The sequence below is a fragment of the Pontibacter sp. LHS1 genome (genome assembly GCF_058932855.1).
In genome coordinates, this window is the sequence record NZ_JBZYWF010000014.1 from 1 (window position 1) to 90,367 (window position 90,367).

Genomic DNA, 90,367 nt, shown 5'->3' on the forward strand with positions numbered 1-90,367 from the left:
ACTAAGGTTAAACAAAGCAAGGGCATCAAATACCTGCTTGCTATAAGATGCTTCATAGAAGTAAAAAGTATAGTTGCTATAAATAATAATCTGTTTCAGAGACTCGGATAAAATAATGCGATCGTGGAGTTGAATATCTAAGTACCCTCCCCGTCTACATGGGCTCTATCGATTCACTTGGGTTTAAGATATAAATGTTAATTCTCCACTTCCTTATAAGTCAGCAAATGTTCTGTCGCTTTGCTGAAGAGGCCAGATTGGGTGCCAATATATACTTTGTTTTTCACTTTAGCGATAGAAGTGATGGTGTGGCCTACAAGCCCGGTATTGTCAAGTTCTCTTAACTGTAGCTTATCTATACCTACCTCCACCTCAAATATCTGGCTATGGCGAAAGGCCAGTATTACATCATCGCTAATTGCAATATAGTTGAACCACTCCGCTGCATTTCCTGTGTGTGCATCCAAAGACCAGGATTGTTCGGACACAGCCCGAAACAAGGCGTGTGTCTGTTGTCTTCCGTGCCTAGCCAAGGTGTAGAGCTCGCCTTTGTGCTCAAATGTCGCATAAGCTACCTGGTCCGGCATCTGGAAATCAATTTCACCTTCTTCCGAAATCTTATAGAATCCCCAGTCGGTGGCAACATAAAAGTTATTATGGTGTGAACGCATATACCGAACAAAGCCACCTTCTTGCGCGGGTGTAAGTACCTTAACCTCTTCCAACACAATCTTACTAAAACTCTGATTGGCTTTGTCGACCCCTAGCTTGATCAGAAAATACCGCAGCCCAGATCTTCCGGTTTTCTCATTCGCATACCTGTATGGCACCAGAGCAACATTGTTCTCTGAGATAGCCATGCTTTCCAGTGCTTTAGACATCACTAGTTCAAACTCAAGAAAATTAGGATCAATTTCCTTTGCATACATTCTAAGGTTTGCTCCGCTAGTCACCGGATCGCTCACTGATCTGAAATATATACTGCCATCTTCTGCTCCTGTAAATATATTGGAGTTCATAGGGTAATTGTAGTGTGACAGGTCTCTGAAAGGGTGCACATAGTTACTTACCTTTGATCCTTTCCTGGCATGGGATATCTTAGAGAATAAGTACATTCCTAAAACCTGCAGCCTGTCTTCCGCCTCAGCAGCATGCAGATTTACAATAAACCGCTGATTGTACAAGAACTTATTGTGCGCTTCCCAGGCAACAACGGGGTCTACCTCAATTTCCTCCAGCTCTTTTTTACAGGAAGAAAACAGAAATGATAAGCAGAGTAAAGGGAAGAGGTACTTGTGGGTAATAAGCTGTTTCATCGGTAGTAGAGGGTATACTTTGTGACAATAATTGCTGAAGGTCAGAGGAAGTATAGGTAGGCTCACAGGTTATACCTGGCAAGCCTACACTATTCTTTATCAACCAACCTATACTAAAGATAGAAATAACTATATAAAGAGGAAAGAATATTACACGAACGAACTTTTGCTGTAGATGAATGGTGTTGCGTGTTAGCAAAGTAATGCGTTGTTTTAGGGATGCTTAAAAGCGTAAAATACCGCCACTTTTTATACCATGTTCTGGGCTGGGCTATCTTCATTTTTTATGAAGTATCGCTTGTCACACTCATCAATCCTAACATTACTGCCTTGTGGGAGTGGATGATCTGGTATACTCTCAATATTGGCCTCTTTTATTTTTTTGCACACGTTGTATTGCACAATACGCTTAAGTATAATAAGCTACTGCTACTGCTGGCTTTAGTCCCTGCCATTATAGGTGCCTATCTCCTCATGCAATTTGGCATAGAAAAGCTGGTCAATCCATTTCGAGATACTCCCCGGGAATTTAACCCTGACAAAATATGGTATCTTCGTGCTACCTGGCGTTGTTTTTATTTCCTGAGTTTCAGCACAGCTTACTGGTTTTTACGCCAGACCATCAAGAACCAAAAGCGCATTAACCAGATGGAATTGGAGCGCTTGCAGGCTGAGCGTGAAAAAGCCGAACTCGAGAAAGGGTTGGTACGCTCTCAGAACGCGCTGCTACAGGCCCAGATCAGTCCGCACCTGCTCTTCAACACGCTTAACTTTATCTACAACTCAGTACAGGATGTTTCACCAAAGGCTTCGGAAGGCGTGCTGCTGTTGTCAGAAGTAATGCATTATGCCTTGCAGCGGGTACACGAAGACGGGAAAACCGACCTGCAGCATGAAGTGGAGCACATCGAAAAGTACATTGCCCTCAACCAGCTTCGCTTTAGCTATCCGCTGCACCTGCAGATGAAGTGCAGCGGCAGACTCCAGGGCAAGATTCCGCCGCTGCTCCTGCTCACCTTTGTAGAGAATACATTTAAGCATGGTGACCTCACCGACCCGACACAGGCTGCCTGCATCTCAGTTGCGCATCACCAGGATCTGCTTCACTTCAGTACCAGTAATAAAAAGCGCAAGCACCACGGCGGACGTGGGTACGGCATCGGTATACAGAATGCCAAAACCCGCCTCAGCGAATTTTACGATGAACAGGACTATACCCTGACCATAGACGAAGACGAGCAACGACACGCCGTGCACCTTAAAATAAAGTTGAAATGATTACATGCTATGTAGTAGACGATGAGCGACATGCGCTCGAGGTACTGTCGAGGTATATCCAAAACACCCCCGGCCTGCAACTGATCGGGGCCGAAGAAAACCCGCTGCAAGCCCTCGATGCTATTGCTTCAGGGCAGCTAACAGCTGACATTACATTTCTGGATGTAGACATGCCCCAGCTCTCAGGTGTTGATCTGGCCGGACTTATCAACAGCCGCACCACGGTTGTGTTCACCACCGCCTACCCGGACTATGCCTACCAGGCTTTCGAGAAGAATGCAGTTGATTTTCTGCTCAAGCCCATCTCCTACGAGCGCTTCCTGAAGGGCGTGACCAAAGTAAAAGAGAGTCTACAGCCAAAGCAGGCTATACCTGCTGCAGAGCAGAATGACGGCTACTTTTTCATCAAAACTGACGTGAAAGGAAAGTTTGTGCGGGTGAACTTCGAGGAGATAAGCTATGTAGAAGCGATGCAGAACTACGTGCGCATCCAAACGGCCACCGAAAAGCTGACCACCTACCTGAGCATGAAAGAAGTGGAAGAGCACCTGCCCGCTGCAGACTTTGCACGGGTACACAAATCCTTCATTGTACATCTGCCCAAAGTAAAGACTGTAGAAGGAAACCAGATTGTGCTCAGTAATGGAAGCGTAGTGCCGATGGGATCGAGCTACCGGACTACTTTGCTGGACATGATCAACGCCAAGCTGCTCAAAAGTAAGCGGGTAAATTAGAACAGCACCGACACCTGCGTGCGACCCGTATGCACCGCGCCCACACTGTTGGCTTTACGACCATCGTAGTTGAGGGAGATATTAAGGCCGTTGCTCAGGCGCTGCTGCACGTTAAAAGACCAGGTCAGGTTGTTGCCGGGACGCAGGGCGTTTAGAATCTCGTACCCCACGTAGGAATTCATATCGCCATCAAATTCAATATTCACCCAACGGACGAGGCCGGATATCGTGCGCTTGCTCACCTGGCTTAGCTTTGTTTCTAATCCCAATTCATGAAAAGTCGCCTGCTGCTCGGCATCAGCTGGTGAGAGCTTATCTTCACGCAGGGCAAGCTGATACGTACCAGTAAAACGCAGTTTCGCATTGGGCTGGTAAGCCAGCTCCGGCGTCAGCTCCTGCGACACGATGCTGAAGTTCTTAGAGCTCAGGAAATTGGAGCGGTTGTCGCGCACATTCTGGGCCAAGCTGATCTTGGAGCTCAGCACTTCGTTCAGATTAAGGCGGCCGATTAGCTGGTGGTTACCCACGCTGCGGGTCTCGGTACCGTTTGCCAGTAGCGATTTCTGTTGATTTTGCTGCACGGTGTACTCCAGTCCATACTTTGGATTGCTCCGGTTAAAGTAAAGCGTATTGCGAAGCGACTTTATCAAGGATATCAGGAACTCATCCTCGAAATCTTCACTGAACGGGTTGAAGCGGTTCATCACCTCATCATCCGTCGTTTTTTTATCGATACTCACAAAACTCAGAGCCGAAAACTTAGCCAGAAAGCCTTTGAAGCCTTCGGCACTCCGCCAGCTGCGGGGCACATTGCTGTTCAGACGGTATGTAAAGCGGTTGGTATAGGCATTGATGTACTCGTCTGTCGGCAAAAACACCTTGATGAAACGGCGTTGGTCCACTGTCTGGGCTTCAAGATAATCGTTCAGGTCGTTGGGGTTGCCGCCTTCGCGGAGGTAGTGCGTACCCTGCCCCGGCATGGTTTCCCGGAATACGAAGATGCGCTTCAGTTCACGGCCAGTACCCACTGAGTAGCTCATCTCGGACCGGAAGCTACCATCCAGAAAAGAAGTGTTCCAGTCTATACGCGACTGCACGGTTTCCTCATCCTGCCCCTGCTCAAGTTTTAGGTTTCTGTAAGTGGCCTGCAGGGCGATGTCGCTGTCGCGGCCATACCTGCGCTGGAGCATGGCGTTGTAGGTTTGGCCTACTTCCGGCGCTCCCATTTCGCCCTGGGCTGTCGGGCGGAGGTCGGTACGGTAGCTATAGTCTACCCGGAAGCGGGTTTTGGCGGTATCAGGGCTCTCCACAAAAAGCACATGCTCGTCAAAATACATAGCTGAGCCCGTTACGGAATCACTTCCGATCGCCGTGAGTTTATTTTTATCAAAGCGGTACATATAGCCGGGCTCAATTTTACCAAGCCTATACCTGGCCCCCACATCGCCCCGGTACCACTCCGACTCCCGTGTAATCTGGTCGCTGTGCAGCATAAAGAAACTGTTGCGTAATTCCAGCTTGCCTAACTCACGGTTCACATCCAGTTGGTGTTGCGTACCATCTACCTGCTGGTGCCGGTAGCGGCGGCTGATGCGGTAGTTTACCAGGTTCTGCGGATCCTGCACCGCCCCTACTGAGAAGTTAAAGATATGGTCTTCGGCTTTCTGATTCGGATTGTCCAGACTCCAGTCGCGGTCGAATTCAATAGGACGATAACGGTCGATGGGTTCAAAGTTCACATCCGTATACTCATAGTTGAGCGTACTGTTGAGGCGGTACTTGCCCAGGAAAGAAAGCTGCCGGTCCTGAATGGCATATCCTACCCGCATGGCTGCCCCATTATCATCCATGGCATCGAGGCGGGAGAAACGGTTCAGGTCATTTTGCGAAGCGGCACCTTCCAGGAAGAAATTCACGCCTTTCTCCAGCTCATAGTTACCACCCAGCGTGATCAGCTGTTTCTTACGGGGAGTGGGCAGAATACGCACGGGGGCATAGTTACCCTGCGGCACGCCATTTACCGGTGCTACCCAGCGGTATACCCGGCCGTTCACGGCATTGCTTGCCGCCACATAGTTACCCCGATTCGCCCCTACTTCCGAAAACCGCACATTGTATATGGCTGAGTCCGGATGGCTCGAGAAGATATATACCTGCTGCGGTACACCATCTGCCATGGTGTCGCGCTGGGCGTAGAGTACCTGTGCCGGATCGAAAGGCACCTGTGTCGCGCCCGATGTAACGGCCATATTCAGACTATCGCCTATACCTGCAAGCAGACGTTTCTCGTCATCCCGAAGGTCAAGGTGCAGCAGATTGTTTGGGTTATCGGATTCGTTGTAGTAGTTGGCGTATACCTGCACTTTGCCCAGTTGCTGGTAGTGGCTGGCGTGGTAGATGCTGCGGCTGTAGTTGAGGTCGGAGTACTCGAAGTCTACCCGAATGCGGGAGTTTTTGGTGATGACGTGGCGTGTCGTAAAGGTGATCTCAGCCTGGTTGTAGTCGATCACGTAATCAAAATCGAAACCACGGGTCAGCAGGCGGCCGTCCAGGAACACCCGCTCCGAATTGGCCAGCACAATGATAAAACGCTCGTTATTAGGACCGCGCAATCGGTAAGGTCCCTGCACACCTTCCAGCGCCTCCACGGCCTGAGAGGCAAACTTACCTTTCGACACCGAAGCAGCTACCGTAGTGGTACCCAGCTTTTCCGGAGACTTGCCGATGGTAGTCTCGAATGCGCCGCCCTGCACGTTTTTGTAAAACTGCATGAAGTAGGACGGCTTGCTGCGCAACACCACATCCCCAGCCGACAGCTGCCACTGCTTGTGCTTGAGTGTAATGTATACCCGGTCAAACTCGTTCAGCTGCTGCGTATTCCCCTCCGGTTGGAAAGGTATATTCTGATCGGTAATAGCTGCTGTAATGCTAATGTCGTCGGTTAACTTACCGTCCAACTGCAGGTTCAGCGCCGAATTGACAAATACGTTCTGCGTGTTACCAAAAGAGATCCCCCGTGAGATACTACCCGTTTTGTTCAGGCCGGGAGTCTTGAAGATTTCTTCCCGCTGTGCAAAGTCCTCCTTATAAAACTCTCGGGGAGAGACGCTCCGGTCCAGCTTCATAATATCGCGGCGGTAAGCGGGCTTAGCCAGACTCAGTGGCAAAGTTCTGTAACAGACCAACACCGAGTCAGGTATAGGCACCATTGTTCCAAGCGTATCCATGATCTGGTAAGTAGGAGCCGGAAACTCGGTCAGTTTAAATTCGTGGGTGTAGTAGTTATAGTCAAATTTGAACTGGTCTTTGCGGGGACCTACGAAGGTGATGGTGCTGACGTCAATCGTCAGGGTATCGAGTTGTTGGGGATAATCGGTGAGGTACAGCCACTTGCAGTGCCGGTTGCTCACAGGAGCCTGGGCCAGCGCAGGCAGGCTCAGCAGCAACAGCAGGATGCCGGTGATCAGGCTTCGAATCATGCGGTGGCCAGCGGTAAAGAAATGTAAAACGTCGTCCCCTCTCCCTCTTCTGTCACAAACCAAATGCGACCACCTGCGTTTTCAATTCCTTTTTTGGCTACGGCCAAGCCTATACCTGAGCCAGTGTACTTAGTACTAAAGTTAGGTATAAATACTTTGTGCTGAATCTCGGCAGGTATACCGCTGCCGTTGTCAGCTATTGACACCAGCGCCGTGTTATTCCCATCCACCTTCAGGTCTATTTTGATCACAGGCTTCCGGTCGGCAGGCACCGCTTGTATGGCGTTCAGCAACAAGTTGTTGAAAGTCCGCACCATCAGCGCCTCATCGGCCATCACCATCACCGGTTCTTCAGGCATACGCAGCCTCGTTTTCACAGATGCCGGATTCGTGTGCAGGTCGGCGGCTTTGTGCAGGGCAGCCCCCAGGTCCATCAGCTCGGCTTTTGGCTCGGGCATGGAAGTGAAGTTGGAAAACGAAGTGGCGATATCGCTGAGAATGTTGATCTGCGTGATCAGGGTATGCGAGATCTTATTAATCATCTGCTCCGTATTCGGGTTCTTTTCTGCAATGGCCTTCTGGAGGTACTGCAGCGAAAGCTTCATCGGAGTGAGCGGATTTTTTATCTCGTGCGCCACCTGCCGCGCCATTTCCCGCCAGGCCGCTTCTTTCTCGCGCATCGCCAGTTCTACCTTGTTCTGCTCCAGTGTCAGCAGCATGCGGTTATACTCATTCACCAGCATCCCGATCTCATCGGCCCCTTCATAAGCCAGCATTTCATTTTTGCCAGTCAGGGAAGTATGTTTCAGCTTCTCAGCCAACATACGAAGCGGCACCGTCAAGGCTCTGGAGGCAAAGAAGGTCAGGATGATAAACACGATGAACATCACAGTGAAGATATTCATTGTGGTTGTGATCAGCTCGATCAGCTTCAGGTCCAGCTGTCGCTCTGAGTCAAAGAAAGGTAAACCTATAAAGCCAATCAACTTCTCCGGATCATTGTCAGGACGAAGCGGCAGGTATAGCGCATTGAAACTCAGGTTACCGGCTTGCTCATCGAGGAGTACACGCAAAGCCTGTCGCTCCGATATAGCCGCAAAAGCATGTGGATTGACCAGTTTGGACAGCAGCCCTGACTCAAAAATAAGGGGCTGACTGGTTACCAGCAGGCGTCCGTTACGATCATAAAGACTCACATCAGCTTCTGATAGTGCTGCAATGGAAGCAACACGTCGCAGCAAGCGATTGCGGTCGGGCAGCACTTCGAGCGTAGTCGGTCTGCTTAGATGGTCCTGTATAGCCTCGCCTTTTTTCTCGTAAGACGAAAGCAGGTCTTTCTTGTAAGAGCCTGTTACCAGGCTAGCCGTTACAATACTCACCAACATGAGGGGCAGCAGTATACCAAAGTTCAGGAAAAGCTGGATCTTGGTACTGAAGTTGGGCTGAAAATCACGCAGTCGCTCCCGGTTCAGCAGGATGTAAAGCACAGCCACCACAATGAGGCAGCCGGTAAAGTACAGGAACAGGAAGGAAAAATTAGAGAGTACTTCTCGGGCTCCATACTTACTCGTCGTAATGATCACGGTCGGGCCGTAGTCGGTTTTAACACCCAAGTGGTGAAAACCTGCCTCCGTTGCTCCCTGCTTATACAGCTCACTTCGTTCCAACTCGCTCCTGTCGAAATTGGTGGCATAGTCAAATTCGCCTTCGCTGTATGTCAGCCTGCCCTTTTCATAAATTCCGTAACTCAGGATATCGGCTCTGAAAGGCTGCTGGTGCTGTTGCCCTGCCAGTAACTCAGGCACCAGGCTATTGGGGAGCAGCTCTTTGAGACTCAATTGCAGCACGATCGTCCCGTACTGCTGTGTACCCAGAGGTACTTCAATTAACTTCAGGTAAAAGCGGGTATGCGGTCGGGCAGGATCATTAACCAGGTATAGATTATCGTACTCGGTTCTGTTCTGAGGTACAGCATATTTTTGCCTTAGCTCATCTAATGTAGCAGCTGTGGTATCGGCACTTTCCAGTGTTCGCCCCTGACTGTCAAACAAAAGAATGTTCGCTTCATACTTATCAAAATAGTCCGGAAGAAACTGTCGGGATATCTTGCGCTTAATGAAGAAGGCATCGACATACGGCCCCTTCATCTTGGATTGTATGAGGGCATCTTCCGATACCCGCACCGCCACGTCTTCTTCCAGCAGATACTCGGCCAGTACATCATTGCCCTGCATCAGGTCAAAAGCGAACTTCTGCTTGTAGGCTAACAGCTCGCTTTGGAAATGCGTGTAAAGAGAAGCTGCTCCAGTTAAGCTGCTTACAGCAATGATGAGAAAGAAAAACAGGTAGGTGCGGTATGGTAAACTGATCGCCTGCCGATGCTGTGCCGCCAGCAGAATGACAATCCAGAAAACGAGGCCTATCAGGAGCACGGGCAGCCAGCGCATATCCAATACCAGAGCCAGCATGGTAAGCACAACCGTTACTCCCAGTAAAATCTTATAGGGCCACCAGCCATTTGACTTGCGCAACAGCACATTGGCTACAGAAGCCAACATATAGCTAAACAGGCTCAGCGCCACAGTGTGCAAGAACATCAGACTGTACATCACCAATTTATACCGCTCCAACGCGATGGATTGGTTAATGTCGAGTGCTAGCGGAGAGTTATGGTATATGCCATAGTAAAAGCGGAATAATATGGCTAGCAACACAAAAAATCCCACCATGGCAGCTCCAAGTACCACCTTACTCTTGTCAGCAGAATACGCTTTAACGGTATTTAATACTTCATTTTTGTGAAACAAGTAATAAGCAGCCCAGGCAACTGTAACAAGCAGCAGTACATTAAGCGCCAGATCGCCTACTGAAGGGGACCAAAATGACGCAGCATACAGGCGCGGATCAAAGAGCTCAGTTTCGACAATCAGAAAAGGGAGGTTGAGCAATAAGAGTGCAAACCTAAATCCAACCAGCAGGGTCAGTAAAAGCACAATACCTTGGGTGTAGCGCTGACGCTTCAGGAAGATCTTGCTTAATGAAATGCTAAACCAAACAAAAAGAACAGCCCCTAAGGTGAGCAAAATAAGTTGAAGGTCATCAAACCCAGAATCGATGCGATCAGACCCATGATCGAGTGCAAACAGGAATTCACCTTCACTGGTCTTTACCTGTGGCAACTGCCCTGGGTTATCAAGCACTAGTCGAACGTCAGCTTTCCCGAAAATACTTTTCTGCAAGCCCGACGACAGGTAGTCATTTGTTATGCCATAATCTATCTGAAGTGGAATGTAAGTAAAGATGTCGTAATCATGGACCCGATGGGGCATGACCACAAAGGTGCCGTAACTATTACGAATGGTTGATGTTTGACGAGCTGTCGGGGGCAGGTCCAGGTCTGGTATAACTGTATGGTCAGACCAGAACAGCAAACGCCCATTTTTGTAAACAAAAGTTGGGTAGTGTGTTTTAGACAGGAGCTTTGAAAAGCTTGTACGGCCTGTCTGTAGTTGTTCGCCGAGTTGAACAGACTCCTGGTGAGCATCCAGTAACAGTGCCTGAACCCGCTGCGTTATACGCTGCTGCGTCTGCTCTCTATCAGCCTGAAGCCAGGAAGCCGGTACCTTATAATGCAAAAAAGCTGTCGCCATAAAGCACAGCACAGCAAGGGCAAATAAGAGTATTGGCGCAATATTACGGTTCAAAGCAGCATGGATTACCCACGAATTTAAGCATTTCGTGTTATAAGAGCATGACCTTTAGGCAGCTAAAATGTAACTAACAGCCTCAAGGCATGTTTAATTCCGGAAGAAGTGTGTAATCCGGACCAAAACCGGATCAAATTTCACACCAAAAAATTTGATGACAAAATAAAACCACATGCAAGACTTGCTGCCTGCATGTGGTTAATGATATAAACTGAAAATAGTCGCTACTGCTCAGGAAAATTAACAAAGTATGCTACTTTGATACTCAGTGCTTAAGCGTTTCTAGCAGCTTTCTTTTTCTGACTGCTTTTATACCACAGAAATCCTACAGTACCTACCAGTACATAGGGTATCAGCATCAAGTATAGAATACCGGTATTCAATCCTGCTCCTACCTGGGAATCTGATTCTGTACTGCCGGTACCAACATTTGACTCAACTGTGGCACGACACATGGCACATTGGCTATAGGCCTCTGTAGATACCAGACTTAGCGTAAGCATCATCAGGCCGAGAATAAATATTTTAGATAATTGGCGCTTCATGATCATAAAACAAGCGTTAAATGTTCCTGGTTCTAACTATAGTACGGAGAAATCAAAATATAAACGAGCACACCCGTTATGGCTACATAAAGCCAGATCGGGAACGTCCATTTTGATATACGACGATGACGCACGAACTGCTCTGAAAGAGCAAAATACATCGAAAGAAGTACCAACGGCACAATCACCACGGCAAGTACAATATGTGTAAGAAGAATAAAGTAGTAAAATACCTTAAGAAAGCCATCACCTCCATATATCGTGCGCTCCCCCAGAAAATGGTAAGTTACGTACGACACCAGAAATACAGCCGAGAGGCCAAAGGCAGTTGCCATGGCATTACGGTGCACTCTGATATTCCCTTTACGAATGTTGTAGTAACCAATAACCAGAGCAAAGGCTGTTAAAGAATTCAGTATCGCATGCAGCGTTGGCAGAAAAGACACATCCACACTGCTTGAGCCTTCTTTCGGCATAAAGAAAAGCATAGCCACAACGACAGGTATAGCAATCGATAGAATGGCAATCAGTATTAAGAACTTCTTGTCATTACCAGCCGCTGGACTATTTTGATTTGCTGTATTCATCTAAAAGAACTTTAATTTCCAGTATCAGGCGATCCACGTCTTCCTTATCAGTGCCATCATATATCCCCCGCACATACCTGTCTTTATCCACTAGCATAAATTTTTCGCTGTGGATAAAGTCTTGCTGGCCTTCTACTTTCATAACCGGCAAATAGAAACCTTTCTGAGCTAAGCTATAAATTTTGTCACGGTCACCTGTCAAGAAATACCACTTCGCAGGGTCAGCTCCATATCGTTCGCCATATTCGCTTAGTACCTCAGGAGTGTCATATTCAGGGTTAACAGTAAAGGATACCAGTTTTACCTGTTCCTCATCCTGAAAAGCTTCTTGCACACGCACCATTTGCGAAGACATTGCTTTGCAAATATCGGGGCAAGTCGCGAAGAAGAAGTCAGCTACATAGATATGGCCGTCAAGGTCTTCCTGAGAGATTGTATGGCCTTGCTGTGAAGTGAGTTGGAAAGCAGGCACTTGGTTGAAGAGTGTATCCCCTTTGGTATCACGCTGTACCTCACCTGTAGCGGTTACCTGAGGAAAATATTTACGGAGCGTGTAGTGGTGCTCACCAAAGCTTCCGATAAATATAAAAATAAGAAGAGGCACTAATAATAGGATACCTAATATTAGTGCCTTTGAGTTACTCATAATATGTGTACTTAGTTGAAGTAATTTCTTATTGAATCGAAGTAATAGCTACCTTCTGAAATCAAAGCCACCATTAACCAGATAACAAGTGCCATAGGTATAAGGATAGACCAGATCAAGGCTTTTGACTCATGCTTTAAGTGCATGAACTCCGCTACAATGTAGAACGCCTTAAAGATGGTCAGAATTATAAAGATCGCATTACGAAGCGTACCTGCGTCCATTGTAAAGGCGAAAAGGAACTCTACTGCAGTTAGGGCTACCAGGATAAAGAATGTTTTCCAGATAACTTTTGTCTGCGCTTTAGGTATCTCACCTGTCTGGTGAAGATCGTTGGAGTGATCCGAATGAGCTGCCATAGTATACTTTATGTTTTAGAGAGGCAGTCCCGCTCCAGGCGGGAACTGCAGCTGTGATAGTTTATGATTAATAAATTAAATCAGGTAGAAGAAGGTAAATACGAATACCCATACCAAGTCTACAAAGTGCCAGTAAAGACCAACTTTCTCAACCATTTCATAGTGACCACGTTTGTGGTATACCCCATTCACTGTGTTGATGAACACCATGATTAGCAGGACAACACCAGAGAATACGTGCGTACCGTGGAAACCAGTGATGAAGAAGAACAGGTCGGCAAACAAAGGCGGACCATATTGGTTCATGGTGAGGTTAGCACCAAAGATGCGTGTACCGTCAGCCAATAGCATACCCTCGTCTGTACCAGATATAAAGTGAGCCCATTCCCAAGCCTGGCAACCAAGGAAAATGCTACCGAACAGAATCGTCCACATCAACCATTTCTGTACATCATTCTTATCCATTCTATGTCCAGCTTCTACTGCCAATACCATGGTAACCGAACTCAGAATGAGGATCATGGTCATCAGGGCCACAAATGCCAATGGAAGATCTACTCCATGGAATCCAGGGAAGGCGTTAAAAACTTTCTCCGGTATTGGCCACCATTCAGTTGAGAATGTAAAGTCATCCGGACTTCCAGTGTAAGGAAGATGACTGTGACGAGACAGGCCATAAACAATCAGGAGTGCACCAAAAGTAAAGGCGTCAGAAAGTAGGAAAAACCACATCATGAGTTTTCCATAGCTCGCTTTTAGTGGTTCATTACCACCATCCCATGTACCTGTTTTAGGTGCTTCCAGCGTAGTTGATGTAGACATAGTTTAGTATTGAAAAAAACGTGTTTAGTGATTTAATCTCAAAAATAGATACAAGTACAGCCAAAGGCCACCCAGGAAGTGCCAATAAATGGTGCATAACTGTATACGCAGCATGCTCTTCGAGTGAACTTTATAACGTAGACTTGATATAATTACCACCGCCACATAAATGAGACCAGTGATCAGGTGAAAACCATGTACACCTGTTAATACATACATAAATGAACCGGAAGGGTTACTAGACTCCCCTCCAAAGAATACATTGTTATTAACCAACTCAGCCCATCCATTCCACTGTCCGATCAGAAAAGCGATTCCCAATCCGAAAGTCAAGTACAGCATCAGGCGCAGCTTTGCTATATTATCCTGAGCTGCAGCATTATGGGCAAGCTGCATTGTAACACTGCTCAAAGCAATAATTACCGTGTTAATCAACATGATGTTTGGCAGGTCAAATTCCAGCCAGTTGCCTTCTGCACGACGCACTAAATAAGCGCTCGTAAAGGCTGCAAACATCATAATTATACTAATAATAAGCAACCACAGCGTAAATTTTAATGGATGTACTCCTCCTGTGTTGTTCTCCTCTCCCAATGATTTGGCAACCATATCCATATCCTATAATTTATCTAAAACGAAAGCTATCTGCACAATAGGCAAATACAAAAAGGACCCAAACATAATGTTCATCGCCGCCTTGTTGGTACAAGTGCGCATTAGATGAAACGTCTGGGCCAGAAACAATACCCCACATATAACAGCGATCAGCGCTGAGGTGGTACCGGTCATGCCAAACTGCAGAGGCAGCAAACTTAGTGGAATCAGCACCAGGGTATAGATCATGATCTGAAAAGCAGTTTTCAGGTTCTTTCCCCCTTCCATTGGGAGCATTTTAAAACCTGCTTTCTTATAATCTTCATCCAGCACCCAGGCAATTGCCCAAAAATGTGGAAACTGCCAAATAAACTGTATCCCGAAAAGAATCCAGGCCTCTACACTCACTACGCCTGTTGCGGCTACCCAACCGATCAGCGGCGGTAAAGCACCAGGTATAGCACCAACAAAAACGTTGATAGGGCTGATACGCTTCAATGGCGTATAGATAAAACCGTAAAGAACGAGTGACAACAACGCAATAGCTGCTGTCAATGTGTTAAAAAAGCTCGCTAAAATAAATAAACCACCAACTCCTATCAGCGCGCCAAAAATAGCTGCTTCAGTTACACTCAGTGTATTAGTTGGAAGCGGCCTGTTTGCTGTGCGCTTCATTAACTTGTCCAGGTCCTTCTCGAGAATCTGGTTCACAATATTGGCAGCGCCTGTGACCATCAACCCACCCAGCATGACCAATGCTATCTGAATCCAACTTCCCCCCGGATGTCCTAGGATATAGCCTATAGCACTTGAGAAAGCTACTGTAAAACTTAATCTAAACTTCAGGAGCTTAAAATATGCTGATGCCTTTTGTGCCATATTGGCTAGAGACAGTACCGATTCTGATCTATTTGTAATCATTAGCTAAGAACCACTACCGGTTTTTCAACCGCCTTTTTTGAGGCGTAGTAATAAAAAATTAATATCAAAAACTGAACACCGAATAGTAAGGTAGCTATCGTCAAGTGTAACGGCTGCAGGAATGCAGGTATGGCAAAATAAGCCATGATTACCCCAAACACTATTTCAGCAACCAATAACACTATCATCCAGTTCGTCATCATATTCAACTGGCGATCTTTGAGCTTATAGATTAAATAAGCCATATAAAGATGAAGTACCAGTAACAGGATAGAAAAAGACCGGTGGATATAAAAACTCGAACCCAGTTGGTCTACCCAAAGATCTCTGTTGCTACCATTCATTTCGAAAGCAACTATATCCACTTCTTCACGAACCTGCGTTCCAATTAGTATCTGAACAAAAGTAGCAGCAGCTACCAATCCGATAACGAAGAACAAGTGCTTCGAGGCATCAAATCGTGGAACGATAAAAGCAGACTGCGACCGAATCACCGCATACTGCAGTAAGGCTACAAGCACCAGCGCCAGTGCCATATGGATTGTAATGGTTACAGGTAGCAAGTTTGTAGACACGACTATAGAGCCCAACCACCCCTGTATACCAACTAGTACAAAACTCAAGAATGAGATGAAGAAAACAGGTTTGTCAGTTTTCAGATAAGGTATAGCATACAGCACTGTCAGGAAGATCAATACCCCAATCACAGCCCCTACCAAGCGATTGATATATTCGATCCATGTCTTCGTAACATTGAAATCTGTTTCAATGTGTTGAAGCGGATGATCTCTCAGTTCGCCTGCTGCTTTGTCAAAACCTATGTTATCCAGAAACCCAGCTAGTCTCTTGTTTTTCTCTACACGCTGTTCTTTGTAGACTTCCAGATAATCGTCTGGTAATTGGCTAACATCAGTTGGAGGAACCCAACTGCCAAAACACTTGGGCCAGTCCGGACATCCCATTCCTGAGCCCGTGCTCCGCACGATTCCTCCAACTAATATTAGAAAGTACACAGCTAATACTGTAAGTACTCCAATATTTCTAAACCTTTTGTATGGAAAAGATTTATCTGTCATTTAAGCTATTCTAAATCCCTCTCGTACGGCAGGTTTGAAGACTGCGTCTGAGAGAAAGGTACGTTCTGCGGGATGTAATCCTCAGCAGCACCTGGTTTACTATAATCGTAAGGCCATCTGTATACTGTTGGAATCTCCCCTGGCCAGTTACCGTGTCCTGGATTAACAGGAGTTGTCCACTCCAGTGTGTTTGAGTGCCATGGGTTAGCAGTAGCACGACGACCTTTGAAAATGCTGTAGATAAAGTTGAACAAGAAGATCAACTGTGCAGCGAAGCCCATGATAGCCGCTATACTGATAAAGCTGTTCAGGTCAGTAAAGGTGTTGAATGCATCGAAACCTGTCCAAGAGTAATATCTTCTTGGGAAGCCAGCTATACCGATGTAGTGCATTGGCATGAACACCAGGTAAGCAGACAAGAATGTCAACCAGAAGTGAACAAAACCTAGTTTTTCGTCCATCATACGACCGAACATCTTAGGGAACCAGTGGTATATACCGCAGAACATGCCAAAGAACGCTGCAGCACCCATCACTAGGTGGAAGTGAGCAATTACAAAGTATGTGTCGTGCAGCTGTATATCCAGTGCAGAGTTACCCAGAATAATACCTGTCAAACCACCCGAGATGAAGAGCGAAACGAAGGCGATCGCAAACATCATGGCTGTTGTGAAACGGATATTACCTCTCCACAGGGTAGCAATCCAGTTAAATACTTTCACCGCAGAAGGTACCGCAATAATTAGCGTCAGGAACATGAAAACTGACCCCAGGAATGGGTTCATACCTGTTACAAACATGTGGTGCGCCCATACTACGAATGATAGTAATGAGATACCCAGCATGGAACCGATCATGGCTCTGTAACCGAAGATTGGTTTACGAGAGTTAGTAGCGATTACTTCAGAAACAATACCAAATGTTGGAAGGATAACGATATATACCTCTGGGTGACCAAGGAACCAGAACAAGTGCTGGAACAGAATGGCGCTACCACCAGTATGTGCAAGAGCCTCTCCAGCGATATAGATATCAGAAAGGTAGAAGCTTGTACCGAAGCTACGGTCGAATATCAATAGTAGTGCAGCAGAGAACAGAACCGGGAATGAAAGCAGACCCAGGATAGCAGTCAGGAAGAAGGCCCAGATTGTGAGTGGCAACTTCGTCATCGACATGCCTTTGGTTCTCAGGTTAATCACAGTTGTGATGTAGTTTACACCACCTAACAACTGAGATACAATGAACAAAGCCATACTTACCAACCAAAGCGTCATACCCATAGCTGAGCCTGAAATTGCCTGTGGAAGTGCACTCAATGGTGGGTAAACTGTCCAACCACCCGCAGCAGGACCTGTCTCAATAAACAGAGAGATAAACATGATTACACTTGCCAGGAAGAAAATCCAGAAAGAAAGCATGTTCATGAAACCAGATGCCATGTCACGGGCACCAATCTGCAACGGGATCAGGAAGTTACTGAATGTACCGCTCAGACCAGCTGTAAGCACGAAGAACACCATAATGGTACCATGCATAGTTACCAGCGCCAGATAGAACTCCGGGTCTAGCTTTCCATTTACGATCCAGTTACCCAGAATAGGCTCCAGGAAAGTAAATGTTGCTTCAGGCCAGCCAAGCTGCAAACGGAAAATAATAGACAGGAAGCCACCTACAAAGCCCCAGAAGATACCTGCAAAAAGAAACTGCTTCGCAATAACTTTGTGGTCCTGGCTGAAGATGTACTTCTCAAAGAAGTTTTGGTCGTGATGATGATCATGCTCGTCGTGGGCATGATGCACATCCTTATTAAGAGAGATATCTGTACTCGACATTGTTGATTAAGTTTAATGCTACAACTCTGTTTTTACTTCTTCTGCACTCTTCTCAAGCACCACCTGATCTTTTGAATCGTGGGTGAACTTTGTTAGAAGCTGTGGATTTTGCTCGATAAATGGTGTCTGTGAAGCTAACCACTCCTCGTACTCCTCAGGTTCATCAACCACCAAAATAAAGCGCATCGCAAAGTGGCCACGGCCGCAGATTTCAGTACAGGCCAATTCGTAGTTGAATTCAGGGTTCCCTGTTTCAGTACGCATTTCAGCTGTTGTTTTACTAGGCACAAACCAGAACTTGGTTGGCATACCTGGCACTGCATCCATTTTAACACGGAAATGCGGAAGGAATACACTGTGAATTACATCTCTTGAGCGAATCTTCAACAGCACTGGTTTGCCCTTAGGTACGTGAATCTCACGTGGCATAAAGTCATCCATTGCATTAGGATCGCTGAAGTTTACACCCATTTCATTTGTAGCATCGATGAAGTTTACACTAGCCTCACCCAATTTACCATCTGCACCTGGGTAGCGAACAAGCCAGCTGAACTGCTTACCCATCACCTCTACCACAACAGCGTCGGCGGGGGCAGCACTTGTGATATTTGCCCATGTTTTCCAACCGGCGAATACCAACAGAGCCATCACAACAGCAGGAATCATTGTCCAAACGATCTCTAACTTGTTGTTGTGTGGGTAGTAATAAGCACGCTTATCATCTTTATGCTGGTATTTATAAGAATACCAGAAAAGTAGAATTTGCGTGATCACAAACACGATACCGATTACGATCATGGTAGTCCAGAAAAGGCTATCAGTCCAGGCGCCATGCACAGAGGCAAGCGGCTGGTTCATGTTCTCCCATGAATCGGCAAAAGACCAGGCGAATGCCGCACCTCCTCCAATCAGGAAGAGGAGCAGCAACAGGCTGTTTACTTTGTTACTTGTTTTGGTGGTTCCGACAGCACGCTGTGTCGATCCTCTAAAGATGGAGGCTAGCGTCCCGATCCTGAATAAAAGGAACAGGATAACTAATAACAGGACTATGGATAAACCTATGGCGAACGTAATCATTATATAACGCTTTTAGTATGATCTCTAAACATGATGGTGAACACTCTCTTCCAGGAATGGGTGATTTACTGGCACCAGCGAAGCTTTAGCCAAACCTTTTGTGAAGGTAAGTAAGAATACCCCAAGGAAAATAAGAGTTGTCCCGATCTCAATAAATCCAATAGTTGCATCAGCACGCATTGTACCTGGCATCATCATCAGATAGAAGTCTAACCAGTGACCAACCAGAATTGCAATCGTAACGATTTTGAGCATGATCATCTGACGCTTCGCATCTCTTGTCATCAAAACAAGGAACGGGAATGCAAAGTTTACAATAAGATTAGTAAAGAAAATCCACTTGAAGTGTCCGCCGTTACCACCTAATCGCTCAATGAAGTAGATTGATTCTTCTGGAATGTTTGCATACCAGATCAGCATGAACTGAGAGAACCAGATGTATGTCCAGAAGATAGAGAATGCAAATACAAACTTACCTAAATCGTGCAGGTGGTTTGCATTTACCATTTTCAGGTAACCATTCTGCTTCAGGATTATCACTGTCAATGTGATCGCTGCCAAACCAGATACCCACCAGCTTGCAAACACATACCAGCCAAACATAGTAGAGAACCAGTGTGTGTCAATCGAAAGTACCCAGTCCCATGCTGATGTAGAAGAAGTAACACCGAATACTACCAGGAACATCGCAGAAATACGAATGCTCTTGTGATAGTAGGAAGTACCACCATTCAAATCTTCATTCAGAGAGTTTCTTCTCAACCAGTTGAAGAAGAGTATCCAAAGAACGAAGTAAGCAATCATTCTGATCAGGAAGAACCAGAAGTTCAAATAAGGGGCTTTACCAGCGATTATTGGGTCATAACGCTCGTCGTTCACATCATAAAGATAGTCATGCGTCCAGTGGAAAATATCATGACCACCGAGCAGGAACACGATCAGCATTACTGCACCACCAATTGGTAGATAGTAGCCCAATGCTTCAGGAATACGCTTTATCAGTACAGACCATCCGGCATAAGCCACATACTGTACGGCAACGAAAAATACACCTACAAGTGCTATACCTGTGAAGTATACATTATTTAACCAAAGGTTTACATAGAGCCTTTTTAGCCAAGAGGCTGCTTCATGGCTAGCTGCTGCAGCCTCACCATGCCCTTCAGCATGATGCGCATCGCCTCCGCCCATGGCAGCGATGATGATTCCAGCTATAAGTAGTACAACACCTATAGCTATCATTAAGAAAAACTTGTTATTCGTTTTTCTGGAAATGATGAGTCTTTCTTCTGTCATTATCCTTTTGATATTATGCCTTAGACTTAGTTATTAGGTGTAGTACCTGATTCTTCTGTAGTTTCTGCTTCATCAGCTGCAGGTGCTGGTGCTTCACCACCCTGTAACTGCTGCACATACATTACAATTTTCCAACGTTCAGTCGGGTTAACCTGTGAACCATGCGGCATCATACGTCCACGTCCATTTGTGATCACATGGTAAATATGGCCAGCTGGAAGTTCTGCAACACGTCCTGCTGAGTAAGATGGCACACCTTTGAATTTCTGTCCAACCAAACCTTGTCCATCACCCTGGTCACCATGGCATGAAGCACAGAAGCGAGTATATAAAACCTGGCCTTCTGCTAAGTGCTGGTCATTGTACTCCAGAGGGTTTTTCAGCTCAACACCTGCTACTTCAGCCTCGTCTTTCGACAGGTACATGTTGTAGCCCATTTTGCCGCGGGCAACTGTACCATGAGCAGGCTCGCGCATGTTCATACCGCCCGGGTTGTAAAGGTTTTCTTTTACCTGCGAGTAAGGGTCCAGCGGTATAGAGTGATACATGTCTGGAGCAAACTCAAGACCTGGATCTTTTTCATTGCTACAGGCTACCAGCATTGCGCCTGAGAATAGTATGGCAGAGGCTTTAATACCTAAATTTAATAGACCTTTCATTATTTGATTACCTCCTTCTCGTTAACTTCAATTGCGCCGTTAGAACGAAGTAGATCGTTCAGTGCATTCATATCAGTCACACCTTCTGTAACCTCGATCGCCATCACAAACTTGTCGTCTGTAGAGCGCTTGTCAAAAACGTTCACCTTGAATGAAGGCTTCAGTTTTGTTACAATGAAGAAAGTGATCACCATACCAAATGCAGCACACAGTACAGTAAGCTCAAATGTAACAGGGATAAAAGATGGCAACGCGATATGTGGCTTACCACCGATGATCATTGGCCAGTCAAAACCCAGCATCCAGATCTGCATCCAGAGTGCAAAGGAAGTTCCGAACAAACCGCAGAAAAACGCTACGATCGGAAGTCTTGAACGCTTGATACCTAATACATCATCGATACCGTGGATCGGGTACGGCGAAAAAACTTCGTAAATTTTAGTACCGGCAGCCCGGACGTTCTCGATGGCCTGCAGCAGGACATCCTCATCATCGTAGATACCTAGAACGAATTTTTTAGTCATTGCTATGGATGTGTATTAGTGTGCGAATCCTTATCAGTACCGTGCATTGTGCCATGTGGATGATGCTTAACTTCTGAAGAAGACTTCAGAATAGCTTTCACTTCCGCCATGTTCACTACAGGGAAAAACTTGGCAAACAACAGGAACAGTGTGAAGAACAAACCGATTGTTCCTACATAGATACCAACGTCAATAATGGTTGGTGAGAACATCGCCCAGGAAGAAGGCAGGAAATCTCTGTGCAGTGATGTCACGATAATTACAAATCGCTCGAACCACATACCAATGTTAACGAAGATAGAGATGATGAAAGTAGCTGTCAGGCTTCTTCTGATGCTTCTAAACCAGAAAAGCTGTGGCGTGATTACGTTACAAGTCATCATGGACCAGTATGCCCACCAGTAAGGACCTGTAGCACGGTTAATGAAAGCGTACTGCTCGTATTCCACACCTGAATACCATGCAATGAAGAACTCTGTGATGTAAGCCACGCCTACGATAGAACCTGTCAGGATAATTACCTTGTTCATCGACTCCACGTGCTCCAGTGTGATGTAATCTTCCAGTTTGAACACTTTACGCGTGATGATCATCAGCGTCAGTACCATCGCGAAACCAGAGAAGATCGCACCTGCCACGAAGTATGGAGGGAAAATGGTCGTGTGCCAGCCTGGAATAACAGAGGTTGCAAAGTCCATGGATACGATCGTGTGTACAGAAAGTACCAGTGGTGTTGCAAGACCCGCCAGGATAAGCGATACTGTCTCGTAGCGTGACCAGGCTTTAGCGGAACCAGTCCAGCCAAAAGAAAGGAATGCATATGCTCTACGGGCGATTGGGCCAGTTGCTCTGTCTCGGATGGTAGCAAAGTCTGGAATCAGACCGATGTACCAGAATACCAGCGATACAGAGAAGTAAGTAGAGATCGCAAATACGTCCCAAAGGAGCGGTGAGTTAAAGTTAACCCAAAGTGAACCAAACGTGTTTGGTAGAGGAAGTACCCAGTAAGCCAACCATGGACGGCCCATGTGCAGAACCGGGAACATCGCGGCGCAGATTACAGCGAAGATTGTCATCGCTTCCGCTGCGCGGTTAATGGAAGTTCTCCACTTCTGACGGAACAGGAGAAGGATGGCTGAGATCAATGTACCGGCGTGACCAATACCTACCCACCATACGAAGTTGGTAATATCCCATGCCCAACCTACTGTTTTGTTCAGGCCCCACTCACCAATACCGAACCAAAGCGTACGATAAGTTGAGTAGATGAAAATAGCAAGGCCTACAAGAGCTACAGCAAGGGCTGCGGCCCAACGTGCGTTGGGCTTGGCCTCCACCTGTCTGCAGACATCTTCGGTGATATCGTGGTATGTTTTACCCCCCGTTACCAGAGGCTCTCTTATCGGAGATACGTGCTGCATAGCGCTATCTAATTTATAAATTAAGCTAAGTTTCTAATTTTTGTCAGGTAAGTCACGTTCGGCTGTACGTTCAGTTCTTCCAGTACGTGGAAGGCACGCTCGCCTTTTTCACGGGCTAGTAGCTTAGACACACGGCTTTCTGGATCCAGCATGTCACCGAAGATGATGGCATCTGTAGGGCAAGACTGGGCACAGGCCGTCACGATCTCACCGTCCACCGGTCTTCTGTTCTCTCGCTTGGCTTCCAATTTACCTAGCTGAACACGCTGTACGCAGAACGAGCATTTCTCCATCACACCACGGGAACGAACCGTTACGTCCGGGTTCAACACCATTTTTCCAAGGTCGTTGTTCATATTGAAGTCGAACTTGTCGTTGTTAGCGTAAGCAAACCAGTTGAAACGACGAACTTTGTAAGGGCAGTTGTTTGCGCAGTAACGCGTACCTACGCAGCGGTTGTAAGCCATCTGGTTGATACCTTCTGAGCTGTGCATTGTAGCAGCTACCGGACATACAGTCTCACATGGAGCGTGGTTACAGTGCTGGCAAAGCATCGGCTGGAAGATCACACTTGGATTCTCCGCTGGATCCTCCATTGTCTTGTAATCCTTCTCTTCGTGCTCCACAGCGCTGTAGTAGCGGTCGATACGCAACCAGTGCATTTCACGACGGTTCAATACCTCCTGCTTACCTACTACCGGGATATTGTTTTCTGCCTGGCAACTTACTGTACAGGCACCACATCCAATACAGGAGTTAAGGTCGATCACCATACCCCAATGGTGGTTCTTGTACTCGTAATCCTCCCAGAGAGAAATAGCCGCTGGCTTAGCAGGACCTTCGTGCGTAGCAATGCGCACATACTCTGTCACTTCCTTCGGATTTTCCTGGTACTTAGCCAGTGTGTTTTCCTGTACTACCAGACGGTCCATGATTGTATGGTGCGTCTGCATCTGGGCGATCTCTATAGTAGAGCCTGTTTTCTCCAGCTGTACAGCACCTGCAAATAGAATAGTGTTATCAGCTACCGTAGCGATAGGGAAGGCATTGGCACCACGTCCTTTGGCTGTTGGCATGGAGTCAAGCTCACGGCCATAGCCCATGGCTATACCTATTGTACCTTGTGCCTGTCCTGGCTGGATAAGCGCAGGAAGCTCAAGCGTTTTCCCGTTCGCATAGGTTACCTTCAATACGTTTCCTTGTACTACACCCATCTCCTCTGCCATGCGGCGAGGCATCATAATGTAGTTATCCCAGGTAGCCTTCGTGATCGGGTCACCCATTTCCTGCAACCATGGGTTATTTGCTTCAGAGCCAGTACCAATCTGGATCTTCTCGTAAACAACAGCCTCAATTCTACCACCAGCAATTGCTTTTGGAGCTCTGCCAGCTGCATCAGCTGCCGTCATAGTGCTTGCATTACCTGTGTTAAGAGCCAGCATACTTGTGCCGTTCTCCATCACGCCGTCATGCACAGCCTTCTCCCACTGCTCGTCTGATCCAGCAGCACCTTTTCTCCAGTTGTTGCGGATGTAATCGTAATAAGATGTATTGTTTCCGCTCCATGCCAGCAAGCTGTCCTGCACCTGACGTGTCATGAAGATCGGGCTGATTACTGGCTGTGCCAGGCTCAGGAAGCCCCTCTTTGGCTCGTAGTCGTTCCAGGACTCCAGGTAATGGTTGTCTGGTGCTACGTAGTCTACAAGCGCAGCAGTCTCTTCCACCCTTTCAGCGAAGGAAACTTTCAGTCCAACTTTAGCCAGACCAGTTTTTACTTGCTCAGCAAGTGGGTGATCATATACTGGGTTTGCATTGTAGAAGAATACTGCTCCTACACTGCCATTGTTCATTTCTTCGATCAGACGCAGCATCTGCGCATCGTTACCCTGCTTCACAAAATATGGAGAAGCTGTATCGATGGTAGTACCTTCTGCACCAATCGCTCTGTTGATAGCTGTTACCAACGTCTGAACAGCCGGATCATTTGATCCTGATACTACCAGAGCACGTCCATTATTTGCACGCAGGTCTCTGATCGCATTTTCAAGTGCTTTCTTATCAACGTTAGCCGGTGCATGCACACCTTGGCCAGACAAACCATTATAGATCGCAGTTACGATTGCCAATTCTTCAGAAGGCTTGATCGGAACACGAATGTCAGCATTGGCACCAGTCAACGACATGATTGTCTCGAACTGGTAGTGACGGGACATATTTGGCTTGTCAGCAGATACTTTTCTGTTCTGGATGTACTGCTTAGCGAAAGGAACCGGCGCGACCCAGGTACCTAAAAAGTCAGCGCTGATGCTTACAATGATATTAGCTCGGCTGAAGTCGTATCCTGGAACAGTACCACCGTTTGCACCTATCAGGGCAGAAGCGGAGTTGGCATCGTACACTACATGCTCAAAATTACCCAGTCTTGAACCAAACTCATTGATAAGCTGCTTAGTTGATGGGCTGATTACTGTAGAGGAAACGAAAGCCACTTTGCCATTCACATTTGAAAGGGCAGCGCGAACTTCGCTGTCTACCTGCTCCCATTTAGCTTCTTTACCTTTGATAAGCGGGGTACGCAGTCTGTTGTTGTCGTACAGGCTAAGTACAGACCCCTGAGCTTTAGGGCTTGTACCTATTGGGGTAAGTGTTGAGCTTGGGTTTGGCTCTACTTTAATTGGACGGCCTTCACGTGTCTTAACCAGCACGCTATTGTAGTCACCGTTGTTGTAATAAGTAGTAGCATACCAGTTTGCAACACCTGGCTCAACATCAACCGGCTTGTTCAGGTATGGGATTGCCTTTCTTACAGGAGCTTCACATGAAGCCAATGTAGCGGCAGCCAGACCAAAACCTAGCAGTTTTAAGAAGTCCCTGCGTGGAGCAGTCATACCAGTTGACTCGCTCTCGCCTTTGGCTTCGTTTATCGGCAGGAATTCTGGAAACTCGTTATGAGCGTTTTTCGCGAATTCAGGAGTATTTTCAAGCTCCTCTATTCCTTTCCAGTATTTTATTCTGTCTTGCATATTATATCTAGAAAACTCGAATCCTTAATTTTTATTAATTAGTAGTGGCACTTAGAACACTCGTTACCACCATTTGATGACACCGTGAAAGCAGACTTCGTGCTTGCTTCATGAAGCTTCACAAGGTTGTCATAATATGCATTCCCTTCTGTGTTAAGGGGAGTTTCGCGGTGACAGTCAATACACCAGCCCATTGTCAGCGGTGAGTACTGATACACCACTTCCATCTCCTGAATAGGACCGTGGCAGGTCTGACATTCTACGCCACCTACTTGGGTGTGCTGTGAGTGATTGAAGTAAGCCAGGTCAGGCAGGTTATGAATACGTACCCATTCGATTGGCTTATTACGCTCAATAGCTCTGTATATCTTCTGTATTTCAGGTGATTCTGTTTTGATCTGGCTGTGGCAGTTCATACAGATATTAGCAGAAGGGATACTGGCACTCTTGCTTTCATAAACAGTAGTGTGGCAGTAATTACAGTCGATCTGGTGCTCACCTGCGTGCAGCTTGTGCGAGAAGGCGATCGGCTGTGTCGGAGCATAACCCTGCTGTATACCGATACCCATTGCTTTTTCAAGAGCCAAATCCAGCAGAACAATCACAAAGATCAGCACTACCAGCGTACGTACGGCTTTAGACTTATATATCTTGGAGAAGTCAAAACGCTGGTTTACAATTTCAGCATCGTACTCATCAAGTTGCTTGTTCTTGTTCAGGTAGTTCTTTAATACTGATGTGATCAAAAGAAGCGTCACAACCAGCACGATCAATACAATGATCAGCACTACCAATACAATATCCAGATAACCACCGATTGCACCAACTGCATCAGTACCAACGTTTTCACCTGGAGCAGTCTCTGCACCACCTGCAGGACCAGTGGTCTCAGCTACGGCAGTTTCAGAAGCCTTAATGTACGTCAGCATCGACACAATTTCTTCATCAGAGAAATTGAAGGAAGGCATCGCCTGCTTGTTAAACTGGTTGTAAATCGCGATTGCGTCTTTATCACCAGAGGCGATCAATGCCTGCGAGTTCTTGATCCAACTGATCAACCAAGGCTGCGTTCTGCGCTCATTGATACCTTTCAAACCAGGACCAACTACTACATCGCTTCCCACAGAGTGACAAACAACGCAGTTGTTCTTATACAGGGACTCGCCTGCACTTACAATACCTGCATCATCTACAGGCAGACTTGCGCCTTGTGCATAACCTGTAGTCGACACTCCAAAAGAGGCCGCCAAGGCAAACAAGAAGGCAATCAAGAATTTGGTTTTTGCTCTTTGTATACAGCTAATCATAGCCAGGACGCTTGTGTTTAGTATAATGGTGAATTTACTTTACGGGCACAAATCTACTACCTGAAACCCATTAATCAAATATTATATGCTTATTTTTACCCCTATACACAATAACCCATTCAGTACAATCATTCATAGGGCATTTTCTGCATTATTTTATCAGAATCACCTTTTTTATTTAAAATTATTCTAAATAACACAAGTTTTCCTCTCTTCATTTTGTACCAAATTATCCTATTCTCTCTTGCTTAATCCGCATTCTCTTCGGCACCCACCTTTGAACTCATAAACCACTGATTTTGTTGTCGTTACCTTTCATTTAATTTTCTCCTGATTTTTACTCATCAACCCTCCCTGTTTTCCCGGATTTAGGTACACCTTATATATATAGGATAAGCAGAATTACTAAGTCCTATGGGCATCTGATGTTATTACAATGCTCCTGATTTAACTGACCGCATTACCTTGATGGCAAAAAGAGCTCTTGATCATAACATTTATTTGGTGCAAGTTTTTGTATTACAGAATCATTGCTGTATATTTGCACCCTAAAACAAAAAAATTCTCATAACCAAATGGAATTAAAAAATTACGAAACGGTCTTCATCTTGACGCCTCTGTTGAACGAGACGCAGATGCAGGAAACGGTCGAGAAGTTCAGACAGGTGCTTAAGGAAAATAGCGCCGAAATTATCCACGAAGAGAACTGGGGTCTACGTAAGCTTGCTTACCCAATCCAGAAGAAATCTACTGGTTTCTATCACCTCATCGAGTTTAAGGCCCCATCTACTGTAATTGATGTGCTTGAACTGGCTTATCGCCGCGACGAAAAAGTTGTTCGCTTTTTGACTACAGCTCTTGACAAGCACGCAATTGCTTACAACGAGCGCAGAAGAAAAGGTGAGTTTAAATCACAGGCTAAAAAAGAGGAGGTTAAAGCATAATGAGCCTAGTTAACGAAAGAGTACACAAACAAGAAAACCGTCAGAAATACTGCCGCTTCAAGAAGAGCGGTATCAAGTACATTGACTACAAAGACGGTAACTTCCTGCTTAAGTTCGTGAACGAGCAGGGCAAGATTCTTCCAAGAAGACTGACAGGCACTAGCCTGAAATTCCAGCGTAAAGTGTCTCAGGCTGTTGCCCGTGCACGCCACCTGGCTATTTTACCTTATGTAACTGATTCTTTAAAATAAGGAGGGACGAACATGGAAGTAATACTTAAAGATGACGTTAAGCACCTTGGTTACAAAAACGATATCGTTACTGTAAAGCCAGGATATGGCCGCAACTACCTGATCCCGCAGGGTCTGGCAGTTCTGGCTGACAAAACGAACAGAAAAGTTCTTGAAGAAAACATGCGTCAGGCTGCTCACAAAGTTGAGAAGATCAAGAATGACGCACAGGAGCTTGCTAACAATATCGGAGACATCACGCTGGAAATCCCTACTAAAGTAGGTGAGACTGGCAAAATCTTCGGTTCGGTTACTACTAACCAGATCGCTGAGGCTCTTAAGGCTAAAGGTCACGATGTAGACCGTAAGCGCATTTCTTTCGATCAGGACGTGAAAACTGCCGGTGAGTACACCGCTACACTGAACCTGCACAAAGAAGTGAAGCACCAGATCCGCTTCAATGTTGTAGCTGAGTAGTCTTAGCAAACACTATACTTAAAGCGCCCTGCCCTCAAAGCAGGGCGCTTTTTTTATTACACGTTTCCGGTTAATTTGCGCTATACCTATACCTATACCTATACCTATACCTATACCTATACCTATACCTATACCTATACCTATACCTATACCTATACCTATACCTATACCTATGTTCCGGACTGAAGTACATGTACCCGCTAGCGGACTTGACCTTTCTCTACAGGATGGGATGGTCACCATCGGCTCCTGCTTTGCAGAGGTGATAGGTAAGCGGCTGCGTGAAAACAAGGCGCAGGTGCTGGTCAATCCGTTTGGGACCATCTTCAATCCGCTTTCGGTTGGCAAGCTAATCCGTGCCGCTGTGAGACAGCAGCAGGACTTTGCTCAGAACCTGGTGCAGCACAATGGAATCTGGTACGCTTACGATCTGCACTCCTCCCTCTCCTCCCCCAGCCGCGACGAGCTGCTAGCTACCATCACAGACCTCCAGGCAACTACCCGCACAGCGCTGCATCAGGCTAAGCTCCTGATAATCACGCTGGGAACAACCGTAGGCTATCGACTGCTGAGTTCAGGTGAGGTGGTGGCAAACTGTCATAAAATCCCTGCACACAACTTTAATCGTGAGCTTCTTCCGCTCGACACCCTGCAGCAGGACATGAAAAGCACACTTGAACAGCTGCAACAGTTCAACCCTAACCTGCAGGTACTTCTGACGGTGAGCCCGGTGCGACATATCAAGGAAACAATTGAAATTAACAGTGTGAGCAAATCTATTTTGCGCGTACTTTGCCACCTACTGACAGCAAATCAGGAGAAGGTGCGGTATTTCCCTGCCTACGAGATCATGCTTGATGACCTGCGCGACTACCGCTTCTACGGGCGCGACATGGTACATCCTACCGAGGTAGCGGAAGACTATATCTGGGACAAGTTCGTGCAGGCCTATTTGGGTCAGGAGTTCAAAGAATTTCTGCAGGAGTGGGAGAAGATAAGACGTGCACTGTCCCACCGGCCTTTTCATCCTGCTTCCGAAGCACATCAGAAGTTCCTTAAAAACACGATTACCCAGCTCCTGTACCTTAGCCACAGGTATAGCATTGATACCACCCCAGAAGAGCAAAGCCTCACACAGCAGCTCATAACAAACTAATGTCCGGCAGGTGATCTAAACCCCACTCCTACTTTTCCACTTCTATAATCCGGAAGCCCTAAGCATACTTTTGCAATCCATGCCCGTAGGTATAGAGTGCTAACAGCCTGCAAAAGAAATGACAATGGCCAAAGAAAGAAATCCGAACAGACTGATTAACGAGAGTAGCCCTTACCTACTACAGCATGCCTATAACCCGGTGGATTGGTATCCATGGGGCGAAGAAGCGCTTCAAAAAGCAAAGCAGGAAGACAAACCTATACTCGTGAGTATCGGCTATGCCGCCTGCCACTGGTGCCATGTGATGGAACATCAGTCCTTCGAAGACGAAAAGATTGCGGAGGTGATGAATAAGCACTTCGTGTGTATCAAAGTGGACCGTGAAGAGCGACCGGATGTGGACGCAGTGCATATGGATGCTCTGCAGGCGATGGGCCTTCGTGGTGGATGGCCACTCAATGTGTTTCTCAACCCGGACGCAAAGCCTTTTTATGGCGGCACCTATTTCACACCGCAGCAGTGGGTAAACTTATTGCTTAATATCGCAGATGCCTACAAGAAAAACCGTCAGGAGCTTGACCATTCGGCAGAGCAATTTGTGCAGCACCTCAATATGAGTGAATTAGCCCGGTTTGGTCTGCAGCAAAGTAAGTCAAAAGTAAGTGAGGAGGAGTTTGAGGAAATGTACCGCAACCTGGCCAGGCAGTTCGACAAAAAGCACGGTGGCCTGGGCAAAGCGCCGAAGTTTCCAATGCCGGCCAATTACCTGTTCCTGCTCCGCTATTACTATCACACCCAAAACGAGGCAGCACTGAAGCACCTGAACCTCACATTGCATGAAATGGCCTATGGTGGCATTTATGATCAGATCGGCGGTGGGTTTGCCCGCTACTCGGTTGATGAAAAATGGCTGGTGCCACACTTCGAGAAGATGCTTTATGACAACGGACAGCTGATCAGTCTTTACTCAGAAGCTTATCAGCTTACCAAGGAGCCGCTCTACAAAGATGTGGTGTACGAAACGATTGCCTTTGCAGAACGTGAACTGATGAGCGAGGAGGGCGGCTTTTATTCATCGCTTGATGCAGACAGTGAGGGTGTGGAAGGCAAATTCTATGTGTTTACGCGCAAAGAGCTGCAGGACCTGTTCAAAGAAGAGGAGCCGATCCTGTCGAAATACTACCACGTGACCACGACCGGTAATTTTGAGCATGGACAGAATATCCTGCACCGCCGCATCAGCGATGAGCACTTTGCCAAAGAAAACGAACTGGAGCTGGAGGTGCTGGAGGAGATGGTCAAGACCTGGAAAGAGAAGCTGATGGAAGTGAGATCCTATCGCATTCGTCCGGGGCTGGACGACAAGATCCTCTGCTCCTGGAACGCCATCATGCTCAAAGGCCTGGCTGATGCTTACTATACCTTCGGCAACAAGCACTTTCTGCACCTGGCTGTCCGTAATGCTGATTTTATACTGCAGCACCTGAAACAGGGCGAGAAACTGTACCGCAACTATAAGAGAGGCACGGCTTCTATTGCCGCTTTCCTGGAAGATTATGCTTTGCTGATCCGGGCACTGATCCGGGTATACGAAATCACCTTTGACGAAAAATACCTGCAGGAGGCCAGGCTGCTAACGGACTATACCTTAGCTAACTTCTTTGACGAGCAGGAGCAGCTGTTTTTCTTCACAGACCAGAGCGCCGAAAAACTGGTGGCCCGCAAAAAAGAATTGCTCGACAATGTGGTTCCGTCATCGAATTCCGTGATGGCCACCAACCTATACCTGCTCGGGCTGTATTTTGACGAGGAGCGCTACCAGCAACTCTCCGACACCATGCTGTCGCAGGTAAAAGAGCTGGTTGTAAAAGAGCCGAACCACATGGGCAATTGGGCCAGCCTGTACTTCCACAAACTGCAACCTACCGCTGAAGTTGCCATCGTGGGGCACCTGGCACCGGAGATGCGCTCTGAACTCAGTTCCTTTTACATCCCGAACATGCTGTTGGCCGGTACCGAAAGCCAGAGTGAGCTCCCCCTGCTGAAGGATCGCAGCGCTATCAATGGAAAAACGACAGTGTATGTCTGCTATAAAAAGACCTGCCAGTTGCCGGTGCATACGGCGGCTGAGGCGCTGGAGCAGTTGCAGAAGGGTAATGGCGAGCCTCCTAAGTTTCCATCGCTGTAGGTATAGCGGAACTTTGCTGCAAGACTGGGAATGTGCCGCTATGGCTCCTCACGCGGTCATGCGACAGGTATAGCTATACCTTCCTGAAAGCCTTCGGGATTTACATGCTTTTTTGCGACATTTGCAGGTACAACCTATACCTGCGCCCTTGTCTGAGTTACTCAATTTCAATTACCCGCCGGAGCCGGCCGTGGACCGCGTCACCCTCTTTGCCGACGTGATTCTGCCACTGCCGCTGCCGAAGCTCTATACCTACCGCATCCCCTTCGAGATGAACGACGAGGTGCTGGTGGGTGCCCGGGTAATTGTGCAGTTCGGCGCCAAGCGTGTACTCAGCTGCATCGTAGCTGACATCCACGAAAACGCCCCCGCCGACTATCAGGCCAAGTATATTCTGGATGTGCTGGACGATAAACCCATCGTGACGGCCCCGCAGCTCAAGCTTTTCCGTTGGATCGCGGACTATTACATGTGTACCATCGGTGAGGTAATCAATGCAGCCTTACCCTCGGCACTGAAACTCAGCAGCGAGTCGCGCATACAGCTGCATCCGCACTTTAACCCTGAAGAAGACGACATACCTTTGGCATCGCAGGAGGTCAAGATCATCTATGCCTTGCAGCAAAACCCGGCGCTTACCTTTACAGAAGTAGGCAACCTGCTGCAGGTGAAGAGCTACCATAAGTACATCAAATCACTGATCCAGAAAGAGGCGATCATCATATTTGAGCAGGTAAGTGACCGTTTCTCGCCCAAAGTGGTGAAGAAAATCCGCCTGACAGAGCATTTTGTGCAGGAAGAGGGTATGCTGGAGGAATTGTTCAACCAGCTGGCAACCAAGCCCAAGCAGCTTGACATCCTGCTCAACTACCTGCAGAAGGTGCCGGTGCACCAGAACATCCACCTCAATGCGGCAGGTATAGAGAAAAGTGCGTTGGCAAACAACCCACACCTTTCCAAGTCCTCTATCGATTCGCTGATCAAAAAAGGCGTGCTGGAGCAGTTTGATCAGATTATTTCCCGCTTCCCTGTGGATAATACCGTGCCGCTGCAGCCCATGAAGCTTTCGGAGCACCAGGAGCAGGCAAAGGACGAGATTCTGGGCCTTTTCAAAGAGAAAGACACGGTGCTCCTGCATGGTGTGACGGGTAGTGGCAAAACGGAGGTATACATCGACCTGATTAAGCATGCCCTGGAGGCGGGCGGGCAGGTGCTGTACCTCCTCCCCGAAATTGCGCTGACCGCCCAGATCGTAACGCGCCTGATGAAGGTGTTTGGCGATAAGCTAGGCATTTACCACTCCAAATTCTCTGACAATGAACGGGCAGAGGTGTGGCAGGGTGTGCTGTCTGGTCGTTTCCAGATGGTGGTGGGCGTCCGCTCGGCGGTGTTCCTGCCTTTCCATAACCTGTCGCTGATCATTGTCGATGAGGAGCACGAGCCTAGCTACAAGCAATACGACCCGGCTCCCCGCTATAACGCCCGCGAAACGGCTTTGATGATGGCCCACCTGCAGGGGGCTAAAACCCTGCTCGGCTCCGCCACACCTTCCATTGAGACTTACTACAACTGCAAAACAGGCCGCTGGGGACTGGTTAACATGCACAAACGCTTCGGTGAGGCCAAGCTACCTACCATTGAGCTGATTAACGTACGGGAAGAGCAGCATCGCAAGAACATGCACAACCACTTCTCAGGCAAACTGGTTACCGCCATCGAAGAGCGGCTGGCGCGACACGAGCAGGTGATTCTGTTCCAGAACCGCCGAGGCTATGCTCCTTTTATCAGCTGCGACGAGTGCTCCTGGATTCCAAAGTGTCGGAACTGTGCTGTGAGCCTCTCCTACCACAAGTATAACAACGAGCTTCGCTGCCACTACTGCGGCTATCACGAGCGCATGCCGCACGACTGTCCGGCCTGTGGCGCTACCACGCTCAAAAGCATGGGTTTTGGTACCGAGAAGGTGGAAGATGACCTGAAGCTGATGCTGCCCAACGCAGAGGTACAGCGCATGGACCTGGACACGACCAAGAAAAAGAACAGCTACCAGCAGATCATCGCCGACTTTGAGAGTGGCAAAACGAATGTGCTGATCGGTACTCAGATGGTGACGAAGGGTCTGGACTTTGAGAATGTGAGCCTGGTAGGTATACTCAACGCCGACAGCATCATCCACTTCCCTGATTTCAGGGCACATGAGCGGGCTTATCAGCTGTTTGTGCAGGTGAGCGGCCGTGCCGGTCGTAAGGGCAAGCCGGGCACAGTACTCATTCAAACCCGCGACCCGCTCCAGCCGATCTTCCGCAAGGTGCACAGCAACGACTATACCTCCCTGTACGAACACGAAATAGAGGAGCGCATGCGCTTTGGCTACCCTCCTTTCACCCGCATGATCCGCATCACAGTGAAGCACGCCGACGAGAAAGTCTCCGAAAATGCTGCCATTGTGCTAGCGAAGGATTTGACGGATCAGATGGGAACGCAGCTGGTGCTGGGTCCTGAAGTACCGTACATCTTCAAAATCCGGAATCTTTTCCTGAACGAGATACACGTAAAGCTGCCGCGGGAGAATGTAAACCTCAGAGCTGCCAAACAGGCGATTGCCAAGGTAATCCAGCAACTGTATCTTCTGCCTGATTTTAAGGGGGTAAGGGTGGTTGCGGATGTGGATCCGGCTTAGTGCACTTCTAATCTGATATTGGTGACGGCTATACCTACGGAGTAGCAGTCACCAAATCTACTCTGGGGCAGGTGTATTCAACAGAAAGTACGGTTACAACTTCTTAGAACCACTAAATCCTGATCTAACGAACGGTTCAAAAAAATATTTTACTTTTTTGAAAGCGCTTGTAACCCTGCCAAAATCAGGGGCGTATAATGAGTACCTTTGGCTAAAAGTTGAAAGCCTGAAAGTTGGGAATGTCTACCAAGATATTTTTTAACTTTCAGGTTTTTCTCTTTTTAACCCCCTCCTATTCCTGCGGCTTGTTCTTGTTCAGCAGTACTACATACATAATTCCGAAGCCCAGAAAAGCGATCAGGAAAAAGATATCCATCCATTCGTACTCTCCCTTCATGATCTGCCAGCCTTTCACACCGGCAAACACAAAGCAGGCAATGGCAAGCAGTATTCTAAATATTCGTTGATTAGGCATAAGCTTCTATTTGAGTGCAAATAACAAGGTATAAAATCAGAGGGAGATATAGAAAACAACCCAGGCTGTAATAATGACCGTGCCTACCAGATTAAGGACTAGGCCAGTTCGAACCATAGTGCTGATGGGCACTTGTTTACTTCCGTAAACAATGGCATTGGGCGGTGTGGCAACAGGAAGCATAAAGGCCATGCTACAGGCCACGACTACACCCAATACAGGGTAAAGCTCCGGCAACTGCAGCTGGTTCAGTATACCGATGATGATCGGTACAAAGGTGATGGCGATCGCCGTATTAGAGCTCACTTCGGTCAGCATGAGCACACCACCCACCAGCACAAACACCAGTATGATCAGCTGCTCCGGATCAATGAAAGAGGTTATACCTGCTCCGATCACATCGGCGAGTCCTGAGGTAACCACCAGTTGCCCTAGTGCCATACCTCCCCCGAACAGCAGGATCGTGTCCCAGTCTATCTTCACCAGGTCACCCGCTGTCAGCGTACCTTCTCCCCCATTCTCCTGCCCCGGCGGGATCAGGAACAGCAGCAGCGCAGCCAGTACCGCCACCGTGCTCTCCGCAAAATAGGTGCTCATGAAGGTATAGGCTGCTTCCATTCCCAACAGGTTAAACACGCCCGGACTCAACCACAGCACCACCGCGAGCATAAACACACCCATCGTGATCTGTTCGCCTTTCGAAATGGGAGGTTGGGTATGTGTGTGTTCTTCCACGTAAGCTCTTATACCTTCCGCACTGAACCTGAACTTCTTGAGGAACCAACGTACATAAAGCAGCATAAAGGCATACATACTCAGTGATATGGGCAGTGCCATCATCATCCACTGCAGAAAGTCAACGCTGATGCCTTCTTTGGCCAGGTAGTTCACCCCGATCAGGTTAGGAGGCGAACCGATGATCGTGCTTACACCCCCGATCGACGCACTATAAGCTATACCTAACAGGAAAAAAGGTGCAGGACTTCTGCGTGATTCCGGTTCCTGAATGAGCTGCAGCACCCCGATGGTAAGTGGTAGCAGCATGGCCACCGTCACAGAGTTACTCACCCACATCGACAGCACATACGACACCAGCGAGAAACCCAGAAACATGCTGAACAAGCTTTTCTGAAAAACCTTTCGGGATAAAATAAAGAGTGCAATCCGTTTATCGAGGCCATGGCGGGTCATGGAGCGGGCCAGCAGGAAGCTACCGATAAAAAGCAGAATGATGGGGTGACCGAGGTTCTGGAAAGCAGTGCTGATGTCGGCTATACCTGTCAGTATCGCCATCACCACGCCCAGGAAAGCGGTCATCGAGAGCGGAATCACCTCTGTCATCCAGAAAACCAGGCAGAAAACCATAATGGTCGCTACCTTCCGGGCCTGAGGCTCCAGTCCGCCTGTCAGCCACCACATGATAACAGCCAGCAGAGGCGCCAGCAGCAAACCTATGTTTCTTCTGCTTAAAGTCATGGATATAAATATAGCGATAAACCAGCAGAAACTGCAGGTCTACGCTATGGGTTCGGGGAAAAATAACGAATGCTATACCTGCCGTACTCTTTGTGAGTTCAGCCTAGACCAGGTAACGCTGCTTGATAATATTGAGGTGATGGATCTCGTGCCCCAAAATAGCAAAGCCCAGTGCTCTGACTGACACGCTCCGGCCACTGGCTATTCCTGTGTTGTTCAGTACTTCGTCATCAAAACCTTTGTACATCTCGATGGTGGCCTGGCGGGCGGCAGCATACTCCGCCAAAATGGATGTAATCTGTCTTGCATCCGCCTTACTGTGTTCTGCATAGGCATTCTCGTCGAAGCCTGGCAGCTCCGTTTTATCATTTCGGGCGAAGCAAAGGGCACGGTAGGCGAAGATGCGTTCGGTATCGGCCATGTGCACCAGCATCTCTTTGATTGACCACTTGCCGGGCTGGTAGCGGTGGTTCAGCTGCTGCTCTTTGAGTGAAAGCATGAAGTTGACGATGTACTCTTCGCTGGCAGCCAGGGCAGACAGCAGGTCATCGGTCTTGGCGTTACCAATGTAGCTATTGAAGAATTCGTCGTACTCAGCTGGATTAGGCGCACTGATCATTCTATCCATAGTTTTGGGATTTGGTAGTAGGATTATAGGTATACCGTGAAGGTACAAATTATACGTGTATACAAGTTAGAGTTAGAAATAAAAAGCGAAGGCCTGGCTTTAATTAGCCGGGCCTTCGCTTTTTAACTGTTTTCGCATCTCTTCTCTCCTACTGGGAAAAGCAGTTTGGCTCATATATTATTGCCCCACCAGGAACACGGCATTGCCGAAGAGCAGTTTGCCGTTATGCCAGAAACCGCGGAACAGCGGGTTGTCAGCCAGGTATACCACCTGCCCTCTGCCCATCGGCTGGGTGCCCAGGATCAGGGCATCTTTCAGGCGTTCTTTTGCTTTGGCTCCTACAAAACCAGTAGCATAGTTATCCTTTTTGAGCACACCCACGTTCCAGCCTTCTTTCATGAAGCTGAAGGTGTCGGAAGTACGTACCAGGGCATAGTAGGTATCGCCGTAGCCGAAAGCCAGCGGATGGGTTTTGTCGAGGTTCACGCGGAACACACTGCCCTGCACATCCTCTGAGATAGCGTCACGCTCCCGGTCACCGTAAGCACGCAGCAGACGGTAAGGATCTTCTTTCGTTTCTTTGGCTTTCTCTTTCTCAGCCGCTTCGCCACCACTCTTCTTCTGGAGGTTAAAGTCCTTCTTACCGGCCAGGAAGCCAGCGGCACTCTCCAAGGCAATCAGTTTGCCGCCGCCACGCACCCAGTTCTTCACCTGCTCCAACGTTTGCTCATTCAGCACACGGCCGTAAGAGCCTGCAGGCAGAATCAGGACATCGAACTCGTGCAGCGGCACGTTACCGAAATAACTGGTGCCAAGCACCGTCACCGGATAGCCGATCTGCTGCTCGAAGTAATGCCAGATCTCGCCAAAAGCATAAGGCGACACACCCTCACCTGACATGATAGCTACTTTCGGCGTTTTGAGGAAGCGCACACTGCCTGAACCGAAGTCGGCACCGCTGCTCACAAAACCCGTCGTGGAGGCTTGTAGAGCTATGCCATGTTTCTCGGCAGTTGCCCGCACCACAGCATCCAGTTTGTCGCCCATCCCTTCATTTCCGGTGCGGGTGATGATCAGGGTGCCCGCATCGTACTGACGGTTATCCATCTCAAAGGGTTTCTCTGACATGCGCACCTTGACTTTCTGTGCCATCAGCTCAGTCAGGAACTTCACATCCTGCAGACTGTTCCAGCGAGCCAGATAGGCAAATGGTCGCTCTACCGAGATAGCATTGGCTGCTTTGGCTGGCTTTTGATTACCTGGCTCCAGACGGCTCTTCAAAGCATAAGCCTGCAACCCAAATGCGTAAGGCATGGCCCAGGAAGTGATATCATAAGTCAGTGAATCCTCCAGATTTGAGTTCGGCTCGAACAGCACCTTCACCAGCGTAGACTTTGGCTGGTACATGCTCACCACCAGGTCGTTTTGATTCACCCGAACGCTTTCCTCTTTACCGGTGGCGTAGTTAAAGCCCTTAGACGAGCTACTCTTGCCTGCTAAGCCATACTGAATCTGCTGCTGATCAAGATAATCCGTCAACGCCTTAAGGTTGCCAGCGCTGCGGTCATCAGCCCTGAACACGAAGGTCTTATAGTCACCTGCTGGCTTCTTCAGGTTGTTGTCGTAGTACTTGCGGAACTCCTGCGTGAGCTGGTCTGCTTTTTCGGCTGTAGCCTGCAGCGTGGCCAGACTGGCGATGTGGTGGTGCGCGATACGGTCAGTTAATGTGAGCGTGTCGCCGTCCTGCTTCTTATAAGCCAAACCAGCACGACCAGAACCGCCTTGTTCGTAAGTCATACCAATAGCACCGTTGAAGGTAGGCCAGGTATCGCCGTAGCTTGGGTAGAACAGGTCAAAGTTTTCACGGGTAAAGTATAGCCAGTTGTTTTTGTCGAAGTACTGGCGGTTGTAGTCGCCGATGGTGTACTGGAAATCACGCTGCCATGGCGTGATGCTCTCGTGCAAGGGCTTGGCGGCAGGTGAAAAATAGTAAGGCTGCTCCGGTCCCATTTCGTGGAAGTCGGCGTGTACCTGCGGCAGCCACTGGTTATACTGCGCCATACGCTGCTTCGACTCGATCTGTGTCTGCCAGGCCCAGTCGCGGTTCAGGTCAAAATAGTAGTGGTTGGGTCTGCCGCCTGGCCAGGGCTCATAGTGCTCCCAGGCATACGGCGAAGCATTGCCTCCCTGATTCTGCACTTGCTTGTACCACTGCACGTAGCGTTCGCGTCCATCCGGATTCACACAAGGATCAAGAATCACCACGGTGTTCTCCAGCCACTTCTTCGTCTGCTGGTTGTTTGGGTCTACCAGGTCGTAGAGCACCTGCAGCACCGCCTCGCTGCTCACCGACTCGTTGCCATGGATGTTGTAACTCATCCAAAGTATAGCCGGCTGCTTGCCCTGTACCTGTCCGTTGGCTATACCTGCCTGGCGCAGGTTGTTCTCACGAATTTGCTCGAGGCGCGGCAGGTTCTCGTCGCTGGCTACGTAAGCCAGCAGCAAAGGCCTTCCTTCGTAGGTTTTGCCATACTCCTGCACCCGAATACGGTTCGGGGCCTGCTGTGCCAGGTACTTTACATAGTCTGTGATGCGGGCATGCGTTGTAAATTCTTCACCCAAGGTATAGCCCAGAAACTGCGCTGGTGTTTGCAAGGCTTGTTGCTGCGCCATAGCCGATTGCAGACTCAGCAACACGAGGGCAAAAGCGAACAATCGCTTCATTGTGTTTTGCATGATCAATTGCTTAAAAGGAGGTATGTTGATGGTACAGGAAATAAAGTCACAATCTGCGCAAAAAAGCTGAATTTGACAATTTTATACCTGCAAAGACTGTCTATACAATGATTGGGAGAAGAGCAGACTGGTCAGGGTGGAATTTTAACAGGCGGGCTTCGGTTTATTTTTTATACCTGACACCCTACTCCTTATGTGCGTACCTATAGCTATGTATCTGTTTTGGCGAAAAACCGGCAAAGGCTTCCAGGCATTTATGGCGGGACTGGCCCTGATGACCGTACTCTACGTACTGGCCGGACTAACGCTTGGCAGTATACCTGTCAACAGCAGCTATGCGCAAACTACGGAAGGTGTAGAGATCTTCGTCACCGACAACGGTGTGCACACGGATCTGGTGCTGCCTGTTAAAACCGATATCATAGACTGGCGCGACAAGCTGTACGTGCAGGATTTCTCCGGCGCCGACAGCTCCTTCACACACGTGGGCTTCGGCTGGGGCGACCGGCAGTTTTACATGGAAACACCCGAGTGGAAGGACCTCACCCTCACCACCGCCATCACCTCCCTCTTCTGGCCTACCCGCACCGCCATGCACGTGGAGTACATCGCCAAACCGCTCCGGCAAAACAAATACCAGCAACCTGTGATCATAAGTCAGGAGCAGTACAAGGCCTTGGTGCAGTATATCCTGGACAGTTTTCAGCAACAACCCGATGGCGAGTTTCTGCTGATCGAAGGCGGGGGCTATCATTCCCGCGACAATTTTTACGAAGCAAACGGCAAATTCCACCTCTTCAAGACCTGCAACAGCTGGGTAAACGGCGGACTCAAAGCCATGGGCCATCGGGCCGCTCTTTGGGCTCCTTTTTCATTTGTGGTGATGCGACAGGTGCGGGAGTAGTTTCTACTTACGCTCTTCTAATCTTAGACCTTCAGTCGATTTGGCGGCATCAGCAGAGCCATCTTCTACTCCCTGTATAAAGGCTGTTTTGTGACTTTCCCAGTTTACCGCAATATCAACAGCATAGATAGTTGCTATACCTAGCAAAAAGCATTTGATGTCTCTTTTCGTAATGTCAGGCGTTTTCATATTTGGCAGATTGAGGTTTATCTCCAAATATATTGTTTTTATCGAATATTCAAGGTCCTAACATCAAAAAACGTTTATCTATTTTCCTTCCGCTGTGATCGGATTCTCTGGCTTGTAAACAGTATAGAGTGTCCCTAATTTTGCATTGAGCCCCATAATGGGTGCAGCTACTTTGATACTGGTGGAGTCGCTTATGTCTAGTGTGATAGACTCTGCCTGAAGCATTGAGGATTGAAAATGATCTGCAAACAGCTCCCCTTTATACTTTTGGTTTGTAGTGCTGATGATCTTCCCACTGTTGTCGGCTAACAGCACCAGTTCAAAATTAGGTTCCTGCACAAACGCATACAGGTATTGGTCTACCTGCTCCATGTTCCTCGACATCATCGCTGACCTGACAGACCACGAAAAAGGCATCATCAGCGTCCTTAGGAAATAGGTGGTATTTTCGGTTACATGCTGATTGGCCTGCGTGACAATCGCCTCCCTTTCCTGCGCCGCCTGTTCCCGGGCTTCGCGGAGCTGTTTGTTTTTAGAAGAGTTCATGACCAGGAGAATGATCAGAAAAGCAAGCGCCAGTAGCAAAGGGATGAACACAGCCGGTCTCTTGAGTAATGTAATCAGTCTGTTCTCCTGATAAGGCCGCTTTGGTGGTCGCCCTTCTTCATAATCAGTGGGATGTAAACGGTTTTCCATATGCTTTGTCCTATAAATTGATGGGATTTAAACCAGTTAGTTCTCCCATAGCCCTGAGCCTGGTAAAATCTAAAAGCGCTGTTTATTACTTATACGCTGGAATGGCTATATTCAGGCAGAAAAACAATCTTCCTTAAACATAAATCTCTTCCAATGCGACAAAACAACCTTTACTTACGTGCGTTTTTCCTGCTGCTGGCCCTGTGGCTGTTTGCGGGTGAGGCGCTTGCCCAGCGGGTCAACCAGGACTCGCTGTATATCCGGGAGCATTACGCCAAGCAGGAGTACCAGATACCGATGCGTGACGGCAAGAAGCTGTACACAGTGGTATACTCCCCGAAGGACCAGAGCAAAAAGTACCCCATCATGCTCAACCGCACGCCTTACTCTGCAGGCCCGTACGAAGAAGGATATAAGACCTCCCTTGGCCCAAGCACAACGATGATGCGCGACGGCTATATTTTTGTGTATCAGGATGTGCGCGGCGCTTATATGTCGGAAGGCACTTTTGTGAACATGACACCGCATGTGGCAAATAAGAAAGGCAAGAAAGACATAGACGAGAGCACCGACACCTACGACACTGTAGACTGGCTGGTGAAGAACCTGAAGAACAGCAACAAGCGGGTGGGCCAATGGGGCATCTCCTACCCGGGCTTCTATGCCGCTGCCGGTCTGATGAGCAACCACCCTGCCCTCAAGGCCGTGTCGCCACAGGCCCCAATTGCCGACTGGTTCTGGGACGATTTCCACCACAACGGCGCTTTCTTTCTGCCGCATGCCTTCAACTTCCTGGCCAGCTTCGGTCTGCCCCGCCCGGAACCCACCCCAAACCGCAATCCCCGCTTCGACCACGGCACTCCGGATGGCTATGAGTTCTTCATGCGTTTGGGTCCGCTAAAGAATGCTGACGAGAAGTACTACAAAGGCCAGGTGGCTTTCTGGAACGAGATGGCCGCACACCCTAACTACGACAAGTTCTGGCAGGACCGTAACATACTGCCGCACCTCAAAAACCTGAAAGGCACTGCCGTGATGACGGTTGGCGGCTGGTACGATGCTGAAGACCTGTATGGTCCGCTAAAGATCTACCAGCACATCGAAAAGAACAACCCGAAGCTGACCAACATGCTGGTGATGGGCCCATGGGTACACGGTGGCTGGGCGCGCGGCGACGGCAGCAGCATCGGCAACGTGCATTTTGGGAAGGCGCACTCTCCCTGGTATCAGCAAGACGTGGAGGCTAAGTTCTTTGCCCACTACCTGAAAGATGATGCGAAAAATCCGGTGAAGCTACCAGAAGCTATTATGTTTGAGGGCGGCACCAACCAGTGGCGTGAGTTCGAAACCTGGCCACCAAAAGCTGCTCAGGAGAAAACGCTATACCTGCACGCCAATGGCAAACTGAGCTTCGAAGCACCCAAAACAGGTACAGCTGAGGCCAGCGAATACATCAGCGACCCGGCCAAACCGGTGCCCTTCACTGAGGCCATCGCCACCGGCATGACCCGCGAGTACATGACCGATGACCAGCGCTTCGCCAGTCGTCGCCCTGATGTGTTAACCTTCCAGACCGATGTGCTGACGGAGGACCTTACACTGGCTGGCGAGATACTGGCGCAGCTTAAAGTAGCCACTACCGGCACTGATGCTGACTGGGTAGTAAAGCTGATTGATGTATACCCTGACACAGCTGCCGCACATGTACACCAGCCTGACAAGCGCATGGGTGGCTATCAGCAGATGGTGCGCAGCGAAGTTTTCCGCGGTCGTTTCCGCAACAGTTTTGAAAAGCCGGAGCCTTTTGTGCCAAACAAGGTAGCAGACGTAAACGTGGAGCTGCAGGATGTGCTTTATACATTCAAGAAAGGTCATCGCATCATGCTACAGATCCAGAGCACCTGGTTCCCGCTGGTGGACCGCAACCCACAGAAATATGTAGATAATATTTTTGAGGCCAACGAAGAAGACTTCACCAAGGCTACCCACAAGGTATATCACTCTCCACAGCAGCCGACCAGTCTGAAGGTGAAAGTACTATAAGCAAATGCTATAGGTATAAAAAATAAAAGCCCCGGGTAAAATACCCGGGGTTTTCTTATTAAACCCTAATAGTCTATTGTTTGAGTAATTTGAAATGACTGTTGAAATCGCCCATGCGGGTTGAGATGATGTACACCCCACGTGGCAGGTTCGGGTCAAGCGTAAGCTTCTCGATGTTAGTACCTTTCGCCACCTGCACGCTTCGCTGCAGCAGTTGCTGGCCTGTAGCGGTTGTCACTGTGATTTGCAACTCACCGTCCAGTTCCGCATCAATGCTCAGTTCCACTTCAGAATGGAATGGGTTTGGATAAGCCTTCACCTTGTTCATCGACACTTCATCGAAGTGTACTGCTTTGATGTTGAAGAATTCAAACTTGCCATCCAGGTCCACCTGCTTGAGTCGGTAGTAACGAACTCCCTGCTTGCCGTTCTCTTTGTCCACAAAGCTGTATAGCTGTTTTAAGCTGGTCGTATTTACCTTCGACTCCACAAAGCCCAGTGCTCTGAAGTTCTTCGCGTCACTCGAAACCTGCACCTCAAAGCCCTTATTGTCGAGCTCCGAAGCCGTCGCCCAATCCAGTACCACGTCATTGCCGCGCTTGGTTGCGTTGAAGTAGAGGAGTTCTACTGGGAGAGGAATGATTTCTTGTATGTTCATCACATAAAAAGCTTCCCAATCATAGCATAGTCCGTCATTTATCGGTATCTCACATCTTACCGCCACAGAAAGGGACTGCAAATTTTCAATAGTATATCTACGCCCTGTATGAACGAGCTGACCTTCCTCCCCTGGTGCTCCCATATACCATCTTATTGATGATTCATTTGCATGTCCAGCTTGAATGATATTGGAATTTGCCTCGAAGGTATATTTTTTTCCGGCCTCTAATTCTTTATTCGATACTAACTGATCATTTTCATCATAAATCAGGATTTCTCCTAAAGCTATGATTGGTTGATTGGCTACGATTTCAGGCACTGAAATATCTCGTTTACATCCAGTACTATTTCTGGTAGCTACAATTTTATAATTTCCTTCTAACTGCTTCCCGAAGCTTAATGGTCCTCCTGAAGTACTGGACATTTCACCTCCAACATTTGAATTATCAGAAAGCTTAATTAACTGATAACTTACTCCAATTTCTGAGGTAGGTAGAGTAATTTCAGTGCCTAACTCTCCAAATGTTCTATTGCAATAAGCACCGCCTGTTGCTTCAATTGCTAGAGGCAACTCATTTATTATTACTGTAGCTGTGCCATTCATCGGCAAAGGACAAGGCGGAGTAGCATTAGATGTTGCTTCAACGCTGTAGACACCTGCCAGAGTCTGAGTTCCGAAAGAGATAGCAGCGCCTGTTCCACTTACAGGGCTTCCGACGTTTTCAGAATTTCCATTCACCGTTCTCACAAGTTGGTAACTTACCCCTGCCTGCGAGTTACCGAGTCCAATTGGTACGCCGGTGCCGTCTGCACAGAAGCTACCTCCTCCGGTTACGTTATACACAGTCGGCAATGGGTTTTCTATTACTTGGATAGTCCCTGATATACTCATAGAACAGGAAGTAGCGGTGTTAACAGCTTCAACTGAGTAGCTACCTGCCGTAAAGTTGCCAAACGTGATTGCACCTCCAGTACTTACTACAGTAGCTACATTGCTGCCAGCACTATTTTTTAGGTTGTAGGTAATACCTGCTTGAGAGTTCTGCAACCCAATCGGGGCTCCACCACTACCCGCACAGTAACTACCGCCCCCACTGAAGGCTTGAGCAAGCGGCAGCGGATTGATAATTACTTCGGTACTGCCCATTGTCTGGCTACAGGCTGCGGTGGTACCGGGAGCAGCAACTGTCGTAGCAACTACTGTATAAGTACCCGCTATTGTCTGAGCCGGGAAAACAATCGCTTGGCCATTACCAATGATCGGGTCTCCTACATTACCAGTTGAGCTGCCGGCAGTTCTCACCAATTGGTAACTAACGCCGCTTTGTGAACCTCCTAACGTGATAGGAACACCGGCTCCACCTGCACAATACGCACCGTTATCAGCCGCAGTAAGCGTCTGCACTTGCGGGAGTGCTGTTACATTAATAACGGTTTGCCCAAAGCTAAGACAAGCAGCAGTACCAGCAAGTGCCTGTACTGAGTAAGTACCAGCTTCAGTGAAATCACCAAAGGTTATCGCATTACCTGTTCCTGTTATTGGGCTTCCTACATTAACACCATCACGTCTCAACTGGTAAAGAACACCTGCCTGAGAACTTGTCAGTCCAATCGGAACACCTGCACCATTGATACAGCGTGCAGCGTTTGCAGTCATAGTCTGCTGTGCCACTACAGTCACGGTGATCTGGTTTGTCATGAAGTCTTGAGAACATTTGCTTCGCACTTCACTTTGTCTGTCAATCACAGAGCTAAACTCAATATATAACAAGTCCCCGTTCTGCAGACCTCCTACAGCACCTCCACTCGTCGTGAAGTTCACTGTAAAACCATCAGATGATTGATAAGGTCTGGCTTCAAGTTGGGTTATTACTCCATTTCTATTATGCATCAGGTAGAGCGTGAGTGCTATATCATTCCAAAAGCCGAATGCCTGATCTAAATTTGCACTAACTGTTACCGAACCACCCTGACAAATAATATTGTTGTTACTTGTGATGCTTACTTCATAGGCTACTGGTGCTGCGGTATATACCCTGTTTGAGATTTTACTATCAATCGCAGGAGCACATGTGGTCCCAGTATTTTTATTCGTAACATACACGGCATAATAATCCATAGATGAGAGGCCTGCATTGCTGATTGTTGGACTATTAGCGAATTGTGTTCCTGACATATTTTTAGTCCATGCAAAGTTGAATAATGCTGGATCCATCAAAGTACCTGAAACAATTTTAGGCTGATAATATCGATAAGTATTTATCCAAAGTATTTGAGGTATACTGCTTGGGTCTTCAAAATAGGCAGGGTTAGGTAAAGGATATTCTCTGTTGCCTAATGGGGTCACCATATCACTTTTAACAGGTATACCTTCTGCATTAACCAGGTATGGATAAATGACTTCAGCGTCTCTATATACGCTGGCTGTATAAGTTGTATTCTGTCCTTTACAGGTTGGGAATGGGTCAGCAGTCACAATAGTTGTGTATGTAGACCGCTTCACTTTTATTGGAACAGTTACAAAGTTCTCGCAATTTGTAGAATTGCTGCTTACAGTATAAGTTATGTTGATCGTACGTTCATCTTGTCCTGCCAGCAAAGCATTACAAGGTGTAAATCTGTAGCTATTACCTTCTACTGTTACACCTGGACCAGAGAACACGCCTTTATTACCATTACCAGGATTGCTGCCTGTCAGTATGAAGGAAGACTCTGCTGAGTAGTATACTTTATTTGGAGTTAGGTTGGTAATGGAAGGTGTGGCAATAACTGGATTACTCGTGACAGTTACCCCTACCCTTGTACTGCTTTCACAATTCGTAGTCGAGTTGTAACTGGCCGCATAGAAAGTGGTGGTCTGATTAACGCTAAGCGTATGAGTAGGACCTGTCGCTAACAAATTTCCACCAGAGGGGGCATCGTACCATCGTACGGTAGTTGCATTAGCTCCAGCAGTTGCACTAAGTGAGACTGAACCTGATCCGCAAACAGATGTTGGATTAACAGCTACGTTGCTTGGTGCTAAAGGTATAGGGTTCACCGTCACAGTCACAGGAACTCTTGCACTGCTTTCACATCCTGTAGTAGTATTATAGCTAGCAGCAAAGAAAGTTGTTGTGGCGCTCACAGTACGTCCTACTGACAGCCCGGTTTCTAGCAAAGTACCTCCTGTGTTGGCGCTATACCATCGTACTGTATTTGCATTGTTACCAGCTGTGGCGCTTAATGTAACTGTTCCAGCTCCACAAAGTGCAGTCGCACTTGTTGCCACACTTGAAGGTGCGGTAGGCACAGGGTTAACCGTTACTGATACAGGGGCCGAAGCAGCGCTGGCACAACCATCGTTCTCAGGATTAGTTATGATAACATAATAGTCACCAGAAGCCGTCGCATTGTAGGTGTTGCCGGTTTGGCCTGGAATCGCTCCGCTCTCGTTATACCATTGATAGGTATAGGCGGCATTGGTAGGGGTAGAATTAGCCGTTAAGGCAACAGAACCACCACACACCGTGGTCGGACCGGCTGATGTTACACCTGCAATTGGGGTAGTATACACTCGCAACGTTACATCATCGGTTGCGGCTGCACACTGTGGAGTGAGGGTACTGGTTGTAGTCAACCTTACTACCACTGTACCGGGGCCTGTCACTGTAACGGTCGGAGTCATTGCAGTCGTGCTGGAAATGGAGGCAATATTGCTACCGCTCACTATGCTCCACACACCAGTACCATTCGTTACTGTGCCTGAGAGATCAAAGGTTGTACTGTTTCCTGTCGCACACTTGTTCTGATCTGCTCCTGCACTGGCTGTCGGTAGCGGGTTAACAGTCAGCGTAACTTGATCAGTATCTGTTCCACAGGCTGGATCTGTATTGCTTGTACCAAGAAGTTGCAGGACAACCGATCCCGTGCCTGTTACAGAAACAGTGGAAGTCATAGAGGATGGGTTAGAGATGGTGGCGTTACCGCTTACTACACTCCATGTACCTGTGCCGTTAGCTACTGAGCCTGCCAAGGTAAAAGTGGTTGTCTCACCCGTAGCACATAAGGTCTGGTCTGGTCCGGCACTAGCAACTGGCAACGGATTAACTGTCAACGTAACTTCATCGAAGGTACTGTTACAAGAAGGGTTTGCATTACTTGTTACGGTATATCGCACACGCACTGATCCTGCACCAGACACACTCACTGTAGCATTCGGTGAACCAGGATTTGTGATGGTGGCAGAAGCACTACCTGTTTGGCTTCCACTCACAACCGTCCATTGGCCTGTACCATTCGTTGCGATACCAGCCATTGTGAAATTAGTAGGTGCACCAGCAATTGCACATAACGTTTGATCTGCTCCTGCGTCTGCTACTGGTAATGGGTTAACAGTAACTGTTAGAGAACTTGATGTTTTACTACATTGAGCTTCGCCATCCTGAGGTACATTGGTTACAACTACTCTATACCTTCCTGAAGCTGCTGCTCTGTAGGTACGGTCATCTGCATCCTCTAAAATATTTTCCCATACCTCACCACTTCCTTTGTTCACCTGCCATTGATATTCATATACCTGACCAGAAGGCGCGGCGGCAGCCTGTAGTAGCACCGATTGCCCCTGGCAGAATGTAAGTGAGCCTGTATTGGTGATAGTGGCCACATTGGGGTCTATTTCGACAACAATTACTTCCATAGGCGACGAAGTAGCGGAGCATCCGAATCCATTTGTCACCTGAACTACATAGCTACCTGATTGTTCGACAGAGATACTGCGGTCCGAAGAATATACCTCTGACGCACCATTGCGGTACCAGGCGTAGGTATAACCAGTTCCTGCAGGAGCATTTAGAACAACTGAATTACCTTCGCAGAAATTTGTTGGTCCTGTCGGCGTAATGGTTGCCGAAGGCAGTGGATTAACTGTAACTGTTACTGTTCTCGCTTCTGATTCGCAACCGTCTGTAGTGCCATACACAGTGTAGGTAGTTGTTTGAGTAGGGCTTGCTGTTACAGTTGCCCCTGTCGTAGCACTTAGTCCTGTTGCCGGCTCCCAGCGATAGGTAGTTGCCCCACTTGCCGTTAGTGTGGCTGAACCGCCTACACAAATCGCCAAGCTGTTGGTAACGGAGATTACTGGAAGAGGCTTTACGGCTATGGTGTTAGTGGCTGTGCTAGTACAGCCATTCGCATTGGTGTAGGTATAGGTAATCGTGTGATCCCCCGCCCCAGCCGTTGCAGGATTGAAAATACCGTTTGATACGCCTGACCCGGAGTAAGTACCTCCAGCCGGTGCCCCACCTCCCAAGGTAATCGGAGCCGCACTCACGCAAACATCACTAATGTTTGCAAGGGTCACGGTTGGCAGTGCATGCACAATAATACTTTGCGTAGCTGAATTTGTGCAGCCTTCTGGTGTTGTATAGGTATAGGTTATTTGGTGCGTGCCAACTCCGGCTGTAGCTGGATTAAAACCCTCACCTGTAACACCTGTACCACTGTAACTCCAGGTACCTGTAGTCGGAACTGTTCCTCCTACCCTTCCGCCTGTTAAAGTAAATGCTTCCGCATCCACACACACTGCTGAAATCGGAAGGAAAGTAACACTTGGTGCCGGGTTGACAAGTATGGTTTGGGTTGCTGTGATAGAACACCCGTTCTGAGTAACTGTATAAGTAATAGTATGTGTGCCAGCACCTGCAGTGGCGGGATTGAACTGTGTAGCTACTACGTCATTGACTCTGTAAGTGCCACCTGCAGGAAGGCCTCCACTTAAAGTAATAACACCGTCGTTAGCACACACTGGACTAAATGCATCAAGTGTAACTTCAGGCGCTGCTGTTACTTGAATCGTTTTAGAAGCTGAATTTGTACACCCATTCTCATCGGTATAGGTATATGTGATTACATGAGGGCCTACTCCTGCAGTAGCTGGGTTGAATATCCCATTTGTTACACCTGCACCTGAATAAGTACCGCCTGCTGGCAGGCCTCCCATAAGTGCTATAGCAGAGGCTTCAATACATATAGGTGCAAGATCAGCAAGTGAAACGGCCGGATTAGAGTTAACAGTTGCTACTACAGGTAATCTTGCGCTTTCACAACCTGTCGTTTCGTTATAACTTGAGGCATAGTATGTAGTTGTTTGGCTGATTGAGGGTGTTGTATAGGAAGATCCTGTTTCAATTGGATCACCTCCACTTGCGGCTGCATACCAGCGCACAGTAGTGCCATTGTTTCCTACTGTTGCACCAAGTGTTACAGTACCAGTACCACAGCGGGCATTTGGACTAATACTTGGTGTTGTAGGTACCGGATTGACGGTGGCCGTAACTGCGGTGCGCGTGTCGCTCTCGCAGTTCGTGGTGGCGTTGTAGCTGGAGACGTAGTAGGTGGTGGTGGCGCTTATTGATGGCGTGGTGAAGCTAGGGCCTGTTGCAACTGGATCTCCCCCACTTGCAGCAGTATACCAGCGGACAATTGTTCCATTAGCCCCCACGGTTGCCGCCAACGTGATGGTGCCGGTGCCGCAGCGCTCGTTGGAGTTAACAGCAGGCGCACCGGGCACTGGGTTGACGGTGGCTGTAACGGCTGTACGCGCACTCTCGCAGTCTCCACCAACCATTGATACGTAATACGTTGTACTATTATTCAATATAGGTGTTGTGAAATTAGCGGTGGTCGCGCCACTAATGGCTATACCTCCTGTTGATGCTGTATACCAGCGGTAACTTCCGCCAGTGGGTGTCCCAGAAGCAGTAAGTTGGAGAGTACCAGTACCACAGCGTGCACTTGGAACAACTTGTGGAGGTGCCAACACAAATAAGTCCGACTCACTTGACCTGGATGAGCCTTTAGAAATTTGCACCTTTAGAACTGTAACAGATTGAGTTAGGCTACTTGGTACAGTAGCAATAAGGTTGTTACCACTAATCTGAGTCGCTAGCTGGTTCCCATTCACAAAAATTAATGAGCTACCGTTGAAGTCAGAAGCCGTAATAGTAAGTGTAAAGGAACCTCCACCTGCAGTTACACACTTTGGACTAATCATTGAAATAGTCTGCCCCACCGCCGTCTGCGACACGAGCATCATAAACAGCAAAAGCAACCCCACTACCTGAGGCTGCCATGTTATTGAATTTACTTTCGTAATCAATTGCGTAAAATTCTTTCTCATATACTCAAAATTTAAGGTGAGATGCGAGCACGCTATTAGGGTTTCGGTGCTTGTTTTCGGTTACAAAAGGCAATAGGGATCATGCGAAGGCTCTACAGGAGCTTCGGAGGGAGGTACAGGACTCTTTGAGAGAGTAACCTGGTTAGCAAAGGCTTTTACTGGCCCAGCAGGCACAGAAAGCCAGACAACATCATTTTGGTGGGCTTATAAGGGACAAAGAAATGTCCGGCATAGCGGCTATAACCATAGCTGCTATGATGTCACAGACTGATTTCGACAGATAATCAATAAATACACTCACTGGCTAATAGGGTTAGAGTAGGGTTCTTAACAGCTTATTACCTTTATTAATTATAAAGGTTTCATGATTAAGATATAAAAATTACTAATTTTAATTCTTATAGTCCAGTTATTGATAATATCATTTAATTTTATTGCACTATAACTTATCTAATGTTATAGTTTACAATATAGGTTTGAATAGCCTATTCTGCCTTAGCACTCTATACACAAACAAATATGAATACCTATATATATTTTAGCCTTATTATAATTGCACTATTTTTTCTGCTGTATTTTTAAAGATTTTTCTATTTCCACCTTAAAAATCTTTAAAAATGTCCACTGAAATTGAGGGAATTTATGCGCGGGTATGACACAAAGTTGTCTTCCTCAAGATTTGCAACAAGCTCTGTTATAGTGTATATTGATTGCTTGTTTATAAGAGAGCCATGAAAAGAAAGACCCATCTCCGCATCCGTAAAACGCATCGCTACCTGGGCCTGATTACAGGTATACAGTTCATCATGTGGACTATTGGAGGCATCTATTTTAGCTTCAGCGACATAGACGAGATACATGGCGACCACCAGCGAAAGCCTGGTGGTATGGCTTTCGGAAAGGACCTGGAGCTGGTTTCGCCTGCCGAGGTGCTGGCACAGCTACCTGCTACTGCTACAGTTACATCCCTAAAGCTGATTGACATCCTGGGCACGCCACATTACCAAATAGCCTATCATACCTCCAATGACCATAGCACTCGCGAGGCGGGCCATAATCAGAACCATATGCCAGCCCAAACCATACTTGCTCTTGCTGAAACCGGCGAACTGCGCCCGGCACTGAACGAGCAGGAGGCCATCGAACTCGCCCGCCATAGCTTTATAGATTCAGTGGAGGTGGCCAACGTAGAGTATATCACAAAGGAAAACATAAACGGGCATCATGAGTACCGTGGCAGCGCCCTGCCCGCCTGGGCTGTAACTATGGAGCATCCTACCCAAACTACGGTTTATGTAGCCGCCGAGCAGGGGGTGGTCACCAAGTTCCGTAATAACAAATGGCGTGTATTTGACTTTCTCTGGATGCTGCACACCATGGACTACCAGGGGCGCGACAACTTTGGTAATCTCCTGCTGCGCATCTTTTCTATTGCAGGTATTGTGACTATACTTTCGGGCTTTGCCCTTTACTTTGTGAGCAGTGGCTCACGTCGGAAAAACACCGCCAGACCACAAGATCGGAGACGGCCGGTTATCGGTTAATCTGAATCAGCTTTTAACGCCCGATCATCCAAGCCCCTGCCATTACTGGCTGGGCTTTTATTTTTGGAAAAGGCGAAGCAAAAGGGGAAATTGCATACCTAACCTTATTTCACGATCACCCTTAAAACAACCGTACCCATGAGAAAAATTTATGCACTCGCCACGGCGGCACTGGTCTTTCTAAGCCAGTGGACGATGGCGCAGGCAGACCTCTCCTACTACCTCCCGCAGGATGTAACCTACAACAAAGAGTTTCCGACACCCAAAGACATACTGGGCTACAACGTAGGCGAATGGCACGTGAGCCACGACCAGCTGGCCATGTACATGCGACAAATGGCGCAACTCTCCGACCGCATTACCATTGAGGAGTATGCCCGCACCCACGAAAACCGTCCGCTATACCTGCTCACCATCACTTCACCCGAGAACCACAAAAACATCCAACGCATCAAGGAACAGCACCGTCAGCTGACTGACCCGAATGCATCTGGCAAGCTCGATATCAAGAACATGCCGGGCGTGGTGTGGATGGGCTACAGCGTACACGGCAACGAACCGAGCGGCAGCAATGCCTCTTTGCTCGCTGTCTACCACCTGGCTGCGGCTCAGGGGACTGAGATTGAAAAGCTGCTAAACGAAACAGTGATCCTGATCGACCCTTCTATCAACCCTGACGGATTGAACCGCTTTGCCAGCTGGGTAAACACGCACCGCAGCAAAAACCTGGTGACAGACCCGAACAGCGAAGAGTTTGCTGAGGCCTGGCCACGTGGCCGTACCAACCACTACTGGTTTGACCTGAACCGCGATTGGTTGCCGCTGCAGCACCCGGAGTCGAGAGGAAGACTGGCTAAGTTCCACGAGTGGAAGCCAAACGTGCTGACTGACCACCACGAGATGGGGACCAACTCTACTTTCTTTTTCCAGCCAGGTATACCGAGCCGCAACCACCCGCTCACGCCAGCCCGCAATTACGACTTAACCAAAAAGATTGCCGGCTTCCATGCCAAGGCCCTCGACAAGATCGGTTCGTTTTACTATACTGAAGAGAGCTTTGATGACTTCTATTATGGCAAAGGCTCAACTTACCCGGATGTGAACGGTGCCATCGGTATCCTGTTTGAGCAGGCAAGTTCCAGAGGTCATGCACAGGAGAGCGTGAACGGTGTGCTGACTTTCCCTTTCACCATCCGCAACCAGTTCACCACCACCCTTTCTACTCTGGAGGCTGTGCAGAACATGCGCGAAGAGTTGCTAACCCATCAGCGCGATTTTTACCGCGATGCCCTGAAAGAGTCTGCTAAAGCTCCGGTTGGTGCTTATGTGTTCAGCGCCGAGAAAGATCCGGCCCGTGCTTATCACCTGGCTGAGATCATCCACCAGCACCAAATCGACATCTACCGTCCGCAGGAGAAGTTCACGATCAACAATGTGACCTATACCCCTGAGAACAGCTACATCGTGCCTACCAACCAGCCACAGTACAAGCTGATTGAAGGTATGTTTGAGCGCCGTACCTCATTCCAGGACAGCCTGTTTTACGACGTATCGGCCTGGACACTGCCGCTAGCTTTCAACCTGGAGCACGCTAACCTGACATCCCGCCAGTTCAAGCGCAACATGCTGGGCCAGAAACTTGCCTCCGTTGACTTCCCTGCGGGCCAGCTAGTAGGCGGCAACAGCGCCTACGCCTATGCTTTTGAGTGGCACGGTTACTATGCGCCAAGAGCCCTCAACACCCTCTTCAACCACGGCTTGCAGGCCAGAGTGACGACGAGCAAATTCACGGCCGATGGAAAACAGTTTGACTATGGCACCATCCTGATACCTGTGACAAGTCAGCCTGTCAGTGCAGAGCGCATACACGAGCTGATGACGCAGATCGCAAAAGACAACGGCATCATGGTGCACGCGATCAGCACCGGATTCACCGAAGGCATCAACCTTGGGAGCCCGGGCATCTATACCTTGCAGCAACCTAAAGTAGCCATGCTGATCGGCGACGGCGTGAACAGTAACGACGCCGGTGAGGCCTGGCACCTGCTCGACCACCGTTTCGATATCGTCACTAGTCTGATCAATGCCGAGTCTGTGAACCGCGCTGACCTGAGCCGTTACAATGTGATGGTCATGGCAGATGGCTCTTACGGTAGCATTTCGGAGGTCGGAAAGACGAGACTGCGCACCTGGGTGCAGCAGGGCGGTACATTGGTAGGCATGGGCAATGCAACCCGTTGGCTTGCGGATAATAAGATTGGCAACTTCACCTTCAAGCAGGGCGAAAATAACAGCACCGAGCGACTGCCATACGCTACTATGAGCAACACGACTGGTGCACAGGTGATCGGTGGTGCTATCTTTGAAACTAACCTCGACCTGACGCATCCGCTGGGCTATGGTTACTACAACAGCAAGCTGCCTGTGTTCCGCGACAACCGTCTGTTCATGGAGCCTTCCAAGAGCCCTTATGCCAACCCGGCGGTATATACAGCCAACCCACTGCTGAGCGGCTACATTTCCAAACCGAACCTGAAGCAGCTTGGAAACAGTGCAGCGATCTCAGTGTCGGCTTTGGGTGGTGGCAAGGTGATTGGTATGACGGATAATCCTAACTTCCGCGCCTTCTGGTTCGGCACCAACAAGTTGTTCCTCAACAGCATTTTCTTCGGCCAGATCATCAGCGGAAGCTCCGCCCGTGCCGAGGAAGCAGCGCATTAAAGTGATATAGCTTTATACCTTTAATCTCCAAGAGATAGGTCGTTTGATTCTAAGAAAACCAGTTCGAAACTTAATGTCATTCTGTAAAGAAACTTGGTTAAAATACAGGCCCCTACCTCCAAAGGTTAAGCTTATGCTGCTGGCGGGGTTGTGGCTATCTTTACCAAGATCCTTACAGGATGACAAAAAGTAGAACAAAACGTCTTTACTTTCAAAGGACAACTTCAGACAGAACTTAAACCCAAGCACTCTCAAATGTGGGTCTAAACATAGAATAAGTAAGCCTCACAAAAAGAGAAAGGCCAGCGCAAATGCGCTGGCCTTTCTCTTTTAGGAACGATGGACTTGTATCTTATTTGAAGCGGTAGCCTAGCACAATTTCATGTGAACCGGCGCTCTGGTGGCGCATCGGCGAAACCGTGATATCGTAGGTATAGCTCAGCTGGAACTGCTCCTGAAACTGCACACCTACTAAACCTACAATGGCATCCTGGGTGCGGTAAGAGACACCTGCCCATACCTGATCATCGTACACTGACTTCTGGCGTCGCTTGCTCATGTGGTAGGCGGCTTTCATATTGAAGTCAGCTTGGATTGGAGCGCCCTGTACATATTTGAGCAAAGCAGAAGGCATCAGGCGGATCTTGTCGTGCACATCGAAGTTATACCCTCCCGACACAAACAAGTGGCGCGAAAGGCGGCTCGCTTCTTCTCCCCCATCCACTTCGTGTATCTTGTTGCCAAGCACCTGGAACAGGGAAATACCGAAGTAAAAGTCTTCTGAGTGCATGAAAGTACCTAATGTCAGGTCTGGCATAAAGGCATCCACCCGGCCATGGTTAGTCACGGGGTCACGCTCGTTAGAACCGTCTGCCAGGCGCACTTTAGCTGGGTCAAAACGAAACTGCTGGAAACCGGCAGAGAAGCCAGACGACAGGTAAATTTTTCGGTTCAAAGGCACATGGTAGGCGTAAGAAGCCAAGGCACCGGTACGGGTAGTTGGGCCTGTCTGGTCGGTGTAGACCATGCCGCCTGCGCCGTGGAAGCCTTGTGTCTTGCGGCTGCGCTTCAGGTGCCGGTTGAACAAAGCCCCTTCCCCACTCAGATAAAAGGTTTTGGGTGCTCCCTCAAAGCCAACCCATTGGTTGCGGTAGCCCATCTTAACACTTACATCTTTCTCAAACCCAGCTACAGCCGGGTTGAGAATGAAGTAATTGGTCATGTACTGTGAGTAAAGGGCTTTCTGCTGGGCTGATGCAGTGAAAGCGATCAGCAGGAAGCAGAGTATTAAAATATTATTTTTCATAACGGTCTCTTTCTAAAATGGCGAAACTTAACGCATGATGGTCACTGATGTCTTAACTGCCGGCGTATCGTCACCGAACTCGATGATGGCGTAGTAAGTACCGTCTGGCAGTCGTTTGCCATTGTTCGTACCATCCCACTCTTTGCCATATCCTTTCGACTCGAATACCGGGCTACCCCAGCGGTTGTAAATCGTTACTCTGCAGTTAGGGAAGGTCTCCGGCAGGTTGCGAATCACCCAGGTGTCGTTGATGCCGTCACCGTTCGGTGTGAAACCGTTCGGAATGTCGAGTTCGCCGAGGCTCGTCACGTCAAATTCAACCTCAGTGATACAACCGTTGGCATCACGCACTTTCAGGTAGTGCTTGCCACCGCGCAGGTTCAGGAACTCTGACTCTGATACAAACTCCCCACCGTTAAGCGAGTAGACATATGGCGCTGTGCCTCCGCTGATCGTGCTCACTTTGGCGCTGCCTGAGTTAGGCTTGCCAGGTAAACCATCTGTCACGGCCATCTCTACTTGCAGTGCGGCCGGCTCCTTGATCTCTACTGCACCCAATGTGATCGTACAAGTAGAAGAGAAGCGGGTGATCACCTGGTAAGTACCCTTCGCCAATCCCGTGAACTCTGGGTTTTTCTGGAAAGTCTTGCCATTGTCGATGCTGTACTCTGTGTTAGCGTCGCCGCCGGTAGCCTCAATCAGGATAGTACCGTTCTTGTCGCCGAAGCAGCTGATGTGACTTACATTCGCCACTTTGCTAGACAGACCAGCTACTGTTACCGGCACTGTGAAGGTACAGCCCTTGGCGTCTTTCACGGTCAGGGTATAGCTTCCGGCTGCTACGTTCGCCAGTGTGGCTGAAGCAGAGAAGTTAGTACCGTCGAGTGAGTAGGTATAAGGAGCCGTGCCGCCGGTTACCTCTGTTACAGTTACCTCACCAGCTTTATCGCCACAAGTGGCAGCTGATACTGTAAACTTCGTATCGGTTAGCATTGGGCTGTTCTGCAACGTTACCGCCTCTATCAGAATACAGCCGCTGGCATCTTTCACCGTTACCTGGTACTCACCTTCGGCAAGACCGGTGAAGTTTGGCTCAGTCAAGAAGTTGGTTCCGTCGATGCTGTAGGTATAAGGCGCTGTGCCACCTACGATCTCGCTGATGGCGATACGACCGTTGCGCTCACCACAGCTGGCATCCGTACCGGTTGCAGTGAAGCTTTCTACTCCACCGCTGCTCTGCACTGCCTGCTCTACCGTGATGGCACAACCTTCAGCGTCTTTGATGGAGATGGTATAAGCACCCGCTGCCAGATTAGCGAAAGTAGCTGCACTCTGGAAGCTGCCACCGTTCAGGCTGTAAGTATAAGGCGCGGTACCTCCGTCTACTGCTGTCACTGTGATCGATCCGTTTGTCTCGCCGCAAGCAGCTTTGTTTGCTGTAAGCGTCGCTTCTTTCGGACCTTTCTCACTAACTGTCACAGTTGTTACCGTGCTGCAGCCATTGGCGTCTTTCACCGTCACATCGTACTCACCCGGCGCCAGTGCCGCGAAGGCAGTAGCGGCCTGGAAAGTCGTGCCGTTGATGGAGTAGGTATAAGGTGCCACACCGCCAGTTACCTGGCTTACATTGATGGCTCCGTCATTTGTGTTGCAGGAGGCAGCGGTTGTGCTTGCAGTCAAGGACGAAGGACCCGCTACGTTGTCTACCACTACTTTCTTCTCGATAGTACAGCCGTTGGCATCGCGCACCGTGATGGTGTGCTCGCCAGCCGCTATGGAGGCAAAGACTGTTTCGCTCTGGAAGTCACCGCCATTCAGGCTATAGGTATAAGGCGCTTTGCCACCTGCTACACCACTTGCCGTGATGCTGCCATTGGCTTCGCCGCAGGTAGCTGTTGTGGATGCAAGCTCAAAGCCAGTCGGACCGGCAATGTTCTCGATCACTACTGCTTTGCTGAAGGTACAGCCGTTGGCGTCTTTGATGTAAACCGTATGGTTGCCTGCCGCCATACCTGTCAGTTCAGCTGAAGTCTGGAAATTTGTTCCATCCTTGCTGTAGGTATAAGGAGCGCGTCCTCCGGTCACTGCACCAATTGTTACGCTGCCGTTGCTGGCGCCGCAGGTAGAGGCTTTTGTCGTAGTGGCAAATCCTTCCGGACCGTCGGTGTTGGTTACTGTCACCGCTTTCGCGAAAGTACAGCCGTTGTCATCCTTCACTGTCACCAGGTACTCACCAGCAGCCAAACCTGTGAAGTTTGAGGAAGTCTGGAAGTTGGTACCGTTGATGCTGTAGGTATAAGAAGACGTTCCACCCGCTACGTTGGTCACATTGATCTGTCCGTTGCTGCTGCCGCAGGTTGTGTTCTGGGCTAAAGCGGTGAGGTCAGAAGGGCCGGCTACGTTGTTGATGGTGATGGTCTCGGTGTGCGTACAGTTGTTGGCGTCTTTCACTGTGATTGTGTACTCTCCTGCCACAAGTCCCGAGAAGCTGGCTCCGCTTTGGAAACCGCCACCGTTCAGGCTATAGGTATAAGGCGCCACGCCACCGTCCACTGAAGTGATTCGGATACTGCCATTATCGCTGCCGCAGATTGAGTTGCTGGTTGAGACAACAAAGCTTCCCGGACCATCTTTGTCAACTTTTACGGTAGTCATTGTCTCGCAACCGTTGGCGTCTTTCACAGTCAGGGTATACTCTCCTGAAGCCAGACCTGTAAAGCTAGTTCCGGACTGGAATGCACCGCCGTTCAGGCTATACTCGTAAGGAGCCGTACCACCTGTCACCGTGCCAGCCGTGATGCGGCCGTCGTTATCGGCACAGGTTGCCGCTTGTGAACTTGCCGCCACTGCCGAAGGACCAGCAATGTCAGAAACTGTGAAGGCTTTCGCGAAGGTACAGCCTTTGTCGTCTTTCACGGTAATGGTGTATTCTCCTGCTGACAGACCTGTGAAAGTTGGAGAAGCCTGGAAATTCCTACCGTCGATAGAGTAAGAATAAGACTCCGTTCCACCTGAAACATTCGTTACCGTCAGTTCACCGTTTGCTGCGCCGCAGGTAGAAGCGGTCATGGATGCTGTCAGGTTAGTAGGCCCTGCAATGTTATCCACTATGATCTCCTTTCCGAAGGTACAGCCGTTGGCGTCTTTCACGGTAACGGTATACCTGCCTGCCAGCACACCTTCGAAAGTAGTGCCCTCCTGGAAGTTGCTGCCGTCGATACTGTAGGTATAGCCACCTGCTACACCCGTCACACCTGTCACGCTGACCGTGCCGTTGGCGCTGCCACAGGTAGAGGAAATGCTGGCCAGGATCATGTCGCTAGGACCGGCTACATCTTCTATCGTCACGACCTTGGCAACTATACAGCCATTGCCATCTTTCACCGTGATCGTGTGCTCACCTGCCAGCAGTCCGGTTAGGGTAGCTGATTCCTGGAAGTTCACGCCATCTTTGCTGTAGGTATAAGGCGCTGTGCCTTCTGTTACCTCACCCACAGTTACGCTACCGTTTGCACGGCCGCAGCTGGAGCTCTTCAACGTTACCACAAAATCAGACGGACCAGGGATGTTCTCAATCGTAACAGACTGGGTATAGGTACAACCGTTTTTATCTTTCACGGTTACTTCGTAGGTGCGGGCAGCCAGTCCTGCAAAAGTAGTTTCGTTTTGGAAGTTGCTGCCATCTATACTATAAGTATAAGGAGCAGTTCCACCCGTCACCTCACCTATTGTAAACTGTCCGTTGCTGTCGCCGCAGGTAGAAGCTGTTACAGCTATTGACAATTCGGAAGGACCCGCAATATCGCTCACCTGCACCTGGCGTGTAATGGTACAGCCTTTGGCGTCTTTCACCGTAATGGCGTGCGTACCGGCCACAAAACCAGTCAGTGTCGCTGATTCCTGGAAATTCACTCCATTCTTGCTGTAGGTATAAGGAGCGAAACCACCCGTTACTTCGCCTACTGTGATAGTGCCGTTGTTGCCGCCGCAGGTAGTTGAAGAAGTCGTGCTGGCAAAAGTAGTCGGAACATCATTCGTTACCGTCACCTTTGTCGTTACGGTACAGCCATTGGCGTCCTTCACCGTCAGGGTATACTCTCCTGAAGCAAGTGCTCCAAAAGTAGTCTCTGTTTGGAAGTCACTGCCGTTGATGGAGTAGGTATAAGGCGTTACGCCGCCAGTTACCGATCCTGCTGTGATACTGCCATCATTATTGTTGCAGCTGGCAGGGGCAAAAGAAGCCGCTAGCGCAGTCGGCCCGCCAGTGTTCGTTACCGTTACCTGTTTTGTCACGATACAGCCATTGGCATCTTTCACGCGGATGCTGTAGTTACCTGCAGCCAATCCTGTGAATACATTCGACTCCTGGAAGTTCACGCCGTCGCGGCTGTAGGTATAATCTGAAGTACCGCCTGTCACACCTGTTACTCTGATCTCGCCGTTGGCGCTGCCGCAGGTAGAAGAAGTCGTTTCGGCTGTCAGGTTAGTAGGTCCGGCAATGTTATCCACCACGATTTCCTTACTGAAGGTACAGCCGTTGGCGTCTTTCACCGTAACAGTGTAAGTGCCGGCTAGCACAGCTTCGAAAGTAGTGCCTTCCTGGAAGCCGCCACCGTTCAGTGCGTAGGTATAGGTAGAGCTGCCGCCTGTCACGCCTGTTACACGGATCGTGCCGTTGGCGCTGCCGCAGGTAGAGGATTCGGCTGAAAGCGTGATATCTGTTGGTCCAGGGATGTTATCTATTTCAATGGTCCTGGTAAACTCACAACCATTGTCATCCTGCACCGTGATGGTATACTCACCGGCAGCCAGCCCTGCAAACGTATTTCCGGATTGGAAATTACGGCCGTCGATGCTATATGCGAACGGAGCCGTACCGCCTGTCACCTCACCTACTGTGATGCTGGCATTGCTGTCGCCGCAGGTAGAGGACGCAGCGGTCAGTTCAAAGTCGCTTGGTCCAGCGATGTCTTCAACTTCTACAGTTACTGAACCCAAGCAGCCGTTCTGGTCTTTCACCAGCACCTCGTAGGTATCAGCCAGCACATTTTCGAATACAAGGCCATTCTGGAAGTTAGCGCCATCGATGCTGTAGGTATATGGACCCACACCGCCTGTTACACCACTTATCGTGATGCTTCCATTTGCAGCGCCGCAAGTTGTCGCAACTGGTGTCGCTGTGAACTCGGGACCTGCAATATTGCTCACAGCTACTGACTTGGAGAACACGCAGCCTTTGCTATCGCGCACCCAGATAGTATGCGAACCTGCCGCAAAACCTGTCAGCGTAGCGTTAGTACTGAAGTTCTCTCCGTCCTTGCTGTATTCGTAAGTACCGGTGCCACCTGTTACAGTCCCCACCGTAATACTGCCGTTACTGTCGCCGCAAGTAGAAGCGATGGATGTACTGGCAAAGTTGGTCGGTACGTTGGTGTTTACTTTTACTGTGGTGGTGACGGTACAACCGTTACCGTCCTTGGTTCTTACGGTATAGTCTCCGGAGGCCAGTCCAGTAAAGTTCTTCGACTCCTGGAAGTTGGTACCGTCAATGGAGTAGGTATAGGTTCCTGTACCGCCTGTTGCCGTACCCACCGTAATCGAACCGTCATTATTCAGACAGCTGGCTGGCTGGGTAGTGGCCGTTACAGCTGTTGGTCCACCGGTGTTGGTTACATTGAACTTCTGAGCGAAGGTACAGCCTTTGGCGTCTTTCACCGTGATGGTATACTCACCGGCAGCCAATCCTGTAAAGAGATCGCTTTCCTGGAAGTTCACGCCGTTACGGCTGTAGGTATAACCCTCTGTTCCACCAGAAACACGGGTTATACGCAGTTCGCCATTGGCGGCACCACAAGTCGAGGCTGTTATTTCTGCAGTCAATCCATCCGGACCAGCAATGTTCTGCACTTCTACTTCTTTGGTGAAGGTACAACCTCTGGCGTCTTTCACCGTGATGGCATAGGTGCGTGCCGCTAAGCCTGTGAAGGTAGCCGACTCTTGGAAAGCGCCGCCATTCAGGCTGTAGGTATAGTCCGAAGTTCCTCCAGTTACTGCACTCACCGTGATAGAACCGTTGCTATTGCCGCAGGTAGATGATACTGCAGCCAGCGTGATATCAGTCGGGCCAGGAATATTGGTTACTTCGATTGTCTGAGTAGCCACGCAGCCTTTTTCGTCACGCACCGAAACGATGTACTCTCCGGCGGCCAGGTTCGCAAAGCTATTGCTGTTCTGGAAGGTGCCGTTGTTCAGGCTGTATTGATAAGAACCCGTTCCGCCTGTCACATTGCTCACCACGATCTGTCCGTTGCTGTCGCCGCAGGTACTGGATTCAGCCGCTGCTACAAAGCTTGGGCCTGCCACATCCGTTACGGTAAAGCCTTTTGCAAACGTACAGCCGTTTTCATCTTTCACCGTGATGGTGTAGTCGTCAGCCAACAGACCTTCGAAAGTAGCTGACTCCTGGAAGTTATCACCGTCGATGGAGTAGGTATACGTTTCCGTATTGCCTGTTACCCCTGTCACAGTCAGGCGACCATTCGGGTTACCGCAGCTAGAGGCTGTAGCAGTCGCCACGATGTCACTAGGGCCAGCGATGTCGCTTACCGCAATCTGGCGGGAAACCACGCAGCCTTTGCTGTCGCGCACCCAAATGGTGTGGGTAGTGGCGGAGAAACCAGAAAGGGTATTGTCGTCACCAAAGTTCTGGCCGTCCTTGCTATACTTATATGGACCTGTACCGCCTGTTACACCAGTCACCGTAATCGTACCGTTGCTGTTACCGCAGGTAGACGGGTTGGTGGTGAAGGCGAAGGTAGTCGGCACGTTGGTGCCTATTGTTACTGATCGGGTGATGGTACAGTCATTCCCGTCCATTACCGTCACGGTATAAGGACCAGCGGCAAGGCCATTGAAAACATTGCCTTCCTGGAAATCTCTTCCGTTGATAGAGTAGGTATAGGTACCCGTTCCACCTGTTACATTACCCACTGTAATGCGGCCGTCGTTATTCTGACAGCTAGCTGCAAGTGTAGTAACTGCTACCGCTGTTGGGCCAGGGGTGTTAATAAGTGTAAAGGTTCTGGAGAAAGTACAGCCATTGACATCTCTAACCGTGATCACATGTTCTCCCACTGCCAGACCAGTGAAGGCAGGCGAGTCCTGGAAGTTCACACCATCGCGGCTATACCTGTAGCCACCGGCAGTGCCTGTTACGCCAGTTACCCGGATCTCGCCATTGGCTGCACCGCAAGTTGTGTTGCTCACAGTAGCGGCAAAGCTAGTAGGACCTGCCACATCCGTCACAGTCACTTCTTTCGTGAACTCACAGTTTTTACCATCTTTTACTGTGATGCGGTAAGTGTCAGCCGTCAGGTTGGCGAAAGTATTGGAAGTCTGGAAATCACCACCGTTGATGCTATAGGTATAAGAACCGCTGCCGCCTGTCACAAGGCCTACTTCGATGCTGCCGTTATTGCGACCGCAGCTCGAGGCATTGGCAGTGAAGGCAAAATCAGACGGGCCAGGTATATTCTCAATTCTCACTTCTTTGGAGAAGGTACAGCCACGGGCATCTTTTATAGTAATGGTGTGCGGACCTTCTGCCAAGCCCGTCAGCGTAGCCGAAGTCTGGAAGTTCTGGCCATCTTTGCTATAGGTATAAGTACCAATTCCTCCTACAATGCCACTCACTATTACGGATCCGTTGGCGTTGCCGCAGGTTGCCGCACTTGGTGTAATCGTGAAATTAGTTGGTACGCTCTGCCCTACTGTTACGGATGTGCTCACGGTACAGCCGTTGGTGTCACGGGCTGTTAAGGTATAGACGCCTTCTGCCAAACCCGTGAAGGTGGTACCCGTCTGGAAAGTGCCACTGTTGATCGCGTATTCGATCGTACCGGTACCTCCTGATATCCCATTGACTGTAATAGTGCCATCGTTATTGTGGCAGCTGGCCGGTGCGGCACTTGCCGTTAAAGCTGATGGCCCCTCTACATTGGTCAGGGTAAATGATTTGGAGAAGGTACAGTCATTGTCGTCCTGCACGGTGATCGTATAAGCGATTCCGGCAGCCAGTCCAGTGAAGGTATTACCCGTCTGGAAAGTGCCACTGTTGATCGCGTACATGAAAGTACGGTTACCTGCAGAGGTTACGCCAGTTACCTTGATCTCGCCGTTGCTGTCGCCGCAGGTAGTGGCTTTGAGGTCAACCGCAAAGTCAGTTGGGCCAGGGGTGTTGGTGATAATCACCTCTCTGCTGATGGAACAGCCTCTTTCGTCTTTCACCCACACCGTATGGGTATCGGCAGTAAAACCGGTAAGTATAGGTGAAGCTTGGTAGGTCTGGCCGTCCTTGCTGTATTCCAACTCACCAACGCCACCTATTACACCAGAGATTGTAACCGTGCCGTTCGGGTTGCCGCAGGTAGAAGCCACCGGTGTAGCAGTAAAGGTAGTCAGGGTCTGCTGCTCAACAATAACTGAAGTAGTAACTATACAGCCATTGATATCGCGGGCCGTCAGGGTATAGTCACCAGTTGCAAGGCCGGTAAAGGTAGTGCTGCTCTGGAAGTCACGGCCGTTGATGGAGTACTCCATCGTACCGGTGCCACCTGTTACCGGGCCTGCTGTAATAGAACCGTCATTGTTGTGGCAGCTGGCAGGGGCCGATGTTGCCGTTACGGCTGTTGGCCCAGGCACATTGGTTAGTGTGAAGGATTTAGCAACCGTACAGCCGTTCGCATCTTTTACAGTAATAGTATGGTTTCCTGGCGCAAGTCCGCTGAAAGTATTGGAAGACTGGAAGTTTGTACCATCCTTGCTGTAGGTATTTGTACCAGTACCATCAGTTACGCCCGTCACAATAATGACACCATTGCTGTCACCGCAGGTTGGGTTTATAGGTGTCGCAGTGAAGTCAGAGGGGCCGGTTACTTCGGTGATCGTGAGAGACTGCGATATGGCGCAGCCCTTCTCGTCTGTCACTGTAACAGTGTAGTTACCGGCAGACAAACCATTGATGGAAGCAGTGGTGGCGCCATTGCTCCACTGATAACGCACTGTACCTTGAGCGCCTGTTACATTGGCTGTGATCGTACCTAATGTACCGTTACAGATAACAGGTGTACCCTCCAGGGCCACCTGCATATTATAAAAGGTGATCAGCACCTCGTCACTCACCGCCGAACAGTTACCGTTGCCAGTCGAGGTAAGGGTCAGACGAACAGAGCCTCTGCTGATATCAGCCGCAGAAGGGGTGTAGACCGTATTTAGGTCATCAGCATTAGAGAAAGTACCGGAGCCATTCGTAGTCCAGCGGCCGCCCAGTGCTGCTGTTACAGTACCTGCCAACTGCACGGTACCAGATGCGCAGGCAAGTTGATCTTCTCCTGCATTGGCCGTCAGGTTGGTCACGACCGTCGTTGCCGCCGAGAACTCCTGGCAATTATCATGGTTTTTGGGAACAGCAACAAATTTGTGCGTTCCAACTGTCGTAGCATTATAGGTTAGGTTCCTACCAACAAGTGTATTATTGGGATCATACCAGAAATAGTCAAACTCTCCGTCGCCCCCTGTTACACTTCCTGTGAGCGTGGTACTACTTCCTCCTGGGCAAATAATAGCTGGGTCAGGCCCAATGGAAACAACTGGCTTGGGTAAGAAGGTAACTTCTACTTCATCAGAATAAGCAGAGCTGGTTGCGCATTCACTAGAAATCACAGAACCACTAACACGATAAACTACAGACGCTGGCGCTGTTTCATCTGGTGTTACAAAAGGCTTGGCTGATGTCACATCACTTAAAAACCTTTCATACCCTTGTCCGGAAACATCCTCCCATCTGATTGAACCCTCCAGAAAAGTAGCTGGCGCACTGAGCTGCTTGGAACATCCTCCAATCACAGACACAGGAGCCATCTCCTCAAATGCTGCTAAGGAAGTTATAGCATAAACATTCGAATTACCACCAGGTTTACAAATTGTTAAGGTAATGGTGTTTGATCCTGTTCGGGGAATACACATTAGCTGACCAACCGGGTATGTTTGTGTACCACAGTCAACAGTATAGTACATTGCGCCGCCAGGCTCTGCTCCAGATGGAACGCTTAGCTCCATTTGGGAAGCATCCTTATCCAGTGTAACAACTATTTGCACACAGTTGCTTCCACCACAGGCGCTACCGCTTCTTTTAACTGATGGGGACTCCATGTAGCCATTGGGCTTTCCAGTTAAATCGATATAAACTGTCTGCACCTGCGCAAACACATTAGGGGATGCTACTAACTGTAACATCCCTAAAAGTAAAATCGCAAGAAAATGGGTGATTTTTCGAGTAGAGCTTATTTCCATACAGGCGGGGTTAATGTTTCAACTGATTCAAGGGTCACAATAATTTTTAATAAAGGCATACAGTATAAAGTAACAATGTAACAGACCATAAGTCCAAAACAACAAATATAACTTTGCTTCTATGCATTTTTAAACTATTCCAGTTTAATTAAAATATATAAGGAATAAATTAAATAAATACAGTTAAAATTAACCTAAGTTAGCTGGAAACTCGCATCGCGAATGAGACGCTACCAGAAGCTTAAATCGCCTCTTTACCACTTATTTAAACCTGAGCCAGACTAAAATACAAAGTTTCAATAATTCAAAACTATGCAAATTTTATTTAATATAAAGGAATAAACCAACAAAAGGTAACTTTACTTTTTCAAAGTTCTTACTGCAACATTCAACTATTGCCATAAATGAATGAATTCTAAATATTATCACAGTTTATGAATTGTTATGAGTTAGCTGGTAGCGGTTATATTTTAGTAAAACCTATCACAAAATATTACCTTTGCACATCTCTTACCTAAGTTAGATTCTGATATGAGCGCCAAGAGCTTTGAGCTATTACTTGAAACCGCCTATGCACCTGCTCCGCCACAAGTATTTGAGGAGCCGGCCACTGCTGTGTACCAGCAGCTGGAGCAAGCTTTGCAGAGTTCCCGCACCAAAGGAGGTAAAGTGGCAGATGAGGTGGGATTCCGGTTCGAACGCCTGCGATTGGGCGTGGCCATTGCCCTGATTAAAGCTTATGCCCGTCTGGCCGACAATGAAGGGGCCAAAGATGTATTGCAGCTCTTACAGGAGGCGGTCAAAGCAAAAAGCACACGCGAAATTGACAAGATCATCCAAAAGAAGATAGGCTTGTTTGACAACCTGTATCATGAGATTTTTGTGAACGAGCAGCGAGAACATCTGCTGGCCCTGTTTGAGCAAACCCTGGATGCCACTTCAAAAGAAGAATTAGATGACCTGATACTGGAAGGGCTGGAAGCTTTGCAGGAGATTGACTTTGATGCGCCACAGGCTGACGAAGACGAGGACGACCCCATCGATGAAGATTTCCTGAAAAGTATAAAGTAAACTCAAGCCTCTTTTAGGCCGATGGAAATAACCCTCACTACTCCTGCCCTGCTGTTTCCGGCCATTTCATTATTGCTGTTGGCCTACACCAATCGGTTCATGGCGCTCGCCAACCTGATCAGGAGCCTGAAAAGCCGCTATGCTTCCACGCACAACCATCTGGTATATGGGCAGATTGAAAACCTGCGCATCCGCCTGGTACTGATCCGGAACATGCAAGCCTTTGGCATTGCCAGTATGTTTGGTTGCGTGTTTTGTATGTTCATTCTCTTTGCAGGATACAACACCGTCGGCAAGTACACCTTCGGCCTGAGCTTGCTGTTGCTGATGATCTCACTGGCACTCGCCCTCCGCGAGATACAGATATCGGTAAAGGCACTGGAACTAGAGTTGAATGACCTGGAGGAGAGTTCAGCACAATAGCTAACGGTTTACATCCTGATAATAGCATCAATATCCTATAACTGCCCCTTGTAGCTGTTTCAATTGTAACTCTCCTACCTCCAACACGACAAGCAGGTATAATTTTACCCATCATTGCTTACCTTTGTGGCTATTTGTTTAAAGTTAGAGATTTAAAAGTGAGATCGCTCTCACATGCAACTTCTGACGAATAACTATAGACTCTTATCTCATACAAATGACCGCTAACCCGAAAAATCTGGCCATTAAGGATTTTGTGTACGAGCTGCCAGATGAGCGTATAGCCAAGTACCCACTGCCAGAGCGCGATCAGTCAAAGCTACTCTATTACAAGAGCCATAATATAGCCGACCATATTTTCACCGATCTGCCGGGGCTTCTGCCTACTGGCAGTTTGCTGGTGTTCAACAATACCAAAGTGGTACAGGCTCGCCTGATCTTTCAAAAACCAACAGGTGGCGCAGTGGAGATTTTCTGTCTGGAGCCGGTAAAGCCTCACCGCGAAGTGCAGTTGGCTATGCAGCAGACACGCAGTTGCACGTGGAAATGCCTTGTGGGCAACAACAAGCGCTGGAAAGAAGGCATGCTGAAAATTTTCTTTGAAGGAGGCGTCGTAACAGCCGAACGCGAAGCACAGCAGGAAGGTCATTTCCTGATTCGTTTCACGTGGACACCCGCCGAGCTTACTTTTGCCGAAGTACTGGAGCGCTGCGGACGCCTGCCACTGCCACCCTACCTGAACCGCGAACTAACTCCGGAAGACCGCACCCGCTACCAGACCATCTACGCCCGCAACGAAGGCGCCGTAGCTGCCCCTACTGCCGGACTTCATTTTACAGAGCGGGTAATGGCAGCTTTGCTGGCTAAAGGTATAGCGAGCACTTACCTGACTCTGCACGTAGGCGCCGGTACTTTCAAGCCTGTGAAAGCTGACACCATGGAAGCCCACGAAATGCACGCAGAGCAGCTAATGGTCTCAAAGCAGGTGGTAGAGCAACTGTTGCAACACCTGGGGCAGCCTATTATTCCTGTCGGGACGACTTCGATGCGCAGCCTCGAGAGTCTGTACTGGCTGGGTACTTTGCTCCTGCAGCAACCTAAGTTAAGACCCGAGGAACTGCATGTAACCCAATGGCTGCCCTACGAAACCAGCACGCCACCTGCCACACCCGAAGCACTGCAGTCTTTGCTCGATTACATGGAGCGGCACCAGGTCGAACATTTGCATGCCAGCACCCAGATCATCATCGCGCCAGGCTACACCTTCCGGATCTGCAGCGGACTGGTTACTAATTTCCACCAACCGGAGAGTACGCTCCTACTACTGGTCGCTGCACTGATAGGTGAGGATTGGAAAGAGGTATACCGCCACGCCCTGAAAAACGACTACCGCTTCCTGAGCTATGGCGACAGCTCACTCTTGCTGCCGTAAAACCCTGATGACCTCACAGTGTCTCCCGGACCTGAGAGTATCTTGTTAACTACACAGTATAGGTATAGACAAAGTACTGCACCGCAATTGGCGTAGACGCTCGCAGGAGCTGCGCGTATTGTAAGGTCTTCTGAGCAAACTTCATCAAAAAAGCCTGCCCCGGTCTGATCCGGAGCAGGCTTTTTCTATTCCATAAAAAAGCTATTTACTTCCCAGCCTTGGCATCACCGCCATTCAGACCGTGCTCCGAGATCAGGTATACCAGGGCAGCCATACCTGCGGCACCCAGCTGCATTTCGCGACGGTTCACCGTTTCGAAGGTGTCGATGTGGGTATGGTGATAGTCGAAGTAGCGCTGCGAGTCGGGGCGCAGGCCGATCAGTACCACGTTGTTCTGACCTTTGAGCGGACCGATGTCAGCACCGCCGCCGCCACGGTTCAGTTCGTGCAGACCATAAGGGGCCAGCAGTTGCTTCCAGGAAAGTATCTTAGCGTATTGCTGGTCATTGCCGTCAATACCGAAGCCACGCGGTGTAAAGCCACCAGAGTCAGACTCGAGTGCTGCTACGTGCTTCTCCCCTTTTGCTTTGGCTTCTTCAGCGTATTTTCGGCCGCCGCGCAAACCGTTCTCTTCATTCATGAACATCACCACACGAATGGTGCGCTTCGGGCGTATACCTTGCTCCTTGAACAGACGCAGCACTTCAATAGACTGCACACAACCGGCACCGTCGTCATGGGCACCTTCGCCTACATCCCAGGAGTCGAGGTGACCGCCTACTACTATAATCTCGTCAGGCTTCTCAGAACCCTTGATCTCACCGATCACATTATAGGAAAGCACATCCGGGCGGGTTTCGCTGGTCATGCGCATATAGAACTTCAGTTCCGGATCGTTTTTCAGCATGGCGCTCAACTCATTAGCCCCTTTTGTGCTGATGGCAGCTGCCGGAATTTTATCCACGCCTTCTTCATAGCGCATGTTGCCGGTGTGGGCCACATCCTGGATGTCGTTGGTCATAGAGCGAACCAATACACCTACTGCACCCAATTTAGCGGCTGCCACTGCACCCCCGCCACGCTGATCCACGGCACCACCATAGGCGCTGCCTGTCTGTATATGCTTGTTGTCAAACGGACGGTTGAAGAAGACGATCTTGCCTTTTACTTTCTTCTTGCCCAGTTTCTCAAGTTCCTCGAAGTTCTGCACTTCCACCACCTGCGCACTCAGCCCTTGCGTGCCGGTGCCAACCGTACTGCCCAGCGCCAGAATATTTACCTCCTGACTGCCATTGCGGCCACTCAGGATACGGCCGATTTCTTTATCGCCACGCACCCAGTACGGAACCATCACCTCTTGCAGGTATACGCGGTCGAGTCCCATGTTTTCCATCACCTGTCTGCTCCACTCCACAGCGGCTGCGGCCTGCGGAGAACCGCTCAGACGGGCACCTATGTTTTTGGTGAGATAGCGCAGGTTTTCGTAGCTCTCGTAGCTGGTGAGGGCGTCGTCGTAAAACTTGCGGATGACGGTGGAGTCGGACTTGTAAGTGTTTTGCTGCGCCATGGCAGGTATAGCGGCCAGCATGGCGGCTCCGGCCACAAAAGCGCGTAATTTGTGTTTAAATAACATCTTCAGGTGAATAATGCTTGAAATTTAGTTTTAGATTGTTTGTGGCTTTAATATAAGCAATCTATTTGAGGTATAGACAACAATTGCCACAAAACACGCTATACCTACTTCACCTGCAGCAGCTTCTGCAGGTCCTGCGGACTCAGGGTGAGCAAACCTACTTCTGGCAGACGCTCGGTGAGTTCTTTCCAGTTTTTGTCTTTCTTGTATACCTCTTTCAGGAGTTTAGTCGCCCCGTTTATGTCGCCGTTGTTGGCCAGTGTGATGGCGTGCCAGTACTTCATTTCGAGGTTATCGGGGAACATGGCTTCGGCCTTGCCATACTCCTCCATGGCTTTGTCCATCTGCCCTTTTTCCACAGCCAGATCGCCGTTGTTCATGTGTTCGTAGGCGCGGTATACCTTGAGGAGTCGCTCCAATTCGTCAAGCGGCTTTTCGTGATCGTCCACCCGCAGGTCGATGGTCTTGTCATCCCAGGGTTGACCTGTTGCTTCACCGCGCACCACTACCAGCGCTGCCGATTGTTTGCCACGGATGTCGCCTCCCTCCCTTTCGGCTGCCTGCATAGCGAGCAGGACACGTTCTGCCAGTGGCTTGCCTGCACTCGTCTCAAAAGCTTTCGCCATGGCCGGCCATACTTTATCGCTCAGCATCATATTAGCCTGCACCGAAAAGTTCGTGCCGATGGTGTGCCCCGCATAGCGAATACACTGTTTGCCGGTATGCGTCGCCACGCGACCCTTCGCATCGAGTATCGACACCTGGCGCACTTCGCGGCCTTCATCATCAGCCAGCAAGATATCCAGCGCCTCCTGTGGCGATTTGCCCTCTTTCAGCAGAGCAAGCCCGCGCAAGCCAAACGATTTGTTTACAAAAGACTGCGTGGCTACCACGCCCACGCCTGCCTCTACCCAGGGCACAGCAGTGCCCACCGAAAACCAGTGGCTTTGCACGCCAACGGCCATTTCGCCGGTTTTCGCGTCGCGGGCTACAATCGAATAGGTATGGGCCAGGGGCTCTTCACTTTTAAATACCTGCGCCTGTGCTGAAAAATGTGTCACGGTGAGAAGGAGGGTTAGAATGGAGAATAGGTTTTTCATGGGAAGTACATGGTTTTGAATGATTGAGTTTTAGCTGAAGCTGTTGTTATCTCTAAATCGTCCTCAGCATGTCTTCCAAGGACAGATCACGTTGTTTAAAAAGTTGCTCTTTGTACTGCACACCCAGCTTATCGAGAACCCTTGTCATATTAAAACCAGTAGCGTAAAAATAAACAGGAGTCTTTGTTGTCAGGTATAGCCATTCAGCTTTCTCCAATTCATAGTCTTTCAGAGAGTTGTAAGCATGATAAGCTGAATCTGACTTTTGTAATGTAGCGTCGGGACGCTTAAGAGAAAATTTTTCGTAGAGCTTTTGTTCTACATACCTTGCAGTACCTTCTAGTGTCTCATACGTCTTTTCATACGCTGCAATTGCAAGATCGAGTTTTTGAGTCGTTTCATTTCTCCGTTTTTCTCTCTCTTCAAAGAAAGCAGCAATCAACTTTCTGGATTCTTCACGATTGTCAGCCTCTAAAGCCTGTAGTAACAGGTTGTTTTCTCTGTCTATGCCCTGTTTAAACCAAGCATGATCGTTGTAAAGTTCTTTCAGCTTGTGTTTCTGAAATGTAGCAATGCTGTCCACAAAGTATTCAAGATAGTCCCTATGCTGAAACTGAAACCCATGAAAGTATTTATGGACTACCATCGTTACCCATACCTCAGTTGACGTTACATCCTTCACGACCTTCCCTGTTTCCTCCAAACTGCTGCAATGCATAAAGGGCACATAATTATCGTACGCACTTGAATCGCCAAACGTAAAGTTCACGGCCATATGAAAGGGAATACTATCGAGGCGAGTGGTAGTTTTATATACATTCATATCGCTGTTCTGGAAAACTTGTGTTGGGTTGTAAATTTTCAAGAACTTATTAGTAGGGTTGGCTATAAAGGAGGTGGAATCGGTATAGTAGATTAGCGGAACATCATACTGCTTCTCATCGAAGCCCGGCCAAATCTCTTTTGCTATGGACGTTTTAAGGTTGTACACATACGTAATCCTGTCAAACACCAATTGATCTGGGCTATCTGACTTTTTGGTGCAGGAGAATGCGGTGACTGCTAGCAGAGTTAGAATTAGTCTGTGCATTGGTTTCTCACTTCTTATATGGCAACAGTTTAGGCTCTTTTTTGTAGAATATGCCAGCGTCATCGGCCCAGCTCAAGCCAAATAACTCGCCCTCCCCATCTTTCTAAATTTAAAATCCTTAAATTACATCACAATATACTCAATCTCCTCTTATATAGGGAATTCCCTACCTTCTTACAACCCATCTTCATTTCAGAAGTATAACAGAACAAATTCAGCGCTTAACGGACATAATGACTCCTGCGCAAATCCTTTTATGAGCAAACCCTTCAACGAGAAAAAACAACAGCGCATGGCCATGCTGATAGATGGCGACAATGCGCAACCGACCCTTATCGTCAAAATACTGGCCGAGGCTGGCAAATACGGACAAACCACCATCCGCCGCATTTACGGCGACTGGACCACACCCCAAATGAACGGCTGGAAAGAGTGCCTGAACAATCACGCTATACAGCCTATCCAGCAGTTCCGCTATACCGTCGGTAAAAACGCTACCGACAGCGCCATGATCATCGACGCGATGGACCTGCTGCACAGTCACCTGGTGGATGGTTTCTGTATTGTGTCTTCCGACAGCGACTATACCCGACTGGCGACCCGCATCCGGGAGGCAGGCATTTTTGTGATGGGCATCGGGCAGCGCAAAACGCCCAAGCCTTTTGTGAACGCCTGCAACATCTTTATTTACACGGAAAACCTGACTGACGACATTGACGAGAAGCAAATAGCAGTAGCAGACAAATCTACTCCAAATGGGCAGGAGAATCCGCGACCGAATCCGGTGCCGATGCTGAAAGAGGCTTTTCAGATGGCTGTGGGCGAAGACGGTTGGGCACATCTTGGAGCCATCGGCACAAGCCTGCGTCTGCTCGACCCTGCTTTCGACCCGCGTACTTTTGGGTATGGTCAGCTGATCCAACTGATCAAGGCGCACAAAGACCTGTTCACGATCCGCAAAGAAGACGACAAAGGCTCTTCAGCGGTATACGTGAAGCGTCGTAGCAGCCCAAAGCGGCGCAAACCTGCGAAAGAAAAAGAGAAAATAGCTAAACCTGCTGCCAAAGAAGAACAAGGCGGCAACTAAGCTCCTTCAGACCACAAAAAGGAAAGCCTTCTTCTGCACGTGCAGAAGAAGGCTTTCCTTTTTGTGCAGGGCTATACTTTAGATACTAAAGCCCACGGTCAGCGAAAAATTCCTGAACTTACCGTCTGCGCTATTGTCGTTAAACACGCTGGTTAGTCCATGGTTATACATGAGGTCCAGTTCGACAAAGCGCAGCAGTTTGATTCCCACACCGCCATGCAGCGCAAACTGGGCATTGCGCACATTTCGGCGGCGCACATCCAGGTTATTGTCGCTTACGCCAATATTGTAGGCAAAGGAAGGTCCCGCCATCATTCGAAAAGGGATGGAGCCGCCTCTGCGCTTAACATAAGAACTTTCAAAACCCAGCAGCACCGGTGCCCGGAAGTAGCGGAAACGCACCTCATCCCGTTCGCCGGATCGTGGCTGGACTGTACGCTGTATGGTTACTTTGTTATTCACGAAATCAACCCCAGGCTGTACATAAAAGCGTTTACCGATACGGGCAAAGGCACCGAACTCAGTTCCCACCCCGGCCGACTCTTCTACTAAAGTAGGATCACTGCTGATGTTGGACACATTGAAACCGAGCTTGGCACCCAGATCAATGTTAGAGTCTTGCGCAGTAGCTGTAAAAACAACGCTTAAAAAAATCAGGAGTAGTAGTTTAATTTTCATAGTCTTGTGTACAATATATGCGTTCATACCAGAGTAACAGTACTGTACTCTTATCTATTTAACTGTTTTTTTGATCCGTATGTTTAGTATTCAGCTTTTTAGAACTCAGCAATAACGCCTCCCAACCCCATTCAATGAGATCTGCATCAACATTACACCCCCTGATCGTAACGCCCGACATTAAGCTGCACGAGGCACAGGTGAATGACACTCCAGCCCTCTATCAGCTAATAGATCGCGGTCGGCTATACCTGCGGGAGTGGCTCCCTTTTATAGACAGCAGCTTCTCTGCAAGCGACACAATGTTGTTCCTGCAAACCGTTACGGCGCCTGGCAATCTGCAGGAGCAGGTATACACTATCCGGTTTCAGGAAAAAGAGGCGGGTATTATTGGTTACAAAGCCATTGACAGGGTTAACAGCAAGCTGGAGATCGGCTATTGGCTGGGAGAGGAATTCCAGGGGAAGGGCATCATGATCCGTAGCTGTGCTGCTTTGGTTGCGAACGCCTTCGAGCAGATGCGCATGAACCGCATCCAGATAAAAGTAGGTGTGGGTAACAGTAAGAGTAACCGCATTCCGAAACAGCTGGGCTTTAAGCTGGAAGGTATAGAGCGTGACGGAGAGTGGCTCCGCGGCCGTTTTATCGACCTGGAAGTATACAGTTTACTGAAGCGGGAATGGCAGGAGAATTCTGCTAGCGTTGCTTCCGGTGAAAACGGCTGATCTTGATGCCAGGCTTCAGTTCAGACTTGGCTGAAGCCATACCTGTACCCAGCAAGAGCGATACCGGCCGCAGCTCTTCGTGCTTGTCGGCAATCAGTTTAAGAATAGCGACGAAAGGCACGAACAGAATCATGCCGGATGCTCCCCAAAGTATACCTCCCGCCACAATGGCCAGCAGTGTAAAGAGCATGTTGACCTGCAGACGGAAGCTCACCGCCAGTGGAAAGATCAGGTTTGCCTCGAGGTACTGCACCACCGAAAACACAATAATCACCCCAAGCGGGTACCACACAGAGTCGTAGGTGATCCAGGCCACGGCCATCGGCAAAATTGCTCCAATCGTGATGCCCACATAAGGTATAAATGTGAGAATAGAGGCCACAATGCCGAAGAAAACGGCATGCGGTATGCCCAGTAGCAAGAGCCCGACACTATTGAGCAAGCCCACCACCGCATACACAATGATCATTCCCTTGATGAAGTTGTAGTAGGTCGTGATGGTTTCGTGCAGGATGCTGCGGATCTTGCTGTGCTCTGCTCTCGGGAACATAGAGAAAAGCGCTGCTGCCAGCTGCTCCCGGTTATAAAGAATAAGGGCAGCATAAAGGGGGATCAGCAGAACGAGTACTACCGTCGTCACCGAGGCGTATAGCACGCCCTGCACTACGTTCAGCACAGTGGAAGTAGCGTCTTTCACGAGCCCTTCCATCCAGTTGCTGCGCTGCACATCGTTCACCCCAAATTGCTGCTCCAGATAAAGCCCAAACTGCTGCCATGCCTGCAGCAGCTTTTCCTGCAGCACGGGCCATTCCTGCCCAAAACTGATCATTTGCCGCACCAACAGCCAGCTCAGTGCCCCCACCAGCAGAACAAGCGTTAAGAGGCAAAGTAAAATAGCGCTCCACCGGCTCCAGCCACGATCTTCCATCCACTTCACAACAGGATATAGCACAAAGCTGATCAGGAGCGAGAAGCTGAGTGGAATAAAAAGCGTACGCCCAAAGTATAGTAAAGCCGCCACCAGCAAAATGTATTGCAGCAACTTTAACCAGTTAACTTTGGAGCTCTTTTCCATATTTCACTATATTGGGTTGCCGTTCGTGCTGATGCACTTCAGGACAGCAATTACCTCAACAATATTCCCAAATATTACATCAATTTCCTAATCGTATACACCGCTATACCTATGACACGCCATAAGCTACTTGCTACTGCCTTTTCTCTCCTTTTTGGCGCTTCGCTCTCAGCACAGGACCTTTCAGTGATCAACCAGCAGGAAGCCACCCGCCTCCTTCAGACGCTGAGCCACGACGACATGCAGGGCCGCGCCGCCTTCTCAGCAGGCATAGAGAAAGCCGCAGATTTCATCGAAGCAGAATTTCATGCTGCAGGCCTTGTGCCTCTCAACGGCAACAGCTCGAGTCAGGCTCCTTCTTACCGACAGACCTTCTATGTGTACCGTCTCACTCCCAGCCAAACGGAAGTAACGTTGGGCAAAAAGAAAATAGCTCCGGAGCACCTGTTCTTTAACACAGCGCAGGAGAAGCTTGAGTGGAAACATAAAAACAAGATCAATATCATCACTATACCTGAAGGTGAGAACTTTCGGAATGCTTTTATGAAAGCCAACTCGCTTGAACAGGACGCGATCGTGCTGATTCACCCGAGCCATGCCGAAGCTTTCAACTCTTACAGAGGCTATTTCTCAAGAGGTGGTGTGAAAAAAGAGATTGGCACAGGCCACAGCAAGGTATATGTGCTCACCGATCAGGCGGCGCCGAAGAAATATGAAGTGAAGTTTGCCAACCACGTTGAAAAACTGCCGCTTTCCAACGTGGTAGGTATGATCGAAGGCAAGCGCAAGGACGAGTTTGTAGTCTTCTCCGGCCACTACGACCACATTGGCTTCCACAAAACCATTGATGGTGACAGCATTGCTAACGGCGCCGACGATGATGCCTCCGGTACTACGGCCATGATGATGCTGGCCCGTTATTACAAAGAGCAGCCGCAACCTGAGCGCACCCTGATATTCGCTGCTTTCACAGCCGAGGAGATCGGTGGCCACGGCTCCCGCTACTTCTCTGAGCAACTCAACCCCGACCAGATCGTGGCCATGTTCAACATTGAGATGGTGGGCAAGCCCTCTAAGTTCGGCCCTAACAGCGCCTATCTCACGGGTTACGAGAAGTCTGACTTAGGCAAAATGATGCAGAAGCGCCTGGAAGGCACCACCTACAGCATCCACCCCGACCCGTACCCGGAGCAAAACCTGTTCTACCGTTCCGATAATGCCACCCTGGCTCGCTTAGGAGTACCGGCACATACTATTTCATCCGTGCAAATCGACCAGGACAAGACCTATCATACTGTAAAAGACGAGTTTGAGCTACTCGACATGCCGCATTTCACCAGTATGATCCGCGCGATTGCCCTTGCCGCGCAGGGGGTTGTTTCGGGTGAGGATACACCAATGCGGGTTGATAAGGCGTTGGTGAGGTAGTGGGTTGTCTGAATCAGGATTTTCAGGATTAAAGGATTAACAGGATTTTCGCAGATATGCGTCAAACTGCCCCTCTTTAGCCAAGGAGGGGCAGTTTGTACTTAAGCTGTAGCTTAGCCAGCAAATCAAGATATTACAGTAAACAGAACGGACCCCGCTATACCTAGCCGGGGTCCGTTCTGTTATCAATAGCTACTCAGCTATACCTTAATTCCTCACAGCAATCATCAACCCCAACTCCTTATATCGCATCCCAAATTTCTTCGCGATCTGCGAATTCGTCAGGCTGCCTTTGTAGATATACACCCCGCTGCGGTAGTGCTCATTCATGAACAGCACCTCGTTGATTCCGCCAAACTTGGAAATCTCCGTGAAGATGGGTGTAAAGATATTGCTGAGGGCCGTAGAAGCGGTGCGGGGTACACGCGAGGCGATGTTCGGCACGCAATAGTGGATAATGTCGTATTTGCGGTAGATCGGGCGACTGTGCGAAGTAAGTTCTGATGTTTCGAAACAACCTCCCTGGTCGATGCACACATCGATGATGATGGAGCCCGGGTTCATCTGCCCGACAACCCCCTCCTCTACCATGCAGGCCATGCGTCCTTCCTCGGCTACTAAAGCACCAATCACCACATCGGCATTTTTGAGCTCGTTGTACAGGATGGTCTTGTCCAGCGTAGAAGTAAAGATCTGTTGCCCGATGTTATGCTTCAGGCGGCGCAGTTTGTAGATGTGGTTGTCAAACACCTTCACTTCGGCACCAAGTCCTAAAGCGGCGCGGGCGGCAAACTCTGCCACGGTACCCGCTCCCATGATCACTACTTTGGAAGGCGCCACACCGGTTATACCTCCCAGAATCACTCCTTTGCCGTCGTTGCTGCTACTCAGGTATTCTGCTGCGATCAGCATCACCGAACTGCCGGCAATCTCGCTCATGGCACGTACCACCGGCTTCGATTCTGACTTGTCGCGAATCAGCTCGAAGGAAATGGCATTTATTTTTTTGCGAAGAAGTGCGTTGACGTAGTCAGAGGTGAGGTTGCCGAAGTGCAAAGCGGAGATCAGTGTCTGGCCAGGGCGCAGGTACTCAATTTCGTCGTAGGTAGGAGGTGCGATTTTAAGGATGATACCAGCTTCATATACCTCTTTGGTAGAATATACAATACGGGCTCCTGCCTCAGAGTAGTCGTTGTCAGAGTACTTGGAGGGACCACCTGCTCCGGCCTCAACCCATATTTCATGGCCTTGATCGGTGAGTTGCTTGACGGCATCCGGGGTCAGACCAATGCGGTTTTCCTGAAACGATGACTCTTTCGGCAGCCCGATAAACAGGCTTTTGTATCGCTCCTCCACAGCCAGCATAGACTCCTTTGGATAAAGAGCCTGGCTGGCCGCTATCTTTCCTAATTCAACGGCGAATCTCTCCGTCATGCTCATACGCGGTTTATGGTCATGGTGCGCTCCTCGCCTTCAGCGGCGGGTTGCAGCTTTACCAACAGGTAATGCTCCGGCAACAGGTTCGGGATCATGGACGGCCACTCGATCAGGCAAATACGGCCGGAGTCAAAATACTCCAGTGCCCCAATGCCAAGCGCCTCACGTTCCTCATTAATCCTATAAAAGTCAAAATGGTAAATTAGGTTCCCTTTGGCCGCTTCATACTCGTTCACAAGCGCAAAGGTCGGGCTACTTACGTTCTCCTTCACGCCCATCTGGTGACAGAGCTCCTTGATAAGCGTTGTCTTTCCGGCTCCCATGGGGCCTTCAAACAGAATAATGGGCTCCTCTCGAGCCTCCTCCAAAAGCACAGAAGCCGCCGCCGGCAGGTCAGCCAACGACGACATCTTCAGTCTTTTCTTCTCAACTCCTGTGTTATACATTCTTAGGCGTCAGTGTCACAAACGGTATAATGCACTCCTCCAGCGACACGCCTCCATGCTGGAAGGTGTCTTTGTAGTAGTTCACGTAGTAGTTATAGTTGTTTGGGTAGGCGAAGAAGTAGTCTTCTATCGCGAATACAAACGTAGTGGAAACGTTGGCCTTTGGCAAGAAAAATCGCTCCGGCTTGCGCACTGTGAACACATCTTTATCGGTGTAACCTAGGTTCTTACCGTGCTTATACCTGAGATTAGTGTTCGTCTGACGATCGCCGATGATTTTGAACGGGCGCTTCACCCGAATGGTGCCGTGGTCGGTTGTGATAATCAGACGGGCTTTGCGGTCGGCGATCAGCTTCAGCATCTCAAACAGTGGCGAGTGGATAAACCACGAACGGGTAATGGAGCGGTAAGCTGATTCGTCCGGAGCCAATTCGCGTACCATGTTGCTGTCCGTGCGGGCATGCGAGAGCATATCCACGAAGTTGTACACAATCACGTTCAGCTTGTTGTTATCGAGGTTGTTGAACTTACCGTTAAGGTCCTTCCCGGCAGCCGGGTTGGTTATTTTATGGTAACTGTGCTTTTCGGTGATGCGGTTTTGCTGCAGCTGAATTTCCAGGAAGTCCTGTTCGTGCAGGTTCTTGCCTTCTTCTTCGTCATCGCTCACCCACAGGTTCGGGTATTTTTTGATGATCTCGGTCGGCATCATACCCGAGAAGATCGCATTACGGGCATAGGCGGTGGTGGTAGGCAGGATGGAGTAGAACATCTCCTCTGTGTCTACTGTGAAGTATTCAGAAATAAGTGGCTCGAGCACTTTCCACTGGTCGTAGCGCAGGTTGTCGATCAGCACAAAGTACACGGGCTTGTCAGACTCCTTCATCATCGGAATTACCCGCTCCCTGAACAATTGGTGCGACATCAGCGGTGCATCATCAGATTCCTTATTGATCCAGTCCTCATAATTGTCCATGATGAACTTGGCAAAATTGGAGTTAGCCTCGTCTTTCTGCATATTGATCACGTCGGCCATGCTCTTGTTCTCGGTCTCGTCAATCTCGAGCTCCCAGTATACCAACTTCTTATAGATATCTGCCCACTCTCCCGGGCTCAGGCGTTCTCCAAAGGCCATACCTAACTGGCGGAAGTCGCGCTGGTAGCTCATGTTGGTCTTTTCCGATACCAGACGCTTGTTCTCCAGCGTCTTTTTCACAGAAAGCAGTATTTGGCTTGGATTGAGCGGCTTGATCAGGTAATCAGATATCTTGGAACCGATAGCCTCCTCCATGATGTGCTCCTCTTCACTCTTGGTGATCATGATCACGGGCATTGCCGGACGGATGGTTTTGATCTCGTTCAGAGCCTCCAATCCGCTGATACCGGGCATGTTTTCATCAAGGAACACGACATCAAATGCCTGTTCCTGCACCTTCTCGATGGCGTCGGCCCCACTGTTTACCGGGGTTATGTCGTAGCCTCTCTCTTCGAGGAAAAGAATGTGTGGCTTGAGTAGGTCGATTTCGTCATCGGCCCATAAAATCGTATATCTTTGCATAGTTTTATTTGTTGCGCGCTGTTTTAAATGGCTTCATTGTTAATTGATTACTCTACCTCAACGCAAACATTGCCTTGCAGATTGCGGTTACTTCTACGGGCTAATTTACTTCGTAGCAGAGCAAACGGTTAACGATTAGCAATTTAACAATTAAAAACCTCGGTTTTTGTGAATAAGAAAAAAATATTAAACGACCCTGTATACGGCTTTATCACGGTGCCGTCTGAATTGCTGTTCGACATCATCGACCACCCCTACTTTCAGCGTCTGCGCCGGATCAAGCAACTGGGACTAACCGAGATGGTATATCCGGGTGCCCTGCATACCCGCTTTCACCACGCCTTAGGGGCTATGCACCTCATGAATCTGGCCCTGAACACGCTGCGTGGCAAGAACAACGAAATATCGGACGCCGAATTTGAGGCCTCGCTTATAGCCATCCTGCTGCACGACGTGGGCCACGGGCCTTTCTCACATGCGCTGGAAACGGCCATTTTCCAGGAAGTGCACCACGAGCACCTCTCGCTGCACATCATGCACTTGCTCAACGAAGAGTTCGGAGGCAGATTGAGCCTTGCCATCAAAATCTTCACAGATACCTACGAGCGTCGTTTTTTTCACCAACTGGTGTCGAGCCAGCTGGACGTAGACCGCCTCGACTACCTCAACCGCGATAGCTTCTATACTGGTGTATACGAAGGAAAGATCGGTGCCGACCGTCTGATTAAGATGCTGGATGTGGCCAACGACAAATTGGTAGTAGAAGAGAAAGCCATTTACAGTATTGAGAACTTTCTGGTGAGCCGCCGCCTGATGTACTGGCAGGTATACCTGCACAAAACCGTGATCAGTGCCGAGCACATGGTGCTGCGCACCGTGCAGCGTGCCCGCGAACTGATTCAGCAGGGTATAGACGTACCGGCCAGCCCCTGCCTCAAGTTCTTCCTCTCATCCAACCTCACCATGGAGGACTTTCAGAGAGATAATTCAATTCTGGAACGCTTTGTTTCGCTGGACGACCATGACGTATGGAGCGGCATAAAAGAATGGGCATTGCACCCTGACCCTGTTATCTCCTATCTGTCCAAGAGCATTTTGAACCGCAAGCTGTTCAAGGTATACATCTCCAGCAAACCGATAGACGAAGAGATGATGCTGGGTATAAGCGAACTGGTGCAGGAGCGCTTCCACGTGCACCCCGAGGATGTGAAATACATGATGATCTCGGGCCGAATAAGCAACAGTGCTTACATGTCCGAAGGACAGTCGATCGATGTGCTCACCAAAACCGGCTATGTGGTGAATGTGGCCGATGCTTCGGACCTGCCCAACATACAGGCACTGAGCAATAAAGTGGAGAAATACTTCGTCTGTTACCCGAAGGAGGTAGCAGCTTTATAAAACCGGCTATAGGATTTGCACGGGATTTGCTTGACCTGTCCATAATCTGCTGCAGAATGTGGCGGTGCAGCGTAAAGTTTTTATTAAGTTTGCGCCCCCAATGGGTAGCACATTTTATTTTTTGCTCTAATTTTACAAGATGGAATTCACTATTCAACAGATTGCGGACCTTTTGAAGGGAGAAGTTGAAGGAGACAGTACAGTAAAGGTCAGCACATTAGCCAAAATTGAAGAGGCCCAGACTGGAGCACTTGCTTTTTTGTCTAATCTAAAATATGAACCATATCTTTATACAACCGGAGCAAGCGCGGTGATCGTATCGGACAAACTGGAGCTTAAAAAGCCTGTTTCCGCTTCTCTTATTCGCGTATCCGATCCTTATTCCAGTTTTTCTACTCTACTCGCTTATTACCATCAGGCTGTGCTTGCCGCCAAGGTGGGTGTGGAAGAGCCTTGCTTTATAGGGGCTGGCAGCGAAATAGGCGAAGGCCATTACCGCGGCGCTTTCTCTTACATCGGCAACAACTGCAAAATCGGCCAGAATGTGCGCATCTACCCGCAGGTATACATCGGCGATAACGTAACCATTGGCGACAATACCACCCTTTTCGCAGGCGTGAAACTATATGCAAACACAGTGGTGGGTGCCAATTGTACCCTGCATGCCGGTGTGGTGCTGGGCAGCGACGGCTTCGGCTTTGCCCCTCAGCCCGACGGCACTTACAAAAATGTGCCGCAAATCGGCAATGTGGTGTTGGAGGATGACGTGAACATTGGAGCCAACACTACGATCGATTGCGCCACGATGGGCTCTACCATTATCCGTAAGGGTACTAAAATCGACAACCTCGTACAGGTGGCCCATAATGTAGAAGTAGGCCAGCATACTGTAATCGCCTCACAGACAGGCATATCTGGCTCAACCAAGGTAGGCAACTACTGTGTGATCGCCGGGCAAGTGGGCATTGTAGGTCATATCAGCATCGCCGACAAAACTACTATCGGTGCGCAATCAGGCGTATCCAAGTCCGTGAAAGAGTCAGGCACTATCATCCAAGGCTCCCCTGCCTTCGACTACAAACAAAACCTCAAAGCCATCACCGTTTTCCGCAAATTGCCGGAATTACAGCGCGTTTTAGACGAACTAAAAGAGAAGAATTAAGATTTTATGCCTCTGCTGCCCTGTGCTATCAATTAAAATTGGCAGGCAGTATATAAAATCTTAAGTTTGCAGTCGCAATACTCCCTCCGCTGTAAGTCCGCTCATACTCTGTGCGCTACAGCAGCGAAAGTATCGCTACAAGTTAACAACGAAACATTAATGAATTATAAACAGCACACTATCAAGGCTCCGGTAACCGTATCGGGCATTGGATTGCATACGGGCGTTGTATCTAATATGACTTTTAAGCCCGCCCCTGCAAACCATGGCTTTAAGTTTCAGCGCATCGACCTCGAAGGTCAGCCGACCGTGAACGTGGACGTGGACAATGTGGTGGACCTTTCGCGTGGCACGACCATCGAGCAAAATGGCGCCCGTGTGAACACAGTGGAGCATACGCTGGCAGCGCTGGTAGGCCTGCAGATTGACAATGTGCTGATAGAACTTGATGGGCCGGAACCTCCGATCATGGACGGATCTTCCATTGAATTCGTAAAGGCGCTTCTTTCAGTAGGTGTTCAGGAGCAGAATGCCTTGCGCAACTACTTCGAGATAACTGAAGGTGTGAGCTACAAAGACGACAGCCGTGGTGTAGAGATCGCCGCCCTGCCGCTCGACGACTACCGCCTGACCGTAATGGTGGACTATAATTCGCCTGTACTGGGCAGCCAGCACGCCTCTATTACGGACATGAGCCAATTTGAAGAAGAGATTGCGCCTTGCCGCACCTTCTGTTTCCTGCACGAACTGGAGGCGCTTTACAAGCAAAACCTGATTAAAGGCGGCGACCTGGACAATGCCATCGTGATCGTGGATCGCGTGGTAGAAGACGGTGAACTGTCGTACCTGGCTGACTTGCTGGGTAAGAAAAAAGTAACCGTGGAAGAAGAGGGCATTCTGAACAACACAGAACTCCGCTTCAAAAACGAGATGGCCCGCCACAAGCTGCTCGACCTGATGGGTGATCTTGCCCTGATCGGCCGCCCGATAAAAGGACAGATTCTGGCCGCAAGACCGGGACACGCGGCCAACATTGCTTTTGCGCGACGTGTAAAGAAACTGATACAGGAAGCTTCTATCAAGACCGTACCAACCTACGACCCGAAGAAGCCGCCAGTAATGGATATCAACCAGATATCAGCCACATTGCCACACCGTTACCCCTTCCTGCTGATCGATAAAATCATCCACTTAGACGAAACCACGGTAACGGGCGTTAAGAACGTGACCATGAACGAGCCATTCTTTCAGGGCCACTTCCCCGGCAACCCCGTGCTGCCAGGTGTGATCCAGATAGAGGCAATGGCCCAGACAGGCGGCATCCTGGTGCTGAACACCGTGGAGAATCCGGAAGACTACTGGACTTATTTTCTGGGTATAGACCGTTGCCGCTTTAAGCGCAAGGTGATACCAGGCGATACCATAATATTTAAATGTGAATTGCTTGCCCCTGTAAAGCGGGGTATTGCCAAGATGTCTGGTCAGGCCTTCGTGGGCGGCCAACTGGTAATGGAGGCAGAGATGTCGGCAAGTATAGTAAAGAAAGACGCATGAATCAGCCGTTAGCATACATCCACCCAGAGGCTAAAATTGCCCAGAATGTGGTCGTAGAGCCTTTTTCCACTATTTACAAAAATGTAGAGATCGGAGAAGGCACCTGGATTGGTCCCAATGTGACCATCATGGAAGGCGCCCGCATTGGCAAGAACTGCAAGATATATCCGGGTGCTGTTATCTCTTCTGTGCCACAGGACCTCAAGTTCGCCGGCGAAGAGACAACCGCCATCATCGGTGACAATACCGTGATCAGAGAGTGCGTGACCATCAGCCGCGGCACCATCGATAAGATGAAGACCGTAGTAGGAAGCAACTGCCTGATTATGTCCTATGCGCACATTGCGCATGACTGCATCGTGGGCAATAACTGCATCGTGGTGAACGCCGTGCAGATGGCTGGTCACGTAGAGATGGGCGATTACGCTATCATCGGTGGTTCAAGCGCCGTGCACCAGTTTGTAAAGATCGGCGCCCATGCGATGATCTCGGGTGGTTCGCTGGTACGCAAAGACGTGCCTCCTTTTGTAAAGGCAGCGCGAGAGCCACTTACCTATGCCGGCATAAACTCGATCGGTTTGCGCCGCAGAGGCTTTAACAGCGAACAGATCAATGAGGTACAGCAAATTTACCGTATCCTGTTCATGAGCGGCAACAATACCACAGAGGCTCTGGACAAGATTGAGCTGGATATGGCCCCTAGCCGTGAGCGTGACGAAATCATCAATTTTGTTCGTAACTCCGGTCGCGGTATCATTAAGAGCTATTTCTCTAAAGATGCAAATTAACCTAAGCAACTTAGGTAAACGCTACAATTACGAGTGGATTTTCCGGAACCTGACCTATACCCTGGAGTCAGGCACCTCTTATGCCATACTAGGGCATAACGGGTCCGGTAAATCCACTCTTCTTACTGTTATAGCCGGCCACAACCTGCACTCGGAGGGGGAAATCACCTACCTGATCGATGGCAAGGCAGTAGCCCCGGACAAAGCTTATCGTGAGCTGTCACTTACAGCACCCTACCTGGAGCTGGTGGAGGAGTTTACGCTGTTAGAGATGATCGACTTCCATACCCGCTTCAAGCCACTGCGCAACAACCTTACGCATGAAGAACTGGTAGAGCGTATGGGCTTGCAGAAATCCCGCAATAAGTATGTTAAGGATTTCTCGTCGGGCATGAAGCAGCGCCTGAAGCTGGGACTGGCCATTTACTCGGACACCAGACTACTGATACTCGACGAGCCTACCACCAACCTCGACCAGGAAGGTGTGAGCTGGTACCAGGAGCATGTGGCGGCGAATAAGGAAGGAAGGCTGATCATTGTTGGGTCTAACATTGTGCACGAGTATAGCTTCTGCGACCAGCACCTTTATATAACAGACTATCATGCTCCAGCCAGGCAGCCAAAACCAACGAGGCAGTAGTACCGCAGAAGGTATAGGTATAGCCGAGTTGGCAAATAGTGCAAGGTTTTTCGGGTAGCTCTACCAATTTACAGTTAAGCTCCCTAAATTTGTAAGATATAATACTTAACCAGATACCATGGGAAGAGCATTTGAATTTAGAAAAGCCCGTAAGTTCAAGCGTTGGGACAAAATGTCGAAGGCTTTTACACGCCTCGGCAAAGAGATCGTAATGGCAGTGAAGGAAGCTGGTCCTAATCCGGAAACCAACTCCCGACTGCGTACGGCCATCAATAACGCCAAAGGTGTGAACATGCCGAAGGACCGCGTAGAAGCGGCCATCAAGCGTGCTTCATCCAAAGAAGAAAAAGATTACGAAGAAGTAGTATACGAGGGCTACGGTCCGCATGGTATCGCCATTCTGGTAGAAACCGCAACTGATAACCTCAACCGTACCATTGCCAACATGCGCGTATACTTCTCTCGTGCAGGTGGGGCTGTAGGCAAAACCGGCTCGCTGGACTTTATCTTCACCCGCAAAGGTATTTTTAAGATTGCCGCTGAAGGACTCGATATCGAGGAACTGGAGCTGGAGCTGATCGATGCCGGTGCAGAAGACATCTACGAGCACGAAGGCGAGATCATTGTGGAGACTGCTTTCACAGACTTCGGAGCGATGCAAAAAGCACTGGAAGAGAAAGGTTTGAACGTAATTAGTGCCGAACTGCAGCGCGTACCGAACACTCGCATGGAACTGACAGACGAGCAAGCCGAGGAGATCGAAAACCTGGTGGAGAAGATTGAAGAAGATGACGACGTGCAGGCGGTTTACCACAACATGGCATAACCCCTCACTGCGCTTTAAAGTATAGTGGAAGGCTGTCTGTCGTTGTATAGACAGCCTTTCTTTTTTGTGATACCTTTACCTGCCTATGCTACTATACCTACTATTTGTACTTGGTTTTGTGTTTTTGATTAAAGGTGCTGACATGCTTGTCTCGGGAGCTTCTTCCGTTGCCAGACGGTTCAACATTTCGGATATGGTGGTAGGCCTCACCATCGTGTCGTTTGGTACCTCGCTTCCTGAGCTGATCATCAACATCATGTCGAGTATGCAAGGTCAGTCGGAATTGGCGATAGGTAACGTGTTTGGCAGTAACGTAGCCAACCTATTGCTGATCATAGGTATAACAGCCATCATCTGCCCGCTGCCCATCAAGCGCAATACCATCCTTACAGAGATCCCATTTTCTCTGATCGCTACGCTTTTGGTAGGCTTTCTGGCCAATGCGGTGCTGTTCGGCGACAAAACGAGCCTTTACATTAGCCGTGTTGATGGCGCTATACTCCTTTTCTTCTTTGTGCTCTTTATGGCCTATATCTACAACATCGCCAAAACCAACAAAGATGAGGTGATCGAGGAAGACGATGAACCGATGATGAGTATTCCGAAATCGGTACTGTATATGGTGCTGGGGGGCGTCGGTTTATTCTTAGGTGGTAAGTGGGTAGTGGACGGCGCCGTATCCATCGCGCAGTCATTTGGCCTGAGCGAGTCTTTCATCGGCTTGACCATTGTAGCAATAGGCACGTCCCTTCCGGAGCTCGTAACTTCTGCCATGGCTGCCTTTCGCAGGAACATTGACATTGCTATTGGTAACGTAATTGGCTCTAACATCTTCAATCTGCTCTGGATATTAGGTATAAGCGCCGTTATCAATCCGCTGCCTTTCAATGTGGTAAGCAACTCGGATATCATGGTGATGATCTTCGCCAGCACGCTACTGATAGTCGTTATACCTATCGGCAGGAAGAACGCCATCGACCGTTGGAACGGCATCCTCTTTTTGGCCATCTACATTGCCTACATTGTGTTCCTTATACAAAGAGGATAGATA

61 protein-coding genes are annotated in these 90,367 nt (G+C 48.9%); 25 read left to right on the forward strand and 36 right to left on the reverse strand.

Features of this window, described 5'->3' with window-relative positions:
- Window positions 1-197: 197 nt before the first annotated feature.
- Complete coding sequence (locus tag AC5FXQ_RS19270; RefSeq protein ID WP_493604043.1) at window positions 198-1,316, reverse strand: hypothetical protein; 1,119 nt, start codon at window positions 1,314-1,316, stop codon at window positions 198-200.
- Between the two features lie 219 nt (window positions 1,317-1,535).
- Here AC5FXQ_RS19270 and AC5FXQ_RS19275 point away from each other — a divergent pair, with 219 nt between their 5' ends.
- Complete coding sequence (locus tag AC5FXQ_RS19275; protein WP_493604044.1) at window positions 1,536-2,594, forward strand: sensor histidine kinase; 1,059 nt, start codon at window positions 1,536-1,538, stop codon at window positions 2,592-2,594.
- Entirely contained in the window at window positions 2,591-3,328 is a 738-nt protein-coding gene (locus AC5FXQ_RS19280) for a LytR/AlgR family response regulator transcription factor (RefSeq protein ID WP_493604045.1), read from the forward strand. Before AC5FXQ_RS19275 ends, AC5FXQ_RS19280 begins: the two co-directional genes overlap by 4 nt.
- Here AC5FXQ_RS19280 and AC5FXQ_RS19285 read toward each other — a convergent pair.
- The 18 genes from AC5FXQ_RS19285 to AC5FXQ_RS19370 form a co-directional block, all read right to left on the reverse strand.
- Window positions 3,325-6,807 carry a DUF8818 domain-containing protein gene (locus AC5FXQ_RS19285; protein ID WP_493604046.1) on the reverse strand — a complete coding sequence of 1,161 codons (3,483 nt, stop codon included), beginning with the start codon at window positions 6,805-6,807 and terminating at the stop codon, window positions 3,325-3,327. The two genes, AC5FXQ_RS19280 and AC5FXQ_RS19285, sit on opposite strands and share 4 nt — an antisense overlap.
- Entirely contained in the window at window positions 6,804-10,457 is a 3,654-nt protein-coding gene (locus AC5FXQ_RS19290) for a sensor histidine kinase (protein WP_493604047.1), read from the reverse strand. Before AC5FXQ_RS19290 ends, AC5FXQ_RS19285 begins: the two co-directional genes overlap by 4 nt.
- 329 nt (window positions 10,458-10,786) lie before the next feature.
- Window positions 10,787-11,059 carry a hypothetical protein gene (locus AC5FXQ_RS19295; protein WP_493604048.1) on the reverse strand — a complete coding sequence of 91 codons (273 nt, stop codon included), beginning with the start codon at window positions 11,057-11,059 and terminating at the stop codon, window positions 10,787-10,789.
- 32 nt (window positions 11,060-11,091) lie between these two features.
- Complete coding sequence (locus AC5FXQ_RS19300) at window positions 11,092-11,646, reverse strand: DUF420 domain-containing protein (RefSeq protein WP_493604049.1); 555 nt, start codon at window positions 11,644-11,646, stop codon at window positions 11,092-11,094.
- Window positions 11,624-12,292, reverse strand: a complete 669-nt coding sequence (locus AC5FXQ_RS19305) for an SCO family protein (RefSeq protein ID WP_493604050.1) — start codon at window positions 12,290-12,292, stop codon at window positions 11,624-11,626. Before AC5FXQ_RS19305 ends, AC5FXQ_RS19300 begins: the two co-directional genes overlap by 23 nt.
- An 11-nt stretch (window positions 12,293-12,303) precedes the next feature.
- Entirely contained in the window at window positions 12,304-12,651 is a 348-nt protein-coding gene (locus AC5FXQ_RS19310; protein ID WP_007659388.1) for a cytochrome C oxidase subunit IV family protein, read from the reverse strand.
- Window positions 12,652-12,726: 75 nt separating this feature from the next.
- The gene (locus tag AC5FXQ_RS19315; protein ID WP_076420266.1) at window positions 12,727-13,473 is read right to left on the reverse strand and encodes a cytochrome c oxidase subunit 3; all 747 of its coding nucleotides are present in this window, start codon (window positions 13,471-13,473) and stop codon (window positions 12,727-12,729) included.
- A gap of 24 nt (window positions 13,474-13,497) precedes the next feature.
- Window positions 13,498-14,088 carry a cytochrome c oxidase subunit 3 gene (locus AC5FXQ_RS19320; protein ID WP_493604051.1) on the reverse strand — a complete coding sequence of 197 codons (591 nt, stop codon included), beginning with the start codon at window positions 14,086-14,088 and terminating at the stop codon, window positions 13,498-13,500.
- A 3-nt stretch (window positions 14,089-14,091) separates the two neighbouring features.
- The gene (cyoE, locus tag AC5FXQ_RS19325) at window positions 14,092-14,988 is read right to left on the reverse strand and encodes a heme o synthase (RefSeq protein ID WP_493604052.1); all 897 of its coding nucleotides are present in this window, start codon (window positions 14,986-14,988) and stop codon (window positions 14,092-14,094) included.
- Window positions 14,988-16,064, reverse strand: coding sequence for a COX15/CtaA family protein (locus AC5FXQ_RS19330; protein ID WP_493604053.1), 1,077 nt, complete (start codon window positions 16,062-16,064; stop codon window positions 14,988-14,990). Before AC5FXQ_RS19330 ends, cyoE begins: the two co-directional genes overlap by 1 nt.
- A gap of 5 nt (window positions 16,065-16,069) precedes the next feature.
- Window positions 16,070-17,896, reverse strand: coding sequence for a cytochrome c oxidase subunit I (locus tag AC5FXQ_RS19335; protein WP_493604054.1), 1,827 nt, complete (start codon window positions 17,894-17,896; stop codon window positions 16,070-16,072).
- A gap of 18 nt (window positions 17,897-17,914) precedes the next feature.
- Window positions 17,915-18,973: a cytochrome c oxidase subunit II gene (locus AC5FXQ_RS19340; protein WP_493604055.1), complete on the reverse strand. Its 1,059-nt coding sequence runs from the start codon at window positions 18,971-18,973 to the stop codon at window positions 17,915-17,917.
- A gap of 24 nt (window positions 18,974-18,997) precedes the next feature.
- On the reverse strand, window positions 18,998-20,269 hold the full coding sequence (locus AC5FXQ_RS19345) for a quinol:cytochrome C oxidoreductase (protein WP_493604056.1): 1,272 nt from the start codon (window positions 20,267-20,269) through the stop codon (window positions 18,998-19,000).
- A gap of 26 nt (window positions 20,270-20,295) precedes the next feature.
- Window positions 20,296-20,928 carry a c-type cytochrome gene (locus AC5FXQ_RS19350; protein ID WP_493604057.1) on the reverse strand — a complete coding sequence of 211 codons (633 nt, stop codon included), beginning with the start codon at window positions 20,926-20,928 and terminating at the stop codon, window positions 20,296-20,298.
- A complete protein-coding gene (locus AC5FXQ_RS19355; protein WP_493604058.1) occupies window positions 20,928-21,452 on the reverse strand; it encodes a DUF3341 domain-containing protein in 525 nt (174 codons plus the stop codon). Before AC5FXQ_RS19355 ends, AC5FXQ_RS19350 begins: the two co-directional genes overlap by 1 nt.
- A gap of 2 nt (window positions 21,453-21,454) precedes the next feature.
- Window positions 21,455-22,873: an NrfD/PsrC family molybdoenzyme membrane anchor subunit gene (gene nrfD / locus AC5FXQ_RS19360; RefSeq protein WP_493604059.1), complete on the reverse strand. Its 1,419-nt coding sequence runs from the start codon at window positions 22,871-22,873 to the stop codon at window positions 21,455-21,457.
- A gap of 20 nt (window positions 22,874-22,893) precedes the next feature.
- Window positions 22,894-25,896, reverse strand: a complete 3,003-nt coding sequence (locus tag AC5FXQ_RS19365) for a TAT-variant-translocated molybdopterin oxidoreductase (protein WP_493604060.1) — start codon at window positions 25,894-25,896, stop codon at window positions 22,894-22,896.
- Window positions 25,897-25,934: 38 nt separating this feature from the next.
- Window positions 25,935-27,167: a cytochrome c3 family protein gene (locus tag AC5FXQ_RS19370; RefSeq protein ID WP_493604061.1), complete on the reverse strand. Its 1,233-nt coding sequence runs from the start codon at window positions 27,165-27,167 to the stop codon at window positions 25,935-25,937.
- Between the two features lie 611 nt (window positions 27,168-27,778).
- Here AC5FXQ_RS19370 and rpsF point away from each other — a divergent pair.
- The 6 genes from rpsF to priA all read left to right on the forward strand — a co-directional run bounded on the left by rpsF (window position 27,779) and on the right by priA (window position 34,878).
- Window positions 27,779-28,147, forward strand: coding sequence for a 30S ribosomal protein S6 (rpsF, locus tag AC5FXQ_RS19375; RefSeq protein ID WP_007652664.1), 369 nt, complete (start codon window positions 27,779-27,781; stop codon window positions 28,145-28,147).
- Window positions 28,147-28,398: a 30S ribosomal protein S18 gene (rpsR, locus tag AC5FXQ_RS19380; RefSeq protein WP_007652662.1), complete on the forward strand. Its 252-nt coding sequence runs from the start codon at window positions 28,147-28,149 to the stop codon at window positions 28,396-28,398. The genes rpsF and rpsR overlap by 1 nt, the downstream gene beginning before the upstream one ends.
- A 12-nt stretch (window positions 28,399-28,410) precedes the next feature.
- On the forward strand, window positions 28,411-28,854 hold the full coding sequence (rplI, locus tag AC5FXQ_RS19385; protein ID WP_493604062.1) for a 50S ribosomal protein L9: 444 nt from the start codon (window positions 28,411-28,413) through the stop codon (window positions 28,852-28,854).
- Window positions 28,855-29,026: 172 nt separating this feature from the next.
- A complete protein-coding gene (locus AC5FXQ_RS19390; protein ID WP_493604063.1) occupies window positions 29,027-30,010 on the forward strand; it encodes a GSCFA domain-containing protein in 984 nt (327 codons plus the stop codon).
- 124 nt (window positions 30,011-30,134) lie between these two features.
- Window positions 30,135-32,198 carry a thioredoxin domain-containing protein gene (locus AC5FXQ_RS19395; protein ID WP_493604064.1) on the forward strand — a complete coding sequence of 688 codons (2,064 nt, stop codon included), beginning with the start codon at window positions 30,135-30,137 and terminating at the stop codon, window positions 32,196-32,198.
- A 148-nt stretch (window positions 32,199-32,346) separates the two neighbouring features.
- The gene (priA, locus tag AC5FXQ_RS19400; protein WP_493604065.1) at window positions 32,347-34,878 is read left to right on the forward strand and encodes a replication restart helicase PriA; all 2,532 of its coding nucleotides are present in this window, start codon (window positions 32,347-32,349) and stop codon (window positions 34,876-34,878) included.
- Window positions 34,879-35,170: 292 nt separating this feature from the next.
- On the opposite strand, the gene AC5FXQ_RS19405 is transcribed toward priA, so the two are convergent.
- The 4 genes from AC5FXQ_RS19405 to AC5FXQ_RS19420 all read right to left on the reverse strand — a co-directional run bounded on the left by AC5FXQ_RS19405 (window position 35,171) and on the right by AC5FXQ_RS19420 (window position 40,193).
- Window positions 35,171-35,353, reverse strand: a complete 183-nt coding sequence (locus AC5FXQ_RS19405; RefSeq protein WP_493604066.1) for a hypothetical protein — start codon at window positions 35,351-35,353, stop codon at window positions 35,171-35,173.
- Between the two features lie 36 nt (window positions 35,354-35,389).
- Complete coding sequence (locus AC5FXQ_RS19410; protein ID WP_493604067.1) at window positions 35,390-36,829, reverse strand: SLC13 family permease; 1,440 nt, start codon at window positions 36,827-36,829, stop codon at window positions 35,390-35,392.
- A 103-nt stretch (window positions 36,830-36,932) separates the two neighbouring features.
- Complete coding sequence (locus AC5FXQ_RS19415; RefSeq protein WP_493604068.1) at window positions 36,933-37,457, reverse strand: DinB family protein; 525 nt, start codon at window positions 37,455-37,457, stop codon at window positions 36,933-36,935.
- A 177-nt stretch (window positions 37,458-37,634) separates the two neighbouring features.
- Entirely contained in the window at window positions 37,635-40,193 is a 2,559-nt protein-coding gene (locus AC5FXQ_RS19420) for a M14 family metallopeptidase (RefSeq protein ID WP_493604069.1), read from the reverse strand.
- 211 nt (window positions 40,194-40,404) lie between these two features.
- Here AC5FXQ_RS19420 and AC5FXQ_RS19425 point away from each other — a divergent pair, with 211 nt between their 5' ends.
- A complete protein-coding gene (locus AC5FXQ_RS19425; RefSeq protein ID WP_493604070.1) occupies window positions 40,405-41,097 on the forward strand; it encodes a TIGR02117 family protein in 693 nt (230 codons plus the stop codon).
- A gap of 3 nt (window positions 41,098-41,100) precedes the next feature.
- Here AC5FXQ_RS19425 and AC5FXQ_RS19430 read toward each other — a convergent pair whose 3' ends face one another.
- Both AC5FXQ_RS19430 and AC5FXQ_RS19435 read right to left on the reverse strand, forming a co-directional pair.
- Window positions 41,101-41,286 (reverse strand): hypothetical protein, encoded by a 186-nt coding sequence (locus tag AC5FXQ_RS19430; protein WP_493604071.1) that lies wholly within the window; start codon window positions 41,284-41,286, stop codon window positions 41,101-41,103.
- 78 nt (window positions 41,287-41,364) lie between these two features.
- Window positions 41,365-41,982: a hypothetical protein gene (locus tag AC5FXQ_RS19435; RefSeq protein ID WP_493604072.1), complete on the reverse strand. Its 618-nt coding sequence runs from the start codon at window positions 41,980-41,982 to the stop codon at window positions 41,365-41,367.
- 153 nt (window positions 41,983-42,135) lie between these two features.
- Here AC5FXQ_RS19435 and AC5FXQ_RS19440 point away from each other — a divergent pair, with 153 nt between their 5' ends.
- Window positions 42,136-44,025, forward strand: a complete 1,890-nt coding sequence (locus tag AC5FXQ_RS19440; RefSeq protein ID WP_493604073.1) for a CocE/NonD family hydrolase — start codon at window positions 42,136-42,138, stop codon at window positions 44,023-44,025.
- A 73-nt stretch (window positions 44,026-44,098) separates the two neighbouring features.
- Here the strand turns inward: AC5FXQ_RS19440 and AC5FXQ_RS19445 are convergent, their stop codons facing one another.
- On the reverse strand, window positions 44,099-51,844 hold the full coding sequence (locus AC5FXQ_RS19445; RefSeq protein WP_493604074.1) for an Ig-like domain-containing protein: 7,746 nt from the start codon (window positions 51,842-51,844) through the stop codon (window positions 44,099-44,101).
- 731 nt (window positions 51,845-52,575) lie between these two features.
- Between AC5FXQ_RS19445 and AC5FXQ_RS19450 the strand changes: the two genes are divergently transcribed.
- Together AC5FXQ_RS19450 and AC5FXQ_RS19455 are read left to right on the forward strand one after the other, a co-directional pair.
- Window positions 52,576-53,388 carry a PepSY domain-containing protein gene (locus tag AC5FXQ_RS19450; RefSeq protein ID WP_493604075.1) on the forward strand — a complete coding sequence of 271 codons (813 nt, stop codon included), beginning with the start codon at window positions 52,576-52,578 and terminating at the stop codon, window positions 53,386-53,388.
- 138 nt (window positions 53,389-53,526) lie between these two features.
- Window positions 53,527-56,109: a M14 family metallopeptidase gene (locus AC5FXQ_RS19455; protein ID WP_493604076.1), complete on the forward strand. Its 2,583-nt coding sequence runs from the start codon at window positions 53,527-53,529 to the stop codon at window positions 56,107-56,109.
- A gap of 352 nt (window positions 56,110-56,461) precedes the next feature.
- On the opposite strand, the gene AC5FXQ_RS19460 is transcribed toward AC5FXQ_RS19455, so the two are convergent.
- Both AC5FXQ_RS19460 and AC5FXQ_RS19465 read right to left on the reverse strand, forming a co-directional pair.
- Window positions 56,462-57,415 (reverse strand): PorP/SprF family type IX secretion system membrane protein, encoded by a 954-nt coding sequence (locus tag AC5FXQ_RS19460; RefSeq protein WP_493604077.1) that lies wholly within the window; start codon window positions 57,413-57,415, stop codon window positions 56,462-56,464.
- A gap of 27 nt (window positions 57,416-57,442) precedes the next feature.
- The gene (locus AC5FXQ_RS19465) at window positions 57,443-67,333 is read right to left on the reverse strand and encodes a T9SS type B sorting domain-containing protein (RefSeq protein ID WP_493604078.1); all 9,891 of its coding nucleotides are present in this window, start codon (window positions 67,331-67,333) and stop codon (window positions 57,443-57,445) included.
- 963 nt (window positions 67,334-68,296) lie between these two features.
- On the opposite strand from AC5FXQ_RS19465, the gene AC5FXQ_RS19470 reads away from it, so the two are divergent.
- From AC5FXQ_RS19470 to AC5FXQ_RS19480, 3 genes are all read left to right on the forward strand, one after another.
- Window positions 68,297-68,836, forward strand: coding sequence for a hypothetical protein (locus tag AC5FXQ_RS19470; RefSeq protein WP_493604079.1), 540 nt, complete (start codon window positions 68,297-68,299; stop codon window positions 68,834-68,836).
- 21 nt (window positions 68,837-68,857) lie between these two features.
- Entirely contained in the window at window positions 68,858-69,259 is a 402-nt protein-coding gene (locus AC5FXQ_RS19475; protein ID WP_493604080.1) for a DUF2721 domain-containing protein, read from the forward strand.
- Between the two features lie 217 nt (window positions 69,260-69,476).
- Window positions 69,477-70,691, forward strand: a complete 1,215-nt coding sequence (locus AC5FXQ_RS19480; RefSeq protein WP_493604081.1) for an S-adenosylmethionine:tRNA ribosyltransferase-isomerase — start codon at window positions 69,477-69,479, stop codon at window positions 70,689-70,691.
- Window positions 70,692-70,896: 205 nt separating this feature from the next.
- Here AC5FXQ_RS19480 and AC5FXQ_RS19485 read toward each other — a convergent pair whose 3' ends face one another.
- The 3 genes from AC5FXQ_RS19485 to AC5FXQ_RS19495 all read right to left on the reverse strand — a co-directional run bounded on the left by AC5FXQ_RS19485 (window position 70,897) and on the right by AC5FXQ_RS19495 (window position 74,514).
- Complete coding sequence (locus tag AC5FXQ_RS19485) at window positions 70,897-72,324, reverse strand: M20/M25/M40 family metallo-hydrolase (RefSeq protein WP_493604082.1); 1,428 nt, start codon at window positions 72,322-72,324, stop codon at window positions 70,897-70,899.
- Between the two features lie 104 nt (window positions 72,325-72,428).
- Window positions 72,429-73,424 (reverse strand): DUF1028 domain-containing protein, encoded by a 996-nt coding sequence (locus AC5FXQ_RS19490; RefSeq protein WP_493604083.1) that lies wholly within the window; start codon window positions 73,422-73,424, stop codon window positions 72,429-72,431.
- A 52-nt stretch (window positions 73,425-73,476) separates the two neighbouring features.
- A complete protein-coding gene (locus AC5FXQ_RS19495; RefSeq protein WP_493604084.1) occupies window positions 73,477-74,514 on the reverse strand; it encodes a hypothetical protein in 1,038 nt (345 codons plus the stop codon).
- Between the two features lie 256 nt (window positions 74,515-74,770).
- Here AC5FXQ_RS19495 and AC5FXQ_RS19500 point away from each other — a divergent pair, with 256 nt between their 5' ends.
- Complete coding sequence (locus AC5FXQ_RS19500; protein WP_493604085.1) at window positions 74,771-75,601, forward strand: NYN domain-containing protein; 831 nt, start codon at window positions 74,771-74,773, stop codon at window positions 75,599-75,601.
- 78 nt (window positions 75,602-75,679) lie between these two features.
- Here AC5FXQ_RS19500 and AC5FXQ_RS19505 read toward each other — a convergent pair whose 3' ends face one another.
- A complete protein-coding gene (locus tag AC5FXQ_RS19505; protein ID WP_493604086.1) occupies window positions 75,680-76,279 on the reverse strand; it encodes a porin family protein in 600 nt (199 codons plus the stop codon).
- A 134-nt stretch (window positions 76,280-76,413) separates the two neighbouring features.
- Between AC5FXQ_RS19505 and AC5FXQ_RS19510 the strand changes: the two genes are divergently transcribed.
- Entirely contained in the window at window positions 76,414-77,004 is a 591-nt protein-coding gene (locus tag AC5FXQ_RS19510; RefSeq protein WP_493604087.1) for a GNAT family N-acetyltransferase, read from the forward strand.
- Here AC5FXQ_RS19510 and AC5FXQ_RS19515 read toward each other — a convergent pair.
- Complete coding sequence (locus AC5FXQ_RS19515) at window positions 76,976-78,079, reverse strand: AI-2E family transporter (RefSeq protein WP_493604088.1); 1,104 nt, start codon at window positions 78,077-78,079, stop codon at window positions 76,976-76,978. The genes AC5FXQ_RS19510 and AC5FXQ_RS19515 overlap by 29 nt on opposite strands.
- Window positions 78,080-78,190: 111 nt before the next feature.
- On the opposite strand from AC5FXQ_RS19515, the gene AC5FXQ_RS19520 reads away from it, so the two are divergent.
- Window positions 78,191-79,507, forward strand: a complete 1,317-nt coding sequence (locus tag AC5FXQ_RS19520; protein WP_493604089.1) for a M20/M25/M40 family metallo-hydrolase — start codon at window positions 78,191-78,193, stop codon at window positions 79,505-79,507.
- Window positions 79,508-79,714: 207 nt separating this feature from the next.
- Here AC5FXQ_RS19520 and AC5FXQ_RS19525 read toward each other — a convergent pair whose 3' ends face one another.
- The 3 genes from AC5FXQ_RS19525 to porX are packed head-to-tail and all read right to left on the reverse strand — an operon-like array spanning window position 79,715 to window position 82,945.
- Window positions 79,715-80,941 carry an alanine dehydrogenase gene (locus AC5FXQ_RS19525; RefSeq protein WP_493604090.1) on the reverse strand — a complete coding sequence of 409 codons (1,227 nt, stop codon included), beginning with the start codon at window positions 80,939-80,941 and terminating at the stop codon, window positions 79,715-79,717.
- Between the two features lie 2 nt (window positions 80,942-80,943).
- Window positions 80,944-81,390, reverse strand: a complete 447-nt coding sequence (tsaE, locus tag AC5FXQ_RS19530; RefSeq protein ID WP_493604091.1) for a tRNA (adenosine(37)-N6)-threonylcarbamoyltransferase complex ATPase subunit type 1 TsaE — start codon at window positions 81,388-81,390, stop codon at window positions 80,944-80,946.
- Window positions 81,383-82,945: a T9SS response regulator signal transducer PorX gene (porX, locus tag AC5FXQ_RS19535; RefSeq protein WP_493604092.1), complete on the reverse strand. Its 1,563-nt coding sequence runs from the start codon at window positions 82,943-82,945 to the stop codon at window positions 81,383-81,385. The genes tsaE and porX overlap by 8 nt, the downstream gene beginning before the upstream one ends.
- 168 nt (window positions 82,946-83,113) lie before the next feature.
- Between porX and AC5FXQ_RS19540 the strand changes: the two genes are divergently transcribed.
- The 7 genes from AC5FXQ_RS19540 to AC5FXQ_RS19570 all read left to right on the forward strand — a co-directional run bounded on the left by AC5FXQ_RS19540 (window position 83,114) and on the right by AC5FXQ_RS19570 (window position 90,364).
- A complete protein-coding gene (locus tag AC5FXQ_RS19540) occupies window positions 83,114-84,346 on the forward strand; it encodes an HD domain-containing protein (protein WP_493604093.1) in 1,233 nt (410 codons plus the stop codon).
- 139 nt (window positions 84,347-84,485) lie between these two features.
- Window positions 84,486-85,508, forward strand: coding sequence for a UDP-3-O-(3-hydroxymyristoyl)glucosamine N-acyltransferase (lpxD, locus tag AC5FXQ_RS19545; protein ID WP_493604094.1), 1,023 nt, complete (start codon window positions 84,486-84,488; stop codon window positions 85,506-85,508).
- A gap of 159 nt (window positions 85,509-85,667) precedes the next feature.
- Window positions 85,668-87,062 (forward strand): bifunctional UDP-3-O-[3-hydroxymyristoyl] N-acetylglucosamine deacetylase/3-hydroxyacyl-ACP dehydratase, encoded by a 1,395-nt coding sequence (locus AC5FXQ_RS19550; protein ID WP_493604095.1) that lies wholly within the window; start codon window positions 85,668-85,670, stop codon window positions 87,060-87,062.
- Entirely contained in the window at window positions 87,059-87,850 is a 792-nt protein-coding gene (lpxA, locus tag AC5FXQ_RS19555) for an acyl-ACP--UDP-N-acetylglucosamine O-acyltransferase (RefSeq protein ID WP_493604096.1), read from the forward strand. The genes AC5FXQ_RS19550 and lpxA overlap by 4 nt, the downstream gene beginning before the upstream one ends.
- Window positions 87,840-88,490, forward strand: a complete 651-nt coding sequence (locus tag AC5FXQ_RS19560) for an ABC transporter ATP-binding protein (protein ID WP_493604097.1) — start codon at window positions 87,840-87,842, stop codon at window positions 88,488-88,490. Before lpxA ends, AC5FXQ_RS19560 begins: the two co-directional genes overlap by 11 nt.
- A 118-nt stretch (window positions 88,491-88,608) precedes the next feature.
- On the forward strand, window positions 88,609-89,316 hold the full coding sequence (locus AC5FXQ_RS19565) for a YebC/PmpR family DNA-binding transcriptional regulator (RefSeq protein ID WP_007655898.1): 708 nt from the start codon (window positions 88,609-88,611) through the stop codon (window positions 89,314-89,316).
- An 85-nt stretch (window positions 89,317-89,401) separates the two neighbouring features.
- Window positions 89,402-90,364: a calcium/sodium antiporter gene (locus AC5FXQ_RS19570; protein ID WP_493604098.1), complete on the forward strand. Its 963-nt coding sequence runs from the start codon at window positions 89,402-89,404 to the stop codon at window positions 90,362-90,364.
- The last annotated feature ends 3 nt before the right edge of the window (window positions 90,365-90,367 follow it).

What these genes read in the sequence shown, in the direction of transcription:
- AC5FXQ_RS19270 (WP_493604043.1), bottom strand. Translation starts at nt 1,316, where the DNA reads ATGAAACAGCTTATTACCCACAAGTACCTCTTCCCTTTACTCTGCTTA.
- AC5FXQ_RS19275 (WP_493604044.1), top strand. Translation starts at nt 1,536, where the DNA reads ATGCTTAAAAGCGTAAAATACCGCCACTTTTTATACCATGTTCTGGGC.
- AC5FXQ_RS19280 (WP_493604045.1), top strand. Translation starts at nt 2,591, where the DNA reads ATGATTACATGCTATGTAGTAGACGATGAGCGACATGCGCTCGAGGTA.
- AC5FXQ_RS19285 (WP_493604046.1), bottom strand. Translation starts at nt 6,807, where the DNA reads ATGATTCGAAGCCTGATCACCGGCATCCTGCTGTTGCTGCTGAGCCTG.
- AC5FXQ_RS19290 (WP_493604047.1), bottom strand. Translation starts at nt 10,457, where the DNA reads ATGGCGACAGCTTTTTTGCATTATAAGGTACCGGCTTCCTGGCTTCAG.
- AC5FXQ_RS19295 (WP_493604048.1), bottom strand. Translation starts at nt 11,059, where the DNA reads ATGAAGCGCCAATTATCTAAAATATTTATTCTCGGCCTGATGATGCTT.
- AC5FXQ_RS19300 (WP_493604049.1), bottom strand. Translation starts at nt 11,646, where the DNA reads ATGAATACAGCAAATCAAAATAGTCCAGCGGCTGGTAATGACAAGAAG.
- AC5FXQ_RS19305 (WP_493604050.1), bottom strand. Translation starts at nt 12,292, where the DNA reads ATGAGTAACTCAAAGGCACTAATATTAGGTATCCTATTATTAGTGCCT.
- AC5FXQ_RS19310 (WP_007659388.1), bottom strand. Translation starts at nt 12,651, where the DNA reads ATGGCAGCTCATTCGGATCACTCCAACGATCTTCACCAGACAGGTGAG.
- AC5FXQ_RS19315 (WP_076420266.1), bottom strand. Translation starts at nt 13,473, where the DNA reads ATGTCTACATCAACTACGCTGGAAGCACCTAAAACAGGTACATGGGAT.
- AC5FXQ_RS19320 (WP_493604051.1), bottom strand. Translation starts at nt 14,088, where the DNA reads ATGGATATGGTTGCCAAATCATTGGGAGAGGAGAACAACACAGGAGGA.
- cyoE (WP_493604052.1), bottom strand. Translation starts at nt 14,988, where the DNA reads ATGATTACAAATAGATCAGAATCGGTACTGTCTCTAGCCAATATGGCA.
- AC5FXQ_RS19330 (WP_493604053.1), bottom strand. Translation starts at nt 16,064, where the DNA reads ATGACAGATAAATCTTTTCCATACAAAAGGTTTAGAAATATTGGAGTA.
- AC5FXQ_RS19335 (WP_493604054.1), bottom strand. Translation starts at nt 17,896, where the DNA reads ATGTCGAGTACAGATATCTCTCTTAATAAGGATGTGCATCATGCCCAC.
- AC5FXQ_RS19340 (WP_493604055.1), bottom strand. Translation starts at nt 18,973, where the DNA reads ATGATTACGTTCGCCATAGGTTTATCCATAGTCCTGTTATTAGTTATC.
- AC5FXQ_RS19345 (WP_493604056.1), bottom strand. Translation starts at nt 20,269, where the DNA reads ATGACAGAAGAAAGACTCATCATTTCCAGAAAAACGAATAACAAGTTT.
- AC5FXQ_RS19350 (WP_493604057.1), bottom strand. Translation starts at nt 20,928, where the DNA reads ATGAAAGGTCTATTAAATTTAGGTATTAAAGCCTCTGCCATACTATTC.
- AC5FXQ_RS19355 (WP_493604058.1), bottom strand. Translation starts at nt 21,452, where the DNA reads ATGACTAAAAAATTCGTTCTAGGTATCTACGATGATGAGGATGTCCTG.
- nrfD (WP_493604059.1), bottom strand. Translation starts at nt 22,873, where the DNA reads ATGCAGCACGTATCTCCGATAAGAGAGCCTCTGGTAACGGGGGGTAAA.
- AC5FXQ_RS19365 (WP_493604060.1), bottom strand. Translation starts at nt 25,896, where the DNA reads ATGCAAGACAGAATAAAATACTGGAAAGGAATAGAGGAGCTTGAAAAT.
- rpsF (WP_007652664.1), top strand. Translation starts at nt 27,779, where the DNA reads ATGGAATTAAAAAATTACGAAACGGTCTTCATCTTGACGCCTCTGTTG.
- rpsR (WP_007652662.1), top strand. Translation starts at nt 28,147, where the DNA reads ATGAGCCTAGTTAACGAAAGAGTACACAAACAAGAAAACCGTCAGAAA.
- rplI (WP_493604062.1), top strand. Translation starts at nt 28,411, where the DNA reads ATGGAAGTAATACTTAAAGATGACGTTAAGCACCTTGGTTACAAAAAC.
- AC5FXQ_RS19390 (WP_493604063.1), top strand. Translation starts at nt 29,027, where the DNA reads ATGTTCCGGACTGAAGTACATGTACCCGCTAGCGGACTTGACCTTTCT.
- AC5FXQ_RS19395 (WP_493604064.1), top strand. Translation starts at nt 30,135, where the DNA reads ATGGCCAAAGAAAGAAATCCGAACAGACTGATTAACGAGAGTAGCCCT.
- AC5FXQ_RS19405 (WP_493604066.1), bottom strand. Translation starts at nt 35,353, where the DNA reads ATGCCTAATCAACGAATATTTAGAATACTGCTTGCCATTGCCTGCTTT.
- AC5FXQ_RS19410 (WP_493604067.1), bottom strand. Translation starts at nt 36,829, where the DNA reads ATGACTTTAAGCAGAAGAAACATAGGTTTGCTGCTGGCGCCTCTGCTG.
- AC5FXQ_RS19415 (WP_493604068.1), bottom strand. Translation starts at nt 37,457, where the DNA reads ATGGATAGAATGATCAGTGCGCCTAATCCAGCTGAGTACGACGAATTC.
- AC5FXQ_RS19420 (WP_493604069.1), bottom strand. Translation starts at nt 40,193, where the DNA reads ATGCAAAACACAATGAAGCGATTGTTCGCTTTTGCCCTCGTGTTGCTG.
- AC5FXQ_RS19425 (WP_493604070.1), top strand. Translation starts at nt 40,405, where the DNA reads ATGTATCTGTTTTGGCGAAAAACCGGCAAAGGCTTCCAGGCATTTATG.
- AC5FXQ_RS19430 (WP_493604071.1), bottom strand. Translation starts at nt 41,286, where the DNA reads ATGAAAACGCCTGACATTACGAAAAGAGACATCAAATGCTTTTTGCTA.
- AC5FXQ_RS19435 (WP_493604072.1), bottom strand. Translation starts at nt 41,982, where the DNA reads ATGGAAAACCGTTTACATCCCACTGATTATGAAGAAGGGCGACCACCA.
- AC5FXQ_RS19440 (WP_493604073.1), top strand. Translation starts at nt 42,136, where the DNA reads ATGCGACAAAACAACCTTTACTTACGTGCGTTTTTCCTGCTGCTGGCC.
- AC5FXQ_RS19445 (WP_493604074.1), bottom strand. Translation starts at nt 51,844, where the DNA reads ATGAGAAAGAATTTTACGCAATTGATTACGAAAGTAAATTCAATAACA.
- AC5FXQ_RS19450 (WP_493604075.1), top strand. Translation starts at nt 52,576, where the DNA reads ATGAAAAGAAAGACCCATCTCCGCATCCGTAAAACGCATCGCTACCTG.
- AC5FXQ_RS19455 (WP_493604076.1), top strand. Translation starts at nt 53,527, where the DNA reads ATGAGAAAAATTTATGCACTCGCCACGGCGGCACTGGTCTTTCTAAGC.
- AC5FXQ_RS19460 (WP_493604077.1), bottom strand. Translation starts at nt 57,415, where the DNA reads ATGAAAAATAATATTTTAATACTCTGCTTCCTGCTGATCGCTTTCACT.
- AC5FXQ_RS19465 (WP_493604078.1), bottom strand. Translation starts at nt 67,333, where the DNA reads ATGGCTCCTGTGTCTGTGATTGGAGGATGTTCCAAGCAGCTCAGTGCG.
- AC5FXQ_RS19470 (WP_493604079.1), top strand. Translation starts at nt 68,297, where the DNA reads ATGAGCGCCAAGAGCTTTGAGCTATTACTTGAAACCGCCTATGCACCT.
- AC5FXQ_RS19475 (WP_493604080.1), top strand. Translation starts at nt 68,858, where the DNA reads ATGGAAATAACCCTCACTACTCCTGCCCTGCTGTTTCCGGCCATTTCA.
- AC5FXQ_RS19480 (WP_493604081.1), top strand. Translation starts at nt 69,477, where the DNA reads ATGACCGCTAACCCGAAAAATCTGGCCATTAAGGATTTTGTGTACGAG.
- AC5FXQ_RS19485 (WP_493604082.1), bottom strand. Translation starts at nt 72,324, where the DNA reads ATGTTATTTAAACACAAATTACGCGCTTTTGTGGCCGGAGCCGCCATG.
- AC5FXQ_RS19490 (WP_493604083.1), bottom strand. Translation starts at nt 73,424, where the DNA reads ATGAAAAACCTATTCTCCATTCTAACCCTCCTTCTCACCGTGACACAT.
- AC5FXQ_RS19495 (WP_493604084.1), bottom strand. Translation starts at nt 74,514, where the DNA reads ATGCACAGACTAATTCTAACTCTGCTAGCAGTCACCGCATTCTCCTGC.
- AC5FXQ_RS19500 (WP_493604085.1), top strand. Translation starts at nt 74,771, where the DNA reads ATGAGCAAACCCTTCAACGAGAAAAAACAACAGCGCATGGCCATGCTG.
- AC5FXQ_RS19505 (WP_493604086.1), bottom strand. Translation starts at nt 76,279, where the DNA reads ATGAAAATTAAACTACTACTCCTGATTTTTTTAAGCGTTGTTTTTACA.
- AC5FXQ_RS19510 (WP_493604087.1), top strand. Translation starts at nt 76,414, where the DNA reads ATGAGATCTGCATCAACATTACACCCCCTGATCGTAACGCCCGACATT.
- AC5FXQ_RS19515 (WP_493604088.1), bottom strand. Translation starts at nt 78,079, where the DNA reads ATGGAAAAGAGCTCCAAAGTTAACTGGTTAAAGTTGCTGCAATACATT.
- AC5FXQ_RS19520 (WP_493604089.1), top strand. Translation starts at nt 78,191, where the DNA reads ATGACACGCCATAAGCTACTTGCTACTGCCTTTTCTCTCCTTTTTGGC.
- AC5FXQ_RS19525 (WP_493604090.1), bottom strand. Translation starts at nt 80,941, where the DNA reads ATGACGGAGAGATTCGCCGTTGAATTAGGAAAGATAGCGGCCAGCCAG.
- tsaE (WP_493604091.1), bottom strand. Translation starts at nt 81,390, where the DNA reads ATGTATAACACAGGAGTTGAGAAGAAAAGACTGAAGATGTCGTCGTTG.
- porX (WP_493604092.1), bottom strand. Translation starts at nt 82,945, where the DNA reads ATGCAAAGATATACGATTTTATGGGCCGATGACGAAATCGACCTACTC.
- lpxD (WP_493604094.1), top strand. Translation starts at nt 84,486, where the DNA reads ATGGAATTCACTATTCAACAGATTGCGGACCTTTTGAAGGGAGAAGTT.
- AC5FXQ_RS19550 (WP_493604095.1), top strand. Translation starts at nt 85,668, where the DNA reads ATGAATTATAAACAGCACACTATCAAGGCTCCGGTAACCGTATCGGGC.
- lpxA (WP_493604096.1), top strand. Translation starts at nt 87,059, where the DNA reads ATGAATCAGCCGTTAGCATACATCCACCCAGAGGCTAAAATTGCCCAG.
- AC5FXQ_RS19560 (WP_493604097.1), top strand. Translation starts at nt 87,840, where the DNA reads ATGCAAATTAACCTAAGCAACTTAGGTAAACGCTACAATTACGAGTGG.
- AC5FXQ_RS19565 (WP_007655898.1), top strand. Translation starts at nt 88,609, where the DNA reads ATGGGAAGAGCATTTGAATTTAGAAAAGCCCGTAAGTTCAAGCGTTGG.
- AC5FXQ_RS19570 (WP_493604098.1), top strand. Translation starts at nt 89,402, where the DNA reads ATGCTACTATACCTACTATTTGTACTTGGTTTTGTGTTTTTGATTAAA.